Source organism: Azospirillum halopraeferens DSM 3675 (assembly GCF_000429625.1).
GTDB classification, from domain to species: Bacteria; Pseudomonadota; Alphaproteobacteria; order Azospirillales; family Azospirillaceae; genus Azospirillum; species Azospirillum halopraeferens.
Genome location: NZ_KE386928.1, coordinates 95,406 through 208,204 on the forward strand (window position 1 = coordinate 95,406; position 112,799 = coordinate 208,204).

The window sequence follows — 112,799 nt, forward strand, 5'->3', positions numbered from 1 at the left end:
ATGAGCTGGGTGCCCAGGCGCTTGGCCAGGGCGTCGGCCAGGTCGATCTCCTTGTCGGTCTGCCGCTCGTTGCAGATCAGGCCGCCCAGGCGCACGCCGCCGCTGTTGGCGTACTTGAGAATGCCCTTGGAGATGTTGTTGGCGGCGTACAGCGCCATCATCTCACCGGACATGACGATGTAGATTTCCTGCGCCTTGTTCTCGCGGATGGGCATGGCGAAGCCGCCGCACACCACGTCGCCCAGCACGTCGTAGGAGACGTAGTCGACGTCGTCGTAGGCGCCGTTCTCTTCCAGGAAGTTGATGGCGGTGATGACGCCGCGGCCGGCGCAGCCGACGCCCGGCTCGGGGCCGCCGGACTCCACGCACTTGATGTTCTTGTAGCCGATCTTGACGACGTCCTCGAGTTCCAGGTCCTCGACCGAGCCGGCCTCGGCGGCCAGGTGCAGGACGGTGTCCTGGGCCTTGGCGTGCAGGATCAGGCGGGTCGAGTCGGCCTTCGGGTCGCAGCCGACGATCAGGATCTTCTGGTCCATCTCGACCAGAGCCGCCAGGGTGTTCTGCGACGTCGTCGACTTGCCGATGCCGCCCTTGCCGTAGAAGGCGATCTGGCGAAGACCGGGATTGCTCATGGTGCTCGCTCCTATGCTGTGTCCCGTTGGATCGGTGCCCGGGCCCCTTGGTCCCGTTGCGGCGCGGGTGTCTCGCCGCGGTCGATCCTATGACTGCACGGAGCGTGCCAATTCGGGTGTTCTCGTTATCTCATTGATATAGCTCGCATTGTCGTCGTGTCGGGATTGCGACGGGGCGTCGGGACGGGCCCCGCGGCTGTGATGAACCCGACAATGACCACAATTTTTGTCCGGTCTAACACAGGCGTCCCGGCCCGGCCGGGCGGGTGACCGGAACGGCGATGCCGGCGTTACGGCGAGGCCGTTTTGCCTCGCCGATCCGTCACCGCCCGCTACGCGACCCGCTCCGGTGCGCCGCGCACCGCGGCGGCGCGGGTGGTGAGGATGTTGGCGGCGGCCGGCCGGTCCAGGGCGCGCATGAGGTGGGCGACCTCGTCGGCGCGGGCCAGCAGGTCGTCGGCGGACTTGGCGTCGGCCGGCCGGTGATCCCGCGCCGTTTCCAGGAGGGAGGCGGTGCGCCGCGCCAGCGCCTCGCTCCGGGCCACCAGGAAATCGGAGAGGGTGTCGAGGGCCGGCGGCCGGTGCGGGTGGCCGACGCCGAGGCGGGAGGTGAAACGGTGCAGCCACTTCACCTTGCGGGCCAGCGCCACGAACAGCAGGTTGTCGAAACGCGGTTCCGGCAAGGCCGTGTGCAGCAGGTCGAGCACGGCGTGCCCGAGCCGCGTCGCCGCCTCGACATAGCCGTCCAGCGCCTCGGCGTCGGCCGTGCGGACGAAGGGGCTCGTCTCCTCCTCACGGTCCTGGAGCGAGTCCAGCATGCGCATGGCCAGCACGATCAGGCTGTCGACCGAGGCGATCACCGTCAGGCTGTCGTGCAGCGTCATCAGGGAGCGGCTGCGCACGAAGCCGTCCAGGGTCGCCGCGCAGTGGCGCAGGGCCAGCCGGGCCACCCGCCGGCATTCGGACGCCACCTCGGCCAGCGGCCCGTCGCCGGCGCCCAGCGCCTCCATCACCAGCCGGAAGCCTTCCAGCCGCAGCAGGGCGTGCGACAACTCGGCCACGCCGCCGGGGCGGCCGACCGGCCGGTCGGCCCGGACGACCGTCCGGGCGAGCGTCCGGCTCTGTTCCTCCAGCGCCGCCAGCACCGCCACGGTGTGGGCACGGCCGGCCCCGCGCAGCACGATCAGCAGGGTGCGCATGGCCGCGGCGATGTCGAGCGCGCTGGGCAGGCCCTCGATCTCCGCCGGTTCCGGCGCGCCTTGCGCCGCCGCCAGCGGGCCGAACAGCCGGTCGTTCAGATGCTCGCGACAGGCCGGCAGCAGCACGTCCACCAGCACCGGCGAGGCGTGGCGCAGCGTCATCTCCTGCAGCCGCGCCGGCGACTGGCCGACCAGGGCGTGCAGCGCGCTGTCGCCGGCCGGCAGGTGCACCCGGCGGCGGTATGGCTCCAATGCCGTCAGCAAGGTCCGGGCGGAGTCGAGCGTCAGCGGGCGGCGCAGCAGATCCGCCGCGCGCACCGCGTCGTGGGCTTCGTGGGCGTGGCGCAGGCGGCGGGCCGGCAGGCGGGGTGCCGCCGGCTCGCGCGCCGGCACCGGTGCGGAGGCCGGCGGCGGCACGGACGGGCGGCTGGTCGGCCAACTCACCGCCGCCGGCTTCGGCAGCGTCCCGTGTCCGGGCGCGTTCCGGCGCCGCAACCCCCACATTGCTCCGCTCCATCCGGATGATCGTTGGCGCCGCCCGATGAAAAACCGTAATTCCCGCGGTGTTTCTCGCGCGTTTGCGGACGATGCAAGCAGATACTATAGGAAGGCAATTCGGTGGTAGCAAGCCGACCAGCCCTATTCTTTTGGTGATGGCCTATAATCTTCACAGGCCTTTGGTAAGGAGTTGATTCGAATTGTCAGATCCGGAAGGCGTGTTTCCCGGCGGCGATGAGGTGCGCCGCGCCGTGGCACCCGGACCGTGGCCTTATGCCGAAAGCGGTGCTGCGGGCCGCGCCAAACCGGCCGGAAGCGTTATAGGGAGCCGTCCTTTCATTGATTAGGATCGCAGCCGGAAGGGTCCCCGGCAGGACGTGTGCTGCGCCGGGTCGTTGTGTCCCGTTACAGACCGAAGGACCGATGACGGAGAGAAGCGCGGTGTCCGCGCCGCGGTGCGTGATCTTCAGCGTGGCGGACCGGCGTTTGGCGCTGCCCGGCGGGGCGGTGCGGCGCGTGGTGTCCATGCCCCGGCTGAAAGCCTTGCCGACCATGCCGCCGGTGCTTGAGGGTGTGATGGTGCTGGGCGGTGCCGCGGTTCCGGTGCTGCGCCTGGACGTGCTGTTGGGCGTTCCGCGGCGGGAGCCGGGGGTCTACACGCCGCTGCTGCTGTTGCACCGGCCGGCCGGGCCGCTGGCCCTGCTGGTCGACCGCGTCCACGAGATGGCCGAGGTGCCGGCCGACGCCCTCGCCCCGGTCGGGGAGGACGCCAGTCTTAATCATTGCGTCAGCGCCACCTGGACCCACCGCGGCGATGCCACCCTGCTGCTCGATCCCGATGCGTTGCTGAGTGCCGCCGAGGAGGTGCGCCTGGCCGAGTTGCGCGACCTTGCCGAGGAACGGCTGGCGGCCTGGCAGGACGACGGGCCATGACGGGAAGCCCGGCCACCGCCGCCGTGCTGGCGCATCCGGCGTTCGCGCGGGTGAAGGACCTGGTGATCGAACGCACCGGGCTGGCCTATTACCTGGACAAGGACGCTGCCCTGGCCGAGCGGGTGCGGCGCCGGCTGGACGCCCTGGCGCTGGCCGACGTCGGTGCCTATGCCGGGCTGCTGGCGGGCGGCGGCGCCGGCGCCGGCGAGTTCCAGGCGCTGATCGACGAGATCACTGTCGGTGAGACCTTCTTCTTCCGCTACCGGGAGCAGTTCGAGGCGTTGCGCGCCGTGGTCGTGCCCGAATGCCTGCGCCGCAACGCGGCCTCGCGGACGCTGCGGGTGTGGAGTGCCGGTTGCTCCACCGGGGCCGAGCCCTATTCGGTGGAGATCCTGCTGCGCCGCCATTTCGCCGTCGAACTGGAGGGCTGGCAGGTGTCCATCATCGGCACCGACATCAACCGCGGCTTTCTGCGTCAGGCGAACGACGGGGTGTACGGCGATTGGGCCCTGCGCGGCGTGACGCCGGACGTGCGCGCCGCCTGTTTCGACCCCGGCCCCGCCGGCACCCGGGTCCTGAAGCCGGAATTCCGCCGGTGGACGCGCTTCGGCTATTTCAACCTCAGCACCGGCACGCTGCCGTCCTGGACGGACGGGCTGGCCGGCTTCGACATCGTGCTTTGCCGCAACGTCATGATCTACTTCGACGAGGCGACCCGCCTGCGGCTGATCCGTGGCCTGCACGACGTGATCGCCGACGGCGGCTGGCTGTTCGTCGGGCACGCCGAGGCGGGGTTGGAACTGACCTCGCCCTTCATCTCCGTCGCCGTCCCCGGCGCCACCCTCTACCGCAAGCCGCCGCAGGTGCCGGTGGCGATGCCGACGCCGGTCGCCGGCCCGGAAGCGCGGGAGGCCACGCCACCCGCTGCGGCCCCGCAGCCGGCACCGGCACGGCCGGTCACGTCCCCGGAGGAGCCATCGCCGCCACCGCCCGCGGCCGCCGATCTTCCGGCACCCGGCGACGCGGTACCGACTCTGGACGATCTGGTCGCCCTGGCCGACCGCGGCGACTGGACGGCCGCGCTCGACGCCTGCGAGGCGCTGGTGGACGCCGTGCCCACCAGCGCGGCGGCCCATTTCTACCGCGGCCTGATCGAGGACCATCTGGGCGTCGGCGATCCCGGCGCCGCCTTTCGCCGCGCCCTCTACCTGGACCAGGGGCTGGCGCTCGCCCATTACCACCTGGCGCTGGTGCACTGGCGTCGCGGCCAGATGGAGCCGGCGCGCCGCCACTTCCGCAACGCCCGACTGGCGCTGGTCGGCCACGACCCCGGCGAGTCCGTCGCCTTCGGCCGCGGCCTGAGCGTGCGTGAGCTGGCGGCGATGCTCGACCTGTGGCTGCCCGGCCGCGGCGGGCGCGGCGGTGCGCCATGAGCGATGCCGGCCGCATCGACTGGGAAGCCCTGCGCCGCCGCCTGGCGCGGGGGCGCGCCGCCTTCCACGACGCCGTGGCCGGCCGCGGGCCGTGGGCGGAGGACCTGCTGGACCGCCGCACCGCCGAACTGGCGCGCCGCCCCGACGACGAGGCGGATGCCGCACCACGGGTCCGCCTGCTGCTGGGGCGCGGCGCCACCGGACGCTACGCGCTGGAGGTGCGGCACGTGTCGCGGGTGCAGCCGGTCGTTCGCTGGACGCCGGTGCCGGGGGCACCGTCCCACCTTCTGGGGCTGATCACCGTGGCCGGGCGGGTGCTGCGGCTGTTCGACACCGACCGGCTGTGCGGTGCGCCGCCGGGCCTGGACGGAATCCCCGGAGGATTTGCCGTTCTGCTGCGCGGCCACCGCAAGGCGCCGGTCGCTCTGCGCCTGCGGGGCGTCGAGGCGGTGGAGGAGCTGCGCGCCGACCGGCTGCGGCCGCGGCAGGGGGACGGGTCGGCTTACGTGAAGGCGCTGGGCGACGACGGGCTGGTGCTGCTCGACGCCGAGGCCATCGTGAAGGAACTGGACGGGGACTGAGAACCGATGAGACTGACGGTCGCGCAAAAGCTGGCCCTGGCGTTCGTGCTCGTGAGCGCGTTCGCCCTGGCGCCTATCGCCTACCAGTTCCGGCAGTTCGAGCATGCCTTCACCATCATCCGCGTCATCGCCACCGACGATGTCGGCGCGGCGGAGCTGTTGCAGGAGATCACCACCTCCCAGGCGTTGCTGCGCGGCCGGCGCGACGCGGCCTTCATGGAAGCGGTCATGGCCCGTTCGGAGGGGCGGCCGGTGGACGTCGCGCCTCTGCGGCAGGGCTACGACGCCATTGCGAACCGCGACCTCGAGACGCTTCAGGAGCTGATCCGGTTGACCGATGCCCAGGCGCGGGATCCCGCGTCGCACGCACGCGGCGTCGTGTGGCAGGAGTTCAGCTCGTTCGCCCGCGACCTGGACCGTGGCATGCGTGAGGCCATGGCGCTGGGCCAGAGGATCTTCGTTCTGCTCGACGACGGGCGGCTGGACGAGGCGATCGCGCTGCGACCCAGCCTGAACGCCATGCGCGACGCCATGGATTCCCGGATGGACCAGGCCAACAGCCTTCTCGGGCGGCTCACCGCGGCGGGCCGGGAGCGCATCGCGGAGATCCATGAGGAGATGGTGCGTTCCGCCCTGCTGGCCACGGTCGGGCTGCTGGCGGCGGCGCTGGCCATCGCCTTCCTCATCGGCCGCTCCATCACCGGGCGCCTGGGCCGCGCCATCGCCGCCGTCCGCCAGATCGGCGAGGGTGACCTGACACGGCGCGTCGCCATCACCGGCAACGACGAGCTGGCGGCGCTGGGCGGCCATCTCAACTCCATGGCCGAAGGGCTGCGGTCCATATCGCAGGGTGTGCGCGGCGCGGCGGAGAACGTGCACGCCGCCACGGCACAGATCCGCGCCTCCACCCAGCAGCAGGCGGCCAGCGTGGCCGAGCAACTCGCCGCGGTGGAGGAGACCATGGCGACGCTGTCGGAGATCACCGCGTCGGGTGCCCAGATCTCCAAGCGCGCCCAGGATGTGGCGGCGGGGGCCCAGAACGCGTCCGCCTCGTCCAACTCCGGCCTGAAGGCGGTGGACGACACCATCCAGGCCATGGACGCCATCCGCGAGCAGGCGGAGACCGTGGCCGAGACCATCGTCATGCTGTCCGAACGCACCCAGGCGATCAGCGACATCATCGTCACCGTCAACGACATCGCCGAGCGCAGCCATCTGCTGGCCCTCAACGCCGCCATCGAGGCGGCGGCGGCGGGCGAGCACGGCCGCACCTTCTCGGTCGTTGCGGCGGAGATCAAGAGTCTGGCCGATCAGGCCAAGGACGCCACCGCCCAGGTCCGCTCCAACCTCTCGGAAATCCAGCAGGGGATCAACGCCTCCGTCATGCTGACCGAGGAGGCGGTCAAGCGCGTCGCCGCCGGCAAGCGGCAGAGCGACGCCACCCAGTCGACCATCCGCCAGATGGCCGACAACATCCAGGAGAGCGTGCTGGCCTTCCAGCAGATCGTCGCCGGCACCAACCAGCAGCAGATCGGCCTGGAACAGGTGATCCAGGCGCTTCAGAACATCCGCCAGGCGAGCACCCAGACGGCGGCCGGCACCCGCCAGCTCGAAGGGGCGGCGGCCAACCTCAACGACCTCGGCCAGGGTCTGGTCGAGGCGGTCAGGAACTACCGCGTGTGATCGACATCCGGCAGCGGCTGCTCGCCGCCTTCGAACTCGAACACAAGGAACACCTGGCGGAACTCCGCCAGGCCCTGCGGGCCGCCGCCGCCGGCGGCGGACCGGGGCCCGACCTGGACGAGATGCACCGCCGCGCCCACAGCCTGAAGGGCGCGGCGCGGGCCGTCGATCTGCCCGCGGTGGAAGCGGTGGCGCATCGGCTGGAGTCCGTGTTCCTGGCGGTGCAGGCGGGTCGCGCGGCGCTGGGCGGGCCGGTGTCGGACATCATGTTCCGCGCGCTGGACGCCATCGAGGACATCGCCGCCGCCGCCGCCCGCGGCGAGACGCCGGAGGCGCCGCCCGAGCTGCTGGACACGCTGGAGGATCTGGGGGGCAACGCCGTCCTGCCGGTCGGGCCGCGGCACGCGGCGGCCGAGCCCGCCCCGCCCGGCGGCGCGGCGGCGCCCGCGCGGTCCGACACGGTGTGGCGGGCATCGTCGCGGCGGCCCCGGCTGGTGCGCATCAACTCCGGGACCCTCGGCCATTTCGTCGAGACCGCGGCGGCCCTGCTGCCGGAGGTCGAACGCCAGGGAGAGGTGGCGGCGGACCTGGCGCGTCTGCGGGCGGACATGCGCGCCCTGGACCGGCAATGGCACCGCCTGCGCCGCAGCCTGGAGCCGCGCCGCGGCCGCGATGCACCGGCTCCGGCGGTGGCGGCGCTGCCGGGATATCTGGATGCCTTCCAGCAGCGGCTGCGCGCCGTCGGCGACCTGGCCGAGCGGGCGGCGCAGGCCCAGCGCCGCGGCCATTGGAGCCTGAAGCTGTGGGGCGGCACGCTGCAGGACGACGTGCGACGGCTGCGCATGGTGCCCGCCGACACCCAGTTCGGCGACCTCGGCCGCATGGTGCGCGAACTGGCGCGCGGCCAGGGCAAGGAACTGGAGGTGGACGTGCGCGGCCTCGACACCGAGGCCGACCGGGAGGTGCTGCAGCAACTCAAGGACCCCGTCGTCCACCTCGTGCGCAACGCCGTCGGCCACGGCATCGAAATGCCCGGGGATCGTCTGGACGCCGGCAAACGGGCGGCCGGCCGCATCGCCGTGACGGTCTCCACCGTGGCCGGGCGCCTGCGTATGACGGTGGAGGATGACGGCCGCGGCCTCGACCTCGCGGCCATCGCCCGCACCGCCGTGGAGCGCGGCCTCCTGAGTGAGGAGGAGGCGGAGGAGGCGTCGCCGGAACGGCTGTTGGCCATCGTCCTGGAACCGGGTTTCTCCACCGCCGGTGCCGTGACCGAGTTGTCGGGCCGCGGCATGGGCCTGTCGATCGTGCGCGAGGCGGTGCGGCGTCTTCAGGGAAACCTGACCATCGCGCCCCGCGACGGCGGCGGCACCGTGGTGACCGTGTCGGCTCCCATCCTGCTGTCCACGCAGCGCCTGCTGTTCGTCGCCGTCGCCGGTCAGGTGCTGGCGTTGCCCGGCACGGCGGTGTCCCGGATGCACCGGGTGGAGGCATCGGCTGTCGTCGCCGTCGCCGGCACGCCGATGCTGCACCTTGACGGGGAGGACCTGCCGGTGACCTCCCTGTCCGCCCGCCTGGGCCTCGGCAGCGGCCCGCCGGTGGAGGTGCTGGCCGTGGCGGTGGTGAGGACGGGGTCCGGGCGTGTGGCGCTGGCGGTCGACGGTCTTGTCGGCGTGCGTGACGCGCTGGTGTCGTCCATCGACGAGGTGGCGCTGGACCCGGCCCGGTTCATCGGGACGGTCCTGCTGGACGACGGCAGCCCGGCGCTGGTGCTCAACCCCGACGGTCTGGGCGGCGGCGCGGACGCCATGGACGCCTTCCTGACGCCGGAGCGGCCGCCGGAACGGCCGCCGCCGACCATCCTGGTGGTGGACGACAGCATCACCACCCGCACCCTGGAGCGCAGCATCCTTGAGGCGCACGGCTACACGGTGCTGCTCAGCGTCGACGGGCGCGACGCACTGGAGCGGCTGGGCGAAACCCCGGTCGATCTGATCGTGTCGGACGTGGAGATGCCGCACATGGACGGCTACACGCTGTTGCAGGTGGTCAAGGGGGACCCGCGCACGGCCGACATCCCCGTGATCCTGGTCACCTCGCGCGACAGCGACGAGGACCGGGAACGCGGTCTGCGGCTCGGCGCCGATGCCTACATCGTCAAGACGCGGTTCGACCAGGGGGAACTTCTGGAAGGGATCAGACGCCTGCTATGAGTGATCCACGCAAGGTGCGGGTGCTCGTCGTCGAGGATTCGCCCGTCGTCCAGGAACTGCTGGTCCACCTGATCGGCCGAGATCCCCGGCTGGAGGTGGCGGCCGTCGCCTCCTCGGCCGAGGTGGCGCTGCGCCTGCTCGACAAGATCCGGCCCGACGTGGTGTCGCTGGACATCCGGTTGCCCGGCATGAACGGCTTCGAGGCCACGAAGCGCATCATGAACCAGCACCCCTTGCCTATCGTCGTCGTCGCCAACGACGTGCACGACGCCAGCATGAACATCTCGATGAACGCCTTGCGCGCCGGCGCGCTGGCGGTGGTGGAGAAGCCGGGCAGCATCAGCCGCGCCGACTATGACGCAGTGGCGCGCCATCTGTGCACCCAGCTCTACGCCATGAGCCAGGTGCGCGTCATCCGCCAGCGCATCCGGGCCGCCGACCGGCCGCTCGCCGCCGCCCCGCCGCCGCCGGTGCCCGAGGCCATCGAGCGCAGCTACGAGGTGCTGGGCCTGGTGGCCTCCACCGGCGGGCCCAACGCGCTGGTCAAGGTGCTGAACGGCTTGCCCACCGCCTTTCCGTTGCCGATCCTGGTGGTGCAGCACATCGGTGCCGCCTTTGCGGCCGGCTTCGCGACCTGGCTGGACACCGTCTGCCCGCAGTCCGTGCGGCTGGCGGAATCCGGCATGGAGGTGGCGCCCGGCCGCATCTACGTGGCGGCCGGTGATCGCCATCTGCTGGTGGATCGCGGCCGCCTGCGCCTGTCCGATGACGCGCCGGTGTGCGGCCAGCGCCCGTCGGGCGACGTGCTGTTCGCGTCGCTGGCCGACCGTTACGGGGCCGGCGCGATCGGCGTGCTGCTGACCGGAATGGGAGAGGACGGCGCCCAAGGGCTGTTGGCGTTGCGGCAGGCCGGGGGCTACACTGTCGCCGAGGATGCCTCGACCGCCGTGATCCACGGCATGCCGGGGGCCGCCGTCGCGCTGGGCGGTGCTGTCGAGGAGTTGCCGCTGCACAAGATCGCGGCGCGCCTCACCGAACTCGTTTCGCCGAACGCGGGGTCTTGATGTCTGCCCGTCCGATCGCCGTCATCGATGCGTCGCCGACGCAGAGCCTGCTCTACCGCATCCGCCTGGAGGAGCGCGGACTGGAGGTCGTCGGCATCGACTCCCTGGCCGGTGCCGCGGCGCTGGGGACCAGGGCGCCCGCCGCCGTCCTGGTCAATTTGCGCACCCTTGCCGTCGATGCCGGCGCAGCGGTGGCCGCCGTGCGCGCCGCGGCGCCCGACGTCGCCCTGGTCCTGGTCGGGGATGGCACCGGCGGGTCGCCGCCGCCGGGCGTCCACCGCGTCGCCGGAGGCGATCCCGACGCCGTGGTGGCGGAGGTCTGCCGGGTGGCTGCCGAGGACAGGGCACCGGCATCGGCACCGGCCGCACGGCCGGGCCCGGAGGAGGTCTTCCGGCGCGGCCGAATCCTGGTGGTCGACGACAGCGTGACGTACCGGGAGTTCCTGCGCCTCGAACTGGAAGACGCGGGGTGCACGGTGGTGGTCACCGGCGGCGCCGGCGATGCCTTCGCCGCCCTGGAGGCGGAGGCGTTCGACGTGATCATCGTCGATCTGGTGATGCCCGGGGTCTCGGGCACCGAACTGTGCGAGGCGTTCGACCGGTTCCGGCGCGAACGGGACCTGCTGTTCGACATCCTCGTCCACACCAGCCAGGATCGGGCCGAACTCCTGATCTCGTGTCTCCAGGGCGGTGCCGACGAGTTCGTCGGCAAGTCGCAGCCGCTTGAAGTGTTGAAAGTGCGGATTCTGGCGCTGCTTCGCCGCAAGTTCTTTATCGAGGATGCGCTTCTCGGGTGATGCGGAGAGAAATCGGTCCGTCTGCTCTGCAATGACGTTCGTAATACGACCGGCGCTTTACGGTACTACCTATGATCGATTTGCGCAACCGACGCCAGCCATTACCTTAGGGCGGCTCATGGCGTGGTTGCGTGGTCGACGGCGGAACCGGAACCGTGCGGAACCGCATGGTCGGATGGAGAGGGAAGAGGCTTTCGTGGACCTAACCACCACGCATAACCGGGGCGAGCGGGCACCGTACGACGCGGGCTGGCCCGAGTCCCTGCGCACCGCCCACCGCATCTGCCTTGCCAGCGTCGCGCCGGCCGTGCTGTTCACGGGGGCCGAGCGCGGGGTGTATGCCAACGCCCCCTTCCGCGACTGCCTTTCCGGAGAACCGTCACCGGCGGGCACGCCGGGACGCATCGTGCTGGGGAGCGGCTGGGCCGCGCTGGACGCGGTTCTGGCCGACCTGTACGCCCACCCCGGCGTGGCGGAGGATGGCGGGCGCAGCGTGCGGGTGGACGGCGCCGCGCTGCGGGCCCCCGTGGATCTGCGCCTGACGCCGGTGCTCGACGGGGATGCGGTGGTCGGCGTGTTCGCGATGGTCGACTGCCGGCGGGTGTCCGGCGCGCCGGAGTGCGTGCGCGCCGACGAGTATGAGCGCCTGCGCCAAGCCGCCCGGGAGGAGAGCGAGCGGGCCAACGCCGCCAAGGCGCGATTCCTCGCCGCGGCCAGCCACGATCTGCGCCAGCCCTTCCAGGCCATGCGCCTGTTCCTGGGCGTGCTCGACCAGCAGATCGACCCCGGCGCCGCGGCGCACGCCACCGTGCAGAAGCTGAGCAACGCCCTGGAGGCCGGCGAACGGCTGCTGCACGCGCTGCTGGACATCTCCATCCTGGATTCCGGCCAGCTCACGCCCAAACCGGTGGACCTGGCGCTGGACGAGCTTTTGTCCAACCTGGTCGAGGAGGTGCGCCCCCAGGCCATGGACAAGGGCCTGACGCTCAAGGCCCGGCTGCATCCGGCGCGGGTCCACGCCGACCCGCTGCTGCTGGAGCGGATCGTGCGCAACCTGCTCAGCAACGCCGTCCGCTACACCCGCACCGGAACGGTGATGATCGCCATGCGCCGGCGCGGCGACGCCATCCGCGTCGAGGTGTGGGACACCGGCTTCGGCATCCCGGAGGAGCAGCGCGCCGCCATCTTCGAGGAGTTCCACCAGCTCGAGAATCCCGAGCGCGACCGCACCCGCGGCTTCGGCCTGGGGCTGGCCATCGTGCAGCGGCTGGCCGGGCTGATGAAATTGCCGCTCGACGTGCGCTCGCAGGTCGGCCGCGGTTCGGTCTTCGCCGTCAGCGTGCCGCTGAGCCGCATCGCCACCGCTCCCCGGGCGGACACCGTCCCCGGGGCCGGCAGCGGCGACACGCTCAGCGGCCGCACCGTGCTGGCGGTCGACGACGAGGAGATGGTGCTGTTCGGCCTGCGCATGATGCTGGAAGCCTGGGGCTGCACCGTGGTCGCCGCCGCCGATCTGGGGGAGGTGATCGCCGGCCTGGACCAGATGGACAATCCGCCCGACATCATCCTCACCGACCTGCGCCTGCCCGGCGAGTCCAGCGGCTTCGACGTCATCCGGCGTGTCCGCCGCCTCTACCGCCGCGACGTCCCCGCCATCGTCCTGACCGGCGAGACCTTCGAATCCCCCCTGGCCGGCGGCAACCACCCCAGGTGCTGGATGCTGCGCAAGCCCCTCCAGCCCGACGAGTTGCGTCAGGTCCTGATCGGGGCGCTGGACGAGGCGTGAGCGGCGCCCGGAGTGCCGCCCATACGGTCCGCTTGCGGACCTCGGGGACGGATCCGGGCGAGGTCCGCCTCGTTATGATGACGTTATCGTTGCGGGAATCCGGATCTCCGGGAACGCCGGTGCGGCCGGTGGGATCACGTTGCCCGCTCACGACTCGGGAGCGCGAGCGGCAACGCGCGCACCGCGGCGCATGACCATCGTCATCGATTGCAACGTCGTCGTCTCGGCTGCCCGGAATGGCGGCGTCTGATACCGGGTTCGGTAAATCCTGACGTCCGAACCCGGTATCGGCCGCGACGGCGGCCGCGGCCCGATAGGGCCGAAGCCTGCGTGGCGTTTGAACGCAGCGGTCAGGATTTTCCTGACCGCGTATGAATGTCGGTGCTGCGGCATTGCCTTAAACAGAGGCGCGCACCGGTCGATCGTCTTCGCTTGGCTGAGGGCATCGCCGGTCTCGCTTAAATGTTCTTTAACCATAAAATCCCACTCTTCCCCGCGACGGCCGCGAAGCGGTGCGGCGTTCAGGGATGAGGGACCGGGTATGACGTGCATTGTCGGGTTGGTGGACGGCGATCGGGTGTGGATGGGCGGCGACAGCGCCGGCGTGTCGGGGCTGGACATCACGGTGCGGGCGGACACCAAGGTCTTCCGCAACGGCGACATGCTGATCGGCTTCACCAACTCGTTCCGCATGGGCCAACTCCTCGCCTACAAGCTGGCGCCGCCGCCGCACGACCCCGAAGACGACGTCTTCCGCTATATGGTCGTCGATTTCGTCGACGCCGTGCGCGCCTGCCTGAAGGACGGCGGCTATGCCCAGCGCTCCAACGACGTGGAGAGCGGCGGCACCTTCCTGGCGGCCTATCGGGGACGCCTGTTCTCGGTGCAGAGCGATTACCAGGTGGGGGAGGCGGTGCGCGGCTATCACGCCATAGGCTGCGGTGCCGACTACGCGCTGGGCTCGCTGGCCTCCACCGCCGGCCTGCCCGCCGAGGAGCGGGTGCTGAAGGCCCTGGAGTGCGCCGAACTGTTCAGCGGCGGCGTGCGCAGCCCCTTCAGCATCCGGTCGCTGGACGCCCGGCCGCAGCTCGCCCTGACCGAGGCGGCGTGATCCCTACCGGGTCAGCGCCACCACCATCTGCATGACCGCGGCGATCTGGGCACCGGCCCGGGTGGCGTAGGCGGGCCCGGTGTAGCCCCACCAGTCCCAGCAGGCGTCCGGGTTGTAGGGGATGGCGGTCGCCTGGACCCGCGGGTACAGCACGACGATGCGGTTGGCATCCGCCCAGCGGTTGTAGCCCGCCGCCCGGTGCCAGGCGGCGGGATCGTCCGGTGCGGCGACCGGGCAGCCGTGGAAGGCGATGTGCAGCCGGCAGCCGGCGCGGATCGGGCAGTCGGCCGGGACGTACAGGTGCCCGGTGTCCGCCAGGCCGGTGAAGGCATCGGCGAAGGCGCGCTGGTCGAAGGCCAGCAGCCGCCCGGACAGCTCCGCCGACGGCGGCTTCAGCGGGCCGTGCAGCCGCTCCAGGATCGCCCCGGCCATGTCATAGGGCCGATCGCCGACCAGGCAGCGGTTGAGGTGCGGCGGCGCCGAGGCGGTGCAGGGCAGGGACGCGTCGGGGGTGAGGAAGCCATGGCCGGCGCGCAGGTCGCTCACGTACTCCAGGTTCGCTTCCGGAACCCGGGCGAGGCGGTAGAAGTCGCGCACGGCGTCCATCGCCGCCCGGGTGACCGTGTCGTCCACGGTGCCGCTGAACAGATAGACCCGCGTCCGGCGCAGGGTCTCCAGCGGATCGATCTCGCCCTCCGCCGCCAGCCCGCGCGCACTCCAGTAGAGATGGCGCGCGTTGGGCGGTGTCTCGGCCACGCCCCGGCAGACCGGCCGGTGGGCCGCCTCGCCGCCGGCACAGAAATAGGGCCCGCCCGCAACGATCCCCGCGCCGATGACGCTCTCGGAATGGGCGACGTGCATCTGCATGGCCATGAAGGCGCCCGCCGACAGGCCCGACACCGAGACCTGCGAGGGGTCCAGCCGCAGGGCCGGCACCGGCCCGGCCGCGGTGGCCGCGGCGGCGGGGAGCAGCAGGGCCAGGCTCAGGACGATCGCCAGGCGCAATAATCCCATGGTTCGCCGACCTGCCGCTTCGCTTCCGGGTGGATGGGGCGATCCTATGCAAAAGAATGGCCGGGAAATCCACCGGAATCCGCAGGCGGCGTCGCCGTCATGGGGCAGTATTCAGGGCCGCCCGGGCAGCAGCCCGTCGCCGACCGCGTCATGGAAGGCGCCTTCGACGATCATCGCCTTCGCCGCGGCGATGTCCGGCGCCATCCGGCGGTCCCGGTCGAAAGGCGGGACGCGGGCGCGCAGCCGCGCCATGGCGTCGGCCAGCGCCGGCGCGGTGGTCAGCGGCGCCCGGAGGTCGATGCCCTGGGCCGCCGCCAGCAGCTCCACCGCCACGATGCCGGCGAGGTTGTCGGCCATCTCCAGCAGGCGGCGCGCCGCGTGGGTGGCCATGGAGACGTGGTCCTCCTGGTTGGCGGAGGTGGGCAGGCTGTCGACGCAGGCGGGGTGGGCGAGCTGCTTGTTCTCGCTGGCCAGCGCCGCCGCGGTGACCTGGGCGATCATGAAGCCGCTGTTCAGCCCCGGCTCGCGGATCAGGAAGGCGGGCAGGCCGGACAGGGCGGGATCCATCAGCAGCGCGGTGCGCCGTTCCGACAGGGCGCCGGTCTCGGCGATGGCCAGGGCCAGAACGTCGGCGGCCATGGCCACGGGTTCGGCGTGGAAGTTGCCGCCCGACAGGATCTCCCCGTCGGCGGGAAAGACCAGAGGGTTGTCGGAGACCGCGTTGGCCTCGCGCTCCAGCACGCCGGCGGCGAAGCGCAGATGGTCCAGCACCGCCCCCATCACCTGGGGCTGGCAGCGCAGCGAATAGGGGTCCTGCACCGTGCCGTGGTCGCCGCGGTGGCTGTTGCGGATGCCGCTGCCGGCCAGCAGCCGGCGGTAGACCGCCGCCACGTCGGCCTGGCCGGGCTGGCCGCGCGCCGCATGGATGCGCGCATCGAACGGCCCGTCGCTGCCCAGGGCGGCGTCGACGCTGAGCGCCCCCGCCACCACGGCGGCCGCGAAGGCGTCCTCCAGGGCGAACAGGCCCAGCAGAGCCAGGGCCGTCGACACCTGCGTGCCGTTGAGGAGCGCCAGCCCCTCCTTGGCTTCCAGCTCCAGCGGCTCCAGCCCGGCGCGGGCCAGGGCGGCGGTGGCCGGCAGCCGCTCGCCGTCCACGTCGGCCTCGCCCACCCCGATCAGCACCCCCGACAGGTGGGCCAGCGGCGCCAGATCGCCGGAGGCGCCGACCGAGCCCTTGGCCGGCACCACCGGCAGCACGCCGCGGTCGTACAGCGCGATCAGCGCGTCGATGACAGCGCCGCGCACGCCGGAATGGCCGCGGGCCAGCGCGTTGACCTTCAGCGCCAGGATGAGCCGCACCGCCGCGCCCGGCAGGTCGGGACCGGTGCCGGCGCTGTGGGACAGCACCAGCCGGCGCTGCAACTCGCGCACCCGGTCGGGCGGGATGCGCCGGCGCGCCAGCAGCCCGAAGCCGGTGTTGACGCCGTACACCGCCCGTTCCCCCGCCGCCGCGGCGGCAACCGTGCGCGCCGCCGCGTCGATGCCGGCGCCCGCCGCGGGGTCGAGGCGCAGCGTTCCGCCGGGGCGGGCCAGGCGCCGCAGATCCGCCGGCGAGAGGGTGCCGGGGGTGAGAAGGAAGGGGTCGGTCATGGGCGCCTCTCGGGGTGGGGGCGTGCGGCCGGGCTCACGCCATCGACCTTGAACATGAGCATCCCCGGGCGGGGACGCAAATGGGCAAGTTTCGGTGGCAATGATGTGATGTTCGGCAATTTTAATATCTCATTTACCACGACGGCGCCCAATCGGGGTCCGCGCGTCCACCGGCCTGAGTGGCGACGCGGCGCACAGTGGAGGATACTTCATGCCATCCAAGACCCGGCCGTCGGCCACCCCCGGAGATGCCGCCCCCGCACCCGCCACCGCTTCCCCCGGTGAAGACGCGCGGTCGAGCTTCGGCAGCCGCTATTTCGTCCGGATCCTGGTCGCAACGTTCGTGTTCAGCGCGGCCATCAACATCCTGATGCTCGGCGTACCGCTCTATTCGCTGCAGGTCTTCACGCGGGCGATCCCGTCCGGCAACGTCGACACGCTGGTGATGCTGACCATCATCACCGTGATGATCCTGTGCATGATCGGCCTGCTGGAGGTCGTGCGGTCCCGGGTGCTGACGCGCACCGCCAACGCTCTGGAGGTGGCCTGGCGCCGCCGGCTGGGGGCGGAGGCGCTGGAATCCGCCGCCCGCGGCCGGCCGGATACGCAACCGCTGGGCGACCTGACCGAGGTGCGCGGCGCCCTGACGCGGCCGACCTTCGGTGCGGTGATGGACCTGCCGTGGACGCCGCTGTACGTGATCGGCATCTGGCTGATCCACCCGCTGCTGGGTGGTCTGATGCTGGGTGCCATGCTGATCCTGGTGGCGTTGGGCTGGATCGGCCATCTCGCCGGCAAGGAACCGGCCGAGGATGCCCGCCTGCCCGCCGCCCGCGCGCAGCGTCTGTTCGACGCTCTGCAGTCCCGCGCCGGCACCGCCCGCGCCATGCGCATGGCGCCGGCCGTGCTCGACGCGGTGAGCCGCGACAGCCTGACCACCGCGGCCCTGCACGGTCGTGCCGGTGAGCGCGCCGCCATCGTCCTGGCCGCCACCAAATGGGTGCGCTACCTCCTGCAGGTCGTCGTCACCGGCGTCGGCGCCTGGCTGGTGATCGACAACCATCTCAGCTTCGGCGGCATGATCGCCACCTCGATGCTGGTCGCCCGCGGCATGGCGGCGGTGGAGCAGGTGGCCGGGTCGTGGACGTCGATGGTGAAGTCGCTGGAATCCTGGAACCGCCTGGCGCCGGTGCTCAAGCGCCTGTCGCGGGAGCCGGAGCGCGTCGCCGTCAATGTCGGGCCGGAGCGCCTGACGGTGGAGAACGTGCTGTTCGTCTCGCCGCGCGACCAGAAGCCGATCCTGCGCGCCGTGTCCTTCGCGGTGGAGCCGGGCGAGACGGTGTGCATCGTCGGCGCCAACCGCTCCGGCAAGTCGGTGCTGGCGCGCCTGTTGGCCGGTGCGCAGGTGCCGTCCGCCGGCACGCTGCGCCTGGGCGGGCTGGCCGTGGCCTCCCTCAACCCCAAGGACCCGCGCACCGCGATCGGCTTCATGCCCCAGCAGGTGGACCTGCTGCCCGGCACCATTGCCGAGAACATCGCCCGCTTCCTGGAGGCCGAGCCCGAGGAGGTCGCCGAGGCGGCCCGGCGCGCCGGCATCCACGACTGGGTCGAAAGCCTGGCCCAGGGCTACGAGACCGAGGTCCACGACGTCCACTCGCCGCTCAGCGGGGCCGCCGTGCAGCTTCTCGGTCTGGCCCGCGCCGGCTTCGGCGATCCCGCCATGATCGTGCTGGACGAGCCGACGGCCGGCCTGGACGAAGAGGGCGTGGCGGCCGTCCGCCAATTCCTCGCCGATGCCCGCGAGCGCGGCATCACCACCATCGTGCTGAGCCACCAGCCGACCTTCTTCGAGCAGGCCGACAAGGTCTTCGTCCTGAAGAACGGCATGGCCATGGACGTGTCGCCGCGCCGGGCCGAGGCGGCGGGCAACCCGGCCGCCGTCGGGCACCTGCACCCCGTGGCGGGCCCCCGCCGCGCCGCGCCGGCCGCCGGCTGATCCCACGCGAACGAGGAGCATTCCCATGAGCACGCTGAGCAAGATGTGCGCCCTGATCCCCGAAACCGGCGTGCGCGGCCTGCTGCTGGGCGGCTGCGCGGTGCTGGCGATCGGCTTCGGCGGCATGACCGCCTGGGCGTCCCTGGCCCCGCTGCACAGCGCAGTGTCGGCCGCCGGGGCGCTGGCCCCCGAGACCGGCCGCAAGGTGGTCCGCCACCCCGACGGCGGGGAGATCGCCGAGGTCCTGGTGCGCGAGGGTGCCAGGGTCGAGGCCGGGGCCGTCCTGCTGCGCCTGGACAGCACCGAGGCGGCGACGCGGCTGGAGATGCTGACCGGCTCCTGGCTCGACGCCCTGGCGCTCAAGGCGCGCCTGACCGCGGAACTGCTGGACCACGACGCCATCGAGTGGCCGCCGGAGCTGCTGGAGCGGCGCGACCGCGACACGGCCGCCGCCAAGGTCATCGAGAACCAGCAGACCCTGTTCGAGGTACGCCGCACCCAGATGGAAACCGAGGAACGGCTGATCGAGGAGCGTGTCGCCACGCTGGACCGCGAAGCCGTCAGCCTGGGGGAACAGCGCGCCTTCCTGACCCGCGAGATCGAGCTGATCACCGACGATCTGCGCATCACCGCGGATCTGCTGAAGCGGGGCAACGCCACCCGCACCAAGCTGGTGGAGCAGCAGAAGGAGGAGGCGCGCCTGAGGGGCCGCGACCATGAACTGGAGGCGGACATCGCCCGCATCCGGCAGCAGTCGGTCGAGGCACGGGCCGACGTGGCCAAGCGCCGCAACGACTTCCGCGAGAAGGTGCTGGTGGAGCTGGAGAAGGCCCGCGCCGACGCGGCGCGCTTCGCCGAGCAGATCCGCGACGCCCGCAACCGCCTGGCCAACCGCGACATCAAGGCGCCCGACGCCGGCACCGTGGTGATGCACGCCAACCCCGTCGCGGGCGGCATGGTCGCGGCCAACGAGCCGATCCTCGACATCGTGCCCGACAGCCGTGACCTGCTGGCCGAAGTGCGGGTGCAGCCCCGCGACATCAAGTCGGTGTTCCCCGACATGCCCGTGGAGGTGACGCTGACCTCCTACGACAGCCGGGTCATCGGCTCGCTCGACGGGCGGGTGGAGTACGTGTCGGCCGACCGCATGACCGACGCGGCGTCGCGCCAGGACTATTACCTGGTGCGCATCCGCCTGGACGGCGCCGACCCCCATCAGGTGAAGAACCTCACCATCAAGCCCGGCATGCCCGTCGAGGCCCGCATCATCCTCTCCGCCCGCACACCGCTCGACTACCTGATCACGCCGCTGGCCAACTCCTACAACAAGGCGTTCATCCAGGAGTGATGGGGAGGTGGCCGGGGCCCGGAGCGGGAGGGCAAGGGCCGCGTCTCGCCACCGGCGCCGACGGCCGCCGCGCTCACGGCGCGAACGCGATCTCCGTCACCCGGCCGCGCCAGAACGGATAGAGCGTTCCTCCCGCCGCGCGGGCGATCATGAAGCCCATGGGGATCATCATCCCGTCCACGAGGCGGTAGTCGGTGCGCGTCACGTGCTCGCCGGAGCCGTGGTAGGGGGTGCCGAGGTCGCCGTCGGCCTCGGCATCGAAACGCTCCAGGCTGCCGTCGGGGCGGAAGGTGGCGATCAGGGACGCCTCCCGGCCGCCGGCGGACACGACGGCGCGGGCGCGGCGGTCGTCCACCGCTTCCCAGCGCACCGGACCGCCGGGCAGCAGGGCCGCGGGATAGAGCGGGCTTTCCAGCAGCCAGCGGCGCAGCGAGATGCGGTTCAGCTCGTTGTTGGCGCGCTCCTCCATCACCGTCACGGCGGAGAGGATCTTCGCCTTCATCTCCATGTCCCCGTCGGCGAAGACGTCGTAGGCGCGCGCCCACAGGCCGGGTCCCACCGGCGTCGTCGCCGCGAACAGCAGCGCCGGCGTGCCGACGGCGATGGTCTGCTCCGCCGTCGTCGGCGCGAAGCCCTCGGTGCGCGGCCGGCGGAACTCCCCCTCCATGGCCAGGGTGACCGTGCGCAAGGGGCGGGGTGGTTCCGGGAAGGCGAAGCGCAGGTAGGCCCGCACCGGGTCGGGCAGGGCGGCGATGGCCGCCGCGTCCGGCACGGGGGAGGGAGCGGGCATCGCCGCCGCGCGCACCGCGTCGGCGTGGGCGGTGATGGTGGCCTCCGTCCGCGCGGCGGCGATGCCGACCGCAGCGGCGGCGCCGGCGGCCAGGGCGGCCGGCAGGGCGAGGGCGAGAATCAGGGTGCGTCGGCGGGGCGGGCGCATGGGGACTCCTCGGTGCGGGTGGCGGCGATCAGGGTCATGATGGTGTCGACCGTCGCCGCCGCGAGGGCGGGGTGGTCGTGGCCGTCGGCCGGCGTGCGGCCGGTGAGCATCAGGGAGGCGGCGCCGTGGACCGCCGACCACAGGGTGAAGGCGACCAGCGCCGGGTCGCGGCCGGGCAGGTAGCCGGCCGCCTGGCAGGCGGCGACGGCACCGCGCAGCGCGTCCAGCGTCCGGCGCCCGGGGTCGCCGGCGAACGGGTTGTCCTCCAGCCCGGCGTCCGCCGGGGGATCGAACATCAGCCGGTACAGCGCCGGATTCTCCAGGGCGAAGCGCACATAGGCGATGCCGCCCTCGCGCAGGCGGGCGAACGCGTCGCCGTCGGTGCGCGCCGCCACCGCCAGCTTTTCGGCGTACAGCCGTTCGAACCCGGCGTCGTGCACGGCCCGCAGCAGGGCGTTCCGGTTGCGGAAATGGCCGTAGAGGGCGGGCGCACGGCAGCCCACGGCCGCCGCCACCTCGGCCAGCGTGATCTCCGCCACGCCGCGGCTTGCCAGCAGACGAACGGTTTCCTCCACCGCACGGCGGGGGATGTCGAGCGCCTGGTCCTTGCGCGGGCGGGCCATGATCTCTCTGCGGCAGAATAATTGAATGAGATTAATTTATTCGGATTCAGTTATCCGGTCAAGGGCAGCGAAGCCGGGCCGCGGCACTCCCGTTCGGCGATTCGCCCGTTGCGCGTTGCAGCGGAGGGGGGCATAAATCGCGGCGCATTCCTCCCCCGCGCACGGGGGGCTTCCGGAAACACCTGCACAAGAACGGCGGAAGGAAAAGCCCCATGGCTGAGAGCACTTACGACGTCGTCGTCATCGGCGGCGGTCCCGGCGGTTATGTGTGCGCGATCCGCGCCGCGCAGCTCGGGTTCAAGGTGGCGTGCGTGGAAAAGCGCAGCGCGCTGGGCGGCACCTGCCTGAACGTCGGCTGCATCCCGTCGAAGGCCCTGCTCTCGGCCTCGGAGAAGTTCGAGGAGGCCAGGCACGGCCTCGCCCGCTTCGGCGTCAAGGTGTCGGGGGTCGAACTCGACCTGCCCGGCATGATGAAGCACAAGGACGACGTCGTTAAGGCCAACACCGGCGGCATCGAGTTCCTGTTCAAGAAGCACAAGATCGCCTGGATCAAGGGCGCCGGCCGCATCACCGGGTCCAACACCGTGGCGGTGGACGGCGAGGCGCCGGCCACCCTGACGGCCTCCAAAGCCATCGTCATCGCCACCGGCTCCGAGGTCACGCCGCTGCCGGGCCTCACCATCGACGAGACCGCGATCGTCTCCTCCACCGGTGCGCTCGCCCTGCCGGAGGTTCCCAAGCGCCTGGTGGTCATCGGCGGCGGCGTCATCGGGCTGGAGCTGGGGTCGGTGTGGGCCCGCCTGGGCGCGCAGGTCACCGTGGTGGAGTTCCTCGACCGCATCCTGCCCACCATGGACGGCGAGGTGTCCAAGCAGACGCAGCGCATCCTGGCCAAGCAGGGCATGACCTTCAAGCTGGGCGCCAAGGTGACGGGCGCGGCCTCCGGCGAGTCGGGTGTCGCCCTGACGGTCGAGCCGGCGGCGGGCGGTGCGGCCGAGACCATCGAGGCCGACGTGGTGCTGGTGGCCATCGGCCGCCGTGCCTATACCGAGGGGCTGGGCCTGGCCGAGGCCGGGGTGGAGACCGACGAGCGCGGCCGCGTCCGCATCGACGACCACTTCCGCACCACGGTGCCGGGCATCTACGCCATCGGCGACGTGGTGGTCGGCCCGATGCTGGCCCACAAGGCCGAGGAGGAGGGCGTGGCCCTGGCGGAGATGCTGGCCGGCCAGCACGGCCACGTGAACTACGACGTCATCCCCGGCGTCGTCTACACCTGGCCCGAGGTCGCCGCGGTCGGCAAGTCCGAGGAGGAGCTGAAGGCCGCCGGCGTGGCGTACAAGGCCGGCAAGTTCCCCTTCACCGCCAACGGCCGCGCCCGCGCCATGAACGCCACCGACGGCTTCATCAAGATCCTGGCCGACGCCCGCACCGACAAGGTCCTGGGCGTCCACATGATCGGCCCGAACGTGTCGGAGATGGTGGCCGAACTGGCGCTGGCCATGGAGTTCGGGGCGTCCGCCGAGGACATCGCCCGCACCTGCCACGCCCACCCGACCCTCAGCGAGGCCACCAAGGAGGCGGCCCTGGCCGTCGACGGGCGCCCGCTGCACATGTGAACCGCACGGCCGGTCCCCGTCGGCGGCGGCGGGGACCGGCCATTCCATCGTTGTCCGGACGCCCTCCGGCGGGGCCCTCACGGTCCCGGTGCGGCGCTACTCCCGCCGCCGGGCGCGCGGGTGGGTGCCGGCGTAGACGGTGAAGAGCTGTTCGTTCTCCACGTCGGTGTAGCGCTGGGTGGTGGACAGCGACGCGTGGCCCAGCAGGTCCTGGATGGCGCGCAGGTCACCGCCGCCGGCCAGCAGGTGGGTGGCGAAGCTGTGGCGTAGCGCGTGCGGCGTCGCGGTGTCCGGCAGGCCGAGCAGCCGGCGCAGGTGCTGCATCCGGCGCTGGGCGATGGCGGGGTTGAGCGGGCCGCCGCGCACGCCCGTGAACAGCGGCCCGTCCGGTCCGTGGCGGTGCGGGCACAGGTCGAGATAGGCGCGTACGGCCTCGTTCACCGCCGGCAGCACCGGCACGATCCGCTCCTTGCGGCCCTTGCCCAGCACCCGCAGCGTGTCGCCCAGCGGCGCGTCGCGCCGGGTCAGCCCCAGCGCTTCGGCGATGCGCAGGCCGCAGCCGTACAGCACGGTGAACAGCGCCCGGTCGCGCGCGCCCACCCATGGCGCGTCCGCCTCCTCCCCCGCCGCGTCCAGCAGCGTGGCGGCGTCCGCCTCGCTGAGGGGACGCGGCATCGGGCGCTTGGCGCGCGGGGTGGCCAGGGAGGCGATGGCCGGGTTGTGCAGCCGGCCGGACCGGTCCAGCCAGCGGAACAGGTTGCGCACCGCCGCCAGGGCCCGCGCCCGGCTGGCGGCGCACAGGCCGTCGCCGGCCCGCCGGGCGAGCCAGGCCCGGAAATCCATGGCCCGGAGGTCGCCCAGGTCGTTCAGCGACGGCGGGGCACCGCGGTATTCGGTGAGGAAGGCCAGGAACACGGCGACGTCGCCGACGTAGGCGGCCAGAGTGTGGGGCGACACGCCCTTCTCGCTCTCCAGCCAGCGCCGCCAGTGCGCCAGCGCCTCCTGCACGTCGGGGCGCGCGGAGAATCCGAGGACGGGCGTGGCGTCCGAGGGGCTCACGCCGGCAGGTCGAGCCAGGAGCGGATCACCCGTTCCACCACCCGGGCGAGGAAGTTCACCAGCTCCGTCGCCTGGCCGTCGTGGAACATGGCGGGATCGCGTGAGCCGAAGGCGAGGATGCCGTCCGGCGTCTCGCTGGAGACCTTCAGGCGGATCAGCGCCTGGGAGCGCACCAGCCCGGCGCCGGGGCCGAAGATCTCCTCCGCCCCGCGGACGTCGGACAGCAGCACCACGTCCCGGGTTCCCAGCCATTGGTTGACCGCGCCCGGCTCCACCACCCGCACGCCGGAGCGGTGGACGTGGGGATGGTCGTGGCCGTTCGATTCGATGACCAGACCGGCCACGTCCAGGTCCAGCAGGATCGCCAGGTCGGTGGTGATGGTCTGGATCAGGTGTTCCAGGCTGCGGGCGTCCAGCAGGAACAGCACCGCCGCGTGGATGCGGTTCTGGCTGTTCAGGTTGGCGCGGGTGGTCACCACCAGCTCGCGCTGCTGGTCCTTCAGGTGGCGCACCTCGCCGCGCAGCCGTTCCACCATGAAGGCCTGCAGGTCCACCACCCCCCGCCCGCGGTCGGCCGACGGCGGGGTGAGGTGGTGCACCAGCTCGGCGTTCCGGACCAGGAAGTCCGGGTTCGCGCGCAGGTACGCGCAGACCGCCTCGGGGGTGAGGGTGTCCGGCGTCGTGCGGTTGGATCCGGGTTCCGGGGCCATGGTCGCGCGGGTCCTTCAGTGCGTCAGAGGATGGTCTGCCCGGTCTTCTTCCAGTCCTCGACGAACTGGGCGAGACCCTTCTCGGTCAGCGGGTGGTTGAAGAGCTGCTTCAGCACCGCCGGCGGCGCCGTCACCACATGGGCGCCCAGGCGCGCGGCCTTGACGATGTGCATGGGGTTGCGGATCGAGGCGACCAGCACCTCGGTGCGGAAATGGGAATAGTTGCGGTAGATCTCGCAGATGTCGGCGATGATGCCCATGCCGTCCTGGCCCACGTCGTCGAGCCGGCCGACGAAGGGCGACACGAAGGTGGCGCCGGCCTTGGCGGCCAGGATGGCCTGCGCCGGCGAGAAGCACAGGGTGACGTTGACCATGTGGCCTTCGCTCGACAGGATCTTGCACACCTTGAGGCCGGCCGGCGTCAGGGGCACCTTCACGGCGATGCGCTGGGAGATCTTCGAGATGTGGCGGCCTTCCGCCAGCATGGTCTCGAAATCGGTGGCGGCCACCTCGGCGCTCACCGGACCGTTGACGACCTCGCAGATCTCCGCCACGAGATCGAGGAACTTGCGGCCGCTCTTGGCCACCAGGGAGGGGTTGGTGGTAACACCGTCCAACAAGCCGGTGTCGGCGAGGTCGCGAATCTCCGCGATGTCGGCGGTGTCGACGAAGAACTTCATGATGGCGGGTCCAATTCCAAGCTGTGCGATGTGTCCCGGTCGGCCGTCCCCGCACCGTGGCGCAGGCGGCGCGGGGATCGTCGGCCGGGGGCAGTCTACCGTATGAACGCGCGCCTTGCCAGTTCCACCCCGGCGGAGCCCGCCGGCGCGGTGCGCCGGGTGTCCGTGCTGCTGCCCCTGCCGTTGCGCGAACCCTACGATTACCGCGTGCCGCCCGGCATGGACCCGGTGCCCGGCGACTATGTGGAGGTGCCGCTGGGGCCGCGGCGCATCATCGGCGTGGTGTGGGGGGACGGGACGGGGGCGGTGGATGCCGCCCGGCTGAAGCCGGTGGTCCGCCGCTTCGACCTGCCGCCCATGCCGGAGGTGGAGCGCCGCTTCGTGGAGTGGGTGGCCGCCTACACCATGACGCTGCCGGGCATGGTCCTGAAGATGGCCCTCAGCGTCCCGGCGGCGCTGGAGCCGCCGCGGCCGCTGCTGGTCTACCGGCGCGCCGCAGCCGAGCCGCCGGCCGACGTCAGGATGACGCCGGCGCGCCGGCGTATTCTCGACCTGCTGGCCGACGGCCCGCCGCGCACGGCGGGTGACCTGGCGCAGGAGGCGGCCTGCGGTGTTTCGGTGGTCCGCGGCCTGGCCGAGGCCGGGCTGCTGGAGCCGGAGTTGCAGACCCCCGCGCGTGCCCCGGCGCGGCCCGACTGCCACCGCCCCGGACCGGCCCTGTCGGCCGATCAGGGCGCTGCGGCCGACACCCTGCGCGCCGCGGTGGAGGCGCACCGCTACGCCGCCGTGCTGCTGGACGGGGTCACCGGGTCGGGCAAGACCGAGGTCTACTACGAGGGCATCGCCGCCTGCCTGAAGGCGGGGCGGCAGGTGCTGGTGCTGCTGCCGGAAATCGCGCTGTCGGCGCAGTGGCTGGACCGCTTCGCAAGGCGGTTCGGCGCGCCGCCCGCCGAATGGCACTCCGACCTCACCGGCACGGCACGGCGCGACACCTGGCGGGCAGTGGCGCTGGGCGAAGTGCCGGTGGTGGTCGGTGCCCGTTCCGCCCTGTTCCTGCCCTTCCGCGACCTGGGCCTGATCGTCGTCGACGAGGAGCACGACTCCGCCTACAAGCAGGAGGACGGCGCCATCTACCACGCCCGCGACATGGCGGTGGCGCGCGCCCACCTGGGCGGCGTGCCCGTCGTGCTGGCCTCCGCCACCCCGGCCCTGGAGACCAAGGTCAACGCCGACAGCGGGCGCTACGCGCGCATCGTCCTGCCGGCCCGCCACGGCGGGGCGGTGCTGCCGGACGTGAAGCTGATCGATCTGCGCGTCGACCGCCCGCCGCCGCGCCAGTGGCTGGCCCCCGAGCTGCGCCGGGCGTTGACCGACACCCTGGCGGAGGGGGAACAGGCGATGCTGTTCCTCAACCGACGCGGCTACGCCCCGCTGACCCTGTGCCGCACCTGCGGCCACCGGCTGCGCTGCCCCAACTGCACCGCCTGGCTGGTCGAGCACCGGCTGGCGCGCAAGCTGCAATGCCACCACTGCGGCCTGTCGCAGCCCTTGCCCGACACCTGCCCGGAGTGCGGCGACAGCGGTTCGCTGGCCGCCTGCGGCCCCGGCGTGGAGCGCATCGCCGAGGAGGTGGCCCACCTGTTCCCCGACGCGCGCGCCGCCATCATGGCCTCCGACACCCTGTTCGGTCCGCGCGCGGTGCAGGAGATGATCGGCAGGATCGCGGCGCACGAGCTGGACATCGTCATCGGCACGCAGGTCATGGCCAAGGGCCACCATTTCCCCATGCTGACGCTGGTCGGCGTGGTGGACGCCGACCTGGGTCTGGCCGGCGGCGATCTGCGGGCGGCGGAGCGAACCTACCAGCTCCTCCACCAGGTGGCCGGGCGGGCGGGACGGGGGGAGCGGCCGGGCATGGTCTACCTGCAAACCTACATGCCCGAACACCCGGTGATGCAGGCGCTGGCCGCCGGCGACCGCGACGGCTTCTACGCCCTGGAGGCGGAGATGCGGCTGGAGGCGGCGATGCCGCCCTTCGGCCGGCTGGCGGCGCTGATCGTGTCGGGAGAGGACGAGAGCCTGGTCGACCGCACCGCCATGGCGCTGGGCCGGGCGGCGCCGCGCAGCGACACGGTGGCGGTGCTGGGGCCGGCGCCGGCGCCGCTCGCCCTGCTGCGGGGGCGCCACCGTCGCCGCCTGCTGCTGAAGGCGCCGCGCGGCACCGCCGTGCAGCCCCTCATCGCCGGCTGGCTGGAGCGGGTGGAGATCCCCAACGCCGTGCGGGTGCAGGTGGACGTGGATCCTTATAGTTTCCTGTAAGGACTCGGGTGCCGGCGCGCCGACTCGGGAGCGCCGGCGGCGTCATACCGCCTGTGCGGTGCGCTGGCGCGCCCGGCGCGGGCGCCAGATGGACAGGCAGTCGACAGCGCTGGCACCGCTGCCGATCCCGTACCAGCCGGACCGGTCGTGGAAGTGCAGATGATAGGAGCCGGCCCGGTCCCGCTCGAAGCGGAACACCGGCCGGTCGACGCCGGGGAGCATCACCAGCAGCCGGTCGAAGTCGCGGCCGGATTCGCGCATCACGCCCGCCCAATGGCCCTGGCGCAGCTTGGGTCCGGCGACCTCGTCGAACGCGGCAAGGTCGGCGGGGGTGAAGCGCGCGGCGGAGAAGGCGACAACGGTCATGGGGTCTCTGCGGTTCAGGCGATCGGAAAACCGGACGGTGGTGCGCAGGCGGTTAACTGCCCGTTAAAAATGTACCCCGATCCCCGCGAGATCACAGGGCGCGGGACGCTTTGCCGCGCCTCCGCCGCCGGCAGGAACCGCTGCGATCCCGTTCCCGGTGAATCCGGCGAAGTCATTGGATCGATGCATGATTTCGCAACGGCGGCGCAAACGCCGCACGCCGGTTGTCCAGACTCGGTTGCGCCTCCGCTAATCCTGTGATATTGGACCGCTCGCTTTCGCGGCCGGGGTCGCCGCGGCCGGGGTAACCCGCTTCCTAAGGCCCTGAAAACTCACCGTCTACCGAACTCAATTCGAGGGATCAGGTGGCATCCGAAGGTACAGGCGTATCCGAACTCGCGACGCGCTACTCCACGGCGCTGTTCGAGCTTGCGGACGAAAGCAAGGCGTTGGATCAGGTTGCGAGCGATCTGACCAACCTGAAACAAATCCTGGCCGAGAGCGCCGACCTCCGCCGCCTCGTCCAAAGCCCCGTGATCAGCCGGGCCGACCAGGGCCGCGCCATGGCCGCGGTTCTGGATCGGGCCGGCGTGTCGGACCTCACGAAGCGCTTCGTCGGGCTGGTGGCCAAAAGCCGCCGGCTGTTCGCGCTGTCCGGGATGATCGACGGCTATCTGGCCGAGCTGGCCCGCCGCCGCGGTGAGACCACCGCGCAGGTGACCTCCGCGCGTCCGCTGTCGGATGCCCAGGTCCAGGCGGTGACCGACGCCCTGCGCAAGACGGCCGGTGCCAAGGTGGCGGTGAACGTGACCGTCGATCCGGCGCTGATCGGCGGCATGATCGTCCGGTTCGGCTCGCGCATGGTCGACACCTCGGTGCGCACGAAGCTCGACAAGTTGCAACTCGCCATGAAGGCCTCAGGGGGAACAGTCTGATGGATATCCGCGCCGCAGAAATCTCTGCGATCCTCAAGCAGCAGATCGCGAATTTCGGGACCGAGGCGGACGTCGCCGAGGTCGGCCAGGTTCTCTCGGTCGGCGACGGCGTGGCCCGCGTGCACGGCCTCGACAACGTGCGCGCCGGCGAGATGGTGGAGTTCCCCGGCGGCCTGAAGGGCATGGCGCTGAACCTCGAGACCGACAACGTCGGCGTCGTGATCTTCGGCGACGACCGCGGCATCAAGGAAGGCGACACCGTCAAGCGCACCGGCTCCATCGTCGACGTCCCCGTCGGCCGCGGCCTGCTGGGCCGAGTGGTGGACGGCCTGGGCAACCCGATCGACGGCAAGGGCCCGCTGGTCGACGTGGAGCGCAAGCGCGTCGAGGTGAAGGCCCCCGGCATCATCCCGCGCAAGTCGGTGCACGAGCCGATGCAGACCGGCCTGAAGGCCATCGACAGCCTGGTGCCGGTCGGCCGCGGCCAGCGCGAGCTGATCATCGGTGACCGCCAGACCGGCAAGACCGCGGTGGTGCTCGACACCTTCATCAACCAGAAGCCGATCAACCAGGGCGACGACGAGTCCAAGAAGCTCTACTGCATCTACGTCGCCGTGGGTCAGAAGCGCTCCACCGTCGCGCAGATCGTCAAGGCGCTGGAGGATGCCGGCGCGATGGAATACTCCATCGTCGTCGCCGCCACCGCGTCCGAGCCGGCGCCTCTGCAGTTCCTGGCGCCCTACACCGGCTGCACGATGGGCGAGTACTTCCGCGACAACGGCATGCACGCCCTGATCGTCTATGACGATCTGTCGAAGCAGGCCGTCGCCTACCGCCAGATGTCCCTGCTGCTGCGCCGCCCGCCGGGCCGCGAAGCCTACCCCGGCGACGTGTTCTATCTGCACTCGCGCCTGCTGGAGCGCGCGGCGAAGATGAACGACGCCAACGGCGCCGGTTCGCTCACCGCTCTGCCGGTCATCGAGACGCAGGCCGGCGACGTGTCCGCGTACATTCCGACCAACGTGATCTCGATCACCGACGGCCAGATCTTCCTCGAGACGGCGCTGTTCTATAAGGGCATCCGCCCCGCCATCAACGTCGGCCTCTCGGTCAGCCGCGTCGGCTCCGCCGCCCAGATCAAGGCGATGAAGCAGGTCGCCGGCTCGATCAAGCTGGAGCTGGCCCAGTACCGCGAGATGGCTGCCTTCGCCCAGTTCGCCTCGGACCTCGACGCCGCCACCCAGCGCCTGCTGGCCCGCGGCGCGCGCCTGACCGAGCTGCTGAAGCAGGGCCAGTACCAGCCCCTGCCGGTCGAGGAGCAGGTCGTCTCCATCTTCGCGGGCGTGAAGGGCTATCTCGACAAGGTTCGCGTCGAGGACGTCACCCGGTTCGAGAAGAAGCTCCTGGACGAGGTCCGCGCGAAGGGGGCCGACATCCTGGCCACCATCCGCAACGAGAAGCAGATCACCCCGGCGACCGAGGAGCGCCTGAAGGCCTTCCTCGACACCTTCGCCAAGGTGTTCGTCTGACCGACGCCGTCGCGCCCGGAGCCGTGAGGCCCCGGGCGCCGGTTTGCAGAACTCTTGCGGGATAAAGGGCCGGCATGCCTAGCCTCAAGGACCTCAAAAACCGGATCGCCAGCGTCAAGTCGACGCAGAAGATCACGTCGGCCATGAAGATGGTCGCCGCCTCCAAGTTGCGCCGCGCGCAGGAGCAGGCCGAGGCGGCGCGTCCCTACGCCGAGCGCATGGGCCGCATGCTGGCCTCGCTGGCCGGCAACGTGCAAGCCAACGGGACCGGCCCGAAGATGATGACGGGCACCGGTTCCGACCAGGTGCAGCTCCTGCTGGTCATCACCTCCGACCGCGGCCTGTGCGGCGCCTTCAACGGCTCCATCGTCCGCGAAGCGCGGCGCACCATCCAGCGCCTGCTGGCCGAGGGCAAGACGGTCAAGGTCATGACCGTCGGCCGCAAGGGGCGCGACCAGATCCGCCGCGACTATGCGTCGCTGATCGTCGAGACGTACGAGGAGATCGGCCGCCGCAAGCTGTCGTTCGCCGACGCCGACGGCATCGCGCGCCGTATCAACGAGATGTACGAGGCCGGCGAGTTCGACGTCTGCACCGTCATCTACAACAAGTTCAAGTCGGCGATCTCGCAGGTCGTGACGCTGCAGCAGATCGTGCCCTTCGCCGTCGAGGCGGGTGCTGCCACCGAGGCGGCGTCGGCCGAGCCGGCGGCGGTCTACGAGTTCGAGCCTGAGGAGGAGCAGATCCTCGCCGAGCTGCTGCCGCGCAACCTGTCCATCCAGATCTACCGCGCGCTGCTGGAGAGCGCCGCCTCCGAGCAGGGCGCGCGGATGACCGCGATGGACAACGCCACCCGCAACGCCGGCGACATGATCAACCGCCTGACGCTGACCTACAACCGGACGCGCCAGGCGTACATCACCAAGGAGCTGATCGAGATCATCTCCGGCGCCGAGGCGATCTGACGTACGGCCGATCGAACGGTTTGTTTGACATTTTCGAGTTCCGAGGGAGCTTTACCCCATGGCTAAGAAGACCGAGGCCCCGGCTTCGACCAACGCCGTCGGCCGCATCACGCAGGTGCTGGGCGCCGTAGTCGACGTGCAGTTCGAAGGCGATCTGCCGGCGATCCTGAACGCGCTCCACACCCAGAACGAGGGCAAGACCCTGGTGCTCGAAGTCGCCCAGCACCTGGGCGAGAACACCGTGCGCACCATCGCCATGGACTCCACCGACGGCCTCGTCCGCGGTCAGGAGGTGGTGGACACCGGCGCCCCGATCTCTATCCCGGTGGGCCCCGAGACGCTGGGCCGCATCATCAACGTGATCGGCGAGCCCATCGACGAGCGCGGCCCCATCGGCAACAAGAGCACCGCCCCGATCCACAAGGCGGCGCCGGAGTTCGTCGACCAGTCGACGGAAGCCGAGGTGCTGGTCACCGGCATCAAGGTGGTGGACCTGCTGGCCCCCTACGCCAAGGGCGGTAAGATCGGCCTGTTCGGCGGCGCCGGCGTCGGCAAGACCGTGCTGATCATGGAGCTGATCAACAACGTCGCCAAGGCGCACGGCGGCTACTCCGTGTTCGCCGGCGTCGGCGAGCGCACCCGTGAGGGCAACGACCTCTACCACGAGATGATCGAATCGGGCGTCATCAAGCTCGACGGTCCGGGCTCGAAGGTGGCGCTGGTGTACGGCCAGATGAACGAGCCGCCGGGTGCCCGCGCCCGCGTCGCCCTGACCGGTCTGTCGGTTGCGGAGTACTTCCGCGACGAGGAAGGCCAGGACGTGCTGTTCTTCGTGGACAACATCTTCCGCTTCACACAGGCGGGCTCCGAGGTGTCGGCGCTGCTCGGCCGCATCCCCTCGGCGGTGGGCTACCAGCCGACGCTGGCCACCGACATGGGCGCCCTGCAGGAGCGCATCACCACCACCAAGAAGGGCTCGATCACCTCGGTGCAGGCCATCTACGTGCCCGCCGACGACCTGACCGACCCGGCCCCGGCCACTTCCTTCGCCCACCTGGACGCCACGACGGTGCTGTCGCGCCAGATCGCCGAGCTGGGCATCTACCCGGCCGTGGACCCGCTCGACTCCACCTCGCGCATCCTCGACCCGCGCGTCGTCGGTGAGGAGCACTACCAGGTGGCCCGCGACGTGCAGCGTGTCCTGCAGACCTACAAGTCGCTCCAGGACATCATCGCGATCCTGGGCATGGACGAGCTGTCGGAAGACGACAAGCTGGTCGTCGCCCGTGCCCGCAAGATCCAGCGCTTCCTGTCGCAGCCGTTCCACGTCGCCGAGGTGTTCACCGGCACGCCGGGCGTGCTGGTGTCTCTGGAGGAGACGATCCGCGGCTTCAAGGGCATCGTGAACGGCGACTACGACCATCTGCCGGAGGCCGCCTTCTACATGGTCGGCACCATCGACGAGGCCGTTGCCAAGGCTAAGAAGATGGCGAACGAGGCTGCCTGATCGGACGGGGCGGCCGGACTCCCTCGGGCCGCCCGCGTCTCAAGGCACCACAGCGCACACGCCGCCCCCCGCCCGGTGACGGGCGGGGGATCGGTTGAAGGGGCAGGACACCGATGGCCGATAAAGTCGAATTCGAACTGGTTTCCCCGGAGAAGCTGCTGAACGCGCAGCCGGTGGACATGGTGGTGGTTCCCGGCAGCGAAGGCGACTTCGGTGTGCTGGCCGGCCACGCGCCCATGATCTCCATGGTGCGGCCGGGCGTCATCGACATCTACGAGGGCGACCGGGTGGTCGACCGGGTGTTCGTCGCCGGCGGCTTCGCCGAGGTGACCGGAACCCGCTGCACGGTGCTGGCCGAGCAGGCCCAGCCCGTGGCCCAGATCGACCGTGCCGGGACCGAGCAGGAAATCGCCAACCTCTCCGAGGACCTGGCCGACGCCAAGAGCGACGGCGAGCGCGCCGAGGTGGAGGCGAAGCTGGCCGTGGCCCGCGCCCGGCTGGATGCCGTCGCGGCGGGAGCCCCGGCCCACTGACGTCCTGCGTTTTCCGCATTGCATAGCTGACGGTTGGGCGTTGCCGTTGCATTGCGGGAAGCCGGGCATACATAGTTGCCGGAATTGCGCGCCTCCTTCGTGGGGCGCGCCGTCGTTTCGGGACGGGAGTGCTGGACGGACATGGCGCAACTGCATTGGAACTACGAGGACCTCCCGTGGGACCGCATCGATCACGGCAAGGTCGATCATGACCTCCTGCCGCTGATCAAGGCCGCCGCCCTGGTCGAGTTCAACGCGGACGACTACACCGCGTACCTCTGCAACGTGTTCCACGACGACCCGGAGTTTCAGGAGGTCGCCCGCGAGTGGGCCGTGGAAGAGGTGCAGCACGGCCGGGCTCTGGGCAAGTGGGCGTCACTGGTGGATCCGGAGTTCGATTTCGACCGCGCCGTCGCCCGCTTCCGCGCCGGCTACCGCGTACCGATCGACCTGAACGCTTCCGTGCGCGGCTCGCGCAGCGGCGAACTGATCGCCCGCTGCATGGTGGAGACGGGCACCAGCTCCTATTACGCCGCCATCGGCGATTCCACCGACGAGCCGGTGCTGAAGGAGATCTGCCGCCAGATCGCCGCCGACGAGTTGCGCCACTACAAGATCTTCTACATCCACGCCAAGCGCTATCTGGATAAGGAGCGCCTGTCCAAGGCGCGGCGGGTCTGGGTGGCGCTGTCGCGCATCGGCGAGACCGAGGACGACGAACTGGCCTACGCCTACTACGCCGCCAACGCGCCGGAGGATGCGCCCTACGAGCGCAAGGCCTACAGCGCCGCCTACATGCGGCGCGCCTATGGCTGCTACCGGCCCAAGCACCTGGACCGCGGCATCGCCATGATCTTCAAGGCCTGCGGCCTGAAACCCCACACCGTCACCTTCAATCTGGCGACCCGGGCGGCGTGGTGGTACCTGGAGAACCGCTCCCGGCGGCTGGCGCGCGCCGGGGCATGATGTGACCGTATGAGGCTGCCGGCCCGCCCGCGGGGCGGACAGCAGCCTCAGTCGACCCGGGACTCCTCCAGCACCGGTGCGAACTCCTTCAGCACCGCTTCGTAAACGTCCCGCTTGAAGGGCACGATCAGGCGGACCAGGGCATCGGCATCGACCCATTGCCAGGCGTCGAACTCCGGATGCTCGGTCGCCAGATCGATGTCGGCGTCGGTGCCTGTGAAGCGGGCGGCCACCCACACCTGTTCCTGGCCCCGCCAGCGGCCCTTCCACACCTTGCCCAGCAGATGGTCGGGCAGGTCGTAGCGCAGGGTTTGCCGCGTCTGCGCGACGATCTCGGCGCGGTCGGTGCCGATCTCCTCCTTCAGCTCGCGCAGGGCGGCCTGATGCACCGTTTCGCCCTCGTCGATGCCGCCCTGGGGCATCTGCCAGGCATCGCGGGTGTCGATGCGGCGGGCGACGAACACCTGCCCGCGCGGGTTCAACAGCATCACCCCGACGCAGGGCCGGTAGGGCAGGGCCTCCCGGTTGATCGTCGCCGGTGCGTCCTTGCGTTTCTTCTTGTTGCCGCCGCTCATCCGCCAGGGCCTCTCTGCATGTTGACCACCGCCGAGACGGGGGCCAGCACGATGCCGCGGTCGGCCAGACCGGTCGCCCACAGGGCGACCCGTTCGATCGTGCTGGGGTAGGGGAGGCCGATGCCGATGGCCGCTCCCCTGGCGGTGGCGATCCGTTCCAGTTCCTTCAGTTGATCATCGATGGCGCCGCGCGACAGGTCGCGGTCGATGAACCGGTCGACGCGCCCGTGGGGCACGTCGGCCTCCGCCGCCAGAGCCGGCCCCTGGCTGCGCTGCGCCGTGCCGGGGTCAATGTAGAGCAGACCGCGCGCCCGCAGCGTGTCGATCACCGGCTTCATGGCGCCGGCGTTGGCGGTGAACTTGCCGCCGCTGCTGCTGGTGATCCCCACGTAGCCCACCGCTCGCGACAGGGACCACAGCAGCCGTTCCGTGTTGCGCTCGGCCGTCAGACCGCCGAGCAGGGCGTTGGGGCCGGGGTCGTTGCGCGGGAATCCCTCGGGCTCCATGGGCAGCGACAGCAGGATCTCGTGGCCGGCGGCGCGGGCGTTCTCGATCCAGGTGTCCAACCGCTCCCCATAGGGGACGAAGGCCAGGCTCACGGCGCCCGGCAGCCGTTGCAGGGCGTTGCCCGTGGTCACCCCGGACACGCCCATGTCCGCCAGGATCAGCGCGATGCGCGGCCGTTTGTCGCCGACCGGGAAGGGGCGGGCGTACGCCTGCCACGGTTTGACCCCGTTGTCGCCGATGCGCGGCAGCGGCCCGTTGCGCGTGTCCTCGACGAGGCCGGGGAAGGGGGCGGGGGCGAGCGCAAGGCGCGCGTCCGGAGCCGCCGGGACCGGCGCCGCGGCCGGCGGCGGCGCCGGGACCGGGGCTGCGGTCGGAACGGGCGGTGCCGCGGGCGATACCGGGGCCGGTGCAGGGGCGGTAGCGGCCGGCGGCTCCGCCGGCGCGGCTGCCGCCACCGGTGGTGGCGGTGCGGGGGCGGATTCCGCCGGCGGTGCGCCGCCGATCACCGCCACCGTGCTGTGGGGGATGGCGCCGGCGCGGGTGCCGGTGGTGTGGTCGGCGTTGGCCATCAGCCAGCCCCCCACACCCGCGACGCCCAGCCCCAGCAGGCTCCAGGCGACCGCCAGGGCACCGGGCCGCCGCCGGCCGGTGCCGGCCGACGGCGATCCCGTCCGGCGCCGGGGCCACGGCAGGCGTGGCAATCCCTTCGCCTTCAGGCGGCCCAGTATGGCGGTGGCGTTCACGTGCGGTGTCCGGTTGCCGGGCTGGCGCCGTCCTCAGTTGGTGGCGGCGCGCGCCTGAAACAGCGCCACCCCGCGCAGCAGGTCCAGAGCGCGCGCGAGCTGGTAGTCGAACGGCGGCTCGGCGTTGTCGTTGGCCGCGTCCTCACCGTTGGCCGGCGCACCGTTCGCCGGCGGCGCGCCGTTGGCGGGCGGCGCCATGGTGCCGGGGCCGGTGGCGCCGGGCGCGGCCGGGGCGCCGGGGGCCGGCCGCGGAGCCGTGGCGGGTCGGCCGTTGTCGTTGGTCAGGGAATGGCGCAGATCCGACTCGCGGCGGCGGGCGGCCTCGGCGATCTCCTCCACGCGGGCCGGATGCACCTCGATGTCGGGGGCGACGCCGAGCTGCTGGATGGAGCGGCCCGACGGCGTGTAGTAGCGCGCCGTGGTCAGCCGCATGGCGCCGTGCCCGGGCAGCGGGATGATGGTCTGGACCGAGCCCTTGCCGAAGGTCTGGGTGCCCAGAACGATGGCGCGGCGATGGTCCTGCAGGGCGCCGGCCACGATCTCCGACGCCGAGGCGGAGCCGCCGTTGACCAGCACCACCATGGGCAGGCCCTTGGCCATGTCGCCGGGCTTGGCGTTGTAGCGGGTGCCGTCCTCGGACTTGCGGCCGCGGGTGGAGACGATCTCCCCCTTCTCCAGGAAGGTGTCGGACACCGACACCGCCTGATCCAGCAGACCGCCGGGGTTGTTGCGCAGGTCCAGCACCAGGCCCTTCATGCGGTCGCCCAGTTCCTGCTGAAGGGCGCCGATGGCGCGCTCCAGGCCGGCCTGGGTCTGCTCGTTGAACGAGGTGATGCGGACGTAGCCGAACTCCCCCTCGGCGCGGTGGCGCACCGACTGCACCTTGATGACGGCGCGGGTCAGGGTCACCTCGAACGGCTCGCCGGTCTCGCCGCGGCGCACGGTGACCTTGATGTCGGTGCCCACCGGGCCGCGCATCTTGTCCACCGCCTCGTTCAGGGACAGGCCGACGATGGCCTCGCCGTCCAGGTGGGTCAGCAGGTCGCCGGGCTGCAGTCCGGCGCGGAAGGCCGGGGTGTCGTCGATGGGCGACACGACCTTGATCAGGCCGTTCTCCATGGTCACCTCGATGCCCAGCCCGCCGAACTCGCCGCGGGTCTGCACCTGCATGTCCTGGAAACTCTTGCGGTTCAGGTAGCTGGAATGGGGGTCCAGGGCGGTCAGCATGCCGTTGATGGCGGCCTCGACGAGCTGTTCGTCGGTGACCTGCTCCACATATTCGGCCCGCACGCGTTCGAACACGTCGCCGAACAGGTTAAGCTGCCGGTAGGTTTCCGACGTGTTCGTCTCGGCCGTGACCGTGGCGATGCCCGCTCCCAGGAACACCAGCGCCGCAGCGGCGGCCGCACGCTTCATCATGCTCATCTACCCTTGTCCTTTCCCCTCCGGAGCGCCGAAGCCGCGCTGCGGATTGATGGGCTGGCCGTGTCTTCGCAGCTCGTAATACAATTCCGGGGCGTCATCGCCGGCCCCCGGCACCAGACCAATCGGTTCCCCGGCCGCCACTTTGTTCCCGACGGCGGTGTCGATCCGGCCAAGTCCGGCAATCAGACTATGATATCCATTGCCGTGTTCGACGATCAAGATTTGCCCGTAGTTGCGGAACGGACCCGCGAACATCACCACACCGGCCGACGGGGCGACCACCGCGGACCCGGCACGGGCGCGGATGGTCAGACCGCGGCTGGGCGATCCGTAGCGGTCGGCCTCGCCGTAGCGGGTGACCACCGGCCCGCCCACCGGCTGGCGCAGGCCCCCCGCCGACAGGGTCGCGGGCGGTAGATCGGGTGCGGCGGGCGCGGTTGCAACCGCCGCGCGGGATTCGGCAGCTCTGAGGTCCGCGGCTGCCGTCTCGGCAGCCCTGCGTTCGACCGCCGCCGCTTCGGCGGCTCTGCGTTCGACCGCCGCCGCTTCGGCGGCTTTGGCGTCCGCCTCGCGCCGGCGCTTGTCCTCGGCCGCTTCGGCGAGGCGGCGGGCCGCGGCGGCCCGTTCCGCCGCTTCGGCGGCGCGGCGCTCGGCGGTCAGCCGTTCGGCCTCGCGGCGGGCGGCGGCCTCCATGGCGGCGCGCCGCTCCGCCTCCACCCGGTCCATGAGCTGGCGCAGGTCGCCGGCCTGGACGCTCAGGCGCTCCATGCGCCGGGCGACCTCCCGGCGCTCCTCCTCGGTGCGGCGCGACAACTCCTCGCGGCGGGACACCAGGCGGGCGATCTCGGCGCGCCGTCCGGCCAGCGCATCGCGGGCGGCGCGGGCGTGGGTCCGCTGTTCCTCCAGCCGCTCGCGCACGTCGGCAAGCCGGCGCAGCGCACCGGCCAGGGCATCGGCGCGGGCGCGCAGCACCGGCACCGCATCGCGCAGCATGAGGGCGGAGCGCAGGGTGTCCACCGGCCCGTCGGGCCGGGCGATGGCGACCTCCGGCGGAATCCGGGACAGCCGTTGCAGGGCGGCCAGCAGACGGGCGATCTGCTGGCGCTCCATGTCCAGCCGGTCGGCGCGGTCGCGCTCCTCGTCCTCCAGGGCCTGCAGCGACTCTTCCAGCTCCGACAGTTCACCCTCGCGGGTGCGGGCCTCGTCGGCCAGCGCCACGAGGGTGCGCCGCAACTCCTCCAACTCGGCCTCGATCGCCTCGGACTGGCGGTCGAGGAAGCGCCGGCGCGCCGCGTCCGCCTCGATCTCCTGCTCCACCCGCATCAGCGCCCGGTCGGGGGCGTCCTCCGGGGCCGCGCCGGCCGGGGCGGCGGCCAGAACCGCCAGCACCGGCAGGGTGGCCAGCACCGACGGGACGGGCAGCAGGGGCCACGCCGCCCGGTGGCGGGCACGCCCGTGAGGGTCGCCGCGGCCCGCCTGTGCCATCCCTATTCCGCCGCGGCGCGGGCTTGCGTGCCGTCCAGCAGGCTGGAGCCGGTCATCTCCGCCGGCTTGGGCAGCCCCATCAGGTCCAGGATGGTGGGCGCCACGTCGGCCAGGCGGCCGCTGCGGATGCGCGCACCGGCCGGGCCGTTGATCAGCACCAGCGGCACCTTGTCCAGGGTGTGGGCGGTGTGCGGCCCGCCGGTCTCCGGGTCCTTCATCATCTCGCAGTTGCCGTGATCGGCGGTCAGCAGGATGGTGCCGCCCTGCCGGCGCACCGCCTCCTCCAGCCGGGCGACGCAGCGGTCGACCGTCTCCACCGCCTTGATGGCGGCGTCCAGCTTGCCGCTGTGTCCGACCATGTCGGGGTTGGCGTAGTTGATGACCACCAGATCATAGGTGCCGCCGTCGACGGCGGCGACCACCTTGTCGGTGACCTCGGCCGCCGACATCTCCGGCTGCAGGTCGTAGGTCGCGACCTTGGGCGAGGGCACGAGGATGCGATCCTCGCCCGGATACTGCCGCTCCTCGCCACCGTTGAAGAAGAAGGTGACGTGCGGATACTTCTCGGTCTCTGCGATGCGCAACTGCGTCAGCCCGGCCTCGGACACCACTTCGCCCAGCACCCTGGTGAGAGATTTCGGCGGAAAGATGGTCGACATGCGCGCCGCCAGGTCGGCGGAATACTCGACCATGCCGGTGACCGAGGCGAGTGCGGGCGGCGTGCCGCGGTCGAAGCCGGCGAAGTCGGCGTCGACGAAAGCGGCCAGGATCTCCCGGGCGCGGTCGGCGCGGAAGTTGGCCATCAACACGGCGTCGCCATCCTTCATGCCCCGGTAGCCGTTGATGACGGTGGGCAGGATGAACTCGTCATGGGTGCCGGCGGCGTAGCTCCGGTCGATGGCGGCGATGGGGTCGGCGGCCCGCTCTCCCTCGCCATGGGCGATGGCGGCGTAGGCGCGGGCGACGCGATCCCACCGCTTGTCGCGGTCCATGGCGTAATAGCGGCCGATGACCGTGGCGACGGACACGCCGGCCAGCTCGTGCACGTCGGCCATGAACTCGGCCACCTGGTCGCGCGCCGACTGCGGCGGAACGTCGCGCCCGTCGGTGAAGGCGTGCACCTCGACCGGAATGCCCTCGCGCGCCAGGACGGCGGCCAGCGCCGCCATATGGTCCTGGTGGGAATGGACGCCGCCGGGTGACAGCAGCCCCATCAGGTGGCAACGCCCGCCGGTGCGGTGCAGCGTCGCGATCAGGTCGCCGACGGCCTTGTTGCGCTCCAGTTCGCCCTCGACGATGGCGTGGTCGATCATGACCAGATCCTGCATGACCACGCGGCCGGCACCCAGGTTCATGTGGCCGACTTCGGAGTTGCCCATCTGCCCCTTGGGCAGCCCGACCTCCTCCTCGCTGGCCTCCAGGAAGGCGTGCGGCTCGTTGCCCCACAGCCGGTCGAAGGTGGGGGTGTCGGCCAGGGCGACGGCGTTGTCCGCACGCTCCTCCCGGTAGCCCCAGCCGTCCAGGACGCACAGAACGACAGGGCGGGGACGATGGGTCTCGGTCATCGCGGGTCCTTTCTCCGAGGCGGGTTGGCTGGCACGGTCAGGGGGCGCCGCTGCGGGTTGTTCTCATTGCGGCGCGGACGCGGCGGAACGCTCCTCCCCCTTGGCGGGGAAGGAGCGCCGCTTTCCTGCATGGCAAACGTAGTGACCGACCCGCACAGCGTCAATTCAAGCCCGGTCCCGGCACCCGCCCGGGCGGCCGGCGCAGGCGGCATGGGTGGCGAGCGATGAGCGCAGGGCTGAACGCCGTTACTGAAGATTGCGCAGCATCTCTTCGAAATTGCGGCTGAAGCCGTTCAGCGGGAAGTCGATGTCGCGCCGGCCGGCGCGCAGGAAGTTGACGCGCACCAGCACCGTCGAGCCGTTGCGGAACTGATCGACGATGCGGCCGGATACGAAGTTGGGGAACATGCACATGTTGATGGTGGCGATGTGCGTTTCGATGCGCGGCTGCCGGTCGACGCGGATGGCGCAGTTTTCGATCAGTCCCTGGCTGGTGGTCAGGAACAGGTGGTAGTCGTTGCCCGTGGGGATGACGCTGAGCCCGACGAACCCGACCTCGCCCCCTTCATCGAACAGACGGTAGTTCAGCAGGCGGCACGTCTTGGCGTCCGTCATCCGGTCGATTTCGCAGGAGTTCGTCCACGCCCCCTCGGGCCCGAACTCGGCGCTGGATTTCGACAGGTCGACGGCGCGGGCGGGCGCCGGCGCAAGCGCCGGCAACAGTCCGGCAAGCATCGTCACAACAAGCATCCAGCGCATCGTTCGGGTCCTTATGCAGTCCGTTCGGGCTGTTCCCGCCCGCATGATATCGTCCGAACGGATAGGCGCAAGCATAGTGTTGCCGGAAAAACGCCCGGGAGTGCCCAACTTTTTAGCAAAATCTGCATGCGGAACAGGAATTTATCGACGAGGGGCGGATGCGGCGTCGGATGACGGTCACAGCGCTGCGTCGGTTCGGCAACAGTGGTGCCGGCGACGGGGTGTCGCGGAACGGGCGGCGTGTGCGAACGGTAATCAATCGCGCTTGACAGGGCCGGCGTTGGCGGCCAAGGTGCCGCGTGCGAACCGCTCGCATTTGCATGTGAACCAATAAATCCGGGAGACTTGCGGGATGTTCAAGGGAACGCGCGGCTGGATGACCGCCACGTTCGGTGCCGTGCTGCTGACGGCCGGCGCCGCCGGTGCCGCGGAGGTGAACGTATACTCCGCGCGGCACTACGACGTGGACAAGACGCTCTACGAGACGTTCGAAAAGAACACCGGGATCAAGGTCAACCTGATCGAAGGCAAGGACGACGAGCTGATCGAGCGCATCCGCAGCGAGGCCGCCAACAGCCCTGCCGACGTGCTGATCACCGTCGACGCCGGCCGCCTGTGGCGCGCCCAGGAGGCGGGAATTCTCCAGCCGATCCGGTCGGAGGCGCTGGAGAAGGCGATCCCGGCCCACCTGCGGGAGCCCGAGGGCCACTGGTTCGGCCTGTCCAAGCGCGCCCGCGTGCTGGTCTACAACAAGGATGCGGTGGAGCCGGCCAAGCTGAAGAGCTATGAGGACCTGGCCGCGCCGGAGTGGAAGGGGCGGGTACTGGTGCGTTCCTCCACCAACGTCTACAACCAGTCGCTGGCCGGCGCCATGCTCGCCGCCCACGGTCCGGAAAAGACCGAGGAGTGGGCCAGGGGCGTGGTCGAGAACATGGCGCGCAAGCCGCAGGGCGGCGACACCGATCAGATCAAGGGCGTGGCCGCCGGCGAGGGCGACGTCGCCGTCTCCAACACCTACTATTTCGGCCGTCTCGCCGCTTCGCAGAAGCCGGAGGACCAGGCGATCGTGAGCAAGCTGGGGATCATCTTCCCCAACCAGGGTGATCGCGGCACCCACGTCAACGTGTCCGGTGCCGGCGTCGCGAAGAACGCGCCGAACAAGGACGCGGCGGTGAAGTTCCTGGAGTATCTGGCCACCCCGGCCGCCCAGAAGGTCTTCGCCGAGGGCAACTACGAGTACCCGGCGGTGCCCGGCGTCGAGGTCCATCCCATCGTGGCCGGCTGGGGCCCGTTCAAGGAGGACGAGCTGAACGCCGCCGTGTACGGCAAGAACAACGCCGAGGCGTTGAAGGTCATGGACCGCGCCGGCTGGAAGTAAGCCACCGGACGGCACGGTTCATCCAGGGGGCGCGCCCGGCGGAGGGCGCGCCCTTTTTTGCGTCGGCGGTCCGCTCCGGTGTCAGAACCGGCCGGCGCGGAAGTCGTCGTAGGCCTGCAGAACCTCCTCGCGCGTGTTCATCACCACGGGGCCGCCCCACGCCACCGGCTCGCCGATGGGGCGGCCGGACAGCAGCAGGACACGGGCGCCGCCCGGCCCGGCGGTCAGGGCGGCGTGGTCGCCGGCACCGCCCAGCACGGCCGCGCTCAACGCCGTCACCGGCGTTCCGGCCACGTCGGCGGAGCCCTCGTAGACCACCACCACGGCGTTGTGATCCTCCGGCACCGGCTCGGCGAAGGCGGCGCCCGGCGGCAGCACCACGTCGACGTAGCGCGCGTCGGTCGCCTCGGCGCGGATCGGCCCGCTGGTGCCCGCCGCCGTGCGCCCGGCGATGACCTTGACGGTGACGCCGCCGTCCCGCGTCTCCACCGGGATGGTCGGCGCGGGGAACTCCTGGTAGGCGGGCTCGCACATTTTCAGCCGTGCCGGCAGGTTGATCCAGAGCTGGAAACCGTGCATCAGCCCTTCGGTCTGCTCCGGCATCTCGGAATGCAGGATGCCGCGCCCGGCGGTCATCCATTGCACGCCGCCGGTCTCGATGACGCCGGAATGGCCGCGGTTGTCGGCGTGGCGCATGCGCCCGGCCAGCATGTAGGTGACCGTCTCGAAGCCGCGATGGGGATGCTCCGGAAAGCCCGCGATGTAGGCGCCGGGATCGTCGGAGCCGAAGAAGTCGAGCATCAGGAAGGGATCGAGCATGCGCAGCCGCTGCGTGCCGATCAGCCGGATCAGACTGACGCCGGCGCCGTCCGAGGTGGCCATGCCCTCCGCGACGTCGAGCACGGGGCGGGGGGCTGAGAGGGTGGCCTGCGCGGTGGTCATGGGAACGCTCCGGGTCGGGGGGACTGATGGCAGAGGTAATCGTTCCCACCGGGAAGCGATAGCCACCGGGGCCGCGCCAATGCGTTGCCCGTCCCGCAACAATCCCCGCCGCGTCCTCCTCGTCCCCCGTCAGCCCGCCTGCCCCGGCCGGGTGCGGCGGATGGAGCGGCTGAGCAGCATCACCGGTACGATGCCCACCGCCACAATGGCCAGGGCCGGCATCGCCGCCTCCGCCAGCCGTTCGTCGGAGGCCAGCGTGTAAGCGCGCACGGCCAGCGTGTCGAAGTTGAAGGGCCGCACGATCATGGTGGCCGGCAGTTCCTTCATGACGTCCACGAACACCAGCAGCGCCGCGGTCAGCAGGCTGCCGGTCATGATCGGTGCGTGCACCCGCACCAGCGTGCGCCCGGCGGACTGGCCCAGCACCCGCGACGCGTGGTCCATGGTGGGGCGGATCTTGCCCAGGCTCGCCTCCACGGTGTTGAGGGACACCGCCAGGAAACGGACGAGGTAGGCGAACAGCACCGCCGCGATGGTGCCGCTCAGCACCAGGCCGGTGGACACCCCGAAGTTGGCGCGCATGAACGCGTCCACCGCATTGTCCAATCGGGCGAAGGGGATGAGGACACCGACCGCGATCACGGACCCCGGCACGGCGTACCCCATGGCGGCGACGCGCACCGCCCCCTTCAGCAGCGGCGACGGGTGCAGCCGCTGCCCATAGGCCAGCACCAGGGCGAGCATCACCGCCAGAAGGGCCGCCAGGGCCGCCAGAGTGAAGCTGTTGACCGCCAGGTCCAGGAAGGTGTCGCGCAGCCGGGCGTCGCCGACGCGGACCGCCATGTCCAGCAGGATGGCGGCCGGCACCGCGAAGCCCAGCAGCAGCGGCGTCGCGCAGGCGGCCAGCGCCGCCCCGGCCCGCCAGCCGGTCAGCCGATGGGTCGGCAGGGTGCGGTAGCGCGTGGTGGTATGGTGATAGCGGGCCTGCCGGCGCGACCAGCGCTCCAGCACGATCAGCACCAGCACGAACAGCATCAGCGTCGCCGCGAGCTGGGCAGCCGCCACCGGGTTGCCCATGGCGAACCAGGTGCGGTAGATGCCGGTGGTGAAGGTGTTCACGGCGAAGTACTGCACCGTCCCGAAGTCGGCCAGCACCTCCATCAGCGCCAGGGCCAGGCCGGCGACGATGGCCGGACGGGCCAGCGGCAGGGCGACGGTGAAGAAGCTGCGCCAGGGGCCGCGGCCCAGGGTGCGGCTGACCTCCAGCACGCACACCGACTGCTCCAGGAACGCGGCTCGGGACAGCAGGTACACGTACGGGTACAGCACCAGCGTCATCAGTACCGCCGCCCCTTCCACCGTGCGGATGTCGGGAAACCAGTAGTCGCGGCGGGTCCAGCCGAAGGTGTCGCGCAGGGCCGTCTGCACCGGGCCGACGAACTGCAGCAGGTCGGTGTAGGTGTACGCCATCACGTACGCCGGCACCGCCATGGGCAGCAGCAGCGCCCATTCCAGCGTGCGGCTGCCGGGGAAGCGGCACATGGTGACCAACCACGCCGTGCCGACCCCGATGACCAGCGTGCCCAGCCCGACTCCGGTCACCAGGCGCAGGGTGTTGGCCACATACTCCCACAGCACGGTCTCGGCCAGATGGCCCCACACGCCGTCGCTGGGCACGAAGACGCGGCTGGTCACCACCAGGACGGGCAGGGCCACCAGGATGGCGATGATCAGGGTGACCGCCGTCCAGGCGCTGGGCAGCAGGCGGCGCACGGAGCCGCCGGCGGACGGGCGGGACGGGTTCAGGGTGTCGGTGGTCAACGCGGTGTTCCCGGGAATAGCCCCAATGGTGCCATGGCATTGTGGCACAGTCTGCAAATAAGTCGCAATGACGAGGATGCGCGGTGCGGTGGATGCACCGAGTCGTGCCGTGTTGCATCGCCCGGGTTGCTTCGTCATCTCCACCGTCCGTGACCCCGGACATGCGGGGTGTCTTGAACCATGGATGAACCGACAGGGAGAGAGAGCAATGACTCCGGAGCAGATCGATGCCGTGCAGGCCAGTTTCCGGCAGGTGGCGGCGGTGCGGGAGGATGCGGCGGCACAATTCTATGACCGGCTGTTTACCCTGGACCCCGGCCTGCGCCCGCTGTTCAAGGGCGACATGGCCGAACAGCAGCGCAAGCTGATGGCCACCCTCGGTCTGGCGGTGGGATCCCTGAAGGCGCCCGAGGCGCTGGCCGGGCCCCTGCGGGAGCTGGGGGCGCGCCACCGTGACTATGGCGTGCAGGACGAGCATTACGCCACCGTCGCCGAGGCGCTTCTGTGGACGCTGGAGCGCAACCTGGGTCCGGCGTTCACCGACGACGTGCGGGGCGCCTGGGTCGCCCTGTACGGCATGGTGGCCGAGGGAATGCGCCGGACCTGACCGGCGCAGGTCCATTCCGCCGGTTCCGGCCGGCGGAATGGCGCCGCCTGCGGTGTCCTTCCCTATGGCGCAGGCGGATGGAGCGTGCTACCAAGCCCGATCCCTGCCGTAGCCCGCCCCATCCGTTTCCGCTTCCTAGGCCATGCAGACGTTCCTGGAATTCGAAAAGCCGATTGCCGAACTGGAAGGCAAGATCGAGGAGCTGCGTCACCTGACCGACGCCGGCGACATCAACATCGCCGACGAGGTGGGCAAGCTCGAGGCCAAGGTCGACAAGCTGCTGCGGCAGACTTACGCCAAGCTGACGCCGGCGCAGAAGGTGCAGGTGGCCCGCCACCCCAACCGGCCGCACTGCCTGGACTATGTCGGCGCCCTCATCACCGACTTCACGCCGCTGGCGGGCGACCGCCACTTTGCCGAGGATCAGGCGGTCGTCGGCGGGCTGGGCCGCTTCCGCGGCCGCTCCGTGGTGGTGATCGGCCAGGAGAAGGGCAACGACACCGAGTCGCGCGTGCGCCACAACTTCGGCATGGCCAAGCCCGAGGGCTACCGCAAGGCGCAGCGCCTGATGCAGCTCGCCGACCGATTCGGCCTGCCGGTGCTGACGCTGGTGGACACCGCCGGCGCCTATCCCGGTGTCGGCGCCGAGGAGCGCGGCCAGGCCGAGGCCATCGCCAAGAGCATCGAGTGCTGCCTGCGCCTGTCGGTGCCCATGGTGGCCACGGTGATCGGCGAGGGCGGGTCGGGCGGTGCCATCGCCATCGCCGCCGCCGACCGGGTGCTGATGCTGGAGCACGCCATCTATTCGGTGATCTCGCCCGAAGGCTGCGCGTCGATCCTGTGGCGCAGCTCCGACATGGCGGGGGAGGCGGCCATCGCGCTGCGCCTCACCAGCCAGGACCTGAAGGAGCTGGGCGTCATCGACGGCGTGGTGAGCGAACCCATCGGCGGCGCCCACCGCGCCCCGGCGGAGACGTTCACGGCGCTGGGCGATGCCATCGAGGAGTCGCTGCGCGAACTGGACGGACTCGACGGTGCGGCCCTGCGCGCGGCGCGCCGGGCGAAGTTCCTGGAGATGGGCCAGAAGGGGCTGGGCTGAGCCATGGCGGCGCCCGATCGCCGCCGTCTGCTGCCCCTGGCCGCCGCCGTCAACCTGACGGCCGTGGCGGTCACCGTCGCTCTCATGGTGCTGCTGACGCCGCCGCCCGGCGGCGCGGCACCGGCCGATCCCCTTGCGCTGGCGGCGCGCCTGTCCCTCTGGCCGGCGGCGGTGCTGTTCGCCATGATCGGCGGCGTCATCGTCGCCCGCGCCCTCGCCCGCGCGCTCAACCCCCTGGACGATCCGGAAAGCCGGCTTCAGCGTGTGGCCCAGCGGGTGCTGTCCAACACGGTCGAACAGACGCTGGTCTTCCTGCCGGCCCTGTGGGCGCTGGTGGTGTTGCTGCCGCCCGACCGGCTGGGCATGGCCGGCGTGTTCACCGGCCTGTTCGTGGCCGGGCGCCTGCTGTTCTGGGTTGGCTACCACATCCATCCCTTCGCCCGTGCTCCCGGCATGGCGATGACCATGACCGTCAACCTGGTGACGGTCGCCCGGGCGGCGTGGCTGGCCGTGGGATGACGCGGCCCTAAAGCCAGCCGCGCCAGCGGAACACGGTCAGCGGCACCACGGCGGACAGCACCATGGTGAGCAGGGCCAGCGGATAGCCCCAGACCTCGTGCTCTCCGGGGAAGTCGGGGAAGTTCATGCCGTAGATGCTGGCGACCAGGGTCGGCGGGAACAGCGCCACCGACAGGACGCTGACGATCTTGATGATCTCCGTCTGCTGGGCGCCGATCTGGCCGAGCGAGGTGTCCAGCAGCAGCTTCACCTTGCCCGACAGGAAATGCGCGTACTCGTCCAGGCCGAAGGCGTCCATCCGCGCGCCGCGCGCCCAGCGGCGCGTCTTCTTGCCGACCGGCGCCTCGCCGCGGGCCAGCAGGTCCAGCAGCCGTTCCAGGGCCGACAGGCTCTCATGGGCCTTGGCGAAGAGGTGGCCCGCCTGGCCCAGGCGCTTCAGCATGGCGCCGGCGTCGGCGGCCGGGCCGGTGCGGCGGAAGGCGTCGCGGCCCAGCAAATCGAGATCGGCGGCGGTGCGGCGCAGGACGGTGGCGGTGCGCTCCAGGATGCCGTCGATCAGCAGCCCCAGCACCGACGCGGCGTCGGCGTCGGGCAGGCCGCTGCGGGAAGCGCGGCGGCGCAGGGTGAGGAAGGCCTGCGGGTCGATGTGGTGCAGCGTGACCAACCGACGCCCGGCCAGGACGAAGGCGACCGGGGCCAGGCGCGGGGTGTCGGTGTCGGTCCACACCAGGGCCGGCACGGTGGCGTGCAGAGCGCCCGACACCTGGCGCAGGCGACTCGATTCCTCGATTTCCGCCAACTGCTCGCGGGTGGGCAGGCGCAGGCCAAGCAGGGCCTCGGTGCGGGCGACCTCATCGGGGGTGGGGTTCAGCAGGTCCAGCCAGACCGCGCCGTCGGGCAGCGGCTCCGGTCCGGTGTCGGCACCGCGGGCCCAGCGCACGGTGCCGCCGTCGCTGACGAAGACGTGCAGCATCGCGCCGGGCTCAGGTGATCCGGCCGATGCGGCGCGGCTTCAGGGGGTGCGTCGTGTCGGTCGGCGCGGGCGCCGGCGGCGTGCCGCTGCCCTCCTCCGGCACCAGGGCGGGGGAGGCGCCCTCCGCGCGCAGCGCCGTCTCCAGCTTGCGGCGGAAGGCGCCGTCGTCGTCGCGGGTGTCGAGGAAGCGGGCCACCGCCTCGCGCGCGGTGTCGCGGTCGAAGGGCACCTTGCCGAAGGCGGCCAGCCGCGCCCGGTTCAGCAGCTTGGGGTCCAGGCTGCTGCGGATCTCGGCCATCTTGCGCAGCAGATCCTTGCGCAGGTCGGTCATGGGCCCGTCTCCCCGCCCGTGTGCGGTCTACTCGCGCCCGATCAGGGTGCCGGCGCCGCCTTCGGTGAAGATCTCCAGCAGCAGCGCGTGCGGCACCCGGCCGTCGAGGATGACGGCGGCGTCCACCCCCTGCTCGACCGCATCGATGCAGGTCTCGATCTTGGGGATCATGCCGCCCGACGCGGTGCCGTCGGCGATGCGGCGCCGCGCCTCGTCCAGGGTCAGGCGGGGGATCAGGGTCTTGTCCTTGTCCAGCACGCCGGCCACGTCGGTCAGCAGGAAGAAGCGCGTCGCCCCCAGGGCCGAAGCGATGGCGCCGGCGGCGGTGTCGGCGTTGATGTTGTAGGTCTCGCCCTGGCGGTCGACGCCGACCGGGGCGATGACGGGGATGATGTCCGCCTCGGCCAGGCTTTCCAGGATCGACGGGTTCACCTGGTGGGGCTCGCCGACGAAGCCCAGATCCAGCACCTTCTCGATGTTGCTGTCGGGGTCGCGCTGGGTGCGGCGCACCTTGCGGGCGATCAGGAGCTGGCCGTCCTTGCCCGACAGGCCGACGGCGCGGCCGCCCGCCTGGTTGATGGCGGAGACGATCTGCTTGTTGATGGAGCCGGCCAGCACCATCTCGACCACCTCCACCGTCTCCTTGTCGGTGACGCGCAGGCCGTCGATGAACGAACTCTTGATCTTCAGGCGTTCCAGCATCTGGCCGATCTGCGGGCCGCCGCCGTGCACCACCACCGGGTTGATGCCCACCTGCTTCAGCAGCACGATGTCGCGCGCGAACAGCTCCGCCAGGGAATCGTCACCCATGGCGTGGCCGCCGTACTTGATGACGAAGGTGCGGCCGGCGTAGCGGCGCATGTAGGGGAGCGCTTCGGACAGGGTGCGGGCTTTCGCCAGCCACTCTTCACGGTCGGTCATCGGTGCGGGCGGCCAATCGTCGGGGTGGACATGTCGTCGGACTCTTATCGGAACCCGGCCCCCCTGCCTAGGGGGCTTTTTCGGCACGCGCGCACCGCCGGCGGGGAACCCGGATGCCCGCCGGCGGTTCCCATCCCGCACACCGCGCGTTCACCAACCGGGAGCCGAGCCATGGACGACCGCGAGTCCCCTTCCAACCTGGACCGGGCGAAGGAGCTTTACGATTCGCCCGACCGCCGCGAGGTCGAGGAGGCCAACAAGAAGATCAAGGAGGAGAGCGGCAAGCCGCGCACCCCCCTGCTGCCCGGCGAGAAGAACAACCCGCCGGACTGATCCTCAGCCGTCGCGCCCCGCCGGCCGCCCCGCCGGCCGCCCGGCCAGCAGCGTCAGCGGCCGGGTGAGCGCGGTGGTGGCCAGCGCCATCAGCACCAGGGCCGAGAAGCCGGCGGGCGCCAGCACGCCGGCGTCCAGCAGGATGGTCAGGACGACCACCTCCATCAGCCCCTTGCACGACATCAGCGCGCCCAGGCGCCAGGCGTCGGCGCGGCTCTCGCCCGCCAGCAGGGCGGGCAGGGCGGTGCCGGCGATCTTGCCGGCCAGCGCGGTCGCCGTGGCCAGGGCGAACACCACCCACGGACCGCCGGCACCGAGATCGAGCGTCACCCGCAGCCCGGTGAGGGTGAAGAAGAACGGCAGCAACACCAGCGTCGCCACCGTGTCCAGCCGCTGGCGCAGGGCCGCCGCGGGGGCCTTGGGCATGATCGTGCCGGCGACGAAGGCGCCCAGCACGTAGTGCAGGCCGATCGCCTCGGTCACCGCCGCCGACACCAGCAGAACGGCGCAGGCGGTCATCACCGCCTCCTCCCCCGGGTGGCCGCCGGGGGCCAGCCGGGCCATCAGCCACTCCAGGAGCGGCCGCACCACGAACACCATCGCCGCGCCGTAGGCGACGCCGAGGACGGCCACCACCGCCACGCCGCCGAACCCGGCCCCGCGCCCCGACGCCCAGGCCAGCACCGCCGTCACCAGCAGCCACAGCGCCGCGTCGTTCACCGCGGCGTAGCTGAGGGCGAGCCGGCCCACCCGCTGCTCCAGCAGCCCCATCTCGCGCAGGATGGCGCCCAGCACGGGCAGGGCGGTGACGCCGATGGCCACGCCGAAGCCGGCGGCGAACAGCAGCGGCGTGGCGGCCGGTCCGGCCATGGCGGGGATCCGGTCCACCACCGCCAGCCCGACGACGGCGCCCAGCAGTGTGGGCACCGCCAGGCTGCTGAGGCCCACGGCCACCAGGGCGCCCGGCCGCTCGCGGAACTCGGTGGTGTCCACGTGCAGGCCGGTGAGGAAAGCGAAGAAGATGACGGCCAGCCAGGCCAGGCCCGACAGGGGCGCCAGCGCGTCGGGGGCGAACAGCACCGCCCACGCCTGCGGCGCCACGGCACCGAGGATCGAGGGACCCAGCGCGATCCCGAACAGGATCTGCACCACCACCATGGGAACGATCCGCCGCAGGCCGGCCAGCCGCCACAGCAGGAAGGGGGCGACGATCAGCAGCGTCGCCTGCGCGAGGAACAGGAGGGCCGGCGTCACGCGTCGGCGAGCGTCGCCAGGGCGGCGCGCAATTCGGGAATGCCCTCGCCCTTCTCCGAACTGGTGACGTGCACCTCCGGGAAGGCGGCGGGGTGCTTCTTCAGGTCTGCGGCGGTGCGGGCGCGCACGGCGTCCAGCTCCGCCGGCTTCACCTTGTCGGCCTTGGTCAGAACGACCTGGTACGGCACCGCCGCCTGGTCGAGCATGGTCATGATCTCGTGGTCGTTGGGCTTCAGCCCGTGGCGGCTGTCGATCAGAACACAGGCCCGGCGCAGCGTTACCCGCCCCTTGAGGAAGCGGCGGACCATGTCGGTCCACGCCTCCACCTTCTCCTTCGATTCCTTGGCGTAGCCGTAGCCGGGCATGTCCACCAGCCGCAGCCGGCCGCCCAGATCGAAGAAATTGAGCTGCTGCGTGCGCCCCGGCGTGTTGGAGGTGCGCGCCAGCGTCTTGCGGCCGGTCAGGGCGTTGATCAGGCTGGACTTGCCGACGTTGGACCGGCCGGCGAAGGCGACCTCGGGCAGGGAGGCGTCGGGAATCTGGTCGAGGGTCGCCGCGCCCCACACGAAGTCGCAGGGCCGGGCGAACAGCAGCCGCCCCGCTTCGATCTCGGCCTCGCCGAGGCCCCCGGTCAGGGTGGGCGGTTTGGTCATGGACGATTCCGGTCGGGGACGGGTTCCGGGGAAGGGCGGGGGGCCGCTGCGGCCCTCCGTCCGGTCGGTCAGGTGAACTTCACGCCGTCCTGGCGCATGATCACCCACTGCTGCGCCACCGACAGCAGGTTGTTCCATGCCCAGTAGATCACCAGACCGGCCGGGAAGCTGGCCAGCATGAAGGTGAAGACGATGGGCAGGAAGGCGAAGATCTTCTGCTGCACCGGGTCGGGCGGTGCCGGGTTCATCTTCTGCTGCAGCCACATGGTGATGCCCATGATGATCGGCCAGGCGCCCAGCATCAGCAGCGCCGGCGGGTCCCAGGGGATCAGGCCGAACAGGTTGAAGATGGACGTCGGGTCGGGCGCCGCAAGATCGTGGATCCAGCCGTAGAACGGAGCGTGCCGCATCTCAATGGACACGAACAGCACCTTGTACAGCGCGAAGAACACCGGGATCTGCACCAGGATCGGCAGGCAGCCCGCCATCGGGTTGACCTTCTCGCGCTTGTAGAGCGCCATCAGTTCCTGGTTCATGCGGGGCTTGTCGTTTTCGAACTTCTCCCGCAGTTCCTGCATCTTGGGCTGCAGCTTCTTCATGCGGGCCATGGCGTGATAGGACTTGTTGGCCAGCGGGAAGAAGATCAGCTTGATGATGACGGTGAAGGCCAGGATCGCCAGTCCGAAGTTGCCCAGCAGCCCGGCCAGGACGTCCAGCGCGTAGAAGAACGGCTTGGTCAGGAAGTAGAACCAGCCGAAGTCGATGGCCAGGTCGAAGTTGGTGATGCCGTACTGCTCGGCGTAGGCGTCCAGCAGGCGCACCTGCTTGGCCCCGGCGAACAGGCGGGTGGTGTCCTCGGCGGTGGCGCCGGGGGCGACCTCGACCGCCTCACCCATCATGTCGACCTGGTAGCGGTCCTCGGTGCCGCGGCGGTTGTAGAGGAAGCGGGCCGTGGCGGACTCTGACTGGTCCGGCACCAGCGACACCAGCCAATACTTGTCGGTGATGCCGATCCAGCCGCCCGTGGTGTGGCGGGTGATGGTGCGGTCGTCGCGCAGGTCGGAGTAGTCCAGCTCCAGAAGCTTGCCGTCGAAGACGCCGAGCGGACCTTCGTGGAGGATGTAGAAGCCTTCGGTGCGCGGCGTGCCGTGGCGCGACGCCAGCCCGTAGGGCAGCAGGCGCACCGCCGTATCGCCGGTGTTGCGCACCCGCTGCACCACCGTGAACATGAAGTCGCGGTCGACGGAGATGGTGCGCTCGAACTCCAGACCCGCGCCGTTGTCCCACGTCATGGTCAGCGGCCGGTCCGGAGTGAGGGTGGCCTCACCCCGCACCGTCCATTCCGTGGTCGGCCCGGGGGCGGCGACGGCGCGGTCTTCCGGCACCCAGCCGAACTCGGCGAAATAGGCGTTGGGCGAGCCCTGCGGTGCCAGCAGCACGATCTCCGGGCTCGTCGGGTCCGGAGTCTCGTGGTAGCTGGCCAGCGTCAGGTCGTCGATGCGCCCGCCCACCAGGTTGACCGAGCCGTGCAGCGACGGCGTGTCGATTCGCACGCGCTGGCCGGCGGCGTGCTGCTCGGCGATGAGACGGGCGCGGTCGCGCGTGCCCTCCGGCGCCGTGGCACCGGGCGGAACGGTGACCGTCTGCTCGGTCTGCGCCTGCTGCTGCGCCAGCTGCGCCTGCCGCTGCTCCATCCGGGGCGCCTCGTAGAGGAGCTGGAAGCCGAGCAGGATGGCGATCGACAGCACGATCGCGAGAAGAAGGTTGCGTTGGTCGGTCATGGCTCCCCGAGTGTGTCCGTCGGGCCTTGCGTCAATGGGCCGTACCGGGCCGGCGGCGGCGGGGCCGGCCTAGTGGTGATGGTGCGCCGGCCCATGCGAGCCGCCGCACGTCCCGTGATCGTGGGATGCGCGGCCGTCGCGGGCGGCGGGCTGCCCCGGTTCGGGCACCGGGTCATAGCCCGACCCGCCCCAGGGATGGCAGCGCGACAGGCGCCGGATGGTCAGCCAGCTTCCCCGGATCGCGCCGTGCTTAGATAGCGCGTCCAGCGCGTAGTTGGAACAGGTGGGAAGATACCGGCAGGTCTGCCCGATGAACGGCGAGAGCGTCCACTGGTACAGGATGACCAGGGCGCGCAGGATGTGCGTCATCGGGCTGAGGCGCGGTGTGCTCATGGCCGGGGTTCCTCCGGGACCGTCTCCGGGCCGGGCGCGGGGTCGCGCCACAGGCCAAGGCGTTTGAGGCCGGTCCGCAGGTCGCCCAGCAGCTCCGGCCAGGGCCGGGTGGCGGTTTCCCGCCGCGCGACCAGGACGAAGTCGTGGCCGGGCGCCGCGTGGGCGGCCAGAACCTGCCTCGCCGCCTCGCGCAGGCGGCGGCGGGCGCGGTTGCGGACGACGGCGTTGCCGACCTTGCGGCTTGCCGTCAGCCCAATACGAAGCGGCGGCTCGCCGGGGGCGGGCCGCTGCCGGTCATCATGTCGGCGCACCTGCAGGATCAGGCCGGGGGCGACGTGCTTGCGGCGCGTCCCGGCCACGGCCAGGAACTCCGGCCGCCGCTTCAGGCGCCCGACCGCACGGTCCGGCGCCATCATCGCCTCCTCAGGCGCTCAGGACCTTCCGGCCCTTGGCGCGGCGGCGGGACAGGACCTTGCGGCCACCCACCGTGGCCATGCGGGCGCGGAAACCATGCCGGCGCTTGCGCACGATTTTGCTGGGCTGGTACGTGCGTTTCACGACACTTTACTCCGTCAGACAGATCGCGGGACAAAATGAGCCCCGCTGTATAGAGACACGGGGGGGCCGAGTCAACGCCAACCGGCGACCGGCCACCCCCTTTTGCACCCTTGCACCCGGAACACCGGGAGCGCAGTCCGGTTTCGCTTGAGGCGACCGGGATGGCAGGCGGGGTGATGATGGTCGGGCGTGCGGTGGCGCTCGCGGTGGCGACGGCATTTCTGATGGCGGCGGGGGCGCTTGCGCCGGCGGCGGCGCGCCAGCCCTTCTATGTGTCCACCACCGGCAACGACTCCTGGTCCGGCCTGGCGCCCGAGCTGAGCGGCGACGCCCGCGACGGCCCCTTCGCGACGCTCGCCCGCGCCGTTGCCGCGGCGGCGGCGGCGGGCGGGCGGACCATCCTGGTGCGCGGCGGCCTCTACCCGCTGGACCGGCCGGTCGAGTTGGGGCCCGACTCGTCGGGCCTGCGCATCGCCGCCTTCCCCGGCGAAACCCCGGTCCTGTCCGGCGGGGCGGTGGTGGGTGGCTTCGTGCCGGTGGACGGGGGACCGGCGGGGGACGGGGTGTTCGCCGCCCCCCTGGCCGCGGACCCCGGCCTGGACGTGGCGCTGGACGGCCGGCGCCTGCGGCCGGCGCAGAGCGGCACCGTCGATCCCGACGACCCGCTGCGCAGCGGCTGGTCGGTCGCCCGCGCCGTGCGCGGCGGCGCCGACCCGCAACGGCTGCGCTACACGCCGGGCGCCGTGGACCCGCGCCGCGCGGTGGCCGGCGTGCGCATCCAGGCGCTGGACCGCGACCGGCGCGGCGACGTGATCGCCGGCATCGCCCGGGTGGAGCCCGACGCCCACCGCCTGACCCTGGACCGTGCGGCGCCGTTCCCGTTGGCCGACGGCTCCACCTTCCGGCTGCTCGGCCATCCCGACTTCCTGCGGGCGCCCGGCGAATTCGCCTGGGACGGGCACACCGGCCGGCTGCTGGTCCGCCCGGCGGAGCCCGCCGCCTTCGCCCGCGCCGGCCGCGTCCGGGTGGCGCGGGTGGCGCCGCTGGTCCGCCTGAACGGGGCCACGGGGGTGACGCTGGAAGGGCTGGAGTTCGCCGACGTGCCGTACGACGGCACGGCCCTGGTGCTGGCCGGCGGCGGCGGCCACCGCGTGCTCGCCAACCGCTTCGTCGGCGTCGGCACCGCGGTGTCCGTCTCCGCGTCCGACGGCAACCTGGTGGCGGGCAACCGCGTGGAGCGGGCCGGCCGGTCCGGCATGATCGTGTCGGGCAGCGCGCAGGGCAACCGCATCACCGCCAACCGCCTGCGCGATGTGGGGGTGGTGTCGCTGTCCGGTGCCGCGGTGGCGGTCGAGGGGGCCGGCGGCACCGTGGTTGCCCACAACGAGATCGTCGGCACCGCCCGCCACGGCATCGCCCTGGTGGAGCGGCCGGACGCTCCGCCCAACCTCGGCACGGTCATCGCCTACAACCGCATCCGCGACACCGGCCGGCAGACGGCCGAAGCGGGCGCGGTGGCGGTGACCGACGGCGTCGGGGCCGAGGCCGGCACCATCATCCGCGGCAACGACATCCGCCACACCGGCGGCCTGGCGACCGACGCGGCCGGCCGCTGGCTGGACCGTCACCGCGGCTTCGGCGTGCTGCTGGCCGGCCCCGCCGACGGGGTGCTGGTGGAGCGCAACCTGTTTGTCGACACCGGCCCGGCCGCGGTGTTCATCCACGGCGGCGACCGCAATCGGGTGGAGAACAACGTCAGCGTCCTGACCCGGCCGGGCGACCGCTTCGTGCGCCTGGAGTGGCTGCCGTCGGCCGGGGTGGCCGGGTTCCTGCGCGACAACACCATCGTGCGCAACATCGTGCACGCCCGCGTGCCGGTGGAGCGGTACTGGGACAACATCACCGGCGGCGTCCCGGTGATGGAGGACAACGTGCTGGACCGCGCCGGCCGCGGCGGTCCGCCGGCCCCCTCCGCCGCAGCGGCGCGCACCCGCACCGGGCCGGCGTTGGCCAATCCCCACTTCGTCGATCCCGACGCCGGAGACTTCCGGCTGCGCCCCGATTCGCCGGCGCGTGCCCTGGGCATCGACGATCTGCCCCTGGCCCTGATGGGCCCGGAGGGCGCGCCGCGGCGCCCTTGAACCGGGTCCGCTCCCCCGCCGATAATGACGCATGCAGCAGGGGGGCGGTGGCATGACGACGGACGACGCGGACTGGCCGGCGGCGTTTCCGGCGCTGACGGAGCCGGAGTGCCTGGAACGCCTGCGCCGGGAGGCGCGGCCGGTGCGGCTGCCGCGCGGCACCGTGGTGTTCCGGCCGGGCCATCCGTGCAGCAGCTACCTCATGGTGGTGGACGGCGCCGTGCGGGTGCAGATGATCGGCGAATCCGGGCGCGAGATCGTCCTCTACCGCGTCCAGCGCGGCGAGACCTGCATCCTCACCACCGCCTGCCTGATGACAAGGGCCGGCTACAACGCCGAAGGCGTGGTGGAGACGGAGGTCACGGCCATGGCGCTCGATGCCCAGCCGTTCCATGACCTGCTGGCGCGGTCGGCGGCGTTCCGGGACTTCGTCTTCGCCTCGTTCGGGGCGCGCCTGACCGGGCTGATGATGCTGGTGGAGGAGGTGGCGTTCGGCCGCGTCGACCTGCGCCTGGCCCGCTTCCTGCTGGACCGCCGGGACGCCGCCGGCGGGCTCGACACCACCCACCAGGCGGTGGCGGTGGAACTGGGCACCGTGCGCGAGGTGGTGAGCCGCCAGCTCAAGGAGTTCGAGCGCCGCGGCCTGGTCGGCCTGACCCGAGGCCGCATTGCGGTGCACGACGCGGCGGCGCTGGAGCGGCTGGCGGCGCCGATCGGCTGATGCGGCACGATGCCGCAGTGTTCTTTTGCCGGTGAAGCAGTGTGACTTGGTCACAGACCACGGGGGCGGGCGGGCCTACAACCGGCGCACGTCCATTCCGCAAAGGAGCGTCCCCATGCCCACGAACCTCGGCGCCGTCGACCGCGCCCTGCGCGCCATCGTCGGCCTCATCCTGATCGCGCTGGTCTTCGTCGGCCCGCAGACCGCCTGGGGCTGGGTCGGCCTGGTGCCGCTGCTGACGGCGGTGATCGGCTTCTGCCCCGCCTACACCCTGATCGGCCTCAGGACCTGCCCGGTGTCGCGCGACAAGGAGGCGTGATCGCGGACCGAACACCGAAAAGCCCTTTCCCCGCCGGGGAAAGGGCTTTCTTTGTATCGGCGCGGTGCAGGATCTTCCGGCGCGTCAGCCGCGCGGGGCGTGCTTGTTGAGGATGCGCTGCAGGGTGCGGCGGTGCATCTTCAGGCGGCGCGCCGTTTCCGACACGTTGCGGTCGCACTGCTCGAACACGCGCTGGATGTGTTCCCAGCGCACGCGGTCGGCCGACATGGGGTTGTCCGGCGGCTCCGGCAGCGGCCGGCCGTCGGCCAGCAGCGCGGATTCCACGGCATCGGCGTCCGCGGGCTTGGGCAGGTAATCGACCGCCCCCGCCTTCACCGCGGCGACCGCCGTGGCGATGTTGCCATATCCGGTCAGCATGACGATCCGCGCGTCGGGGCGCGCGTCGCGCAGGCACTTCACCACATCCAGGCCGCTGCCGTCGGCCAGCCGCAGGTCGACGACCGCGAAGGCCGGTGCCGATTCCTGCGCCACCTCGACGCCGAGCGCGACACTGTCCACCGCCACAACGTTGAAACCGCGCTTTTCCATCGCCCGGGCCAGGCGAATGCGAAACGGGGCGTCGTCGTCGACAATGAGCAGGCTGCGGGTCACGTCCCCGTTGAACGTCAGGTTCGGGGTTTCACCCGCGGGACTCTCGTCCGTGACCATCGCACTATCCATCCCTAGTCCTTCGGTTCTAGGATCGTACGCTTCCAGCGTACGACAACTCGTGCACCGCCGCCACGATTATTGCTATAGCCAACCGTCGCGCCGGCCTTCTCCAGCAGGGTCTGTGCAATGAAGATGCCCAACCCCATGTGGCCGCCCCGATCGCCCCGCGTCGAAATGTACGGTTCGCCGATGCGGCTGAGCACAGTCGGCGGGAAACCGGGGCCGTCGTCCATGATCGAGATCATGGCGGAGCCGGAATCCCACTCAACCGTCACGGTCACCCGCCGTTCGGCGAACTGATAGGCGTTCTGGATGAAGTTGCCGAGCCCGTGGAGAACCTCAGGGCTGCGCCGCACCACCGGCTCGTCGCCGGCGGGCGGGTCGGGGCGCTCGATCACCAGATCGATTCCGCCCACGTGGTGGGGGGCGGCCGCCTCCTCGATGACCGCGGTCAGGGGCATGCGCTCGAACGGGTCGCCGCCGTCGGCTTCCGGCTTGCGGGCGAGGTCGGCCAGGATCTCGCGGCAGCGCATGACCTGGCTCTGCAACAGGGCGACGTCCTCGACGAAGGGGCTGTCGGGCGGCAGCTCGCGCGACAGCTCCTTGGCGACCACGGCGATGGTGCCGAGCGGCGATCCCAGCTCGTGCGCCGCCGCCGCCGCCAGGGCCCCCAGCGCGCCCAGCCGCTGTTCGCGCGACAGCGCCACCTGGGTGGCCGCCAGGGCGTCGGCGTAGCGGCGCGCCTCGTCGGCGACGCGGAACACGTAGGCGGCGATGAACACCGAGGAGACCGACAGCGACAGCCAGATGCCGAAGGCGTACAGGGGGGCCAGCGCCGGCAGGGTTTCCGGCCAGGGCAGGGGGAACTGCCACAGGGCCAGCACCGTCAGGCACACCAGGCTGAGGCCGGTCAGCAGCACCACCGAGTAGCGGGACAGGATGGCCGCCGCCACCGTCATGGGCGCCAGGATCAGGATGGCGAAGGGGTTGGACAGCCCGCCCGTGAGGTAGAGCAGCAGCGAAAGCTGCAGCATGTCGTAGGCGAGGTAGAGAGCGGCGTCGCGGTCGGCCAGACGCAGCCGCCCGCCCCGCTGGGCCATGGCCACGAGGTTGAGCAGCACCGAGGCGCCGATGGCCGCCAGCACCGGCCCCAGCGGCAGGTCGAAGCCCAGCCCGAACTGCACCACGACGACGGTGGTGAGCTGGCCCAGCACGGCGATCCAGCGGATCAGGATCAGCGTGCGCAGGGTGATCCGCCCGTCGCGCGCCGACCACATGGCGGGTGACAGGGGCAGCGGCGCGGAATCCGCGGACGGGGCGGAGGGATCGGCGGACGCGTCGGCAAGGCTCATCGGGGCGGCAATCCTGGGGCGCTGGACATGGACCGGGGCGCAGGGCGGCGCGCGGCCCTGCATTCAGTGGGGATATGGACGACTATGCCATCAAGGGTCTCGGTATGACCAAGCGATTCGGCGCGGATGGCGCCGGATGCGTCAGGGCTGTCCGTCCGTCCCGCCGCTGCCGCCGGCCGCCGTCGGGCCGTTGCGCGTGAGGGCGGCGAGATGACCCAGCAACGCGACGGCCATGTCCGCGGTCAGGCGTTCCGGGCGCAGCACCGGGCTTGCGCAGAAGCGCTGGCAGGCGGCGCGGGTGGCCGGATCGGCGCCCATGAACAGCATCGACCAGTCCGGGAACACGCGCTCCGCATCGGGGATGAAGGCGATGATGGTGACATCACGGTGGCGGGGGTCGGCGGCGATGCGGGTGAACAGACGGTTGAGCGCCGCTCGCCGGCCTTCCAGAATCTGCAGAAAGTGGCGGTCGGTAAGGCACAGCGCGCCCGTGACGCCGATGCGGCGGTTGTTGTCGCGCGATCGCATCAGGATCGCCTTCAGGCCGGCGCGCGTCAGGCGCTCGCTGATGGTGCTGTAGTAGATCAGGCGGCACGGTTCATCCTCGGCGGCGATTCCGCCGGTGAATGCCGGGCCGGCTGCCGGTTCCGCAGTCGCGACCATCCGTCCCCCGTCCCTCTCCGTCGCCGGTTGCCATCGGACCGCCGGATTCGTACATCCTCCCCGGCTGGATTGCACGCGCCTGAAATGATAGCGTCCTGGTCCGATCCCTTTTCGAGCCCCGGTTGCCATGAAGCTGTCCGAGATCGCCGCCGCCCTCGACGCCCGCTGTGAGGGTGACGGCACCATCGAGATTCACCGCGCCGTCCACCCCGCCGAAGCGGAAGGGGACGGCGACCTGGCCCTTGCCATGGACAAGGATCTGGTCGGCCTGCTTGCCGGCACCCGGGCGCGCGCCGCCGTGGTGGCCGAGGGCGCGGAGGTGCCGGAAGGGCTGGCCGGGGTGATCCGGGTCAAGCGGCCGCGCTACGCCATGGCCGGTCTGCTCGACGTGTTCGAGCGGCCGGTGCACGCCGAGGCGGGCATCCACCCGTCCGCCTTCGTCGCCCCCGACGCCGAGCTGGGGGAGGGCGTGTCGGTGGGCGCCTTCGTCTACGTCGGGCCGCGGGCCGCGGTGGGCGCGGGCACCATCCTGATGCCCCACGTTACCGTGGGCGCCGGGGCGCGCATCGGGCGCGACGGGCTTCTGCACCCCGGCGTGCGCATCGGCGAACGGGTGGAACTGGGCGAGCGCTGCATCATCCAGCCCAACGCCGCCGTGGGCAACGACGGCTTCAGCTTCGTGACGCCGGAGCCGGGCAGCGTCGAGACCGCCAAGGCCACCGGCAAGGTGGGGGCGACCAACGTGCTGATCCGCCGCGTCAACTCCATCGGCACGGTGATCGTCGGCGACGACGTGGAGATCGGTGCCGGCGCCTGCATCGACCGCGGCACCGTCACGGCGACCCGCATCGGCAGCGGCACCAAGATCGACAACCTCGTGCAGATCGGCCACAACGTGCAGGTGGGCACCAACTGCATGCTGTGCGGCCAGGTGGGCATCGCCGGTTCGGTGGTGGTGGGCGACCGGGTGGTGATGGCCGGCAAAGTCGGCATCGCCGACCACGTCACCATCGGCAGCGACGTGGTCATCGCCGCCTATTCCGGGGTCGGCACGGACATCCCCGCCAAATCGGTCTACATGGGCATCCCTGCCATGCCGCGCTCTCAGGCCTTCTCCCAGTACAAGAGCCTGGCCCGGCTGAAGCGCCTGTTCGCCGACGTGGCCGACCTGAAGGCGCGGCTCACGCCCGGCACCGGCGCCTGAGCGCGCCGGGCTGGCGGCACGGGCATCGTCTCGTATGTAAGACGTATTGGCCCGGATGACGGGTTTCGACTGATATGTGAGACGTCCATGCTGGACCTGCTGACGGTGGGGTAGCGCATCGCCGAGCGGCGGCGCGAGAAGGGGCTGACGCAGCCGGCGCTGGCGCAACGGGCCGGCGTCAGCCGCGCGACCATCGCGGCGCTGGAAACCGGAGCGGCGCGCGAACTCGGCTTCAACAAGGTGGCGATGATCCTGGCCGCCCTTGATCTCGACCTGCGCATCGCCACGGCGAACCGCGGGCGCCCCACGTTCGAGGAACTGCGGAACGAGGACCGGCTCGGTGATCGGCGTCCGGAGTGACGGGCCGGCGGCCGGCGTTCCCGACCGGGACGGGCGGCGTGGGCCGACGGTGTGCGCACCGCCCCGGGGTTCGACGCGCCGTCGGTTCCGGAGACGCGGGGGACGCCGTAGACCGCCGCCCTCATTCGGCACCGGCGCCGAACACCTCGTCCCACGCGGCCATCAGGGCGGAGTCGACATCGGGCATGGTGACGAGGTGGCCCAGCGCCACCATCGACGTCACGCCGTGCCGGCTGATGCCGCACGGCACGATGCCGGAGAAGTGGGACAGGTCCGGCTCCACGTTCAGCGCCACGCCGTGGTAGGTGACCCAGCGGCGCACGCGCACGCCGATGGCGGCGATCTTGTCCTCCTGACCCTTCAGGCCGCCGTAGGGGCCCTTGTCGACCCAGATGCCGACGCGGCCTTCGCGCCGCTCTCCCTTGATGTTGAAGGCGGCCAGCGTGCGGATCAGCCATTCCTCCAGGGCGCAGACGAAGGCGCGCACGTCACCGCCCCGCGCCTTCAGGTCCAGCATGACGTAGGCCACCCGCTGGCCCGGTCCGTGGTAGGTGAACTGGCCGCCGCGGCCGGTGCGGTAGACCGGGAAGCGGCCGGGGTCGAGCAGGTCGGCGTCGTCGGCGCTGGTGCCGGCGGTGTAGAGGGGCGGGTGCTCCAGCAGCCAGACCAGCTCCGGTGCGGTGCCGGCGCGGATGGCGGCGACCCGCTCCTCCATGACGGCGATGGCCTCGGGGTAGGGGACCGGTTCGTCGCTGATGCGCCATTCGACGGCGCTGCCGGCCGCGGCGGGGGAGGGTTGGGAATGCGTCACTTTTTTTCCTGAGGATGCGATTGCACGGCTTGATCCGGTGCGCGGACTCTGGTATTCCCCCGCTCCACGCCGGACGCAAGCCCAAACGGGCTCCGGATGGACTACCAGCCCTGCGGTCGTGGCGGAATTGGTAGACGCGCAGCGTTGAGGTCGCTGTGGCCGAAAGGCCGTGGAAGTTCGAGTCTTCTCGACCGCACCATCTCCTTCGGGAGATCTCCCTGGTAAGCAAAGCGCCCGATGCCGGCCCCTTCGGGGGCCGGTGGCGTTTCGGGGTCCCGTCAGCGCACGAAGACGTACTGGTCCAGGGACACGCGCCGCATGGTCTGGACCAGGCCGGGCGGGGCGTTGACCACGGTGACGCTGCCTTTGGCATCGCGGCAGCGGTTGGCCAGCACGAACAGCATGCCGATGGCGGTGGAATCCAGAAAGGTCAGATAGCGGCAGTCCAGCCGGACGTCGGGGTGCGCCGCGAAATCCCAGGCGGCCAGCAACTCATGGAACTTGGCGCTGTCGTCATAGGTGAAGCGGCCGGACAGCAGGATGCCGTCGGCTCCGTCCACCTCGGTGAAGGCGTACTCCATCGTCTCCGCTCCGCGGGCATCGGCGGATCATCGGACCATGAAAGCGTCGGCGTGGCAAGCCGGCTCCGCGGAGGCTGGACAAAGCCGGGGCACGCCTATATTCCGTGGGCGCCCCGGCCCTCGTCCCCGGTTTCGGAGGCATGCAGCCTCACCCCACGCACAGCCGCAGGAGGAACGGACGATGCATACGCCCGATCCGACCGAGCCGCGGGTCCCCTCCGCGCCGCCTCCCGGCAACGGGGAGGCGCCTCCCGCCCGCGGGCAGCCGGTGCGGGCGGAGGAGGAGGACGAGCGTCCCTACGGCGTCGATCCCGAGTTCGTGGAGGAGATCTGCGAACTGCTGCGCGCCGGCAAGCGCGACGCGGTGCGCGCGCTGCTGGACGACCTGCACGCCGCCGACATCGCCGACCTGCTGGAGCAGACCGGTGCGGAGGAGCGCGAACAGCTTGTCGGTATCCTGCGGCCGGGCTTCGACGCGGAGGTGCTGTCGCACCTCAACACGGACCTGCGCGAGGAGGTGGTCGACCTTTTCGAGCCGGGGGAACTGGCCGCCGCCGTCGCCGAGCTGGACACCGACGACGCCGTCGACCTGATCGAGGACCTGGACGAGGACCAGCAGCGCGAGATCCTCGAAAACCTGCCGGCCGATACTCGCGCGCTGGTGGAAGAGAACCTCACCTATGAGGAATACACCGCCGGGCGCCTGATGCAGCGCGACCTGGTGGCGGTGCCGCAGTTCTGGACGGTGGGGCGCACCATCGACCATCTGCGCGCCTCGGGCGACGACCTGCCGGAGGACTTCTATTCCATCTTCGTCGTCGACCCCCTGCACCGGGTGATCGGGGCGGTGCCCCTGTCGCGGGTCCTGCGCCATAAGCGCGCGGTGCCCATCTCCGATCTGACCACGGACGATCTCCACGCGATTCCCGCCACCATGGACCAGGAGGAGGTGGCGAACCTGTTCCGCCAGTACGCCCTGGTCTCCGCCCCCGTGGTCGACGCCCGCGGCCGGCTGCTCGGCGTCATCACCGTCGACGACGTGGTGCACATCATCGACGAGGAGGCGGAGGACGACTTCCTCAAGCTGGGCGGCGTCGGCGAGGCCGGCATCTACCGCACGGCCCTCGACACCGCGCGCACCCGCATCTCCTGGCTGGGGCTGAACGTGGTGACCGCATTCGTTGCGGCGGCGGTGATCGGCCTGTTCGAGGCGACCATCGCACAGATCGTGGCGCTGGCCGTGCTGATGCCCATCGTCGCCTCCATGGGCGGCAACGCCGGCACCCAGGCGCTGACGGTGGCGGTGCGCGCCCTGGCCACCCGCGAGCTATCCGAATCCAACGCCATGCGGGTGGTCGGCAAGGAGATGCTGGTGGCCATCCTGAACGGCGTGGTCTTCGCCGTCCTGGTCGGTACGGTCGCCGGCCTGTGGTTCGCGCCGGAAATCGGCGCCGTCATCGCCGCCGCCATGGTCATCAACCTGTTCGTCGCCGGCCTGAGCGGGGTGCTGATCCCGCTGGGGCTGAACCGGCTGGGCGTCGATCCCGCGGTGGCGAGCAGCGTGTTCCTCACCACCCTGACCGACATCGTCGGCTTCTTCGCCTTCCTCGGCCTTGCGACCATTTTCCTGCTGTGATCGTCCATCCCCTTCGGAGACACCGCCCGTGACCCGCTTCGAACCGCGCGATCCCGCCTGGGAGGCGCGCTGCCGCGCCGCCTTCGATGCCCAGCCCATCGTCCGCACCCTCGGCATCGTGATGGTGCGGCTGGAGCCGGGTCTGTGCGAGATGCGCCTGCCCTTCAACCCGGATTTCACCCAGCAGCACGGCTTCTTCCATGCCGGCATGGTCAGCACGCTGGCCGACAACGCCGGGGGCTTCGCCGCCTATTCCCTGATGCCGGCGGGCAGCGAGGTGCTGGCCGTGGAGTTCAAGATCAACCTGATGGCGCCGGCCAGGGGGGAGGTCATGATCGCCCGCGGCCGCGTGCTGAAGCCCGGCCGCACCCTGACCATCACGACGGTGGAGGTGGCGATGCTGGACGGCGGAGCGGAGAAGGACGTGGCGATCATGCAGCAGACCTGCATGGCCCTGTCCGGCGGTGCCGGCGATCGGTGATCGCCGCGAACTCTGCTACGAAAGATGGTACCCGAACGGGCAGGAGGGGAGTAGACTGGTTTCCGCTCCGCACCGGCCGTCGGACGCGCCCGGCATACACCCGTACGGCTTCGCTAAGGCTCTGGTTTGATTGAAACACGGTGTCGAAGCTGAAATTTTAATGCAATGCATTATGACTTGCGTTTCGTTCGTTGCCACGACCATTTTAGGGGGCGCTCCGACGAAGGGCAGGGGCGCGCGTTCGGGCGAAGGGAGGGGGCGATGTGGCGTACGGTTGTGTTCGGCGCGAGTCTGTTGGCGCTTATGGCCACCGCTCCGGCCCATGCGGGCGGCCGTATGAACGAAACCATCGAATCGCCCGGCCTGTTTGACAATTTCATGTGGCACCGGATCGAGCAGGTGAATGAATCGCCGTCGCTCGCCCGCTACCTCATCAACGAATGCGTGATCGCCAGTGTCGGCGCCATGGCCATCACCGCCATCGTGACCGGGCCTGTGGCTCCGGCCGCGGCCATGGCCCTGGGGACCGCCGGGCCCGGCCTGACCCTGCTGGAGATCGGCGTCATCGGCTGCGGCGGCGGCATTGCCGCGGGTGTGGCGTCGGTCAGCGCCCAGTGGGCGTGGGAGGAGCAGGACTACATCCGCGACGTGGCCGAGGTCCAGATTGCGGGCATGATCGACCAGTACAATCAGGCGTCGGCCGATCTCGGCAACCGCGTCGCGCAGGTGTGGAGCGACCCGGTCGCCGCCGTGCAGACGACGGTGGCGGCCGTGGCCGACGGTGCGGCGTCGCTGCTGGGCCAGGGCGGTCAGGCGGCGGGGTCCGCGGTGCAGGTCGCGGCGGCCACCATGTCCGGCTGGTGGTTCGGCCAGAACCGCGGTGTCGACGATTTCGTCACCTACGAAACCGCGAGCATCGCCGGCCTGGCGAACGGCACCATCGCCGTCCACTGATCCGAAGGCACCATCGCCGCCTGCCGCTTTGTCCCGTTTCACGGCCGTCGTCCGCGCCCCCCGTCCGATCCCGGCGGGGGGCGCGTCCGTGTCTACAGGTTCAGGCCGCGCACGAAATCGGCCAGCGCCCGGCGGGCCGCCTCCGCCTCGCGGCGGGCGTCGGCAAGGCCGGCGGTGAGGGACTCCAGGCGGGTTTCCTGTTCGCCCATCTTGTCCAGCGTGCGCCGGTAGAGATCGCTGTCGCGGGGCAGTGCGGCCAGGTTGGTGCGCAGACGCTCCTGGTCCTTCAGGACGTCGACCTGTTCGCGTTCCACCTCGGCGATGCGCCGCTGCCGGTCCGCCAGGGTGGAGCGCAGGGCGGCGACCCGGTCCAGCGCCTCCCGCAGCGGCGGTGCCAGGGCTTCGGCGTCGGCATAGGCGGCGACCTGTTCGGGCACCAGGTCGATCAGGGCGACCCGCTCCACCCGCGGGTGGCGCAGCACCACCGTCAGCGACGCCGTGCCGCCCGCCGCCACGCTGACGGGGAGGCGGTAGGAGTCCGCGGTCACCGCCGGTTCCGGGCCGGCGGGTTCCGCCAGGTCCCAGCCGGGGCGGCGGGGATGCTCGACGATCACCGTGCGCGGCGCGCCGGCGGCGGCGGCGATGGTGTAGGTGGTGGTCTGGCGCTCCTCCACCGTCAGGGTGAGCACGCCGTCGACGATGGCGGCGCGGGTCAGCGTGCGGCTCGGGCGGTCGGCGCGGTCGACGGTCACCGTGCGGTCCAGGGCAAAGCTCAGCAGCCGCTCCTCCCCGGCCGGCATGGCCGACAGGCGGGCGTCACCGACGTAGGCGACGGCGGCGTCGGCACCGCCCCGCTCGTACAGGGTCAGCACGCCGGGGGGCAGGCCGCTGCCGGTGTCGTTCGCCACACGCACGGCGGCCAGCGGGTGGCGGGCGTGGGTGTCCGGCCGGTACAGGCCGACCGCGGCGGCGGGCACGGGGCGGGCGACGACGGGCAGCATCAGCGACTGGCCGGCCGCCACCGTCACCGGTTGCGGGTAGCGGAACACCACTTGCGTGGCGGCGTCGCGGGCCTCGGCCGTGGTGAGGGCGGCCGGCTGCGACGGTGCCGGCGCCGGCGCCGGCGGCATCGACTCGGCGCGCGGACCGGCCCGCATCATCGACGAGCGGGCGGCGTCCGCCTCGTCCGCCGCTCCCCCCTTGGCCCGCTGCGGCACCGCCGCCATGGGCACCGCCCCTTCGTCGGGGGAGGGCAGGACACGGCCCGGCACCTCCACCGGCACCTCCGGCCGGTCCACGTAGTAAGATTCGTACAGGGCCTGGCGGAAGGTCACGGGGCTGCCGGACACCACCGTGAGGTCCACGGCGTTCCAGTCGACGCCGCTCATGTTCTCCAGCACCGCCCAGCCCTGCAGGGCGCCTGCGCCGTCTCCCTCCGGCGGCAGGGTCAGGCGGTAGGACGTCTTCCACAGCGGCGCCTCGACCACATAGCCCACGCGCACCGTCCGCGGCGCGTCGCCGCCGGTCGTGCGGATGCTCAGACGCCGGCGCTCCCGGCCGCCGTGCTCGGCAAGCGCGGCCAGGGCTCCGTCCACCTGCGCCTGAAGGGCGGGATCGGCGAAGCGCAGCGACTCGGTGTCCTCCAGCACGAGCTGGCGCAGGCCCGCCGCCGTCATCAGCGTGATGCGGTGACGGGTCAGGGTGCCGCGGCCGTCGGGCAACTCCACCGTATCCTCGTTGACGCTGAGCAGGCGGCCGGTGACCTCCCGCGCCCCGGTGACGCGCACCTCGGCGCCGCGCAGGGCGGTCAGCAGGGCGGCCGGCGATTCCAGCGCCGCCGCGTCGAACGGCAGCTCGCGGAACGCCTGCGCCAGTGGCGCCTCGCCGGGCAGGGCGATGGTGCCGACGCCGCCGGCGTCGTCGTAGACGACGATGCTCTTCAGCACGTCGTCCACCTGGTCGCGCCGGACGTCCAGCGTCAGGGTGGCGTCGCCGCTCACCGTGGCCTCGTACTCGAAATAGCCCACGCCGCCGGTCGACAGCAGGACGCGCCGGAGGTCCAGCCCGTCCGCCCCCCGGGCGGGGATGGCGACCAGCAGCAGGGCCAGGGCTGCGGCGGGCGGTGCGGCGGTGCGGTGCAGGCTGTAGGGCATGAAGCGCTCTCCCGGATGTCGATCGCCCGATCAGCCCTAGCGGCGAAATCGGGAAACATTGCGGCGAACCGCGGACGCGAACGGGTACCCGCCCTGCGGTCGTTCGGCCCATGCAATCTTTCAAATTGTCCCGCGGGCGTGGTGTGCCATTCTGCGACGGTGCCCCGGCGGGGGCGGACACACCGGAGGGGACGGGCGCATGGCACGCACACTCATCTCGTCGGGATCGGAGTTCGAGAGGGTCGCCGGCTACTCCCGCGCCGTCGTCGACGGGCGGTGGGTGTTCGTGTCGGGCACCACCGGCTTCGACTACGCCGCCGGCACCATCGCCGGGGACGTGGTGGAGCAGACCCACCAGACCTTCCGGAACATCGCCGCGGCCCTCCATGAGGCCGGTGCCGGCTTCGCCGACGTGGTGCGGGTGCGGGTGTTCCTGACCGCGGCCGAGGATTTTGCGCGCATCGCACCGGTGCTGGGGGAGTACCTGGGGGAGGCGCGCCCGGCCAACACCACCGTGGTTTGCCCGCTGATCGACCCGCGCATGAAGATCGAGATTGAGGTGACGGCGCGCCGGCGCGCCGGCGGCCGGACGAAAAAATCCCCTCCCCGCTGACGCGGGGAGGGGCGGCAAGGGGAGGCAACCGGTCACCCACCGGTGGCCTCGGGGAATGGGTTCGGAGCGGTCAGCGGCCCATGAGCGCCCGGGCCGAGTCGAGATGGCGGCGCGCCTCGTTCAGAGTGGCGCGGTGGCGGGCCATCGCCTCGCGGACGGGCAAGCCGGTGTCATACACGCGCATCTGGTTCAGGATCTCATCGGCCCGGTCGAGAAGGGCGATCCGTTGCAGGCAGTGGTCGAGAGCGTTCATCCCTGATCCCCGGCGAGTCGTCACGGCGTTGCGCCGCTTGGTCCATTCGCGGCGCCGAGCCGCTTCCGATGGGCCGATTAGAGCGCCCTTTCATGTCCCGATGATGTCGGTTGCGGGGGGATTTGGTTTCACGCGTGACGTTTTCCGTTTCATCCCGCACACCCTTCCGCAGCGGCACGGGGGTGTGTTACAAGGTTGTAACCGGCGGTGCGGAACGCCTTTTGTCGGTTCGCGACATCGTATAAAGCAGGCGTCGGGACGATCGGGGTTGGGGGAGCCGGCAATGCACATCCTTGCGGTGGACGACGACGAACCGATACGAGAGCTTCTCGATTCCTATCTGTCATCGGAGGGGTACCGCGTCACCACCGCGCCCGACACCGCCTCGGCCCGCAAGGCGCTGGACGGCGATCCCGTCGACCTGGTCGTTTGCGATCTGCGCCTGCCGGATGGCGACGGGCTGGGGCTGGTCCGCCAGATCCGCACGGAATCACACATTCCCGTCATCATCCTGTCGTCCAAGGACCAGGACGTGGACCGCATCGTCGGGCTTGAGCTGGGCGCCGACGATTATCTGACCAAGCCCTTCAACCCGCGCGAACTGCTGGCCCGCATCAAGGCGGTGCTGCGCCGTGTTTCCGGCGAGGGACGGCCCGCCCGCAGCGCCGACGACCTGCGCGCCGTGGTGCAGTTCGCCACCTGGGAACTGGACCTCACAGCCCAGCGCCTGCGCAACCAGGACGGCCGCGAAGTGGAGCTGACCAAGGCGGAGTTCGGGCTGCTCGCCGCCTTCGTGAAACGCCCGCAGCGGGTGCTGACCCGCGACCAGCTTCTCGATCTCACGCGGGCCGACGGGGCGGAGGTGTTCGACCGCTCCATCGACGTGCTGATCCTGCGGCTGCGCCGCAAGATCGAGGCCAATCCCAGGGAACCGCGCATCATCAAGACGGAACGCGGTGCCGGCTACGTCTTCGACGCCAAGGTGCGGGCGATCTGAGGCGGCTCCGGCCCGATCAAGGGGGGAGAGACAGCGCATGGCCGACCCGATCGACTTCTATTTCGATTTCGCCTCGCCCTACGGCTACTTCGCCAGCCTGCAGATCGACGAACTGGCGGCGCGCCACGGCCGTGCGGTGACCTGGCGGCCCATCCTGCTGGGCGCCGTCTTCAAGGTCACGGGCATGAAGCCGAACCTGGAGCAGCCCCTGCGCGGGGAGTATCTGACCCACGACGCCGGCCGCATTGCCCGGTTGCTGGGCTGCCCCTTCCGCTTTCCCGACGTCATGCCGGTGAACGCCGTCAACCCGTCGCGCGCCGTCTGGTGGCTGATGGAGCGCAGCGAGGCGCAGGCCAGGCGGCTGGCAGCCGCCCTCTACCACGCCCACTGGGGGGAGGGCCGCGACATCAGCCGGCCCGACGTGGTGGCGGAGGTTGCCGCGGCCAACGGCCACGACGCCGCCGGGGTGACCGCCGCCCTGCAGGACCCGGCGGTCAAGGACCGTCTGCGCACGGAGGTGGACGCGGCGGTGTCCCGCGGCGTCTTCGGGTCACCCTTCGTCATGGTCGACGACGAGCCGTTCTGGGGCTGGGACCGCCTGCCGATGGTGGAGCGCTGGCTGGAAACCGGCGGCTGGTGACCGCCGGCCCCGGCGTGAGGCGGCGGGAGGTGCGTCAGGCGTAGTGCCGCCCGAAGCGGTTGGCGAGGAAATCCGCGAGGTCGGCGTCCTCCTGGCGGACGAAGCCGGCCTGCGGCAGCTTGCCGTCGCGCAGCAGGTCGACCATGGCGCAGACGCCGGCGGCCGTGGTGATCTGGATGGCGCTCCACGGCGTGCCGCCGATCCGGGCGTTGTAGATCTTGCGGGCGAAGCTCTCCTGCATCAGGCGCCCGTCCTGCTGGCCGCTGACCGACACGAACACCAGCACCACGTCCTGCTTGGTCATGGGCACCGCGTTCTCCAGCACGTCCTTGAACAGGTCGCGCCGCTCGCACAGGCGCAGGTCGCGGGCCAGGAACTTCACGTGGTCGCGGTGGCCGGGGTAGCGCACGGTCTTGTAATTCAGCGTGTGCACCCGGCCGGCCAGGGTGGAGCACAGGGTGCCGAGCCCGCCGGAGGTGTTGAACGCCTCGTACTCCACCCCGTCCAGCGAGAAGGTCTCCAGTTCCTGCAACGGCAGGACCTCGCGGAGTTCGCCTTCGTGGATCGCCTCGCAGGGGTTGCAGTACTCGTTGATGAGCCCGTCCGTGCTCCAGGTCAGGTTGTATTTCAGCGCGTTGTTGGGATAGAGCGGCAGGGCGCCGACGCGCATGTGGACGTCGCGCAGGGTCTCGAAGCGTTTCGCGAGGTCGGCGGCGACGATGGACACGAAGCCGGGGGCCAGACCGCATTGGGGAACGAAGGCGGTGTCGGCGCCCTCGGCGATGGCGCGCACACGGCGGGTCGTCTCCACGTCCTCGGTCAGATCGAAATAGTGCGCGCCGGCAGCGCGGGCGGCCTCGGCCACCGCGGCGTTGAGGTAGTAGGGCAGGGCGGAGATCACCACGGCGTGGCCCGCCAGGGCGTCTGCCAGGGCGGCGGGATCGGCGACGTCCAGGACGAGCCGGCGCGCCTCGTCCCGGGCGACGTGGCGCAGGCCGGCCTCGTCGCGGTCGGCGACGGTGACCGTGTACTCCCCGGTTGCGTGCAGCAGATGGCAGATCATGCTGCCGATCTTGCCGGCCCCGAGCAGCAGGACGTTGGTCATCGCAGCACCTTTCCATCCGGAGAGTTCGTTCCGATCTTTCAGGGTGGGAACGCAAGCCGGGCTTGTCCAGTCTCGACCGGACGGCCCCTTGGGGGGACCGCCTTCGGGAGGTACGGTCCGCCGTCCCGTCCGTCACACCAGGAGCACCGCATGCCGCACACCTTCGTTCCCTTCGCCGTCACCGTCTGCGGGCTGGACGAGCTGCAGGGCCACTGCGCGACCGGGGTCAGCCACGTGCTGTCCATTCTCGACCCCGACCATCCCGAGCCGACCGCTTTCGGCGCCTACGGCGAACACGAGCGGCTGGAATTGCGATTCCACGACGTGGTCAACGTGGAGGGGAGCATGCAGGCCCCGACGCCGGCCGACGTGGAGCGGGTGTTGGCCTTCGGCCGCGACCTGCTGGCCGAGCCGGCGGGCTGCGGACACCTGCTGGTCCATTGCCACGCCGGCGTCTCGCGCTCCACCGCGGCGCTGACCATGATCCTGGCTCAGGCCCGCCCGGAGCGGCCGGCCGCCGACGCCATGGCCGCCGTCGTGTCGATCCGCGATCGGGCCTGGCCGAACCTGCTGATGATCGAGTACGCCGACGAGATGCTGGGGCGCGGCGGCGACCTCGTCGCCGCGGTGCGGGCGCGCCACCGGGCCTATGCCGCGCAAAGGCCGGAGATGGTCCGCTTCATGCTCGACAATGGTCGGGGGCGTGAGGTGGAGGGGCTATACTGAGGTATCGGGTCGAACTAATGTCTTCCGCAAGGACCCGTGTTCGGGGTACGCCGGAGGCTGAAGGGACGGGGGCGGATGGCTCGTCATGTCGACGGACGCTTGTCATGGGACGGGGAGTGTGTCGCCGTTGCGTGCTCCGGCGTCCCTGCGGCTGCGGTCCACCGTTGCCTGGCTGGGCGCCGGCTTCGTTTCCGCCATTCTGGCGATCGGCCTCGCCTGGCTTTGGCACACCCATCGTCTGACTCTTGAGGCGGCCGAGCGCAAGGCCGCCACCATGGCGATCCTGCTGGCCGAGCACACGGCCCGCAGCTTCGACGTGGTGGACCGGGCCCTGGCCGCCGCCGCCGACGGTTATCAGAGAACGGGCGTGGCGTCGGGCCCGACCGGCGATGCGCTGACGGAGCGGCTGCGGCGCATCCGTGACGGATCGCCGGTTCTGCTGGGGCTTGCCATCGTCAACGCGCAAGGGGAGGCCGTCGCCTCCTTGGTCGGCGATGCCCTGTCCGGGTTCGACGCCACCGGACGCGACTATTTCGAGGCGCAGCGGCAGGCCGGGGCCGGCCTCTACATCGGCCCGCCTGGGGTGTCCCGGGTCACCGGCCAGTGGATTCTCACCGTGTCGCGGCGGATCACCGGACCGGACGGCGCCTTCGGCGGGATCGCCTTCGCGGCGGTGGACCCATCGTATTTCACGGGGCTGTACCGGTCGATCGACCCTGGATCATCGCGGACGGTGGCGCTGTTGCGCACCGACGGCCGGCTGCTGGCCCGTGACCCCCGGCCGCCGCCCGAGGGGAATGAGGCAGGCGACGGGGAACGGCGGATCATGGCGTACGCCTCGGTGCCCGGCCTGCCGCTGGTGGTGGCGGTCGGGCTGGGGAGCGACGACGCCCTGGCCCTCTGGCACGGCGATGCCCCGGCGGTGGCGGTGCCCATGGTGCTGCTGGCCCTGCTGGCGGCGGGGCTGGGCGCCCTCGCCGTGTCGCAGGCGGACCGCGTCGAGCGCCAGGGGCTGGAACTGGCCGCCGCCCGCGCCCGGTCGGATGCGGCGAACCGGGCACTGGCGCGGGCCAACGCGACGCTGCGGGCCGGCAACGCCGAAATGAACGCCTTCACGACCCTGGTGTCGCATGACCTGCGGGCGCCGCTGGCCAGCGCCCGCGGTTTTGCCGGCGAGTTGCGCATTGCCGTCGACGCCGTGCGCCCGGTGGTGGCCGAACTGCTGGCGGATCGGCCGGAGCAGGCCCGCCACCGGGCGCTGGCGGCGCTGGACGCCGAAATTCCCGAGGCGCTCGATTACATCGAAACGTCACTTGAAAAGATGGACGGACGGGTGTCCGCGATCCTGAAGCTGGCGCGGGTCGGCCGGCTGGAGCTGAGCCCGGCCCCGGTCAACACCGGCTATCTGGTGCGCGAACTGGGCCGTTCGATCGCCTACCAGCTCTCGCGCGGCGGCGGCGAGATGACGGTCGGTGACCTGCCGGTGGTGATCAGCGACCGCACGGCCCTGGAGGAGATCTTCGCCAACCTGCTGGACAACGCCGTCAAGTACCTGGTTCCCGGCCGACCCGGCCGCATCGCGGTGACGGCCGAGCGCGACGGCCGGACCGTCGTCTTCCGGATCAGCGACAACGGCTGCGGCATCAGCCCGGAGAACCGGGAGCGCATCTTCGGCCTTTTCCAGCGCGGCGGGGAGGCCGACCGGCCGGGCGACGGCATCGGGCTTGCCTACACCCGCGCGCTGGCCCGCCGGCTGGGCGGTGACATCGACTGCACGTCGGAGCCGGGCGAGGGCTCCGTCTTCACCGTGACCGTCGTCGAGCCGGCGGACCCTGCCTGACCGTCACCGGAAATTCCGCCCCTCGGGGTAGGTGCGTCCGGGCGGCGGCGGGCGGTGGTGGCCGGCGGTCAGCTCCCCCAGGCGGTGGGTCAGGTCGCTCAGGCGCTCCACCTTCAGGTGGATGACCTCGCCGTCCTTCTCCACGCGCCCCGTCGCCGCCAGCAGGCGGGAGCCGAGGATCTCGCGGCGGTGGCGTTCGAACACCGGGGGCATGACCACCAGGTTGGCGATGCCCGTCTCGTCCTCCAGCGTGATGAAGATGACGCCCGACGCGCTGCCCGGCCGCTGGCGCACCAGCACCAGCCCGGCCACCGTCAGGCGCACCCCGTCCGCCGCCGTCCGCAGCCGCTCCGCCGGGACGATGCCGGACAGGCCGTCGCGCAGCAGGGCCAGCGGATGGGCCTTCAGCGACAGGCTCAGGCTGGCGTAGTCCATCGCCACATGCTCCCCCGGCGCCATGTCCGGCAGCGCCACCTCCGGCTCGCGCACTCCGGCGTCGTCGAGGGCGGCGAACAGGGGCAGCGGCTCCGCCCCCAGCGCCTTCACCGCCCACAGGGCGGCCCGCCGGTCGATCCCGAGGGAGCGGAAGGCATCCGCCGCGGCCAGCCGCTCCAGCACCGCCACCGGCAGCCGGGCGCGCCGCCACAGGTCGTGCGCGTCGCGGTAGCCCTCGGTTCCGCGGGCCAGGACCAGGTCGCGCGCGTCGTCCTCCGCCAGGCCCTTGATCAGGCGCAGGCCGAGGCGCAGAGCCGGGGCACGGTCGGGGGCGGGGCCGGCGGAGACGGGTTCCAGCGTGCAATCCCAGTCGGAGCGGTTGACGTCCGGCGGCAGCACGGTGACGCCGTGCTCCGCGGCGTCGCGGACGATCTGGGCGGGGGCGTAGAAGCCCATGGGCTGGCTGTTCAGCAGGGCCGCGGCGAAGGCGGCGGGGTGGAAGCGCTTGATCCACGCGGACACGTACACCAGAAGCGCGAAGCTGGCGGCGTGGCTTTCCGGAAAACCGTACTCGCCGAACCCCTCGATCTGGCGGAAGCAACGTTCGGCGAACTCCCGGAGGTAGCCGTTGGCGACCATGCCCTCGACGAAGCGGTCGCGGAAGGTGTGGACCAGGCCGGTCTTGCGGAAGGTGGCCATGGCGCGGCGCAGCCGGTCGGCGTCCTCCGGGCTGAAGCCGGCGGCGACGATGGCGATCTTCATCGCCTGCTCCTGGAACAGGGGCACGCCCAGCGTCTTGTGCAGCACCCGGCGCAGCTCCTCCGACGGGTAGTCCACCGCCTCCTGCCCGCGCCGGCGGCGCAGGTAGGGGTGGACCATGTCCCCCTGGATGGGGCCGGGGCGAACGATGGCGACCTCGATCACCAGGTCGTAGAAGGTCCGCGGGCGCAGGCGGGGCAGCATGGACATCTGCGCCCGGCTCTCCACCTGGAAGACGCCCAGGCTGTCGGCGCGGCACAGCATGTCGTAGACCTCCGGCGCCTCCGGCGGCACGGTGGCCAGGGTGTACGCCGGGCCGCCATGGCGGGCGATCAGGTCGAACGCCTTGCGCACGCAGGTCAGCATGCCCAGCGCCAGGATGTCGACCTTCAGGATGCCCAGCGCGTCGATGTCGTCCTTGTCCCATTCGATGGTGGTGCGGTCCTCCATGGCGGCGTTCATGACGGGGGACAGCTCGCTCAGCCGGCCGCGGGTGATGACGAAGCCGCCCACGTGCTGCGACAGGTGGCGGGGGAAGCCCATCAGTTCGTGCGCCAGCTCCAGCGTGCGGGCCAGCCGCGGGTCGGCGGGGTCGAGGCCGGCCTCGCGCGCCCGTGCCTCGTCGACACCCTCGCGGCTCCAGCCCCAGATGGTGCCGGCCAGCCGCCCCACCGTGTCGGCCGACAGCCCCATGGCCGTACCGACCTCGCGGATGGCGGCGCGGGTGCGGTAGCGGATGACGGTGGCGGCCAGCCCGGCGCGCTCGCGTCCGTACTTGCGGTAGATGTATTGGATCACCTCCTCGCGCCGCTCGTGCTCGAAGTCCACGTCGATGTCGGGCGGCTCGTTGCGGGCCGCCGACACGAAGCGTTCGAACAGCAGGTCGAAGCGGGCGGGGTCGATCTCGGTGATGCCCAGGCAGAAGCAGACGGCGGAGTTGGCGGCGCTGCCGCGCCCCTGGCAGAGGATGCCGCGGCTGCGGGCGAAGCGGACGATGTCGTGCACCGTCAGGAAATAGGGGGCGTAGCCGAGCCGGCCGATCAGCGCCAGCTCGTGGCGCAGCGTCGCCGCGACGCCATCGGGCACGCCGTCGGGGTAGCGCCGGGCGGCACCCTGCCGGGTCAGCTCCTCCAGCGTCTCCTGCGGGGTGCGGCCGTCGCCGACGATCTCGTCGGGGTATTCGTAGCGCAGCTCGTCCAGGGAGAAGCGGCAGGCCGCGGCGATCTCCACCGTGCGGGCCACCGCCGCGGGGCAGGCGCGGAACAGGCGCGCCATCTCCGCGGGGGCCTTCAGGTGCCGCTCGGCGTTGGCGGCCAGTCGCCAGCCGGCGCCGTCGATGGTGGTGCGGGTGCGGATGCAGGTCAGCACGTCGGCCAGCGCCCGCCGGCCCGGCCCGTGGTACAGCACGTCGTTGGTCGCCACCGGCGGCACCCGCAGGGAGTCGCCGAGGCCGACCAGCCAGGCCAGCCGCTTGGCGTCGTCGCCGCGGTAGCGGTGCCCGGCCGCCAGGTACAGGCGGTCCCCCAACTCGCCCCGCCAGCGCCGCAGCTCCGCCGCGAAGCCGGCGTCGTTGCGCCCGTCCGGCGCCACGGCGAGGAACAGCAGGCCGGCCGCGTGTTCCAGCACGTCGGCGCGGCCGAGGAAGCAGGCGCCCTTGGGTGCCCGTCGCTTGCCCAGGGTCAGCAGGCGCGACAGTCGCGCGTACGCCGCCCGGTCGGTGGGGTAGGCCAGCAGGCTGCCGGCGTCCGTCAGGTCCAGGCGGCAGCCGACCACCAGCGGCAGCCCGTGCGCCTTCGCCGCCACATGGGCGCGCACCACGCCGGCCAGCGTGTTGCGGTCGGTCACCGCCAGCGCCGCATGCCCCAGCGCCTTCGCCGTCAGCACCAGCTCGTCGGCGTGGGAGGCGCCTTCCAGGAAGGTGAAGTTGGTGGTGACCTGCAGTTCGGCGTAGCGGGTCATGGGCGGCCCCGCACCATCATCGCGAGACCGTGCCCCCGCCCTCCCGCGTCCGGCGGGGCCGGGGGAGGGCACGAGCGCTCCCATACCGCCCGGACAGGCTCGCCCTTCATCCGAAGAATCCGTGCAGGAACCAGGCGGCCTTGACGCCGGGGCGGTAGAGGCCGCGGCGGAACAGCCAGAAGCGGCGGCCGGTCTCGTCCTCGACGCGGTAATAGTCGCGCGGCTCCGCCGGGGTGCGCCACCATTCCGCCTCCAGCCGTTCCGGGCCGTCGGCGCGGCGCACGCGGTGGACGGCGCCGCGCCAGCGGAACAGCACCGGCGGGTCGTCGGGAACCGGGGCGATGGCCTCGACCGGCTCGGGCGGGGTCAGCAGGCGCACGGGGCGGGGCCGGTCGGCCGGCCAGGAGGGGCCGTCCGGCGGCGGGTCCAGGGGCGGCGCCGCGGCCACCGTGCGCTCGGGCAGCCAGCTCGGCCGCGGCACCAGCCGCAGGACCGAGGCGGGGCCCAGCCGGTTGCCCAGACGGTCGACCAGTTCCTCCAGCGGCGCGTCGTCCCCGCCGCCGTCCAGGGCGACCTGGACCGGCCCCAGGGGCCCCGTCTCGGGGGCGGTGAGCGCCATCGCCTCAATCCCGGGGCCCGGCGCGATCCGTTCCAGCCGTTCGGCGAACAAGCGCATCAGGGCCGCCGGGTCGCGCGACGGGCGGGCGGTGCCGACGGCCAGCCCCGGGGGCGTGTCGTCCGGCCGGAGGTCGGTGCGGTGGACCTCCAGCTCCAGCCGCCGCGCCCCCTCCTGCGCCCGCTCCAGCCCGGCGCACAGGCGGTCCAGCAGCAGGCGGATGGCGCCGGCGATGGACTCGGGCGCGGTGATCGGTTCGGCAAAGGCGAGGCGTACGGCGTGGCGCGGCACCGGCCGGTGCGGCGACAGCGGCTCGTCCAGATGCCCCAGCGCCTGGTCGAGGCGGCGCCCCACCAGCGGGCCGAAACGGGCGGTCAGAGCGGCGCGCGGCACCGGGTGCAGGTCGCCGATGCGCCGCAGGCCGACCGCCGCCAGCCCGTCCACCACGGCGGCGGGCAGCCGCAGCGCCGCCACCGGCAGCGGGTCGAGGGCGGCGCGGGCCCCGCCCGGCGGGACGATCCGCCGCGCCGCCGGGGCGAATCGGGCGACCGCCGCGGCCGCGGCCGGGGTGTCGGCGATGGCGGCGCGCGACGCGAAGCCGGCGGCGGCCAGCCGCTCCGTCACGTCGCGCAGCAGCGGCGACTCGCCGCCCAGCAGATGGGCGCAGCCGGTGATGTCCAGCAGCAGCCCGTCGGCCCCGTCCACCGCGGTCCACGGGGTGTAGCGCAGGGCCCAGCCGGCCAGCCGGTCGAGCAGCCGGGCATCCCCCGCGGGGTCGGCGTCGAAGGCGTCCAGCCCCGGCTCCAGGGCGCGGGCGTCGGCCAGGGTCATGCCCGGCCGCACGCCGGCGGCCTCCGCCGCGCGGTCGACGGCGACCACGGTCAGGCGCCCGCGCTCCCCCGCCACGGCCGCCGCCGGACGCTCTCCCCCTCCCGCCGCCGTTGCGCGCTGCCGGCGTGCCCGGGCGTCGGTGGCGAGCCGGGGCAGCCGGAGCGACAGGATGCGCCGTGCCATGCGGCCCCTCTCCCCTGCCGATCCCGTTAGGAACAAAACACGAACAGTATAGGACGGGATTCGCTGCGCGTGGAGTCCCGAGCGGGGGCTCCACCGTATGGCGGGCTTGTCGCAGACGGGGAGGCTGCCGACATCAGGGGGATGATGCCCCTGCTTCCGTCCGCGGCCCTGCTGCTGGCCCTCGGCGCCTGCACCGCCGCGGAGCGTGCCCCCGTCGTCCCGCCGCCGGCCGCGGCATCGCCGCGCCCCGTGGGCATGCAGACCTACACGCCGGGCGGCGCCATCGGCGAGCAGCCGCCGCCCGCGGCGCCGCGGGCCGAATCGCGCCCGCCCGCCCGGACCGAGCCGCCGGCCGGTCCGCCGCCGGTGCGCCGCGGCAGCTCCGGCCCGCCGCCGCCGCCCTGGCCGTCGCAGCCGACGCTCACCCCGCCGCCGACCCCGCCCGACATCCGCGGCCAGCTCGACGCCTTCACCCGCGACCTGGAGCAGCCGGCCATCGACCGCCTGCAGCACGAGCGCGCCCTCGGCCGCCTCGATCCCATCCAGGAGCGCGACCTGATGATGCGCCAGCAGCAGCTCGACAGCCTGACCCGCGGCCCGGCGGGGCCGTAGGGGGAGCTTTTCTCGTCCCGCCGCTCGGGTTACAGTCGCGAACCGCCTCCCGCCGGGGGAGGGGAGGGGGTATCCGCACTCAGGGAGCCTTGCCGTGGAGCACCGGCCGACCTACGACGAGGATGTCTACGCCTGGTCGCAGCACCAGGCGGAGGTGCTGCGCGGGCTGGCGATGCGCCGGCGCGGACTGCCCAACGACCTCGACCTGGACCGTGTGGCCGAGGAGATCGAAGACGTGGGCAGCGAGAAGCTGGAAGCGGTGCTGAGCCTGCTCGGCAACATCATGGTGCACCTGCTCAAGCTGGCCTCCGTGCCCGGCGCCCTGTCGGCCAACCATTGGCGCCGCGAAATCCGGTCCTGGCAGCGGCAGGTTCTGCTGAAATACCGCCCCGCCATGCGGCAGCACGTCGATCTGGAGCGTCTGTGGCGCCTGGCCGTGCGCGATGCGCGGGCCGATCTGGCGGACGAGGGCGACGCGCTGCTCCCCGTGGCCGACTCCTGCCCGCTGATGCTGAACGAACTGCTCGACGAGGGGTTCGACGTCGACCGCCTGATTGCCGTTCTGCGGCCGGACGCTCCATGCGCCTGAGGTTCCGGCATCCGGGATTTCGGCATCCGGGATATCGGCCGGGCGCCGCGGTCTTCCTGATGCTCGCCCTTCCGCTCCTCGCCGCCGCGCCGGCGGAGGCGCGCACGGTGTTGAGCGGCACCGCCTTCGGGGCGGGGTTCGTCGGACCCATGGTGGTGCCGGCGCATCTGCTGGGCTTTCTCGGCATCGGGCTGTGGGCCGGGCAGAACGGCGGGGCGGCGGTGTGGCAGGTGCCGGCGGCGACGCTCGTCGCCGCACTGGCGGCGGGGGTCGCGGCGCAGGCCGGTGTCCGGCTGCCGTACGCCGGGGAAGGGCAGGCGGGGGCGCTGGTGGTGATCGGCGCCCTGGTCGCCTTCGCCCTGCGCGTTCCCCTGGCGGTGGCGGTGCTGACGGGTGCCGCCGCGGCGGCCTTCCACGGCTATGGCTACGGTCCGGGCGGGCCGGCGGCGGCGTGGGCCGGTTTCGCCGGCGCGGTGCTGCTGCTGACCGCCGCCGGGGTGGGGCTGGTGGCGCTGCTGTGGCAGGCGGCGTCGGCGCGGGCCGTGCAGATGTGTGGCGTTGCCGTCGCGGTCGTCGGCGTTCTCGACCTCGCGGGCGTGCTCTAGGGCCGGTGCGCCTTGAAAAAGGCGCAAGTCTGGTATTTGGTGGCGGCACCCCTGCGGACAGCCCCACGCGAGGAAGACCCGACGTGCCGCGCGCCACCGCCCACGCCCCCCGCTCCCCCCTCGGTCACCCCACCAGCCGCCGGCGGGTGCTGGCCGGCGCCGCCGGTCTGGCGCTGCTCGCCGCCCTCGGCCGGCCCGGTGCGGCCGCGGCGCAGGAGCTGCGGTTCTTCCGCATCGCCACCGGCACCACGGGGGGCACGTACTTCCCGATCGGCGGGCTGATCGCCAACGCCATCTCCAACCCGCCGGGATCGCGCCCGTGCGAGCGCGGCGGAAGCTGCGGCGTGCCCGGGCTGATCGCCGTGGCGCAGGCCACCTCCGGCTCGGTGGAGAACATCGAGCTGCTGCGCACCGGCGGGGCGGAGGCGGCGCTGTCCCAGGCCGACGTGGCCTTCTGGGCCTACACCGGCACCGGCATCTACGAGGGCCGGCCGCCCCTGGACAGCCTGCGCAGCATCGGCACCCTGTACACCGAGGCGGTGCACATCGTCGTGCGCGCCGACAGCGACATCCGCACCGTCGCCGACCTGCGCGGCAAGGTCGTCTCCGTCGGCGAGGAGGGATCGGGCACGCTGGTCGACGCCCGCGTCGTGCTGGACGCGTACGGACTGGGCCTCGGCGACCTGCAGCCCCGCCACCTGAAGCCGGGAACCGCCGCCGACCGGCTGGCCCGGCGCGACCTGGACGCTTTCTTCATCGTCGGCGGTTTTCCGGTGGCGGCGGTCACCGACGTGGCGGCGCGCGTGCCCGTGCGCCTGCTGCCGGTGGACGGCGAGGTCGCCCGGCGCCTGCTGGCCGACCAGCGGTTCTTCATCGAAGGCGTCATCCCCGCCGACGTCTACCCCGGCGTGCCGGAGACCCCGGCGCTCAGCGTCGGGGCGGAGTTCGTGGTGCGCGCCGACCGGCCGGAGGACCTGATCCACGGCGTCACCCGCGCCCTGTGGCACGACAGCACCCGCCGCCTGCTGGCGGAGGGCCACCCCAAGGGCAGCAGTCTCGACCCGGCGCGCGCCGTCGCCAACGTCTCCGTCCCCCTGCACCCCGGCGCCGAGCGCTATTACCGGGAAGCCGGGCTGATCGACGCCACCGAGGCGGAGGATGAGCCGGACCCCGTCCCGGCACCCGAATCGACGCCCGAATCGGCGGGTGAGCCCGCGCCCCCCGCCGCCGCACCGGCCACCGCACCCGCCGCCGCGACGCCGCCGGGGGCCGGCCCGGCTCCGGTGCCCGCCGGGGCCAAGCCGTGACCGCCCCCTACGGCACCTGGCGCTCGCCCGTCACCGCCCGCAGCCTGGCCGAGGGCGGGATCAGCCTGCGTGCGCCCTGGCGGCGCGGTGCCACCATCATGTGGCTGGAGGGACGGCCGACCGAGGGCGGACGCACCGTGCCGGTCCGCCGCAGCCCCGACGGCACCGTCGCCGACCTGCCGGGCGCCGGCTGGGACATCCGCGGCCGCGTTCACGAGTACGGCGGCGGCGACCTGCTGCACCTGGACGACCCGCTGGGTCGGCCGGCGCTGGCTTTCTGTTCCGGCGCCGACCAGGCGCTGTACGTCACCCTGGCCGACGCCGGCGACCCCGTGGCCCTGACCGTGCCCGGCCGTGACCGCTTCGCCGACCTGCGCCACGACGCCGCCCGGCGGCGCCTGATCGCCGTGCGGGAGCGCCACCCCGCCGACGGCCACGGCGACCCGGAGAACGCCCTGGTGGCGGTGCCGCTGGACGCCGCGGCCGGTCCGTCCGACGGCGGGACCGTGCTGGCGGCGGGGGCCGACTTCTACGCCGGTCCGTGCGTGGCGCCGGACGGGAACCGGCTGGCCTATGTCACCTGGAACCATCCGGACATGCCGTGGGACGGCACGGAGCTGTGGGTGGCGGCGCTGGACGCGACCGGCGCCCTCGGCGACCCGGTGCGCGTTGCCGGCGGGCGCACCGAATCGGTGGTGCAGCCGGTGTGGCTGCCCGACGGTCGGCTGGTCTACGTGTCCGACCGCAGCGGCTGGTGGAACCTGTACGTGTGGGACGGCACGGCCAGCCGGGCCGTGCTGCCCATGGCGGCGGAGTTCGCCTATCCCCCGTGGGTGTTCGGTCTGCGCGACGTGGCGGTGGTCGACGGGCGCACGCTGGCCTGCGTCCACAGCCGCGACGGCATCCGGGCCCTGGGGCTGGTGGATGTGGAGACGGGCGCCCTGCGCCCCCTCGACCTGCCCTTCACCGAGATCGGCGACCTGCACGCCGACGGCCGCACCCTGACCTTCTGCGCCGCCGGCCCGGCGACGCCCAACGCGGTGGTCACCCTGGACCTCGACACCGGCGCGGTGGAAACGGTGCGCAGCAGCGTCGCCGTCCTGCCCGACCCGGCGTACGTGTCGACGGCCCGGGCCATCCGCTTTCCCACCGGCGACGGGGCGGAGGCGCACGCCTTCTACTACCCGCCCGTCAACCCGGATGCCGCGGCACCGCCCGATGAGCGGCCGCCGCTGATCGTGCGCAGCCACGGCGGCCCCACCGCCGCGGCCTCCGCTGCCTACAACCCGAAGATCCAGTTTTGGACCAGCCGCGGCTTCGCCGTGGTGGACGTCAACTATCGCGGCAGCACCGGCTACGGCCGGCCCTACCGCGACGCGCTGAAGGGCGGATGGGGCGTCACCGACGTGGCCGACTGCGTCGCCGCCGCCCGTTACCTTGCCGACCGCGGGCTGGCCGACCCGAACCGCCTGGCCATCACCGGCAGCAGCGCCGGCGGTTATGCGGTGCTGTGCGCGGTGACCTTCCACGACGTGTTCCGGGCCGGAGCCAGCCATTACGGCATCAGCGACCTGGAGGCGCTGGCCACCGACACCCACAAGTTCGAGAAGCATTATCTGGACAGTCTGGTCGGCCCCTATCCGGCCTGCCGCGACCTCTACGTGGCACGCTCGCCCATTCACCACGTGGACCGGCTGGCGGTGCCCATGGCCTTCTTCCAGGGGCTGGAGGACAAGGTGGTGCCGCCCGACCAGGCCGAACGGATGGTGGCCGCCATCGCCGCCAAGGGCCTGCCCGTCGCCTATGTCCCCTTCGCCGGGGAACGCCACGGCTTCCGCCGGGCCGAGACCATCGTCGCGGCCCTGGAGGGTGAACTGTACTTCTACGGCCGCGTCTTCGGCTTCACCCCGGCGGACGATCTGCCGGGCATCCCGATCCGGAACCTTCCGTAACGATCCCGGAACGGGATGGGCGCGAACAGGATTGTTACGGAGCCGGTCCGAAGTCGATCGCCCACGGTTCCGCCATGGCGGCGGCCGTCCACTCGCGCATCTCCGGCAGGGTCAGGATGGCGTCGGCGTAGGCGCGGCTCACCGGGTCGAGAGTCACGGCGTAGGTGTCGAAGCGGGTCACCACCGGGGCGTACATGGCGTCGGCGGCGCTGAAGCGGCCGAACAGGAACGGCCCGTCGGCGCCGAAGCGGCGGCGGCAGTCCTCCCACAGCGACCGGATGCGGGCGATGTCCGCCTCCACCTCCGCGTCGAAGGTGCGGCCGGGGTGGCGCGCCTTCAGGTCCATGGGCAGGGCCTTGCGCAGGGCCTGGAAGCCGGAGTGCATCTCGGCGCTGACGGCGCGGGCGACGGCGCGGGCGTTCGCGTCCTCCGGCCACAGGCGGGCGGAGGGGAAGGTTTCCGCCAGATACTCGATGATGGCCAGCGAATCCCACACGGTGCGGTCGCCGTGGCGGAGCACGGGCACCTTGCCGGCCGGCGAATGCTCCAGGATGGCGCCCTTGGTCTCCGGCCGGCGCAGCGGGATCACCACCTCCGCGAAGGGGACGCCGGTGCGCTTCAGCGCCAGCCAGGGACGCAGCGACCACGACGAATAGGCCTTGTTGCCGAGGACGAGGGTGATGTCGGGGGTCCGGGCGGTCATGGGGGCGGGGCCGTTGCTGGTTGAGCCATGGCGGCAGTCTGCCGCGCCGGGGCCGGTTTGTACACCGGCGGCGGCCTTTCCCCTTTTCAGGCGCCGCCGCCCGCGCCATGCTCGGACCGGTCCCATTGTCCCCGCAGCAAGGAAGGACGTTCCGCTTTGCTCGCCACCCTGCGCGCCAAGGCCGGCGCCGACGCCGTTCCGATCACGCCGCTTCCGGGGGCCGGCCTCGCCGCCTGGCTCGCCGCGCAACCGCCCGCCACCGCCGCCTGGGTGCGGGCCGTCAACTACACCGCCGAGGCCGGCGCCACCGCCCTCCTGCCCGGCGAGGACGGACGGCTCGCCCGCGTGCTGGTCGGCATGCCGGCGGAGCCCGACCTGTGGTCGCTGGCCGGCCTGCCGGGGGCGCTGCCGCCGGGCACCTACCGAATCGACGCCGACCTGGACCGCGACGCCGCCACGGCGGCGGCTCTGGGCTGGGCGCTCGGCAGCTACCGCTTCGGGCGCTACAAGGCGTCGGACAAGAGCTTCGCCAACCTGGTCTGGCCCGACGCCGCCGACCGCGGCGCGGTGGAGCGGGCGGCATCGGCCATCTATCTGGTGCGCGACCTGGTCAACACGCCGGCCTCCGACATGGGCCCGGCGGACCTGGCCGGTGCCGCCACCGACCTGGCGGCGGAGTTCGAGGCCGACATCCGGGTCATCGTCGGCGACCACCTGCTGAAGCAGAACTACCCGGCCATCCACGCGGTGGGCCGCGCGGCCGCGCGGGCACCGCGGCTGATCGACATCACCTGGGGGCGCAAGGACGACCCGAAGGTCACCATCGTCGGCAAGGGCGTGTGCTTCGACACCGGCGGCTACGACATCAAGCCGTCCAGCGGCATGCTGCTGATGAAGAAGGACATGGGCGGTGCGGCCCACGCGCTGGGCCTGGCCCGCATGATCATGATGGCCGGCCTGCCGGTGCGCCTGCGCGTGCTGGTGCCGGCGGTGGAGAACATGATCGCCGGCAACGCCTTCCGCCCCGGCGACGTGCTGAAGACGCGCAAGGGGCTGAGCGTCGAGGTGGGCAACACCGACGCGGAGGGGCGGCTGATCCTGTGCGACGCCCTGGCCGAGGCGGATTCGGAGAAGCCCGCCCTGCTCATCGACTTCGCCACCCTGACCGGGGCCGCCCGGGTGGCGCTGGGGCCGGATCTGCCCGCCCTGTTCGCCAACAACGAGGCGCTGGCCGCCGACCTGCTGGCCGCGGCCGCGGCCGGCAACGACCCGCTGTGGCGCCTGCCCCTGTGGCAGAACTACCGCAAGATGTTCGAGAGCAAGATCGCCGACCTCAACAACGCCGGCACCGGCGGCTTCGCCGGGGCGATCACCGCGGCACTTTTCCTGGAGTCGTTCGTTTCCCGCGAGACGCCGTGGGTCCACCTGGACGTCTACGCCTGGAACGGCTCGGCCCGGCCGGGCCGGCCGGACGGCGGCGAAGCCATGGGCCTGCGCGCGGTGTACGCGTTGATCGAGAAGCGGTTCGGGCGGGCGTGAGCCGGCGCGCCGGAGCGGAGCGGGGAGCATGGCGCGCACGTTCGGGGAGCCCAAGGTCATCCTTGGGCCGGTGCTGTATTTCCGGGGCGAGCAGGGTGACCGGTGGCGCCTGTCCGCCCTGTTCGTCCTGGAGGGGGAGGCGGAGCCCGACGACCTGACGGTGGAATCCGTCAGCCTGCCGGTGCCGCCCCGCCACCTCGCCTCGTGGCGCGGGCGCCACCTCTGGCGATTCGACTTCGCCGTGCCGCGGGCCGCCGGCGACGAGGCGGTCGCCTACGGCTTCGCCGAGGGGGAGCGCTGGCGCGTCATCGTGCCCGGCCTGGAGTCGCCGTTGCGCGTCGCCTTCACCTCGTGCAACGGGGCGGAGGACCCGGCGACCCTGGACCGCCACGGCACCGCCCGCAACGCCCTGTGGGCCGACCTGCTGGAGCGGCACGGCTCCGGCCCCTTCCACCTGCTGATCCAGGGCGGCGACCAGCTCTACGCCGACCGGGTGTGGCACGACCGGCCGGCCCTGGCGGAGTGGCGCCGGCGCCCGCCGACGCGCCTGGCCGAACCCTTCTCCGCCGCCATGGCGGAGCAGGCCATGGACCATTACTTCGACCTCTACCTCGACACCTGGGGCCAGCCGGAGGTGGCGGCGGCCCTGGCGCGCATTCCGTCGGTGATGATGTGGGACGACCACGACATCTACGATGGCTGGGGTTCGCTGCCGACCGAGGAACTGGCCGCCCCCGTCGCCCGCGGCGTCTTCATGGTGGCGCGGCGCTGCTTCGCCCTGTTCCAGCTCGGCGCCGCGCCGGAGGCGCTGCCCGACTGCGTCTGGGGGCAGGAGACGGGCGCCTTCACCCAGGGCTTCGTGGTCGGCGACGTCGGCATCCTCGCCCCCGACCTGCGCAGCGAACGCACCCCCGACCGCGTGATGGCGCCGCGCAGCCGCAAGGCGCTGCCCGGCTGGCTGGACCGCTTCGCCGCCTGCCGCCACCTGCTGCTGGTGTCCAGCGTGCCCCTGCTGTTCACCGACACCGGCGGCGTGGAGCGGCTGCTGGCGGCGCTGCCCGGCCGCCACCGCTACGCCGACGATCTGCGCGACCAATGGCGAAGCCCGGCCCACGCCGCGGAATGGCGCCGGCTGCTGGAGACGCTGACCGCCTTTTCGCTGCGCACCGGCTGCCGCATCACCGCCGTGTCGGGGGAAATCCATCTGGGCGCGCTGGCCGTGCTGAGCGGGCCGGTGGAGATCCACCAGCTCATTGCCTCGGGCATCGTCCACCCGCCGCCCTCGCGCCTCTACGCCGCGGCGCTGGACCGGCTGGCGCGGCGGCGCGAGCGGCCGGTGGCCGGCTTCACCCTGGAGATGCCGCCCTTCGCCGAGACCGGGCGGCGGCTGATCCGGGCGCGCAACTGGCTGGCGCTGGCCTTCGAGTCCCGCGGCGGTTTGCGCGCGCAGTGGCACACCGAGGAATCGCCGGGGCTGTACCTGCGGCAGATCGCGTAACCCCTTCGACCGAGGGCCGAAACGCTTGCCCGTGGGGGCAGGGTTGGGCAAACTTGGCGCCGCTCCGCACGGGAGAACCCGCGGAGACGGCGAGGGGGTGGCATGGCGCGAAACCTCAAGGCGCTCGGGCTGTGGCGGGCGGCGCTCATCGACAGCGTGCGGCAGGCGGGTCCCGACCTGTCGGCGCGCCAGATGGCGATCCTTCTGCAGGTCTATCTGACCGACCCGCCGCACACCGTGCGCGGCCTGGCCGCCATTCTCAACATCTCCAAGCCGGCGGTGACCCGGGCGCTGGACCGCCTGTCGGTGCTGGGCTTCGTCAAGCGCAAGCGCGACGCCGAGGACAAGCGCAACGTGCTGGTCCAGCGCACCGTCAAGGGCTCCGTCTTTCTGTCCGATTTCGCCGAGCTGGTGATCCGCGCCGGCGCCGTCACCCCCGACGATCTCGCCACCGTGCGGGCGGAGGAGGAGATGGCCGCCGCTGCCAAGGCGCGGCTGGAGGCGGAGATGCGCACGTCCACCGCCGATGCGCCCGCGCCCGCCACGCCGGCCGACGCCTCCGCATGAGCGATACTCCCGACCCGCGCCGCCATCCGGTTCGGCAGGATCTGGCGGCCGCCCACCTGCGCGGCCGCGTCACCGTCCCCCGCTTCGTCGAGGGGGAGGAGCACCGCGTCACCGCCGGCACCGCCGGGATGCGCGCCGACCCCGCAGCGACGGCGCGCCAGACGTCGCAGGTGCTGTATGGCGAGGGGTTCACCGTCTACGACCGGCGCCATGGCTGGGCGTGGGGCCAGTGCGCCACCGACGGCTATGTCGGCTGGGTGCCGGCCGCGGCCCTGGCGCCGGGCGCGCCGCGGCCCACCCATGTGGTGACGGCGCTGGCCGGCTTCCGCTTCCCCGAACCCGACCTCAAGGTGCCGCCGCTCGACACCCTGCCCCTGGGGGCGGCGGTGTGCGCGGTGGGCGAGAGGAACGGCTATCTGGAGCTGGCCGACGGCGGCTGGATCTACGCCCGCCACCTGGCCCCCGCCGGCACGGTGGAGCCCGACCCGGTGGCGACGGCGGAACGGCTGCTGGGCGTGCCCTACCTGTGGGGCGGACGCACGCCCCACGGCATCGACTGCTCCGGCCTGGCACAGCTGGCACTGCTGCGGGCGGGCATCCCGTGCCCGCGCGACAGCGACATGCAGCGTGACGAGGTGGGGGAACCGGTGCCCGTGGAAGGGCCGTACCGCCGCGCCGATCTGGTGTTCTTCCCCGGCCACGTCGGCCTGATGCTGGACGGGGAGCGCCTGCTGCACGCCACCGCCTTCACCATGACCGTGACCGTCGAGCCGCTGGTCGCGGTCGCGGAGCGCGTCGACCCGACGCGGGCGAAGGGGTTGCTGGGGGTGCGGCGGGTGACCGGCTGAAGCCCTCCCCCGCCGGAGGCGGGGGAGGGAGGGAGGGTCAGCCCGCCCGCACCAGGGGCACCACGCGGCTCTCTTCGTGGTCGGCGGGCTCCACGTAGGCGCGGCCGTAGTAGCTGTCGAGGAGGAGCTGCTTGATCTCCGCCACCAGCGGGAAGCGGGGGTTGGCGCCGGTGCACTGGTCGTCGAAGGCGGCCTCGGCGATGCTGTCGACACGGGCCAGGAAATCCGCCTCCGGCACGCCGGCGGCCTGGATCGACGGCGGGATGTCCAGGGCGGCCTTCAGCTCGTCGACCCACTGCACCAGGGTTTCCACCCGCTCGTGGTCGCGGCTGCCGCCCAGGCCCAGGTGGCGGGCGATCTGGGCGTAGCGGGCAACACCCTTGGGGCGGTCGTACTGGCTGAACGCCGTCTGCTTGGTCGGGATGTCCGCGGCGTTGTAGCGGATGACGTTGGAGATCAGCAGGGCGTTCGCCATCCCGTGTGCCAGATGGAACTCCGCCCCCAGCTTGTGGGCCATGGAGTGGCAGATGCCGAGGAAGGCGTTGGCGAAGGCGATGCCGGCGATGCTGGCGGCGTTGTGCACCTGCTCGCGCGCCTTCGGGTCCTTGGCGCCGTTGGCGTAGGCCGAGGGCAGATGCTCCTTCAGGAGCTTCAGCGCCTGGAGCGCCTGGCCGTCGGTGTACTCGTTGGCCAGGACGGAGACGTACGCCTCCAGCGCATGGGTGACCGCGTCGATGCCGCCGGCGGCGGTCAGCGACTTGGGCATGTCCATCACCAGATTGGCGTCGAGGATCGCCATGGTGGGCGTCAGCTCGTAGTCGGCGATGGGGTACTTGACGCCGGTGCGCTCGTCGGTGACCACGGCGAAGGGGGTGACCTCCGACCCCGTTCCCGAGGTGGTGGGCACCGCCACGAGCTGTGCCTTCACCCCCAGCTTGGGGAAGGTGTAGATGCGCTTGCGGATGTCCATGAAGCGCAGGGCCAGGTCCTCGAAGGCGACGTCCGGCGCCTCGTACATCACCCACATGATCTTGGCCGCGTCCATGGGCGAGCCGCCGCCCAGCGCCAGGATGACGTCGGGCTGGAAGGCGTTGGCCAGCGCCACGCCCTTGCGGACCACCGCCAGGGTGGGATCGGCCTGCACCTCGAAGAAGACCTGGACCTCCATGCCCAGCCCTTCGAGGATGTCGGCGGTGGCGGTGACGTGGCCGTTCTCGAACAGGAAGCGGTCGGTGACGATCAGGCAGCGCTTGCGCCCGCGCAGCTCCTCAAGAGCGAAGGGCAGGCAGCCGCGGCGGAAGTAGATCGATTTGGGCAGCTTGTGCCACAGCATGTTCTCGGCCCTCTTGGCCACGGTCTTGCGGTTCAGCAGGTGTTGCGGGCCGACGTTCTCGGAGATCGAGTTGCCGCCCCACGAGCCGCAGCCCAGCGTCAGCGACGGCGCCAGGCGGAAGTTGTAGAGATCGCCGATGCCGCCCTGCGAGGAGGGGGTGTTGATCAGGATGCGGGCGGTCTTCATCCGCTCCCCGAAGACGCGCACGCGCTCGGTCTGCAGGTCCTGGTCGGTGTAGAGGACGGAGGTGTGGCCGATGCCGCCCAGCGCCACCAGCGCCGCCGCCTTGTCGCAGGCGTCGGTGAAGTCGCGGGCGCGGTAGAGGCCCAGGGTCGGCGACAGCTTCTCGTGGGCGAAGGGCTCCGCCTCCGTCACGTCGTCCACCTCGGCGATCAGCACCTTGGTGTGGGACGGAACGGTGATGCCGGCCATGGCGGCGATGGCGCGGGCCGATTGGCCGACGATGGCGGCGTTGAGGTGGCCGTCGGACAGCAGCACCCGGCGCACCGAGTCGGCCTCCGCCGGCGACAGGATGTGGCCGCCGTGCCCGGCGAAGCGGTTGCGCACCGCGTCGTACACGGAATCCACCACGATGGCCGACTGTTCCGACGCGCAGACCACGCCGTTGTCGAAGGTCTTGGACATCAGGATCGAGGCGACGGCGCGCTTGATGTCGGCGTGTTCGTCGATCACCGCCGGGGTGTTGCCGGCGCCGACCCCGATGGCCGGCTTGCCCGACGAATAGGCCGCCTTCACCATGCCCGGCCCGCCGGTGGCCAGGATCAGGTTGATGTCGCGGTGGTGCATCAGGGCGTTGGACAGTTCCGGCGTGGGGTCGTCGATCCAGCCGATGATGCCGTCGGGCGCCCCGGCGGCCACTGCCGCCTCCAGCACCAGGCGGGCCGCCTCGCAGGTGGCGCGGCGCGCCCGCGGGTGGGGGGAGAAGACGATGCCGTTGCGCGTCTTCAGGCTGATCAGCGCCTTGAAGATGGCGGTCGAGGTGGGGTTGGTCGTCGGCACGATGGCGCAGATGAGCCCCACCGGTTCGGCGATGGTCAGGATGCCGCCCTGGGCGTCCTCCTCAAGGGTGCCGCAGGTCTTCTCGTCCTTGTACTTGTTGTAGATGTACTCCGACGCGAAGTGGTTCTTGACGACCTTGTCTTCCATCACGCCCATGCGCGTCTCCTCGACCGCCAGCTTGGCCAGCGGGATGCGCGCGTTGGCCGCGGCGAGGGCCGCGGTGCGGAAGATGCGGTCGACGGCGTCCTGCGAAAACTCGGCGTAGCGCCGCTGCGCCTCCCGGACACGGGAAACCAGGGCGTCGAGGTCGGCGAGCGTGCTCGTGGGCATGGAATGTGATCCGCTTCATCGGATGGCGGGCGCGACGGGCGCCGGGAAAGCCGGGACCGCTCCGGCGGTCCCTACTCGATGACGCGAGTATGAGAGCGGGGCGCGCCGCCGCCCCATGATTCAGGTCAACCGGCCCGACGATTGCGGATTGTCTGATATACGTCTGTCCGGACGGGTGTCTCATCTGTTGGGGTAGCCCGGCGACCGGACTCATTATTGCCGAAGTCCGTGATCCTGCGTAACAAGCGGTGCCTGTGGCCCCCTCAATAGCCCCGCCGCCGGTCCACGAGGTTGGGCAGGGGGTCCCCGGCGCGGTGGCGCCGGATGGTGTCGGCGACGTGATCGGCGCAGGGGCCGGGGTGGGTGACGCCGGCCACGTGGGGGGTGAGGTGGACCAGGGGATGGCCGAACAGGGGATGGGCGGCCGGCAGCGGCTCCTCGCGGAAGACGTCGAGGCTGGCGCCGGCGATGTGACCCGACTCCAGGGCGGCCAGCAGGTCCTCCTCCACCAGATGGCCGCCGCGGCCGGCGTTGATGACGACGGCGCCGCGGGGCAGGGCGGCGAAGGTGTTGCGGTTCAGGATGTCCCGGGTCTCCGGCGTCAGCGGCAGCAGGCAGACCAGCATGTCGCTCCCCGCCAGCAGGGTGGCGAGGCCGTCGGGTCCGTGCAGGGCCGTTACACCGGGAAGCGTGCGCGGGGTGCGGCTCCAGCCCGCGACGGGGAAGCCCAGCGCGACGAGGGCGCGCGCCGCCGCCGCCCCCAGTTCGCCCAGGCCCAGCAGGCCGACGCGGACCTCCGCCGCCGGCCGATGGGGCAGTTGCCGCCACTGGCCGGCGCGCTGCTGCGCGGCGTAGGCGTCGGCGTGGCGCTGCCAGCGCAGCACCTCCATGGTGACGTAGCCGGCCATGTCCTCGGCCAGGCCGGCGGCGACCATGCGCACCAGCGGCACGTCGGGCAGGGTGGGGTCCTCCAGCAGGGGCTCCACGCCGGCACCCAGCGACAGGATCAGGCGCAGGTTGGGCAGGCCGGCCAGCAGGCCGGGCGGCGGCTTCCACACCAGCGCGCAGGTGATGTCGGCGGGATCGCCGATGTCGGGCGTGACGCGCACCTCCAGGTCGGGCAGGCGGCGGTTCAGTTCGGCCGTCCAGGCCCGGGCATCGTCGGAAGCGGAGTGGAACAGCAGCGTCATGGCGGGACTCGGCAGGGCGTCGGGACCCCCTTGCGGGGGGATGGCAGTTTGGTCCATCTGGTGGGCGATGCGCCAGACCCGAACCGCCCGCCTGATCCTTCTGAACAAGCCCTACGGTGTGCTGCCCCAGTTCACCGACCGGGAGCACGGCCGGTCCACCCTGGCCGATCTGGTGCCCGTACCCGGCGTCTACCCCGCCGGCCGTCTCGACCGGGACAGCGAGGGGCTGCTGGCGCTGAGCGACGACGGGGCGCTGATCGCGCGCATCGCCGATCCCCGCCACAAGCTGCCCAAGACCTATTGGGTCCAGGTGGAGGGGGTGCCCACGGACGCCGCCCTGGAGCGCCTGCGCCGCGGCGTTACCCTCAACGACGGGCCGACGCTGCCGGCTGCGGCCGAGCGCATGGAGGAGCCGCCCGGCCTGTGGCCGCGCGACCCGCCGATTCGCGTGCGCGCCGCCATCCCCGCGACGTGGATCGCGCTGACCCTGCGCGAGGGGCGCAACCGTCAGGTCCGCCGCATGACCGCGGCGGTGGGGTTCCCGACCCTGCGCCTGATCCGCTGGTCGATCGGCGACTGGACCCTGGACGGGCTGGCACCGGGCGCCTGGCGGGAGGTGACCGTGCCCGCGCCCGCGCCCGCGGCTAGGGTTCGGCCGGAACCGCGTCGCTCAGGGCCAGCAGCAGCCGGTTCATCACGGCGCCGTCGGTGATCGTCTCGGGATTGAAGGAGTCGGGCATGTAGCGCCGGATCACCGCCTCGGCGTGCGGCCCGTCGCCGATGTAGCGCATCTCCCAGTCGGCGAAGGACCGTTCGCTGATCCGCGTGAATTCCACCAGGCAGACATCCTCGTGCCGGGGGTCGGCGGCAATGGCGGCGAACAGTCGGGTCACCGGCAGGCGCCCGCCTTCCAGGATCTGGACGAACCAGCGGCCGTTGTAGAACAGGACTCCGGTGATGCCGTGCAGGAAATTGTTGGAGCGCGACCTCAACAGTATCGACTCGATGTCCGAATCGCCCGGCGCTTTGGGGCGGCTGAAGTAGATAAGCCGGGACAGATACATGAGGCGCCCCTTCCGTTTGTCGGTCGGCGCAGCGTAGCAACGACCGGAATATGCGGCAATTGCAGCGGAAGGCGCAGAACGAAGGGCGGGGGACGACGAACCGGGCCGTTTCATACGGTTTCCGTCTGAAAGCTTCAACCGTTGCGTTCGGCCGTGTGCACGGCTTCCGGTGCCGGCGCGTACGGCACGGTGAAGGAGAAGGTGGCGCCCCGCCCGGGCGCGCTGTCGACCCAGATGCGGCCGCGCAGATGCTCGACGATGCGCTTGCAGATGGCGAGGCCCAGCCCGGTTCCCTGGGGCTTGTCGGTCATGGTGTCGCCGACCTGGCGGAAGCGCTCGAAGATGATGCCCTGGTGCTCCGGCGCGATGCCGGGGCCGTCGTCGGCCACGTCGATGCGCACGCCGCCCTCCTGCGCCACCACCCGCAGTTCCACCCGTCCGCCGGCCGGGGTGAACTTGGCGGCGTTGGACAGGAGGTTGACCGCCACCTGCACCAGGCGGTCGGCGTCGCCCTCCACCGGGGGGAGATCGGGCGGGATGGCGAGCGTCAACGTCACGCCCTTGTCGCGCAGCAACTGGCTGGTGGCGGCGGCGGCCTGCTCCATGACCGTGCCGATGGCGACGGGACCGATGGTCCACTCCACCTCGCCCGCCTCGATCTTGGCCATGTCGAGGACCTGGTTGATCAGGCGGGTCAGCCGCTCGCTCTCGCGGATGATGGTGCCGAGGAACTCCTGCCGCTGCTCCGCCTCGATGTCGGGGTGGTCGTGCAGGATCTCCGACAAGGCGCGGATGGAGGTCAGGGGGGTGCGCAGCTCGTGGGTCACGGTGGACAGGAACTCGTCCTTCAGCCGGTCCAGTTCCTTCAGCCGGTCGTTGGCGGCGCGCAGGGCGGCCGAGGCGCGCTCCAGCTCCGCCGTCTTGTGTTCGAGCTGGCGGCTGTACTCGATGACGTGGCTGGTCTCGTCCAGCATGCGCATCAGCTCGGGCAGGCTCACCTCGCCGCCCCGCACGGCCGAGGCCAGGGCGACCCGGGCGGAGGCGGCGCCGATGGCGCCGGCCAGCAAACGCTCGGCGTAGCGCACCAGTTCTGCCCCGGCGCGGCGGTTGTCGCCCATGGACTGGCGGTGGCGCGTGCCGTACTGGGCGAACGCGGCGTCGGCCCGCTGCGGCCCCAGGAAGCGGGTGACGATGCGCCGCAGGTCGCCCACCGTGGCGCTGCCCCGCCACTGCACGGCCGCCGCCGCGGCGTCGCCCTTCTGCTGGTACACCTCCACGAAGGCGGTGGCCTGCGCGCGCTCGCCGGGGGTGGGGCGGTCGAACAGCGACACCGCCACGTACAGGCCGATGTTGAACAGCATGCTCCAGAACAGCGCATGGGCCAGCGGGTCCATGCCGTCCAGGCCGAACAGGGCGTAGGGGCGCAGCAGCGCGATCCCCCACGGGCCGGCATCGATGAACGACGACGGCAGCCAGCCGGAGCGCGCGAAGCTGGGCAGCAGCAGCGTGTAGGTCCAGGTCAGGATGCCGGCCCCCAGCCCGGCCAGCGCGCCGCGCCGGGTGGCGCCGACCCAGTACATGCCGCCGATCAGCGCCGGCGCGAACTGGGCCACCGCGGCGAAGGAGATCAGGCCGATGGCGACCAGCGCGTAGGCGGAACCGGCGAAGCGGAAATAGGCATAGCCCAGCAGCAGGATGACCACGATGGCGACGCGCCGGATGGTCAGCAGCAGGCGCGACACGTCGGCCCGGCGCTCCAGCTCCCTGCGGCGGAAGCGCAGCAGTGCGGGCATCACCAGGTCGTTGCACACCATGGTGGACAGGGCCACCGTCTCCACGATGATCATGCCGGTGCCCGCCGACAGGCCGCCGATGAAGGCCACCAGGGCCAGCCAGTGCAGATCGCCGGCCAGGGGCAGGGCCACCATGAACATGTCGGGATCGACGCTGCGCCCGGGGAACTGCAACAGCCCGGCCACCGCCACCGGCAGCACGAACAGGTTGATCAGCAGCATGTACAGGGGAAACAGCCACAGGGCCCGGGTAAGGTGCCGCTCGTCCACGTTCTCGATCACCGTCACCTGGAACTGGCGGGGCAGGCACAGCACGGCCGCCATGGACAGGATGGTCATGGTGACCCAGGCGCCGTCGCCCAGCGCCGGGGCGGCGGTGAACAGGCGGGCGATCTCGGGATGCTCCAGGCCGCGGGCGAACAGGTCCGTGGCGCCGTCGTTCATCCACCACACCACCACCGCCCCCACCGCCAGGAAGGCCAGCAGCTTCACCACCGATTCCATGGCGATGGCCGCCACCATGCCCTCGTGATGCTCCGCCGCGTCGATGTGGCGGGTGCCGAAGATGATGGCGAAGACGGCCATGCCGGTGGCCACGTAGAAGGCGTTGTCCAGCAGCACCGGCAGGGTCGGGCCGCCGGCCAGGCCGGTCGGATCGACGCCGGTCAGCACGTCGAAGCTGACCGCCACCGCCTTGAGCTGCAGGGCGATGTAGGGGGTGATGCCGACCACCGCGGTGGCGGTCACCAGCACCGCCAGCCCCTGGCTCTTGCCGTAGCGCGAGGCCAGGAAATCGGCGATGGAGGTGATGCGGTGGACTTTGGCGATGCGCAGCACCTTGCGCAGCACCAGCGGCCCCAACACCATCAGCAGCGTCGGCCCCAAATAGATCGGCAGGAAGCCGATGCCCAGCGTCGCCGCCCGCCCGACCGACCCGTAGAAGGTCCAGGTGGTGCAGTACACCGCCAGCGACAGGGCGTACACATAGGGCGACGCGATGACGCTGCGCCCCGCGTCGGCCCGGCGATCGGCCCAATGGGCGATGGCGAACAGGCACAGCACGTAGGCGAAGGACGCGGCGACCACCGGCGGCCAGTCCATGGGATCAACCCCCTCGCGTCAGCCGCGCTCCAGATGCAGGGCCAGCAGCACGATCACCGCGGCCCACACCCCGAGGATGTAGACGTGCAGCAGCGGCCAGCCGAACACTGTCTCGCCCGCGCCGAACACCCGCAGCAGCGGCGGGTTGAACGCGATGGCCCCCAGCAGGAACAGGGCGACCACGCGGTCGATGCGGCCGGGTCCGCCGCCGGGGGCGGGCATCAGAAGACCCGCTCCCGCTGGGCCAGCTCAACCAGGATGTTGGCGGCGCGGATGGCGTCGTCCAGCGTGCGCACGTCACGCTCGCGCAGCATGTCCAGCATGCGCACGAACACCGCGGCGGTGACCAGGCTGTCGCCCAGCGCGGTGTGACGGTCCACCACCTCCACGCCCAGGCGCCTGGCGATGCCGTCCAGCGTGTGGTCGCCGTCGTTGCCTTGCAGCATGCGCGACAGCAGCATGGTGTCCAGCACCGGGTTGTCGAACTTCACGCCGGCCTGCCGCTCCTTCATCTTCAGGAACTTCAGGTCGAAGGCGGCGTTGTGGGCGACGATCACCGCGCCGGAGACGAAGGCGCGGAACTGCGGCAGCACCTTGTCGATGGTCGGCTGATCGACCACCATGTCATCGGTGACGCCGTGGAACTGGATCGATTCCTGGGGGATGCGGCGCTTGGGATTGACCAGGGTGGAAAAGGTCTCGCCGGTCAGGATGCGGCCGTTGACGATGCGCACCGCGGCGATCTGGATGATCTCGTCGCCGCCCGACGGCGACAGGCCGGTGGTTTCGGTGTCGAACACCACGTAATGCAGCTTGTCCAGCGGCGTGGCGCCGAGACCGCTGGTGGCCAGCGGCTGGTGCAGCAGGCCGAAGTCGAAGAACTCCGGCCGCGCCGCCGCCTGCGGCCGGCGGGGGTGGACCGACGGTGGGGATAGGGCCGGCGGCAGCGGCACGCGCAGGCGCGCGCAGCCCTCGCGGCCCGCCACCCCCTCGCTCCACATCTCGCTGCGGTGGTGCTGGAGCACGTCGGCGACGGTAAGCCCGCCCAGCGCGTCGGCCAGCCCATGCTCCAGCCAGCGGTCCACGGTGCCGCTGGGGACCAGAGGTCCCTGCCAGGTGATGTCCACATACACCCATTGGTCGGCGGCCTCTGCCGACAGGTCGAAGGCGGTGACGCCGGTCAGCGCGTGGATCTGGCCGATGAGATGGTCGAGCATCACCACGAGGCTGTAGCTGTCGCCATGGATCCACTGGGGCAGCCCGGTCGGCGTGACCTGATAGCCGTCCTTCGGCCCGGCCCGGTGACGCACCAGGTTGACCAGGTTGGCAGTGTGGATGTCGCTCATCGGCCAGGTGCCGCTGGTCACGCTGCGGTATTCGGCGGTGATGCGCTCCAGCCGGCCCGACAGGGCGTTGGCGGACTCCAGAAGCACCTTCTCGAAGGCGGCGCGATCCTCGGCGCCCAGGTCGGGGGTGTCGATCAGGGTTTCCAGGGCGGCGCACAGGTTGGCGACGGGGGTGCGGAAGCTCTCGGTCGCCTCGCGCAGCAGCTTGTCGCGCTGGCCCAGTGCCGCCAGTTCGCGGGTGGCGTCCTCCAGGGTGAGGACGTAGCCGGTGATGACCGGAGGCCCGCCGGCCTCGCCGTCCTGCAGGATGACGCTCATGCGTCCGGTCAGCAGGATGCGGCCGTCGACGGTGCCGCCGATGAACTGGGCGGTGGTGCCGTGGGCGTGGGTGAGGTGACGGCCCTCGCGTACCCGCAGGGTGAGCCGTTCCAGCGTGTGGTTAACCGGCTCGGGCAGCAGGAAGTGCAGGAGGTTGCGGCCGAGCCCGAGGTCGCCGGTGAGGTGCAGCAGATCCAGCACCGTCTTGTTGTACAGCAGGATCTGGTGCTTCAGGTTGCAGATCAGCACGCCTTCGTGCAGATCGCGCAGGATGGCCCCCAGGCGGGTCTTCTGCTCCTCCGCCTCCGCCGTCGATTCGGCCACGGCCCGGTCGATGTCGCGGCGGGCGGCCGTCAGCTTGTCACCCAGCTCGTTCAGCGCGATGGCGATGGGGGCGAGGTCGGCGTACCGCTCCACCGGGATGTGGGCACCCGTCCGCCCGTGAGCCAGCACCCGCGCCTCGCCGGCCAGCGCGTTGCCGGCGCGCAGCAGGTAGCGGTCGATCACCACCCACAGGAAGGCGAATCCGGCGATCAGCGCCAGCGTCATGGCCGCGGCGTAGGCGGCCAGCGGGTTGGGCTGGGCGTCGCGCATGGCGATGGCGCCCAGCACCGACAGCATCACCAGAAGCCCGGCGATGCCGCGCACGGCCAGCGGGACGAATCGCCGCGACGTCGGCAGCGGACGGCGGATCGGAGCGGCGTCGGCCGCGGGCCCCGCCGCGGGGACCGGTGCCGGAGCGGGTGCGGGAGGGGCCGGGGTGCTCACGGCTGCACCTTTTCGGGCGCCAGGTACTTGCGCACGGTGGCGACCAGGTCGCGGGTGGAGAAGGGCTTGGTGATGTAATCCGTGGCCCCCAGCGCCATGCCCTTCTGCCGCTCCACGTCGCGGCTTCGGGCGGTCAGCATGATGATCGGCAGATCCTTCCAGCGCGCGTCGGCGCGCAGCGACTGGCAGACGTCGAACCCGTCGCGCTTGGGCATCATGGCGTCGAGCAGGATCAGGTCGGGCGTCGTTTCGGCCACGGACTGCATGGCCTCCTCGCCGTTGCGGGCGACGCGTACGGCGTATCCGGCCTTCTGCAGCAGCACTTGCAGGGACAGGACGATGCTGGGTTCATCATCGGCGACCAGGATCGTCGGCGTCATCGGGGGGTGTCCTCCGGTTCGTCGGCCAGAACGGCCGATCTTTGTTTGTTTATGTATGCAGGCAACGCAGACCGCTCATGTTACCGTTGAGGATAACGGCAGATCAAGCCGCACCCCATCGGTTGCGGCGACAATCACCGCGCCGAACCATGAAGACATCCGGCCGTGGCCGGTGCGGCTGCGTGGTGTCAGCGCGTGCCGACCACGATGGGGGTCAGGCCCAGGACCCCTTGCAGCTCCCCGGCCACTCGCGTCGCTTCGCCGCGCCCCTCGTAGCCGCCGACGCGCACGGCGGTCCAGGAGCGACCCTCCGGGTCCGTCCAGCCCATGGCGTAGGCGCGGTAGCCGCGCTCGGTCAGGCGGCGCACCAGCGCCGTGGCGTTGGCCGCATCCCGGAACGTGCCGACCTGCACGGTGTAGCGTCCCGCCGGCGCCCCGGCGGGCGGGCGGGTGGGTCCCCGGGCGGCCGTGGCGGGGGCCGGTGCGGCGGCAGGCGGTGCGGCGGGAGGCTGTGCGGCCGCCGCGGGACCGCCGGGCAGCGGTGCGGCCGGCGGCATCGGCTCCGCGTCGGGATCGGGCAGGTCGGCCGCATCGTCCTGCCCGGCGGCCTCCTCATCCGGCTCCACCACCGTCGACTCCGGTGCGGGTGCCGCTGCCCGTGCCGGTTCGGATGCCGGTTCCGGTGCGGCGGAGGGGAGCGGGGCGCGGGCGATCAGGGGTTGCGGGGCGGTCCCGTCGGCGGCGGAGGGTGACGGAGGCGGGGCCACCGGCTCCGTGATCGTTGCCGGGGCAGGGGCCGGAGCGGGCACCCGCTGAAGCAGCGACGGCGGCGCGGCCGGAGCGGCGTCGACGGCTGCCGTTTCAGCTTCGGAGCCGACCGGGCCGGGCGGGTCGCGCAGGGAATCGAGCATGACGACGGCGAAGCCGATGCCGGCCGCGGCGATCAGCGCCGCCGCAATCTTGCCGTAGGGGATGGCCCGGCGCGGCTCCTCCTCCTCCTCGTCCCCGTACTCCTCATCGTCGTCGGGGTCGTCCCGGTCGGCGGCGAGCCGGTCGTCCCGGATGTCGTCGGAGATGGCGCGCAGAAGCGTCGCGATGTCGTCGCCACCGCTGCCTGCGGCCACGCCGGCGGGACCGGACGGTTCGGTGACGGACGGAGCGATGGCGGACGTCGTCTTGTCCTTGGTCACGGCTGGGGGTGCACCCGATCTGTCCCGGACGGCCGCCGGGATACTCCGGACGGACAGGACCGCTTTTACCCCATTTCGTCAGGGGGTGAAACGCCGATGCGCCGGATGCGCGTGCAAAGGCGGGGTGGCATTACCCCCTTGGGGCGGCTTCCTCCGCGGTGTCCGTGCCGGCGGCGCGGCCGCGGATCGCCGGCATGTGCAGCAGCAGGGCCGCACCCACGTACACCGACGAGAAGGTGCCCAGCAGGATGCCGAAGGCCAGCGCCAGCGTGAAGTCGAACAGCGCGCTGCCGCCGAACAGAAGCAGCGGCAGGATCGCCAGCAGCGTCGAACCGGAGGTGAGCACGGTGCGCGACAGGGTCTGGTTGACCGCTTCGTTGATCACCGACTTGAGGTCGAGCTGCTTGTAGCGGCGCATCATCTCGCGGATGCGGTCAAAGACCACCACCGTGTCGTTGATGGAATATCCCGCCAGGGTCAGCAGGGCGGCCACGGAGGTCAGGTTGAACTCCAGCCCGAACAGGGTGTAGAGGCCCAGCGTCACCACCACGTCGTGGGCGGTGGTGATCAGCGCCGCCACGCCGAACTGCCATTCGAATCGGAAGGCGACGTAGGCGGTGATGGCCAGCACCGCCAGCACCGTTGCGATGATGCCGTCGCGGAGCAGTTCGGCGCCGACCGTCGGCCCCACCAGTTCGACCCGGCGGTACTCCCACCCGCCGCCGAGAATCCCGCGCACCGTCTGGATGGCGGCTTGGTTGGCGGCGTCGCCCTCCTGCTGCTGGACGCGGATCAGGATGTCGCGCGGGCCGCCGAACTCCTGCAACGCCACCGCCCCGAGATTGGCGGTGTTGAGCTGCTGGCGCATGGCGGCGATGTCGATGTCGTGGTCGGACTTGGCCTCGATCAGGATGCCGCCGGCGAAGTCGATGCCCAGGTTCAGGCCCTGCACCGCCAGCGATCCCAGGGTCACCAGCAGCAGCAGGATGGAGACCGCGTAGGCGATCTTCCGCTTGCCGATGAAGTCGATGTTGGGACGGTCGGGGACGAGGCGCAGCAGACGCATCGGAACATCCTGGTCGTGGAATCGGGCGGGGCCCGTGAGGCCGGACGGGCAGGGCTTACCGGCTTTTGCGCCCCGGGGCAAGGGCGCAACGGCGCCCCGGCGGGCCGGAAAAGCCGGAAGGGGAAAATTATCCCGTTCGCACATGCCGATATGGGGATTTGCGGAATTCCACGCCGGCGCGTGCCGGAACCCCAGCCGGCGCTTGTCGCGGCCGAGCCGCCGCTCCCATAATGCGCGTCCGTTGCGTCAGCGGATCGGAGTCCGGAAGCGGCATGACCTTTGATCAGATCTTCGTGCTCGTGCTGCTGGCGGCGGTGCTGGTCGCCTTCATCCGGGAATGGGTCCCCCCCGACATCGTGGCCCTGTCGACGACGGCTGCGCTGCTGGCGGCCGGCGTGCTCAGCACGCGCGAGACGCTGGAGGTCTTCTCCAATCCCGGCGTGGTGACGGTCGGGGCCATGTTCGTGCTGTCGGCGGCGCTGGAGCGCACCGGCTGCATCGAGGCGCTGGGCGACGCGGCCACCCGCTGGGTGGGGCGAACGCGCGCGCTGGCCCTGCTGGGGATCGTCGGGCTGGCGGTGGTGGTGTCGGCCTTCATCAACAACACGCCCGTGGTGGTCATCCTTACCCCCGTGGTGATCCGCCTGTGCCAGCACCTCCGCATCGCCCCGTCGAAGATGCTGATCCCGCTGTCCTACGCGGCCATCTTCGGCGGCACCTGCTCGCTGATCGGCACCTCCACCAACCTGCTGGTCGACGGCGTGGCGCAGCGCCTGGGTCAGCCGGCCTTCGGTCTGTTCGAGATCGCGCCCCTGGGCATCGTGCTGGCGATCCTGGGGACCGCCTACCTGCTGCTGTTCAGCGACCGCCTGCTGCCCAACCGGGAAACGGTGACGTCGCTGCTGGACGAGCTGCCGCCGCGCCAGTTCCTGACGGAGATGATCGTCCTGCCCGACGCCGCGGTGATCGGCAAGTCCCTGGAGGAGGCGCGGCTGACCAAGCTGGAGGCGGGGCGCGTCATCGACGTGGTGCGCGGCGACGAGAGCCTGCGCCGGCAGCTTCCCTCCGTGCGGTTGCAGGCCGGCGACCGGCTGGTGATCAAGACCGGGGTGGAGGGGGTGATCGGCCTGCGCGAGCGGGCCGGCATCGGGTTCGAGCCGGACGACCGCTTCCAGGAGGTGGCGACCCGCCGCACCGTGCTGGTGGAGGGCATCGTCGGCCCGCGCTCCGGCTTCGTGAACCACCGCCTGTCGGAGTTCAACCTGCGCCGGCGCTACGGCGTCTACATCATCGCCGTGCACCGGCAGGGCGAGAACCTGCGCGGCAAGTTCGAGGACGTGCGGCTGGAGGTGGGCGACACGGTGCTGCTGGAAGGGCCGGCCGAGGGCATCCGCCGTCTGGTCGATTCGGGGGACCTCATCAACCTGACCCAGCCGGAGCACCACCCGCTGCGCACCGACAAGGCGTGGATCGCCGTGCTGGCCGTGCTGGCGGTGGTGGTGCTGTCGTTCTTCGAGGTGATGCCCATCGCCGGGCTGGCGCTGATCGCCTCGGTGGCGGTGGTGCTGGCGGGCTGCGTGCCCCACTCCGAACTCTACAAGTCGATCGAGTGGCGCATCCTCTTCCTGATCTTCGGCATGCTGCCGCTGGGCATGGCGCTGGAAAAGACGGGGGTGGTCGAACTGTTCGCCGTGGCGGTGGTGGCGCAGATCGGCCACCTCGGGCCGTGGATGGTGCTGGCGCTGCTCTACCTGCTGGCCACCATCCTGACGGAGGTGGCCAGCAACAACGCCGTCGGCGTGCTGCTGACCCCCATCGCCATCGGCATCGCCCAGCAGCTCGGCGTCGATCCGCGGCCGTTCCTGGTGGCCGTGATGTTCGCCGCCTCCGCCTGCTTCTCCACGCCCATCGGCTACCAGACGCACCTGTTCGTCTATGGCGCCGGCGGCTACAAGTACCTGGACTTCGTGCGCATCGGCCTGCCCCTCAACGTCCTGTTCTGGATCATCGCCAGCCTGCTGATCCCGGTGATCTGGCCATTCTGAACCCCGGCGTTCAGCCGCCGCTGACCGCGGTCATGACGTAGACCGCGGTTCCGGGGGCGAGACGCGTATCGAGGCGCGCGCGCGCGCCGTCCACGAAGACGTTGATGTGGCGGCGGATGGCCGGGGTGGTGTCGCACAGCCGGTCGCGCATGCCCGGCCAGCGCGCGTCGAGGGCGTCCATCATCTCCGCCACCGTGGCGGCGGGCACCTCCAGTTGCCGGGGGGAGCCGGGGAACAGGGCCACCAGCGGTGCCGGAAGGTGGACGGACACCGGACGGGAAGGGCTCGTCATGGCCTCAGTCCCCGATGACCAGCGTCTCCACCGACAGGATCGGCGGCAGGTGCCGGGCGATGCCGGTCCAGTGGTCCCCCTCGTCGGCGCTGGCGTAGAGGGAACCCGTTCCGGTGCCGAAATAGACCCCGGCAGAGGCCAGCCCGTCCGTTGCCATGGCTTGGCGCAGCACGCCGAAATAGGCGTTCTCCTGCGGCAGTCCGTCGCGCAGGGGCGTCCAGCTTTCCCCCGCGTCGCGGGTGCGCCACACCGCCGCGCGGCCGTCGGGCACGAAGCGCCCGGCCGAATCGCCGTTCAGCGGCACCAGATAGAGCGTCGCGGGATCACGGGGGTGGACGGCCGCCGGGAAGCCGAAGGACGAGGGCAGGCCGGCCTCGATGCTGGTCCAATGCCGGCCGCCGTCGTCGCTGCGGTACATGCCGCAATGGTTCTGCTGGTACAGCCGGTCGGGCAGCCCGGCCGCCATGGCCAGGCTGTGCACGCACTGGCCGTGCTCCGGATAACGCTGCCCTTCGGGCAGGAAGTCGCAACGGGTGCCCCGGTTGCGCGGCTCCCAGGTCTCTCCGCCGTCGGCGGTGTGGAAGACGCCGCCGGTGGAAATGCCCACCCACATCCGCCGCGGATCGTCGGGATGAAGGAGGACGTGGTGGAGGATCAGTCCGCCGCCGCCCGGCTGCCAGTCCGCCCGCGACGGGTGGTCGCGCAGGCCGGAGAGGTGCGTCCAGGTCCGCCCGCCGTCATCGCTGCGGAACAGCCCGGCGGGCTCGACGCCGGCGTAGAGCGCGCCGTGGCCGACCGCCAGGCTCCACACCGCCTTGACCGGCACCTCGCCCTCCGGGTACGCCAGACCGGCGCCGGAGTGGGTCCAGGTGGCGCCGCGGTCGTCCGATCGCCAGACCGCGGGGCCGAACCATTCGTTGCCGCCGCCGGCGTACAGGACGCCGGTCGCCGGGTCGGCCACCACGTGGTTGATGGGCCACGTTTCGCAGAACGGGCCGCGTTGCGTCCACGACCTCCGTTCGGCGTCGCTTTCCAGGATGAAGGCGCCCTTGCGGGTGCCGACGAGGACCAGGACCCGTGCCGCCATGCCGCTTCTCCCCTGCTGCTGCGTCACCCCGCCGCAGGTTTCACCCGATGGGGGGACTGGACAAAATATGTTGATATCAACATTATAAGACCATGTCAAAAGATCCCGATCTTCTGCCCTTCGAAACGACGCTGCGGGTGCGCGACACCTGCGTGTGCCTGCACGCCCAGCGCGCCGCCCGCGCGCTCGCCCGGCGCTACGACGAGGCGTTGCGGCCGCTTGGCCTCACCAACGGCCAGTTCTCGCTGCTGATGTCCCTCAATCGGCCGGAGCCGCCGGGAATGGGCAGCGTCGCCGCCCTGCTGGCGATGGACCGCACCACGCTGACGGCGGCTCTGAAGCCGCTGGAGCGTCGCGGGCTGGTGCGCGTTGCGGTGGACCCGGCGGACCGCCGCGGCCGGGTGCTGGCGCTGACACCGCAGGGGCGGGCCCTGCTGGCCCGGGCGCTGCCCCTGTGGGAGGCGGAGCAGGCGGCGACCGCCCGCATCCTGGACGAGCCGGCGCTCGACCGGCTGCGCGGCGACCTGCGCTCGTTGTCCTAAGGCTACCGGTCGGGCCCGGGGGGCAGCGCCCGGCCGACCAGCATGGCGGCCAGCCCGGCCGCACCGACGGCCGCAGCGGCGGCGGGCCAGCCGTGGGCCTCCACGACACCGCCGATGGCGGTGGGACCGACGACCTGGCCCAGGTTGCTCCCCTGCATCGCCAGCCCGACCACGATGGGCCCCGACGCGGCGGAAAGCGCCGCCCCGGGGGCGGAGGCCAGGATGGTGGCCGGGATCAGCCCGCCGACCGCCGAGAAGACCACGCAGAGCAGGAAGGCGGCTGCGTCCGGCAGCACCGGCAGGAAAATGCCCGGCGCCGTCAGGGCCATTGCCAGGGCGGCAGCGGAGATCAGCGTCCGCCGTCCGACGCCCCGCTTCAGCAGGACGCCGGCCGCGAGGTTGCCGGTCACGTTCGCGGCGGTTGCCAGGGCGGTCAGCAGCCCCGCCGCACCATGCGTCACGCCGATCCGCTGCATCAGCAGCACCGGGAGGAAGCTGAACAGGGCGAAGAACATCAGGCTGTAGAGCGCGAAGCCGGCCGCCAGCAGCAGCGGGGCCCGCCGCGAGGCCACCGCAGCGGTGTCGGCCGCGAGGCCGCGACCGGACGGCCGGCCGCCGGCCGGCGCGGCGGGAACGGCGAACAGCACGGCGGCACCGGCCATCGCAACGACACCGGCACCGCCCCACCACAGGGAGCGCCAGTCGGCAAAGTGCGGGCCGGCGATCATGGCGATGGCCATGCCGGCCGGCATGAAGCAGCTCCACGCGGCGAAGGCCGCGTTGCGCCCCGTGGGCGGGACCACGCGGTCCAGGACCGCCGGCCCGGCAACGGTGACCAGCAGGAATCCCAGCCCCTCGACAAACCGTGCCGCGAACAGCAGGGAGAGGGAGGTTCCCGCAGCACCGCTCGCCGCACCGGCGGCCAGGGCGGCCAGACCGGCCAGCAGCGTCCGGCGGTCGCCCGCCCGCACGGCCAGCGCTCCGGCGGGGATGCCGCCGACGAGGCCGAGGACCGCGATGACGCCGCTCAGCGCCCCCGCCGTCGCGAGGTCGATGCCGAGGTCGGCCTGCAACAGCGGCACCGCGATGGGGGCCTTGCCCACATGCACGGCGGCGGCGATACCCGCTGCCACCACGGCGGCAACCGCCGTCGACCGGCCGGTGCCAACGGCGCCCGCCGCGACCGGAGCGCTCATCACGCCACCCCGGGCCGGGCCGCGGCGAGGACCCCGGCGATCATCGCGACGTGGCGCCCCTGGAAGCGGGCACCGTCCAGTTCGTTGGCGGTGGGCCGGCGATCGCCGCCGCCGGGTCCCTCGGCAAGGGTCGACGCACCATAGGGCGAGCCGCCGGTGATCTCGTCCATCCGCAACTGGCCCTTGAAGCTGTAGGGCAGGCCGACCACGACCATGCCGAGGTGCAGGAGCACGATCTGCGTCGTGACGATCGTCGTCTCCTGGCCGCCATGCTGGCTGCCGGTGGACGTGAAGACGCTGCCGACCCGGCCGACAAGGGCATCGTTCGCCCACAGCCCGCCGGCTTGGTCCAGGAAGTTCTTCATCTGCGCCGCCATGGTCCCGAAACGGGTGGGCGTGCCGATGATGACCGCATCGTAGTCGGCCAGTTCGGCGACGCCGGCGATCTCCGTCGGGTCATGCGCGTATCCGGAACGCTGCGCCACCGCTTCGGGAACCAGTTCGGGCACGCGCTTCACCACGGCCTGCGCCCCCGCGTCGCGGACCCCTTCGGCCACGGCCGCGGCCATCTCCGCGATGTGGCCGTACGACGAGTAGTAGAGAACCAGCACCTTGGCCATCGTCACCCTCCGATGATCCCCGTTGATCGTCGGAAAGGAGATTGGCGTTGTCGGATGATCTCAGGAAGTGGCATAAGATCGATGAGTTCGATCTATGGCATCGATCATGCTGGACGCGCTGACGCTGGACCAGATGCGGGTCTTCGTAACCGTCGCCGAGAGCGGCAGCTTCCGGGCGGCCGCCGTGCGCCTGTCGCGCGTGCAGTCTGCCGTGAGCCACGCGATCGCGACGCTGGAGGGGGAACTGGGCACGGCCCTGTTCGACCGCTCCGGCCATCGGCCGGTGCTCACACCGGCCGGGCGGAGCCTCCTGGCCAACGCCCGTGACGTCCTCCTGCGCGTCGATGCCATGCGGGCGCGGGCCCGCGGCCTCTGCGAAGGGGTGGAGTTGGTTTTGTCCCTGACGGTCGACACCCTGTTCCCGCTCGCCCGCGTCGGCGCGGCGCTGGCGGCGATGGGGCGGACCTATCCCGCCGTCGACATCCGCCTGGACGTCGAGCCGCTGGGCGGGCCCGTCACGGCCCTGGTCGAGAAGCGCAGCACGCTCGCCATCCTGGTCGGGGAGGATTTCCGCGATCCGCGCATCGCGCCGGAGGCGATCGGGACGGTCGAATTGGTCGCGGTCGTTGCCGCGGGCCATCCCCTTGCCGCGCGGCGGGGCGACGATCCCGCGGGTCTGCCGGACCTGGCGGACCATGTGCAGGTCGTGCTGTCCGATCCGACACCCCTGTCGGAGGGGCGGAGCTTCGGCGTGCTGTCGCCGCGGACGTGCCGCGTCGGCGGGCAGGACGCCAAGCACGCCATGATCCTTGCGGGCCTCGGCTGGGGCCGCCTGCCGTTGTGGCTGGTCGAACGCGACATCGCCGGGAAGCGCCTCGTGCGCCTTGACGCGCCGGCACTGGGGCGGGACGGGCAGGTGGTCTCGGAAGCCTATCTGGCGCACCGCCTGGACGCGCCGCTCGGGCCCGCGGCGCAGGCGTTCCGCCGGGCGCTGCTCGCACCCGTGGACGGTCAGCCCGCGCGGTAGGGGTGTTCGGCCATCCAGTGGCGGGCGATGTCGATGCGGCGGGTGACCCAGACCCTGTCGTGCGACGCGACGTAATCGAGGAAGCGGGCCAGCGAGGCGGCCCGGCCCGGGCGGCCGACGAGGCGGCAGTGCAGGCCCACCGACAGCATCTTCGGCCGGGTCTCGCCCTCGGCGTACAGCACGTCGAAGCTGTCCTTCAGGTAGGTGAAGAACTGCTCGCCGCTGTTGAAGCCCTGGGCGGACGCGAAGCGCATGTCGTTGGCGTCCAGGGTGTAGGGCACGATGAGCTGCGGCCGCCCGTGGGAATCGTCCCAATAGGGCAGGTCGTCGGCGTAGGAATCGGCGTCGTAGAGGAAGCCGCCCTCTTCGGCGACGAGACGGCGGGTGTTGGGGCTGCACCGGCCGAGGTACCAGCCCAGCGGCCGCTCGCCGGTCACGCGGGTGTGCACCGCGATGGCGCGGGCCATGTGGGCGCGCTCCTCCGCCTCGGACAGGTGCTGGTAGTCGATCCAGCGCCAGCCGTGGGTGGCGATCTCCCATCCCGCGGCCTTCATGGCGGCCACCGCCTCGGGGTTGCGCTCCAGGGCCATGGCGACGCCGTAGACGGTGACCGGCAGGCTGCGCTCGGTGAACAGGCGGTGGAGCCGCCAGAAGCCCGCCCGCGAGCCGTATTCGTAGATCGACTCCATGTTCATGTGGCGCATGCCGGGGATGGGCTGGGCGCCGACGATCTCCGACAGGAAGGCTTCCGACGCGGTGTCGCCGTGCAGCACGCAGTTCTCGCCGCCCTCCTCGTAATTGATCACGAACTGCACCGCCACCCGCGCGCCGCCCGGCCAGTTGGCGTGGGGAGGCTCCGCCCCGTAGCCGATCAGATCGCGGGGATAGGCGGGCGTCACGGTGGTCGGAGTCATGATGGGGCGGTCTCGTCCGTAGGCTGGTCCTGGTGGATCTGGTAGCGCAGGATAACCGGCATCTGCAGCGCGCTGAACACCAGAGTGAGGGGCATGATGCCGAACACCTTGAAGTTCACCCAGGCGTCGGTCGACACGCTGCGCCACACGATCTCGTTCAGCACCGCCAGGGCCACGAAGAACCAGGCCCAGCGCAGGCCCAGGATGCGCCATCCCTCGTCGCGCAGGGCCATCACGGTGCCCAGCAGGTGCTTCAGCACGTTGCGGCCGAAGACGTGGGCGGTGAACAGGACGGTGGCGAACAGCAGGTTGACCAGCGTCGGCTTCAGCTTGATGAACAGCTCGTCGTTCATCCACAGCGTCAGCCCGCCGAACAGCAGGACGAAGCCGGCGCCGACCACCGGCATCACCGGCACCTTGCGTTCGGCGTGCCACGAGATGGCGACCGCCACCGTGGTGGCCACCATGAAAACCGCCGTTCCGGTCATGATGCCGTAGTTGGCGTTGGCGAAGAAGAAGGCCGCGAGCGGGCCGGCTTCCACGAGGAGACGGGCGATGGGGCTCATGCCCTTTCACATAGCCCGAAGAGGGGCGCCGTAAAAGGGGGCAACAGCATTAGAACAGCATCGACAACCGCAGCGACCCGTAGGAGGTGACGCCGTCCTGGCCGCGGAACTCCGGCGTGATGAAGCTGTGGGCATAGGAGATCCCGACCTCGCCCCAGCGCGCGGAGACGCCGATCTGGAGGCTGCCGACCAGGGTGTTGCGGTCGACGCTGTGGCTGGACACGAAGGTGTTGCCGTCCAGGAAGATGTTGCGCGCCACCGCCCGCACCTCGGTGGCGGCGTAGACGTACCAGGAATAGGGGGCCGGGTGCGCCCCCTCGTGGAAAGGAATGGCCGCGGTCGGCCGCGTCACCAGGGAGCCGAGGGGCGCCGGCATGTTCTGCCCCAGCCGCATGGTGAAGCCCGTGCCGGCGAAGGTCAGCACGTTGCCCAGCGACCCCGCGGCGTGGGGGGCGATGTCCAGGCTGAGGGGGCCGATGGACACCGGCGCCGGATCGCGCCAGACGTGCTCGTAGCTGAGGATGACGCCCGGCTCGTTGCGCAACTGGTTGTGCCAGCCCATCGGCCGCGTGGCGTCGGGCACGACGCGGTGCACCAGCTTCTGCGTCGGTTCGGCCAGCGACGCCGGCCCGACGATGCCCACGTCCAGGTCGATGCGGTCCACCGCCCGCGGCGTCGTGGACAACAGCGACAGGCGGCCGTACAGCCAGCCGGCGTAGGGCCGGTCGTCCGTGATCAGCTCCCGCCGGGTGAGGTCCTGCGGCGCGTACATCGCCTGGCCGAGGGCGAAGCCGTAGCGCCGGGCCGCGGGCTCTCCGGGGTGGACGAGGCGGTCGGCCAGCCAGTCCATGACCCCGAGAGTCGGCAGGGCGTCCGAGATGTAATAGACCTGCACGCCGTTGGTGTAGTAGCGGTCGGTGCCCGCGAACAGGTCGTTGTCCAGCCAGAAGCCGAACGCGGTCTGCGCCGCCGCCGGACCGGCGCCGCCGGCCGCTGCCAGTGCCACCGCCGCGCTCGTCCCCGCTGCCCGGATGCACGCCGCCCACCCGCCCATTCCCGTCGTCCCGTCCTGCCGCCA

104 protein-coding genes and 1 tRNA gene (1 of these 105 only partly in view) are annotated in these 112,799 nt (G+C 71.6%); 51 read left to right on the plus strand and 54 right to left on the minus strand.

Features of this window, described 5'->3' with window-relative positions:
- Both nifH and G472_RS36085 read right to left on the minus strand, forming a co-directional pair.
- A protein-coding gene (gene nifH / locus G472_RS0127910) for a nitrogenase iron protein (RefSeq protein ID WP_029011025.1) crosses the window boundary here: on the minus strand, positions 1–632 show its 5' portion. The gene continues 265 nt to the left of window position 1, outside the view; the window shows 632 of its 897 coding nt (coding positions 1–632); the start codon lies at positions 630–632; its stop codon lies off the left edge, out of view.
- A gap of 332 nt (positions 633–964) precedes the next feature.
- On the minus strand, positions 965–2,275 hold the full coding sequence (locus G472_RS36085; RefSeq protein ID WP_156927283.1) for a hypothetical protein: 1,311 nt from the start codon (positions 2,273–2,275) through the stop codon (positions 965–967).
- 495 nt (positions 2,276–2,770) lie between these two features.
- Here G472_RS36085 and G472_RS0127920 point away from each other — a divergent pair, with 495 nt between their 5' ends.
- The 9 genes from G472_RS0127920 (at position 2,771) to G472_RS0127960 (ending at position 13,930) form a co-directional block, all read left to right on the plus strand.
- Complete coding sequence (locus G472_RS0127920) at positions 2,771–3,262, plus strand: chemotaxis protein CheW (RefSeq protein WP_029011026.1); 492 nt, start codon at positions 2,771–2,773, stop codon at positions 3,260–3,262.
- On the plus strand, positions 3,259–4,695 hold the full coding sequence (locus tag G472_RS36090) for a CheR family methyltransferase (RefSeq protein ID WP_035693997.1): 1,437 nt from the start codon (positions 3,259–3,261) through the stop codon (positions 4,693–4,695). The genes G472_RS0127920 and G472_RS36090 overlap by 4 nt, the downstream gene beginning before the upstream one ends.
- Positions 4,692–5,276 carry a chemotaxis protein CheW gene (locus G472_RS36095; RefSeq protein ID WP_035694054.1) on the plus strand — a complete coding sequence of 195 codons (585 nt, stop codon included), beginning with the start codon at positions 4,692–4,694 and terminating at the stop codon, positions 5,274–5,276. The genes G472_RS36090 and G472_RS36095 overlap by 4 nt, the downstream gene beginning before the upstream one ends.
- Before the next feature lie 6 nt (positions 5,277–5,282).
- The gene (locus G472_RS0127935) at positions 5,283–6,959 is read left to right on the plus strand and encodes a methyl-accepting chemotaxis protein (RefSeq protein WP_029011027.1); all 1,677 of its coding nucleotides are present in this window, start codon (positions 5,283–5,285) and stop codon (positions 6,957–6,959) included.
- A complete protein-coding gene (locus G472_RS0127940; protein WP_245593610.1) occupies positions 6,956–9,172 on the plus strand; it encodes a response regulator in 2,217 nt (738 codons plus the stop codon). The genes G472_RS0127935 and G472_RS0127940 overlap by 4 nt, the downstream gene beginning before the upstream one ends.
- Positions 9,169–10,236, plus strand: a complete 1,068-nt coding sequence (cheB, locus tag G472_RS36100; RefSeq protein WP_035693998.1) for a chemotaxis-specific protein-glutamate methyltransferase CheB — start codon at positions 9,169–9,171, stop codon at positions 10,234–10,236. The genes G472_RS0127940 and cheB overlap by 4 nt, the downstream gene beginning before the upstream one ends.
- The gene (locus G472_RS37690) at positions 10,236–11,033 is read left to right on the plus strand and encodes a response regulator (RefSeq protein ID WP_029011029.1); all 798 of its coding nucleotides are present in this window, start codon (positions 10,236–10,238) and stop codon (positions 11,031–11,033) included. Before cheB ends, G472_RS37690 begins: the two co-directional genes overlap by 1 nt.
- A gap of 196 nt (positions 11,034–11,229) precedes the next feature.
- Positions 11,230–12,819: an ATP-binding response regulator gene (locus tag G472_RS36110; protein ID WP_156927284.1), complete on the plus strand. Its 1,590-nt coding sequence runs from the start codon at positions 11,230–11,232 to the stop codon at positions 12,817–12,819.
- A 541-nt stretch (positions 12,820–13,360) separates the two neighbouring features.
- Positions 13,361–13,930: a hypothetical protein gene (locus G472_RS0127960; protein WP_029011030.1), complete on the plus strand. Its 570-nt coding sequence runs from the start codon at positions 13,361–13,363 to the stop codon at positions 13,928–13,930.
- A 3-nt stretch (positions 13,931–13,933) separates the two neighbouring features.
- Here G472_RS0127960 and G472_RS0127965 read toward each other — a convergent pair whose 3' ends face one another.
- Together G472_RS0127965 and hutH are read right to left on the minus strand one after the other, a co-directional pair.
- Positions 13,934–14,944, minus strand: a complete 1,011-nt coding sequence (locus G472_RS0127965; protein ID WP_035694000.1) for an extracellular catalytic domain type 2 short-chain-length polyhydroxyalkanoate depolymerase — start codon at positions 14,942–14,944, stop codon at positions 13,934–13,936.
- A 111-nt stretch (positions 14,945–15,055) separates the two neighbouring features.
- Entirely contained in the window at positions 15,056–16,594 is a 1,539-nt protein-coding gene (gene hutH / locus G472_RS0127970; protein WP_029011032.1) for a histidine ammonia-lyase, read from the minus strand.
- 211 nt (positions 16,595–16,805) lie between these two features.
- On the opposite strand from hutH, the gene G472_RS36115 reads away from it, so the two are divergent.
- Together G472_RS36115 and G472_RS0127980 are read left to right on the plus strand one after the other, a co-directional pair.
- On the plus strand, positions 16,806–18,590 hold the full coding sequence (locus tag G472_RS36115; protein WP_245593611.1) for a type I secretion system permease/ATPase: 1,785 nt from the start codon (positions 16,806–16,808) through the stop codon (positions 18,588–18,590).
- Positions 18,591–18,615: 25 nt separating this feature from the next.
- Positions 18,616–19,938: an HlyD family type I secretion periplasmic adaptor subunit gene (locus G472_RS0127980; protein ID WP_051341466.1), complete on the plus strand. Its 1,323-nt coding sequence runs from the start codon at positions 18,616–18,618 to the stop codon at positions 19,936–19,938.
- 73 nt (positions 19,939–20,011) lie between these two features.
- Here G472_RS0127980 and G472_RS0127985 read toward each other — a convergent pair whose 3' ends face one another.
- Positions 20,012–20,875, minus strand: a complete 864-nt coding sequence (locus G472_RS0127985) for a DUF6920 family protein (RefSeq protein ID WP_051341469.1) — start codon at positions 20,873–20,875, stop codon at positions 20,012–20,014.
- Positions 20,848–21,498 carry a WHG domain-containing protein gene (locus G472_RS36120; protein WP_035694002.1) on the minus strand — a complete coding sequence of 217 codons (651 nt, stop codon included), beginning with the start codon at positions 21,496–21,498 and terminating at the stop codon, positions 20,848–20,850. The genes G472_RS0127985 and G472_RS36120 overlap by 28 nt, the downstream gene beginning before the upstream one ends.
- A 212-nt stretch (positions 21,499–21,710) precedes the next feature.
- Between G472_RS36120 and lpdA the strand changes: the two genes are divergently transcribed.
- Positions 21,711–23,117, plus strand: a complete 1,407-nt coding sequence (gene lpdA / locus G472_RS0127995) for a dihydrolipoyl dehydrogenase (protein WP_029011035.1) — start codon at positions 21,711–21,713, stop codon at positions 23,115–23,117.
- A 96-nt stretch (positions 23,118–23,213) separates the two neighbouring features.
- On the opposite strand, the gene G472_RS0128000 is transcribed toward lpdA, so the two are convergent.
- From G472_RS0128000 to fsa, 3 genes are read right to left on the minus strand one after another with little or no spacing between them, the layout of a single operon-like run.
- Positions 23,214–24,176, minus strand: coding sequence for a tyrosine recombinase XerC (locus tag G472_RS0128000; RefSeq protein WP_029011036.1), 963 nt, complete (start codon positions 24,174–24,176; stop codon positions 23,214–23,216).
- A complete protein-coding gene (locus G472_RS39215) occupies positions 24,173–24,886 on the minus strand; it encodes a DUF484 family protein (protein ID WP_029011037.1) in 714 nt (237 codons plus the stop codon). Before G472_RS39215 ends, G472_RS0128000 begins: the two co-directional genes overlap by 4 nt.
- A gap of 23 nt (positions 24,887–24,909) precedes the next feature.
- A complete protein-coding gene (gene fsa / locus G472_RS0128010; protein WP_029011038.1) occupies positions 24,910–25,566 on the minus strand; it encodes a fructose-6-phosphate aldolase in 657 nt (218 codons plus the stop codon).
- Between the two features lie 102 nt (positions 25,567–25,668).
- Here fsa and G472_RS0128015 point away from each other — a divergent pair, with 102 nt between their 5' ends.
- A complete protein-coding gene (locus G472_RS0128015) occupies positions 25,669–27,885 on the plus strand; it encodes a primosomal protein N' (protein WP_029011039.1) in 2,217 nt (738 codons plus the stop codon).
- A gap of 42 nt (positions 27,886–27,927) precedes the next feature.
- On the opposite strand, the gene G472_RS36125 is transcribed toward G472_RS0128015, so the two are convergent.
- Entirely contained in the window at positions 27,928–28,251 is a 324-nt protein-coding gene (locus tag G472_RS36125) for a hypothetical protein (protein WP_035694004.1), read from the minus strand.
- A gap of 365 nt (positions 28,252–28,616) precedes the next feature.
- Between G472_RS36125 and G472_RS0128025 the strand changes: the two genes are divergently transcribed.
- From G472_RS0128025 to G472_RS0128050, 6 genes are all read left to right on the plus strand, one after another.
- Positions 28,617–29,186 carry a F0F1 ATP synthase subunit delta gene (locus G472_RS0128025; protein ID WP_029011040.1) on the plus strand — a complete coding sequence of 190 codons (570 nt, stop codon included), beginning with the start codon at positions 28,617–28,619 and terminating at the stop codon, positions 29,184–29,186.
- Positions 29,186–30,715, plus strand: a complete 1,530-nt coding sequence (gene atpA / locus G472_RS0128030; RefSeq protein WP_029011041.1) for a F0F1 ATP synthase subunit alpha — start codon at positions 29,186–29,188, stop codon at positions 30,713–30,715. The genes G472_RS0128025 and atpA overlap by 1 nt, the downstream gene beginning before the upstream one ends.
- Positions 30,716–30,789: 74 nt before the next feature.
- The gene (locus tag G472_RS0128035) at positions 30,790–31,680 is read left to right on the plus strand and encodes a F0F1 ATP synthase subunit gamma (RefSeq protein WP_029011042.1); all 891 of its coding nucleotides are present in this window, start codon (positions 30,790–30,792) and stop codon (positions 31,678–31,680) included.
- A 58-nt stretch (positions 31,681–31,738) separates the two neighbouring features.
- A complete protein-coding gene (gene atpD, locus G472_RS0128040; RefSeq protein WP_029011043.1) occupies positions 31,739–33,187 on the plus strand; it encodes a F0F1 ATP synthase subunit beta in 1,449 nt (482 codons plus the stop codon).
- A gap of 113 nt (positions 33,188–33,300) precedes the next feature.
- Positions 33,301–33,720, plus strand: a complete 420-nt coding sequence (locus G472_RS0128045; RefSeq protein ID WP_029011044.1) for a F0F1 ATP synthase subunit epsilon — start codon at positions 33,301–33,303, stop codon at positions 33,718–33,720.
- A 141-nt stretch (positions 33,721–33,861) separates the two neighbouring features.
- Positions 33,862–34,686: a ferritin-like domain-containing protein gene (locus G472_RS0128050; protein ID WP_029011045.1), complete on the plus strand. Its 825-nt coding sequence runs from the start codon at positions 33,862–33,864 to the stop codon at positions 34,684–34,686.
- Between the two features lie 47 nt (positions 34,687–34,733).
- On the opposite strand, the gene G472_RS0128055 is transcribed toward G472_RS0128050, so the two are convergent.
- From G472_RS0128055 to G472_RS0128080, 6 genes are all read right to left on the minus strand, one after another.
- Positions 34,734–35,261 carry an RNA pyrophosphohydrolase gene (locus G472_RS0128055; protein ID WP_051341471.1) on the minus strand — a complete coding sequence of 176 codons (528 nt, stop codon included), beginning with the start codon at positions 35,259–35,261 and terminating at the stop codon, positions 34,734–34,736.
- Positions 35,258–36,511, minus strand: a complete 1,254-nt coding sequence (locus G472_RS36130) for a divergent polysaccharide deacetylase family protein (RefSeq protein ID WP_035694005.1) — start codon at positions 36,509–36,511, stop codon at positions 35,258–35,260. The genes G472_RS0128055 and G472_RS36130 overlap by 4 nt, the downstream gene beginning before the upstream one ends.
- Positions 36,512–36,544: 33 nt before the next feature.
- Positions 36,545–37,936, minus strand: a complete 1,392-nt coding sequence (locus G472_RS0128065) for a S41 family peptidase (RefSeq protein ID WP_029011047.1) — start codon at positions 37,934–37,936, stop codon at positions 36,545–36,547.
- Positions 37,937–39,421 (minus strand): murein hydrolase activator EnvC family protein, encoded by a 1,485-nt coding sequence (locus G472_RS0128070; protein ID WP_156927285.1) that lies wholly within the window; start codon positions 39,419–39,421, stop codon positions 37,937–37,939. It lies immediately after the preceding gene.
- 2 nt (positions 39,422–39,423) lie between these two features.
- Positions 39,424–40,986, minus strand: a complete 1,563-nt coding sequence (gene gpmI / locus G472_RS0128075; protein WP_029011049.1) for a 2,3-bisphosphoglycerate-independent phosphoglycerate mutase — start codon at positions 40,984–40,986, stop codon at positions 39,424–39,426.
- 246 nt (positions 40,987–41,232) lie between these two features.
- On the minus strand, positions 41,233–41,721 hold the full coding sequence (locus G472_RS0128080) for an invasion associated locus B family protein (RefSeq protein WP_245593619.1): 489 nt from the start codon (positions 41,719–41,721) through the stop codon (positions 41,233–41,235).
- 376 nt (positions 41,722–42,097) lie between these two features.
- Here G472_RS0128080 and G472_RS0128085 point away from each other — a divergent pair, with 376 nt between their 5' ends.
- Positions 42,098–43,123, plus strand: coding sequence for a Fe(3+) ABC transporter substrate-binding protein (locus G472_RS0128085; protein WP_029011051.1), 1,026 nt, complete (start codon positions 42,098–42,100; stop codon positions 43,121–43,123).
- A gap of 81 nt (positions 43,124–43,204) precedes the next feature.
- On the opposite strand, the gene G472_RS0128090 is transcribed toward G472_RS0128085, so the two are convergent.
- Positions 43,205–44,065, minus strand: a complete 861-nt coding sequence (locus tag G472_RS0128090) for a pirin family protein (protein WP_029011052.1) — start codon at positions 44,063–44,065, stop codon at positions 43,205–43,207.
- A 129-nt stretch (positions 44,066–44,194) separates the two neighbouring features.
- Positions 44,195–45,886 carry an ABC transporter permease gene (locus G472_RS36135; RefSeq protein ID WP_084536955.1) on the minus strand — a complete coding sequence of 564 codons (1,692 nt, stop codon included), beginning with the start codon at positions 45,884–45,886 and terminating at the stop codon, positions 44,195–44,197.
- Positions 45,887–46,094: 208 nt separating this feature from the next.
- On the opposite strand from G472_RS36135, the gene G472_RS0128100 reads away from it, so the two are divergent.
- From G472_RS0128100 to G472_RS0128110, 3 genes are all read left to right on the plus strand, one after another.
- Positions 46,095–46,493: a globin family protein gene (locus tag G472_RS0128100; protein ID WP_029011053.1), complete on the plus strand. Its 399-nt coding sequence runs from the start codon at positions 46,095–46,097 to the stop codon at positions 46,491–46,493.
- Between the two features lie 142 nt (positions 46,494–46,635).
- Positions 46,636–47,592 (plus strand): acetyl-CoA carboxylase carboxyltransferase subunit alpha, encoded by a 957-nt coding sequence (locus tag G472_RS0128105; protein ID WP_029011054.1) that lies wholly within the window; start codon positions 46,636–46,638, stop codon positions 47,590–47,592.
- A 3-nt stretch (positions 47,593–47,595) separates the two neighbouring features.
- Positions 47,596–48,111, plus strand: a complete 516-nt coding sequence (locus tag G472_RS0128110) for an MAPEG family protein (protein ID WP_029011055.1) — start codon at positions 47,596–47,598, stop codon at positions 48,109–48,111.
- Between the two features lie 7 nt (positions 48,112–48,118).
- Here the strand turns inward: G472_RS0128110 and G472_RS0128115 are convergent, their stop codons facing one another.
- Genes G472_RS0128115 through argB form a run of 3 tightly spaced genes read right to left on the minus strand, consistent with a single transcriptional unit; the run spans position 48,119 to position 50,336 of the window.
- Positions 48,119–49,084, minus strand: coding sequence for a CorA family divalent cation transporter (locus tag G472_RS0128115; RefSeq protein ID WP_029011056.1), 966 nt, complete (start codon positions 49,082–49,084; stop codon positions 48,119–48,121).
- 10 nt (positions 49,085–49,094) lie between these two features.
- Positions 49,095–49,415, minus strand: coding sequence for a hypothetical protein (locus G472_RS0128120; protein ID WP_029011057.1), 321 nt, complete (start codon positions 49,413–49,415; stop codon positions 49,095–49,097).
- A gap of 27 nt (positions 49,416–49,442) precedes the next feature.
- Positions 49,443–50,336: an acetylglutamate kinase gene (gene argB, locus G472_RS0128125; protein WP_029011058.1), complete on the minus strand. Its 894-nt coding sequence runs from the start codon at positions 50,334–50,336 to the stop codon at positions 49,443–49,445.
- 171 nt (positions 50,337–50,507) lie between these two features.
- Here argB and G472_RS39220 point away from each other — a divergent pair, with 171 nt between their 5' ends.
- Positions 50,508–50,669: a hypothetical protein gene (locus G472_RS39220; protein ID WP_156927286.1), complete on the plus strand. Its 162-nt coding sequence runs from the start codon at positions 50,508–50,510 to the stop codon at positions 50,667–50,669.
- Positions 50,670–50,672: 3 nt separating this feature from the next.
- Here the strand turns inward: G472_RS39220 and G472_RS0128135 are convergent, their stop codons facing one another.
- From G472_RS0128135 to rpmH, 6 genes are all read right to left on the minus strand, one after another.
- Positions 50,673–51,923: a cation:proton antiporter domain-containing protein gene (locus tag G472_RS0128135; protein WP_029011059.1), complete on the minus strand. Its 1,251-nt coding sequence runs from the start codon at positions 51,921–51,923 to the stop codon at positions 50,673–50,675.
- Positions 51,920–52,576 (minus strand): ribosome biogenesis GTP-binding protein YihA/YsxC, encoded by a 657-nt coding sequence (gene yihA, locus G472_RS0128140; RefSeq protein WP_029011060.1) that lies wholly within the window; start codon positions 52,574–52,576, stop codon positions 51,920–51,922. The genes G472_RS0128135 and yihA overlap by 4 nt, the downstream gene beginning before the upstream one ends.
- A gap of 68 nt (positions 52,577–52,644) precedes the next feature.
- Positions 52,645–54,357, minus strand: a complete 1,713-nt coding sequence (gene yidC, locus G472_RS0128145) for a membrane protein insertase YidC (protein WP_029011061.1) — start codon at positions 54,355–54,357, stop codon at positions 52,645–52,647.
- Positions 54,358–54,426: 69 nt separating this feature from the next.
- Positions 54,427–54,750, minus strand: coding sequence for a membrane protein insertion efficiency factor YidD (gene yidD / locus G472_RS0128150; protein WP_029011062.1), 324 nt, complete (start codon positions 54,748–54,750; stop codon positions 54,427–54,429).
- Complete coding sequence (gene rnpA, locus G472_RS0128155) at positions 54,747–55,163, minus strand: ribonuclease P protein component (RefSeq protein WP_342667968.1); 417 nt, start codon at positions 55,161–55,163, stop codon at positions 54,747–54,749. The genes yidD and rnpA overlap by 4 nt, the downstream gene beginning before the upstream one ends.
- A gap of 10 nt (positions 55,164–55,173) precedes the next feature.
- On the minus strand, positions 55,174–55,308 hold the full coding sequence (gene rpmH, locus G472_RS0128160; RefSeq protein ID WP_029011064.1) for a 50S ribosomal protein L34: 135 nt from the start codon (positions 55,306–55,308) through the stop codon (positions 55,174–55,176).
- A 161-nt stretch (positions 55,309–55,469) separates the two neighbouring features.
- Here rpmH and G472_RS36140 point away from each other — a divergent pair, with 161 nt between their 5' ends.
- The 3 genes from G472_RS36140 (at position 55,470) to G472_RS0128175 (ending at position 58,489) form a co-directional block, all read left to right on the plus strand.
- Positions 55,470–57,449 (plus strand): right-handed parallel beta-helix repeat-containing protein, encoded by a 1,980-nt coding sequence (locus G472_RS36140; RefSeq protein WP_084536956.1) that lies wholly within the window; start codon positions 55,470–55,472, stop codon positions 57,447–57,449.
- A 52-nt stretch (positions 57,450–57,501) separates the two neighbouring features.
- Positions 57,502–58,170: a Crp/Fnr family transcriptional regulator gene (locus tag G472_RS0128170; protein ID WP_029011065.1), complete on the plus strand. Its 669-nt coding sequence runs from the start codon at positions 57,502–57,504 to the stop codon at positions 58,168–58,170.
- Between the two features lie 115 nt (positions 58,171–58,285).
- On the plus strand, positions 58,286–58,489 hold the full coding sequence (locus G472_RS0128175; RefSeq protein ID WP_029011066.1) for a YgaP family membrane protein: 204 nt from the start codon (positions 58,286–58,288) through the stop codon (positions 58,487–58,489).
- 84 nt (positions 58,490–58,573) lie between these two features.
- Here the strand turns inward: G472_RS0128175 and G472_RS0128180 are convergent, their stop codons facing one another.
- The 3 genes from G472_RS0128180 to G472_RS37695 form a co-directional block, all read right to left on the minus strand.
- Positions 58,574–59,170 (minus strand): ActR/PrrA/RegA family redox response regulator transcription factor, encoded by a 597-nt coding sequence (locus G472_RS0128180; RefSeq protein ID WP_245593612.1) that lies wholly within the window; start codon positions 59,168–59,170, stop codon positions 58,574–58,576.
- Positions 59,171–59,172: 2 nt separating this feature from the next.
- Positions 59,173–60,513, minus strand: a complete 1,341-nt coding sequence (locus tag G472_RS0128185; protein ID WP_029011068.1) for an ActS/PrrB/RegB family redox-sensitive histidine kinase — start codon at positions 60,511–60,513, stop codon at positions 59,173–59,175.
- A gap of 141 nt (positions 60,514–60,654) precedes the next feature.
- Positions 60,655–61,176: a BLUF domain-containing protein gene (locus tag G472_RS37695; RefSeq protein WP_051341475.1), complete on the minus strand. Its 522-nt coding sequence runs from the start codon at positions 61,174–61,176 to the stop codon at positions 60,655–60,657.
- Positions 61,177–61,303: 127 nt separating this feature from the next.
- Here G472_RS37695 and lpxD point away from each other — a divergent pair, with 127 nt between their 5' ends.
- A complete protein-coding gene (lpxD, locus tag G472_RS0128195) occupies positions 61,304–62,380 on the plus strand; it encodes a UDP-3-O-(3-hydroxymyristoyl)glucosamine N-acyltransferase (RefSeq protein ID WP_035694008.1) in 1,077 nt (358 codons plus the stop codon).
- A gap of 117 nt (positions 62,381–62,497) precedes the next feature.
- Positions 62,498–62,740: a helix-turn-helix domain-containing protein gene (locus G472_RS40725; protein ID WP_084536957.1), complete on the plus strand. Its 243-nt coding sequence runs from the start codon at positions 62,498–62,500 to the stop codon at positions 62,738–62,740.
- A gap of 121 nt (positions 62,741–62,861) precedes the next feature.
- Here the strand turns inward: G472_RS40725 and lipB are convergent, their stop codons facing one another.
- Entirely contained in the window at positions 62,862–63,551 is a 690-nt protein-coding gene (lipB, locus tag G472_RS0128205; RefSeq protein WP_051341477.1) for a lipoyl(octanoyl) transferase LipB, read from the minus strand.
- Between the two features lie 112 nt (positions 63,552–63,663).
- Between lipB and G472_RS0128210 the strand changes: the two genes are divergently transcribed.
- Positions 63,664–63,750 (plus strand) — tRNA-Leu (locus G472_RS0128210).
- A 79-nt stretch (positions 63,751–63,829) separates the two neighbouring features.
- On the opposite strand, the gene G472_RS0128215 is transcribed toward G472_RS0128210, so the two are convergent.
- On the minus strand, positions 63,830–64,132 hold the full coding sequence (locus tag G472_RS0128215; protein ID WP_029011071.1) for an STAS domain-containing protein: 303 nt from the start codon (positions 64,130–64,132) through the stop codon (positions 63,830–63,832).
- A gap of 181 nt (positions 64,133–64,313) precedes the next feature.
- Here G472_RS0128215 and mgtE point away from each other — a divergent pair, with 181 nt between their 5' ends.
- From mgtE to G472_RS0128230, 3 genes are all read left to right on the plus strand, one after another.
- Complete coding sequence (mgtE, locus tag G472_RS36150; RefSeq protein ID WP_051341479.1) at positions 64,314–65,768, plus strand: magnesium transporter; 1,455 nt, start codon at positions 64,314–64,316, stop codon at positions 65,766–65,768.
- Positions 65,769–65,796: 28 nt separating this feature from the next.
- A complete protein-coding gene (locus G472_RS0128225; protein WP_029011072.1) occupies positions 65,797–66,249 on the plus strand; it encodes a PaaI family thioesterase in 453 nt (150 codons plus the stop codon).
- 261 nt (positions 66,250–66,510) lie between these two features.
- Entirely contained in the window at positions 66,511–67,203 is a 693-nt protein-coding gene (locus G472_RS0128230; RefSeq protein ID WP_156927287.1) for a hypothetical protein, read from the plus strand.
- 92 nt (positions 67,204–67,295) lie between these two features.
- On the opposite strand, the gene G472_RS0128235 is transcribed toward G472_RS0128230, so the two are convergent.
- On the minus strand, positions 67,296–69,356 hold the full coding sequence (locus G472_RS0128235; protein ID WP_035694010.1) for a DUF4139 domain-containing protein: 2,061 nt from the start codon (positions 69,354–69,356) through the stop codon (positions 67,296–67,298).
- 199 nt (positions 69,357–69,555) lie between these two features.
- On the opposite strand from G472_RS0128235, the gene G472_RS0128240 reads away from it, so the two are divergent.
- On the plus strand, positions 69,556–69,969 hold the full coding sequence (locus G472_RS0128240; RefSeq protein ID WP_029011075.1) for a RidA family protein: 414 nt from the start codon (positions 69,556–69,558) through the stop codon (positions 69,967–69,969).
- A 70-nt stretch (positions 69,970–70,039) separates the two neighbouring features.
- On the opposite strand, the gene G472_RS0128245 is transcribed toward G472_RS0128240, so the two are convergent.
- Positions 70,040–70,222, minus strand: coding sequence for a hypothetical protein (locus tag G472_RS0128245; RefSeq protein ID WP_029011076.1), 183 nt, complete (start codon positions 70,220–70,222; stop codon positions 70,040–70,042).
- Positions 70,223–70,505: 283 nt separating this feature from the next.
- On the opposite strand from G472_RS0128245, the gene G472_RS0128250 reads away from it, so the two are divergent.
- Positions 70,506–71,219, plus strand: a complete 714-nt coding sequence (locus G472_RS0128250; protein WP_029011077.1) for a response regulator — start codon at positions 70,506–70,508, stop codon at positions 71,217–71,219.
- Positions 71,220–71,256: 37 nt separating this feature from the next.
- Complete coding sequence (locus G472_RS0128255; RefSeq protein WP_029011078.1) at positions 71,257–71,859, plus strand: 2-hydroxychromene-2-carboxylate isomerase; 603 nt, start codon at positions 71,257–71,259, stop codon at positions 71,857–71,859.
- A 34-nt stretch (positions 71,860–71,893) separates the two neighbouring features.
- On the opposite strand, the gene G472_RS0128260 is transcribed toward G472_RS0128255, so the two are convergent.
- A complete protein-coding gene (locus G472_RS0128260; RefSeq protein WP_029011079.1) occupies positions 71,894–72,964 on the minus strand; it encodes a saccharopine dehydrogenase family protein in 1,071 nt (356 codons plus the stop codon).
- A 150-nt stretch (positions 72,965–73,114) separates the two neighbouring features.
- Here G472_RS0128260 and G472_RS0128265 point away from each other — a divergent pair, with 150 nt between their 5' ends.
- A complete protein-coding gene (locus tag G472_RS0128265; protein WP_029011080.1) occupies positions 73,115–73,690 on the plus strand; it encodes a tyrosine phosphatase family protein in 576 nt (191 codons plus the stop codon).
- A gap of 118 nt (positions 73,691–73,808) precedes the next feature.
- Positions 73,809–75,530: a sensor histidine kinase gene (locus G472_RS37700; RefSeq protein WP_169732862.1), complete on the plus strand. Its 1,722-nt coding sequence runs from the start codon at positions 73,809–73,811 to the stop codon at positions 75,528–75,530.
- A 3-nt stretch (positions 75,531–75,533) separates the two neighbouring features.
- Here G472_RS37700 and G472_RS0128275 read toward each other — a convergent pair whose 3' ends face one another.
- Together G472_RS0128275 and G472_RS0128280 are read right to left on the minus strand one after the other, a co-directional pair.
- On the minus strand, positions 75,534–78,683 hold the full coding sequence (locus G472_RS0128275; protein ID WP_029011081.1) for an error-prone DNA polymerase: 3,150 nt from the start codon (positions 78,681–78,683) through the stop codon (positions 75,534–75,536).
- A 106-nt stretch (positions 78,684–78,789) separates the two neighbouring features.
- Positions 78,790–80,313 carry a Y-family DNA polymerase gene (locus G472_RS0128280; RefSeq protein WP_035694011.1) on the minus strand — a complete coding sequence of 508 codons (1,524 nt, stop codon included), beginning with the start codon at positions 80,311–80,313 and terminating at the stop codon, positions 78,790–78,792.
- Between the two features lie 141 nt (positions 80,314–80,454).
- Between G472_RS0128280 and G472_RS37705 the strand changes: the two genes are divergently transcribed.
- From G472_RS37705 to G472_RS0128305, 5 genes are all read left to right on the plus strand, one after another.
- Complete coding sequence (locus G472_RS37705) at positions 80,455–80,925, plus strand: hypothetical protein (protein WP_029011083.1); 471 nt, start codon at positions 80,455–80,457, stop codon at positions 80,923–80,925.
- 94 nt (positions 80,926–81,019) lie between these two features.
- The gene (locus G472_RS36165; protein WP_035694013.1) at positions 81,020–81,514 is read left to right on the plus strand and encodes a DUF29 domain-containing protein; all 495 of its coding nucleotides are present in this window, start codon (positions 81,020–81,022) and stop codon (positions 81,512–81,514) included.
- A 59-nt stretch (positions 81,515–81,573) separates the two neighbouring features.
- Positions 81,574–82,119, plus strand: coding sequence for a HupE/UreJ family protein (locus tag G472_RS0128295; RefSeq protein ID WP_035694080.1), 546 nt, complete (start codon positions 81,574–81,576; stop codon positions 82,117–82,119).
- Between the two features lie 83 nt (positions 82,120–82,202).
- Positions 82,203–83,426 (plus strand): TAXI family TRAP transporter solute-binding subunit, encoded by a 1,224-nt coding sequence (locus G472_RS36170; RefSeq protein ID WP_084536960.1) that lies wholly within the window; start codon positions 82,203–82,205, stop codon positions 83,424–83,426.
- Positions 83,423–85,378 carry a dipeptidyl-peptidase 5 gene (locus G472_RS0128305; RefSeq protein ID WP_029011085.1) on the plus strand — a complete coding sequence of 652 codons (1,956 nt, stop codon included), beginning with the start codon at positions 83,423–83,425 and terminating at the stop codon, positions 85,376–85,378. The genes G472_RS36170 and G472_RS0128305 overlap by 4 nt, the downstream gene beginning before the upstream one ends.
- Before the next feature lie 34 nt (positions 85,379–85,412).
- Here G472_RS0128305 and G472_RS0128310 read toward each other — a convergent pair whose 3' ends face one another.
- Complete coding sequence (locus G472_RS0128310; RefSeq protein WP_029011086.1) at positions 85,413–86,081, minus strand: glutathione S-transferase family protein; 669 nt, start codon at positions 86,079–86,081, stop codon at positions 85,413–85,415.
- 156 nt (positions 86,082–86,237) lie between these two features.
- Here G472_RS0128310 and G472_RS0128315 point away from each other — a divergent pair, with 156 nt between their 5' ends.
- The 4 genes from G472_RS0128315 (at position 86,238) to G472_RS36185 (ending at position 90,533) form a co-directional block, all read left to right on the plus strand.
- Entirely contained in the window at positions 86,238–87,620 is a 1,383-nt protein-coding gene (locus G472_RS0128315) for a leucyl aminopeptidase family protein (protein WP_029011087.1), read from the plus strand.
- A 28-nt stretch (positions 87,621–87,648) separates the two neighbouring features.
- Complete coding sequence (locus tag G472_RS36175; protein WP_051341483.1) at positions 87,649–89,118, plus strand: alkaline phosphatase D family protein; 1,470 nt, start codon at positions 87,649–87,651, stop codon at positions 89,116–89,118.
- A 102-nt stretch (positions 89,119–89,220) separates the two neighbouring features.
- Complete coding sequence (locus G472_RS36180) at positions 89,221–89,685, plus strand: MarR family transcriptional regulator (protein WP_051341484.1); 465 nt, start codon at positions 89,221–89,223, stop codon at positions 89,683–89,685.
- On the plus strand, positions 89,682–90,533 hold the full coding sequence (locus G472_RS36185) for a C40 family peptidase (RefSeq protein WP_035694014.1): 852 nt from the start codon (positions 89,682–89,684) through the stop codon (positions 90,531–90,533). The genes G472_RS36180 and G472_RS36185 overlap by 4 nt, the downstream gene beginning before the upstream one ends.
- A 37-nt stretch (positions 90,534–90,570) precedes the next feature.
- Here G472_RS36185 and adhE read toward each other — a convergent pair whose 3' ends face one another.
- Both adhE and G472_RS0128340 read right to left on the minus strand, forming a co-directional pair.
- Positions 90,571–93,216, minus strand: a complete 2,646-nt coding sequence (gene adhE / locus G472_RS0128335; RefSeq protein ID WP_029011088.1) for a bifunctional acetaldehyde-CoA/alcohol dehydrogenase — start codon at positions 93,214–93,216, stop codon at positions 90,571–90,573.
- 263 nt (positions 93,217–93,479) lie between these two features.
- The gene (locus G472_RS0128340) at positions 93,480–94,406 is read right to left on the minus strand and encodes a 2-hydroxyacid dehydrogenase (RefSeq protein ID WP_029011089.1); all 927 of its coding nucleotides are present in this window, start codon (positions 94,404–94,406) and stop codon (positions 93,480–93,482) included.
- Positions 94,407–94,446: 40 nt separating this feature from the next.
- On the opposite strand from G472_RS0128340, the gene G472_RS36190 reads away from it, so the two are divergent.
- A complete protein-coding gene (locus G472_RS36190; protein WP_084536962.1) occupies positions 94,447–95,118 on the plus strand; it encodes a pseudouridine synthase in 672 nt (223 codons plus the stop codon).
- Here the strand turns inward: G472_RS36190 and G472_RS0128350 are convergent.
- The 7 genes from G472_RS0128350 to secF all read right to left on the minus strand — a co-directional run bounded on the left by G472_RS0128350 (position 95,051) and on the right by secF (position 103,432).
- Positions 95,051–95,470 (minus strand): BLUF domain-containing protein, encoded by a 420-nt coding sequence (locus G472_RS0128350; protein ID WP_029011090.1) that lies wholly within the window; start codon positions 95,468–95,470, stop codon positions 95,051–95,053. The two genes, G472_RS36190 and G472_RS0128350, sit on opposite strands and share 68 nt — an antisense overlap.
- Before the next feature lie 134 nt (positions 95,471–95,604).
- The gene (locus G472_RS36195; RefSeq protein WP_035694018.1) at positions 95,605–98,364 is read right to left on the minus strand and encodes a sensor histidine kinase; all 2,760 of its coding nucleotides are present in this window, start codon (positions 98,362–98,364) and stop codon (positions 95,605–95,607) included.
- An 18-nt stretch (positions 98,365–98,382) separates the two neighbouring features.
- Complete coding sequence (locus G472_RS36200) at positions 98,383–98,586, minus strand: hypothetical protein (protein WP_035694019.1); 204 nt, start codon at positions 98,584–98,586, stop codon at positions 98,383–98,385.
- A complete protein-coding gene (locus G472_RS0128365; RefSeq protein ID WP_029011091.1) occupies positions 98,586–100,796 on the minus strand; it encodes a 3'-5' exonuclease in 2,211 nt (736 codons plus the stop codon). The genes G472_RS36200 and G472_RS0128365 overlap by 1 nt, the downstream gene beginning before the upstream one ends.
- The gene (locus G472_RS0128370) at positions 100,793–101,176 is read right to left on the minus strand and encodes a response regulator transcription factor (RefSeq protein ID WP_029011092.1); all 384 of its coding nucleotides are present in this window, start codon (positions 101,174–101,176) and stop codon (positions 100,793–100,795) included. Before G472_RS0128370 ends, G472_RS0128365 begins: the two co-directional genes overlap by 4 nt.
- Positions 101,177–101,364: 188 nt before the next feature.
- Positions 101,365–102,366, minus strand: coding sequence for an SPOR domain-containing protein (locus tag G472_RS36205; RefSeq protein WP_051341486.1), 1,002 nt, complete (start codon positions 102,364–102,366; stop codon positions 101,365–101,367).
- 130 nt (positions 102,367–102,496) lie between these two features.
- Positions 102,497–103,432, minus strand: a complete 936-nt coding sequence (gene secF, locus G472_RS0128380) for a protein translocase subunit SecF (RefSeq protein ID WP_029011093.1) — start codon at positions 103,430–103,432, stop codon at positions 102,497–102,499.
- Between the two features lie 272 nt (positions 103,433–103,704).
- Between secF and G472_RS0128385 the strand changes: the two genes are divergently transcribed.
- The gene (locus G472_RS0128385) at positions 103,705–105,477 is read left to right on the plus strand and encodes an SLC13 family permease (RefSeq protein ID WP_029011094.1); all 1,773 of its coding nucleotides are present in this window, start codon (positions 103,705–103,707) and stop codon (positions 105,475–105,477) included.
- A gap of 10 nt (positions 105,478–105,487) precedes the next feature.
- On the opposite strand, the gene G472_RS0128390 is transcribed toward G472_RS0128385, so the two are convergent.
- Both G472_RS0128390 and G472_RS0128395 read right to left on the minus strand, forming a co-directional pair.
- Positions 105,488–105,769, minus strand: a complete 282-nt coding sequence (locus tag G472_RS0128390) for a MoaD/ThiS family protein (RefSeq protein ID WP_029011095.1) — start codon at positions 105,767–105,769, stop codon at positions 105,488–105,490.
- A gap of 4 nt (positions 105,770–105,773) precedes the next feature.
- Complete coding sequence (locus tag G472_RS0128395; RefSeq protein ID WP_029011096.1) at positions 105,774–106,856, minus strand: sialidase family protein; 1,083 nt, start codon at positions 106,854–106,856, stop codon at positions 105,774–105,776.
- 92 nt (positions 106,857–106,948) lie between these two features.
- Here G472_RS0128395 and G472_RS0128400 point away from each other — a divergent pair, with 92 nt between their 5' ends.
- Positions 106,949–107,398 (plus strand): MarR family winged helix-turn-helix transcriptional regulator, encoded by a 450-nt coding sequence (locus G472_RS0128400; protein ID WP_029011097.1) that lies wholly within the window; start codon positions 106,949–106,951, stop codon positions 107,396–107,398.
- A 2-nt stretch (positions 107,399–107,400) separates the two neighbouring features.
- Here G472_RS0128400 and G472_RS0128405 read toward each other — a convergent pair whose 3' ends face one another.
- Entirely contained in the window at positions 107,401–108,594 is a 1,194-nt protein-coding gene (locus G472_RS0128405; RefSeq protein ID WP_029011098.1) for an MFS transporter, read from the minus strand.
- On the minus strand, positions 108,594–109,214 hold the full coding sequence (wrbA, locus tag G472_RS0128410) for an NAD(P)H:quinone oxidoreductase (RefSeq protein WP_029011099.1): 621 nt from the start codon (positions 109,212–109,214) through the stop codon (positions 108,594–108,596). Before wrbA ends, G472_RS0128405 begins: the two co-directional genes overlap by 1 nt.
- Before the next feature lie 94 nt (positions 109,215–109,308).
- Here wrbA and G472_RS0128415 point away from each other — a divergent pair, with 94 nt between their 5' ends.
- A complete protein-coding gene (locus G472_RS0128415) occupies positions 109,309–110,241 on the plus strand; it encodes a LysR family transcriptional regulator (protein ID WP_211100272.1) in 933 nt (310 codons plus the stop codon).
- Here G472_RS0128415 and puuE read toward each other — a convergent pair.
- From puuE to G472_RS0128430, 3 genes are read right to left on the minus strand one after another with little or no spacing between them, the layout of a single operon-like run.
- A complete protein-coding gene (puuE, locus tag G472_RS0128420; RefSeq protein ID WP_029011101.1) occupies positions 110,226–111,155 on the minus strand; it encodes an allantoinase PuuE in 930 nt (309 codons plus the stop codon). The two genes, G472_RS0128415 and puuE, sit on opposite strands and share 16 nt — an antisense overlap.
- A complete protein-coding gene (locus G472_RS0128425) occupies positions 111,152–111,721 on the minus strand; it encodes a septation protein A (protein WP_029011102.1) in 570 nt (189 codons plus the stop codon). Before G472_RS0128425 ends, puuE begins: the two co-directional genes overlap by 4 nt.
- A gap of 49 nt (positions 111,722–111,770) precedes the next feature.
- On the minus strand, positions 111,771–112,727 hold the full coding sequence (locus tag G472_RS0128430) for a lipid A deacylase LpxR family protein (protein WP_051341488.1): 957 nt from the start codon (positions 112,725–112,727) through the stop codon (positions 111,771–111,773).
- Between the last annotated feature and the right edge of the window lie 72 nt (positions 112,728–112,799).

Coding starts and splice junctions, on each gene's coding strand:
- rnpA (WP_342667968.1), bottom strand. CDS start 55,163: ATGGCGCCGGACCGTGCGGTCGGGCGCCTGAAGCGGCGGCCGGAGTTC.
- G472_RS0128400 (WP_029011097.1), top strand. CDS start 106,949: ATGTCAAAAGATCCCGATCTTCTGCCCTTCGAAACGACGCTGCGGGTG.
- G472_RS0128235 (WP_035694010.1), bottom strand. CDS start 69,356: ATGCCCTACAGCCTGCACCGCACCGCCGCACCGCCCGCCGCAGCCCTG.
- G472_RS0128265 (WP_029011080.1), top strand. CDS start 73,115: ATGCCGCACACCTTCGTTCCCTTCGCCGTCACCGTCTGCGGGCTGGAC.
- G472_RS0128090 (WP_029011052.1), bottom strand. CDS start 44,065: ATGACCACCGCGCAGGCCACCCTCTCAGCCCCCCGCCCCGTGCTCGAC.
- G472_RS0128250 (WP_029011077.1), top strand. CDS start 70,506: ATGCACATCCTTGCGGTGGACGACGACGAACCGATACGAGAGCTTCTC.
- G472_RS36095 (WP_035694054.1), top strand. CDS start 4,692: ATGAGCGATGCCGGCCGCATCGACTGGGAAGCCCTGCGCCGCCGCCTG.
- G472_RS37695 (WP_051341475.1), bottom strand. CDS start 61,176: ATGGTCGCGACTGCGGAACCGGCAGCCGGCCCGGCATTCACCGGCGGA.
- G472_RS37705 (WP_029011083.1), top strand. CDS start 80,455: ATGATGCCCCTGCTTCCGTCCGCGGCCCTGCTGCTGGCCCTCGGCGCC.
- G472_RS0128340 (WP_029011089.1), bottom strand. CDS start 94,406: ATGACGCTGCTGTTCCACTCCGCTTCCGACGATGCCCGGGCCTGGACG.
- G472_RS36115 (WP_245593611.1), top strand. CDS start 16,806: ATGCCATCCAAGACCCGGCCGTCGGCCACCCCCGGAGATGCCGCCCCC.
- G472_RS39215 (WP_029011037.1), bottom strand. CDS start 24,886: ATGGCCCCGGAACCCGGATCCAACCGCACGACGCCGGACACCCTCACC.
- G472_RS0128100 (WP_029011053.1), top strand. CDS start 46,095: ATGACTCCGGAGCAGATCGATGCCGTGCAGGCCAGTTTCCGGCAGGTG.
- G472_RS0128070 (WP_156927285.1), bottom strand. CDS start 39,421: ATGGCACAGGCGGGCCGCGGCGACCCTCACGGGCGTGCCCGCCACCGG.
- G472_RS36175 (WP_051341483.1), top strand. CDS start 87,649: ATGGCGCGCACGTTCGGGGAGCCCAAGGTCATCCTTGGGCCGGTGCTG.
- G472_RS0128065 (WP_029011047.1), bottom strand. CDS start 37,936: ATGAGCATGATGAAGCGTGCGGCCGCCGCTGCGGCGCTGGTGTTCCTG.
- G472_RS0128050 (WP_029011045.1), top strand. CDS start 33,862: ATGGCGCAACTGCATTGGAACTACGAGGACCTCCCGTGGGACCGCATC.
- lpxD (WP_035694008.1), top strand. CDS start 61,304: ATGAAGCTGTCCGAGATCGCCGCCGCCCTCGACGCCCGCTGTGAGGGT.
- wrbA (WP_029011099.1), bottom strand. CDS start 109,214: ATGGCCAAGGTGCTGGTTCTCTACTACTCGTCGTACGGCCACATCGCG.
- G472_RS0128035 (WP_029011042.1), top strand. CDS start 30,790: ATGCCTAGCCTCAAGGACCTCAAAAACCGGATCGCCAGCGTCAAGTCG.
- puuE (WP_029011101.1), bottom strand. CDS start 111,155: ATGACTCCGACCACCGTGACGCCCGCCTATCCCCGCGATCTGATCGGC.
- G472_RS0128280 (WP_035694011.1), bottom strand. CDS start 80,313: ATGGCACGGCGCATCCTGTCGCTCCGGCTGCCCCGGCTCGCCACCGAC.
- G472_RS0128260 (WP_029011079.1), bottom strand. CDS start 72,964: ATGACCAACGTCCTGCTGCTCGGGGCCGGCAAGATCGGCAGCATGATC.
- G472_RS0128230 (WP_156927287.1), top strand. CDS start 66,511: ATGTGGCGTACGGTTGTGTTCGGCGCGAGTCTGTTGGCGCTTATGGCC.
- G472_RS0128215 (WP_029011071.1), bottom strand. CDS start 64,132: ATGGAGTACGCCTTCACCGAGGTGGACGGAGCCGACGGCATCCTGCTG.
- gpmI (WP_029011049.1), bottom strand. CDS start 40,986: ATGACCGAGACCCATCGTCCCCGCCCTGTCGTTCTGTGCGTCCTGGAC.
- G472_RS36120 (WP_035694002.1), bottom strand. CDS start 21,498: ATGGCCCGCCCGCGCAAGGACCAGGCGCTCGACATCCCCCGCCGTGCG.
- G472_RS0128080 (WP_245593619.1), bottom strand. CDS start 41,721: ATGCTTGCCGGACTGTTGCCGGCGCTTGCGCCGGCGCCCGCCCGCGCC.
- G472_RS0128045 (WP_029011044.1), top strand. CDS start 33,301: ATGGCCGATAAAGTCGAATTCGAACTGGTTTCCCCGGAGAAGCTGCTG.
- G472_RS0128275 (WP_029011081.1), bottom strand. CDS start 78,683: ATGACCCGCTACGCCGAACTGCAGGTCACCACCAACTTCACCTTCCTG.
- G472_RS0128295 (WP_035694080.1), top strand. CDS start 81,574: ATGCTCGCCCTTCCGCTCCTCGCCGCCGCGCCGGCGGAGGCGCGCACG.
- yihA (WP_029011060.1), bottom strand. CDS start 52,576: ATGACCAAACCGCCCACCCTGACCGGGGGCCTCGGCGAGGCCGAGATC.
- G472_RS0128055 (WP_051341471.1), bottom strand. CDS start 35,261: ATGAGCGGCGGCAACAAGAAGAAACGCAAGGACGCACCGGCGACGATC.
- G472_RS36195 (WP_035694018.1), bottom strand. CDS start 98,364: ATGGACTGGCCGCCGGTGGTCGCCGCGTCCTTCGCCTACGTGCTGTGC.
- G472_RS0128185 (WP_029011068.1), bottom strand. CDS start 60,513: ATGAGCCTTGCCGACGCGTCCGCCGATCCCTCCGCCCCGTCCGCGGAT.
- hutH (WP_029011032.1), bottom strand. CDS start 16,594: ATGACCGACCCCTTCCTTCTCACCCCCGGCACCCTCTCGCCGGCGGAT.
- G472_RS0128105 (WP_029011054.1), top strand. CDS start 46,636: ATGCAGACGTTCCTGGAATTCGAAAAGCCGATTGCCGAACTGGAAGGC.
- argB (WP_029011058.1), bottom strand. CDS start 50,336: ATGACCGACCGTGAAGAGTGGCTGGCGAAAGCCCGCACCCTGTCCGAA.
- G472_RS0127935 (WP_029011027.1), top strand. CDS start 5,283: ATGAGACTGACGGTCGCGCAAAAGCTGGCCCTGGCGTTCGTGCTCGTG.
- G472_RS0128015 (WP_029011039.1), top strand. CDS start 25,669: ATGAACGCGCGCCTTGCCAGTTCCACCCCGGCGGAGCCCGCCGGCGCG.
- G472_RS0128385 (WP_029011094.1), top strand. CDS start 103,705: ATGACCTTTGATCAGATCTTCGTGCTCGTGCTGCTGGCGGCGGTGCTG.
- G472_RS37690 (WP_029011029.1), top strand. CDS start 10,236: ATGTCTGCCCGTCCGATCGCCGTCATCGATGCGTCGCCGACGCAGAGC.
- adhE (WP_029011088.1), bottom strand. CDS start 93,216: ATGCCCACGAGCACGCTCGCCGACCTCGACGCCCTGGTTTCCCGTGTC.
- yidC (WP_029011061.1), bottom strand. CDS start 54,357: ATGACCGACCAACGCAACCTTCTTCTCGCGATCGTGCTGTCGATCGCC.
- G472_RS0128395 (WP_029011096.1), bottom strand. CDS start 106,856: ATGGCGGCACGGGTCCTGGTCCTCGTCGGCACCCGCAAGGGCGCCTTC.
- G472_RS0128310 (WP_029011086.1), bottom strand. CDS start 86,081: ATGACCGCCCGGACCCCCGACATCACCCTCGTCCTCGGCAACAAGGCC.
- G472_RS0128255 (WP_029011078.1), top strand. CDS start 71,257: ATGGCCGACCCGATCGACTTCTATTTCGATTTCGCCTCGCCCTACGGC.
- mgtE (WP_051341479.1), top strand. CDS start 64,314: ATGCATACGCCCGATCCGACCGAGCCGCGGGTCCCCTCCGCGCCGCCT.
- G472_RS0128405 (WP_029011098.1), bottom strand. CDS start 108,594: ATGAGCGCTCCGGTCGCGGCGGGCGCCGTTGGCACCGGCCGGTCGACG.
- G472_RS36200 (WP_035694019.1), bottom strand. CDS start 98,586: ATGCCCGCCCCCGGCGGCGGACCCGGCCGCATCGACCGCGTGGTCGCC.
- G472_RS0128085 (WP_029011051.1), top strand. CDS start 42,098: ATGTTCAAGGGAACGCGCGGCTGGATGACCGCCACGTTCGGTGCCGTG.
- G472_RS36125 (WP_035694004.1), bottom strand. CDS start 28,251: ATGACCGTTGTCGCCTTCTCCGCCGCGCGCTTCACCCCCGCCGACCTT.
- G472_RS0127980 (WP_051341466.1), top strand. CDS start 18,616: ATGAGCACGCTGAGCAAGATGTGCGCCCTGATCCCCGAAACCGGCGTG.
- G472_RS0127985 (WP_051341469.1), bottom strand. CDS start 20,875: ATGCGCCCGCCCCGCCGACGCACCCTGATTCTCGCCCTCGCCCTGCCG.
- G472_RS0128390 (WP_029011095.1), bottom strand. CDS start 105,769: ATGACGAGCCCTTCCCGTCCGGTGTCCGTCCACCTTCCGGCACCGCTG.
- G472_RS36190 (WP_084536962.1), top strand. CDS start 94,447: ATGGCAGTTTGGTCCATCTGGTGGGCGATGCGCCAGACCCGAACCGCC.
- yidD (WP_029011062.1), bottom strand. CDS start 54,750: ATGAGCACACCGCGCCTCAGCCCGATGACGCACATCCTGCGCGCCCTG.
- G472_RS0128240 (WP_029011075.1), top strand. CDS start 69,556: ATGGCACGCACACTCATCTCGTCGGGATCGGAGTTCGAGAGGGTCGCC.
- G472_RS0128415 (WP_211100272.1), top strand. CDS start 109,309: ATGGCATCGATCATGCTGGACGCGCTGACGCTGGACCAGATGCGGGTC.
- cheB (WP_035693998.1), top strand. CDS start 9,169: ATGAGTGATCCACGCAAGGTGCGGGTGCTCGTCGTCGAGGATTCGCCC.
- G472_RS0128115 (WP_029011056.1), bottom strand. CDS start 49,084: ATGCTGCACGTCTTCGTCAGCGACGGCGGCACCGTGCGCTGGGCCCGC.
- G472_RS0128170 (WP_029011065.1), top strand. CDS start 57,502: ATGACGACGGACGACGCGGACTGGCCGGCGGCGTTTCCGGCGCTGACG.
- G472_RS0128370 (WP_029011092.1), bottom strand. CDS start 101,176: ATGACGCCGACGATCCTGGTCGCCGATGATGAACCCAGCATCGTCCTG.
- G472_RS36180 (WP_051341484.1), top strand. CDS start 89,221: ATGGCGCGAAACCTCAAGGCGCTCGGGCTGTGGCGGGCGGCGCTCATC.
- G472_RS0128175 (WP_029011066.1), top strand. CDS start 58,286: ATGCCCACGAACCTCGGCGCCGTCGACCGCGCCCTGCGCGCCATCGTC.
- G472_RS0128425 (WP_029011102.1), bottom strand. CDS start 111,721: ATGAGCCCCATCGCCCGTCTCCTCGTGGAAGCCGGCCCGCTCGCGGCC.
- secF (WP_029011093.1), bottom strand. CDS start 103,432: ATGCGTCTGCTGCGCCTCGTCCCCGACCGTCCCAACATCGACTTCATC.
- G472_RS0127960 (WP_029011030.1), top strand. CDS start 13,361: ATGACGTGCATTGTCGGGTTGGTGGACGGCGATCGGGTGTGGATGGGC.
- lpdA (WP_029011035.1), top strand. CDS start 21,711: ATGGCTGAGAGCACTTACGACGTCGTCGTCATCGGCGGCGGTCCCGGC.
- fsa (WP_029011038.1), bottom strand. CDS start 25,566: ATGAAGTTCTTCGTCGACACCGCCGACATCGCGGAGATTCGCGACCTC.
- atpD (WP_029011043.1), top strand. CDS start 31,739: ATGGCTAAGAAGACCGAGGCCCCGGCTTCGACCAACGCCGTCGGCCGC.
- G472_RS0127965 (WP_035694000.1), bottom strand. CDS start 14,944: ATGGGATTATTGCGCCTGGCGATCGTCCTGAGCCTGGCCCTGCTGCTC.
- G472_RS0128180 (WP_245593612.1), bottom strand. CDS start 59,170: ATGGATAGTGCGATGGTCACGGACGAGAGTCCCGCGGGTGAAACCCCG.
- G472_RS0128120 (WP_029011057.1), bottom strand. CDS start 49,415: ATGACCGACCTGCGCAAGGATCTGCTGCGCAAGATGGCCGAGATCCGC.
- G472_RS36140 (WP_084536956.1), top strand. CDS start 55,470: ATGGCAGGCGGGGTGATGATGGTCGGGCGTGCGGTGGCGCTCGCGGTG.
- G472_RS36090 (WP_035693997.1), top strand. CDS start 3,259: ATGACGGGAAGCCCGGCCACCGCCGCCGTGCTGGCGCATCCGGCGTTC.
- atpA (WP_029011041.1), top strand. CDS start 29,186: ATGGATATCCGCGCCGCAGAAATCTCTGCGATCCTCAAGCAGCAGATC.
- G472_RS0128110 (WP_029011055.1), top strand. CDS start 47,596: ATGGCGGCGCCCGATCGCCGCCGTCTGCTGCCCCTGGCCGCCGCCGTC.
- G472_RS39220 (WP_156927286.1), top strand. CDS start 50,508: ATGGACGACCGCGAGTCCCCTTCCAACCTGGACCGGGCGAAGGAGCTT.
- G472_RS0128245 (WP_029011076.1), bottom strand. CDS start 70,222: ATGAACGCTCTCGACCACTGCCTGCAACGGATCGCCCTTCTCGACCGG.
- G472_RS0128350 (WP_029011090.1), bottom strand. CDS start 95,470: ATGTATCTGTCCCGGCTTATCTACTTCAGCCGCCCCAAAGCGCCGGGC.
- G472_RS36185 (WP_035694014.1), top strand. CDS start 89,682: ATGAGCGATACTCCCGACCCGCGCCGCCATCCGGTTCGGCAGGATCTG.